Source organism: Neofamilia massiliensis, assembly GCF_001299475.1.
Classification (GTDB): Bacteria; Bacillota; Clostridia; order Tissierellales; family Peptoniphilaceae; genus Neofamilia; species Neofamilia massiliensis.
In genome coordinates this window covers 749,509-864,851 of the sequence record NZ_CYUJ01000003.1, presented here as the reverse complement: position 1 = coordinate 864,851, position 115,343 = coordinate 749,509, and the positions used below count along the sequence as shown (strand labels likewise).

At 35.8% G+C, this 115,343-nt stretch carries 112 protein-coding genes, 1 tRNA gene, 3 pseudogenes and 1 CRISPR repeat array (1 of these 117 running past the window's edge); of the genes and pseudogenes, 86 read left to right on the top strand and 30 right to left on the bottom strand.

What is annotated here, in order from left to right; all coding sequences use genetic code 11:
- The first annotated feature begins 78 nt into the window (after window positions 1-78).
- Genes rpmH through jag form a run of 5 tightly spaced genes read left to right on the top strand, consistent with a single transcriptional unit; the run spans window position 79 to window position 2,477 of the window.
- Entirely contained in the window at window positions 79-216 is a 138-nt protein-coding gene (gene rpmH, locus BN2667_RS08520) for a 50S ribosomal protein L34 (protein ID WP_054252897.1), read from the top strand.
- A gap of 1 nt (window position 217) precedes the next feature.
- Window positions 218-547 (top strand): ribonuclease P protein component, encoded by a 330-nt coding sequence (gene rnpA / locus BN2667_RS09485; protein WP_054252896.1) that lies wholly within the window; start codon window positions 218-220, stop codon window positions 545-547.
- Window positions 548-763, top strand: a complete 216-nt coding sequence (yidD, locus tag BN2667_RS09480; RefSeq protein WP_054252895.1) for a membrane protein insertion efficiency factor YidD — start codon at window positions 548-550, stop codon at window positions 761-763. It abuts the gene before it with no gap.
- An 8-nt stretch (window positions 764-771) separates the two neighbouring features.
- Window positions 772-1,509, top strand: a complete 738-nt coding sequence (locus BN2667_RS08505; protein ID WP_054252894.1) for a YidC/Oxa1 family membrane protein insertase — start codon at window positions 772-774, stop codon at window positions 1,507-1,509.
- Window positions 1,506-2,477 (top strand): RNA-binding cell elongation regulator Jag/EloR, encoded by a 972-nt coding sequence (jag, locus tag BN2667_RS08500; RefSeq protein ID WP_054252893.1) that lies wholly within the window; start codon window positions 1,506-1,508, stop codon window positions 2,475-2,477. The genes BN2667_RS08505 and jag overlap by 4 nt, the downstream gene beginning before the upstream one ends.
- 51 nt (window positions 2,478-2,528) lie before the next feature.
- On the opposite strand, the gene BN2667_RS08495 is transcribed toward jag, so the two are convergent.
- The gene (locus BN2667_RS08495) at window positions 2,529-2,816 is read right to left on the bottom strand and encodes a hypothetical protein (RefSeq protein WP_054252892.1); all 288 of its coding nucleotides are present in this window, start codon (window positions 2,814-2,816) and stop codon (window positions 2,529-2,531) included.
- Between the two features lie 205 nt (window positions 2,817-3,021).
- Here BN2667_RS08495 and BN2667_RS08490 point away from each other — a divergent pair, with 205 nt between their 5' ends.
- Both BN2667_RS08490 and BN2667_RS08485 read left to right on the top strand, forming a co-directional pair.
- The gene (locus tag BN2667_RS08490; protein ID WP_082380238.1) at window positions 3,022-4,401 is read left to right on the top strand and encodes an MATE family efflux transporter; all 1,380 of its coding nucleotides are present in this window, start codon (window positions 3,022-3,024) and stop codon (window positions 4,399-4,401) included.
- Between the two features lie 90 nt (window positions 4,402-4,491).
- Window positions 4,492-5,796 carry an aldehyde dehydrogenase family protein gene (locus BN2667_RS08485; RefSeq protein ID WP_054252891.1) on the top strand — a complete coding sequence of 435 codons (1,305 nt, stop codon included), beginning with the start codon at window positions 4,492-4,494 and terminating at the stop codon, window positions 5,794-5,796.
- Between the two features lie 62 nt (window positions 5,797-5,858).
- Here the strand turns inward: BN2667_RS08485 and BN2667_RS08480 are convergent, their stop codons facing one another.
- On the bottom strand, window positions 5,859-6,296 hold the full coding sequence (locus tag BN2667_RS08480; RefSeq protein WP_054252890.1) for a GNAT family N-acetyltransferase: 438 nt from the start codon (window positions 6,294-6,296) through the stop codon (window positions 5,859-5,861).
- Between the two features lie 146 nt (window positions 6,297-6,442).
- Between BN2667_RS08480 and mnmE the strand changes: the two genes are divergently transcribed.
- The 10 genes from mnmE to BN2667_RS08430 all read left to right on the top strand — a co-directional run bounded on the left by mnmE (window position 6,443) and on the right by BN2667_RS08430 (window position 16,060).
- Entirely contained in the window at window positions 6,443-7,789 is a 1,347-nt protein-coding gene (mnmE, locus tag BN2667_RS08475) for a tRNA uridine-5-carboxymethylaminomethyl(34) synthesis GTPase MnmE (RefSeq protein WP_054252889.1), read from the top strand.
- A gap of 10 nt (window positions 7,790-7,799) precedes the next feature.
- On the top strand, window positions 7,800-9,692 hold the full coding sequence (gene mnmG / locus BN2667_RS08470) for a tRNA uridine-5-carboxymethylaminomethyl(34) synthesis enzyme MnmG (protein WP_054252888.1): 1,893 nt from the start codon (window positions 7,800-7,802) through the stop codon (window positions 9,690-9,692).
- Window positions 9,685-10,395 (top strand): 16S rRNA (guanine(527)-N(7))-methyltransferase RsmG, encoded by a 711-nt coding sequence (gene rsmG / locus BN2667_RS08465; protein ID WP_075967915.1) that lies wholly within the window; start codon window positions 9,685-9,687, stop codon window positions 10,393-10,395. The genes mnmG and rsmG overlap by 8 nt, the downstream gene beginning before the upstream one ends.
- Before the next feature lie 32 nt (window positions 10,396-10,427).
- Entirely contained in the window at window positions 10,428-10,970 is a 543-nt protein-coding gene (locus tag BN2667_RS08460) for a hypothetical protein (RefSeq protein WP_054252887.1), read from the top strand.
- 144 nt (window positions 10,971-11,114) lie between these two features.
- The gene (locus tag BN2667_RS08455) at window positions 11,115-11,891 is read left to right on the top strand and encodes a ParA family protein (RefSeq protein WP_054252886.1); all 777 of its coding nucleotides are present in this window, start codon (window positions 11,115-11,117) and stop codon (window positions 11,889-11,891) included.
- Entirely contained in the window at window positions 11,881-12,723 is an 843-nt protein-coding gene (locus BN2667_RS08450) for a ParB/RepB/Spo0J family partition protein (RefSeq protein WP_054252885.1), read from the top strand. Before BN2667_RS08455 ends, BN2667_RS08450 begins: the two co-directional genes overlap by 11 nt.
- The gene (locus BN2667_RS08445; protein ID WP_082380237.1) at window positions 12,720-13,544 is read left to right on the top strand and encodes a PhzF family phenazine biosynthesis protein; all 825 of its coding nucleotides are present in this window, start codon (window positions 12,720-12,722) and stop codon (window positions 13,542-13,544) included. Before BN2667_RS08450 ends, BN2667_RS08445 begins: the two co-directional genes overlap by 4 nt.
- A 9-nt stretch (window positions 13,545-13,553) precedes the next feature.
- On the top strand, window positions 13,554-14,189 hold the full coding sequence (locus BN2667_RS08440) for a cyclodeaminase/cyclohydrolase family protein (RefSeq protein ID WP_054252883.1): 636 nt from the start codon (window positions 13,554-13,556) through the stop codon (window positions 14,187-14,189).
- Window positions 14,190-14,399: 210 nt separating this feature from the next.
- A complete protein-coding gene (locus BN2667_RS08435) occupies window positions 14,400-15,332 on the top strand; it encodes a DUF4268 domain-containing protein (RefSeq protein WP_054252882.1) in 933 nt (310 codons plus the stop codon).
- Window positions 15,333-15,358: 26 nt separating this feature from the next.
- Window positions 15,359-16,060 (top strand): HAD family hydrolase, encoded by a 702-nt coding sequence (locus BN2667_RS08430; protein ID WP_054252881.1) that lies wholly within the window; start codon window positions 15,359-15,361, stop codon window positions 16,058-16,060.
- Window positions 16,061-16,126: 66 nt separating this feature from the next.
- Here BN2667_RS08430 and BN2667_RS08425 read toward each other — a convergent pair whose 3' ends face one another.
- From BN2667_RS08425 to BN2667_RS08415, 3 genes are all read right to left on the bottom strand, one after another.
- Window positions 16,127-17,398 carry an amidohydrolase gene (locus BN2667_RS08425; protein ID WP_054252880.1) on the bottom strand — a complete coding sequence of 424 codons (1,272 nt, stop codon included), beginning with the start codon at window positions 17,396-17,398 and terminating at the stop codon, window positions 16,127-16,129.
- Window positions 17,399-17,464: 66 nt separating this feature from the next.
- Window positions 17,465-18,316, bottom strand: coding sequence for a pirin family protein (locus BN2667_RS08420; RefSeq protein ID WP_054253023.1), 852 nt, complete (start codon window positions 18,314-18,316; stop codon window positions 17,465-17,467).
- Window positions 18,317-18,386: 70 nt separating this feature from the next.
- Window positions 18,387-19,280: an RluA family pseudouridine synthase gene (locus BN2667_RS08415; RefSeq protein ID WP_054252879.1), complete on the bottom strand. Its 894-nt coding sequence runs from the start codon at window positions 19,278-19,280 to the stop codon at window positions 18,387-18,389.
- Window positions 19,281-19,388: 108 nt separating this feature from the next.
- On the opposite strand from BN2667_RS08415, the gene BN2667_RS08410 reads away from it, so the two are divergent.
- The 17 genes from BN2667_RS08410 (at window position 19,389) to BN2667_RS08330 (ending at window position 33,861) form a co-directional block, all read left to right on the top strand.
- On the top strand, window positions 19,389-20,219 hold the full coding sequence (locus BN2667_RS08410; protein ID WP_054252878.1) for an exodeoxyribonuclease III: 831 nt from the start codon (window positions 19,389-19,391) through the stop codon (window positions 20,217-20,219).
- 161 nt (window positions 20,220-20,380) lie between these two features.
- Window positions 20,381-20,974 carry a rubrerythrin gene (rbr, locus tag BN2667_RS08405; protein WP_054252877.1) on the top strand — a complete coding sequence of 198 codons (594 nt, stop codon included), beginning with the start codon at window positions 20,381-20,383 and terminating at the stop codon, window positions 20,972-20,974.
- Between the two features lie 121 nt (window positions 20,975-21,095).
- On the top strand, window positions 21,096-21,833 hold the full coding sequence (locus BN2667_RS08400) for a YfjL-like protein (RefSeq protein WP_054252876.1): 738 nt from the start codon (window positions 21,096-21,098) through the stop codon (window positions 21,831-21,833).
- A gap of 160 nt (window positions 21,834-21,993) precedes the next feature.
- Window positions 21,994-22,587: a hypothetical protein gene (locus BN2667_RS08395; protein ID WP_054252875.1), complete on the top strand. Its 594-nt coding sequence runs from the start codon at window positions 21,994-21,996 to the stop codon at window positions 22,585-22,587.
- 129 nt (window positions 22,588-22,716) lie between these two features.
- Window positions 22,717-23,400 carry an ABC transporter ATP-binding protein gene (locus BN2667_RS08390; RefSeq protein WP_054252874.1) on the top strand — a complete coding sequence of 228 codons (684 nt, stop codon included), beginning with the start codon at window positions 22,717-22,719 and terminating at the stop codon, window positions 23,398-23,400.
- Window positions 23,393-24,160, top strand: coding sequence for a hypothetical protein (locus BN2667_RS08385; RefSeq protein WP_054252873.1), 768 nt, complete (start codon window positions 23,393-23,395; stop codon window positions 24,158-24,160). The genes BN2667_RS08390 and BN2667_RS08385 overlap by 8 nt, the downstream gene beginning before the upstream one ends.
- Entirely contained in the window at window positions 24,150-25,025 is an 876-nt protein-coding gene (locus BN2667_RS08380; RefSeq protein WP_054252872.1) for a hypothetical protein, read from the top strand. Before BN2667_RS08385 ends, BN2667_RS08380 begins: the two co-directional genes overlap by 11 nt.
- Before the next feature lie 4 nt (window positions 25,026-25,029).
- Window positions 25,030-25,713, top strand: a complete 684-nt coding sequence (locus tag BN2667_RS08375; RefSeq protein ID WP_054252871.1) for a response regulator transcription factor — start codon at window positions 25,030-25,032, stop codon at window positions 25,711-25,713.
- Between the two features lie 3 nt (window positions 25,714-25,716).
- Window positions 25,717-26,910: a sensor histidine kinase gene (locus BN2667_RS08370; protein WP_054252870.1), complete on the top strand. Its 1,194-nt coding sequence runs from the start codon at window positions 25,717-25,719 to the stop codon at window positions 26,908-26,910.
- 103 nt (window positions 26,911-27,013) lie between these two features.
- On the top strand, window positions 27,014-27,769 hold the full coding sequence (locus tag BN2667_RS08365; RefSeq protein WP_054252869.1) for a gamma-glutamyl-gamma-aminobutyrate hydrolase family protein: 756 nt from the start codon (window positions 27,014-27,016) through the stop codon (window positions 27,767-27,769).
- A 133-nt stretch (window positions 27,770-27,902) separates the two neighbouring features.
- A complete protein-coding gene (locus BN2667_RS08360; protein ID WP_054252868.1) occupies window positions 27,903-28,577 on the top strand; it encodes a 5'-methylthioadenosine/adenosylhomocysteine nucleosidase in 675 nt (224 codons plus the stop codon).
- Between the two features lie 9 nt (window positions 28,578-28,586).
- On the top strand, window positions 28,587-29,234 hold the full coding sequence (locus BN2667_RS08355; RefSeq protein ID WP_054252867.1) for a DUF1847 domain-containing protein: 648 nt from the start codon (window positions 28,587-28,589) through the stop codon (window positions 29,232-29,234).
- 462 nt (window positions 29,235-29,696) lie between these two features.
- Entirely contained in the window at window positions 29,697-29,951 is a 255-nt protein-coding gene (locus BN2667_RS08350; RefSeq protein ID WP_054252866.1) for a hypothetical protein, read from the top strand.
- 9 nt (window positions 29,952-29,960) lie between these two features.
- Entirely contained in the window at window positions 29,961-30,824 is an 864-nt protein-coding gene (locus tag BN2667_RS08345) for a YitT family protein (RefSeq protein WP_054252865.1), read from the top strand.
- The gene (locus BN2667_RS08340; RefSeq protein WP_202903570.1) at window positions 30,824-31,693 is read left to right on the top strand and encodes an undecaprenyl-diphosphate phosphatase; all 870 of its coding nucleotides are present in this window, start codon (window positions 30,824-30,826) and stop codon (window positions 31,691-31,693) included. The genes BN2667_RS08345 and BN2667_RS08340 overlap by 1 nt, the downstream gene beginning before the upstream one ends.
- Before the next feature lie 55 nt (window positions 31,694-31,748).
- On the top strand, window positions 31,749-32,435 hold the full coding sequence (locus tag BN2667_RS08335; RefSeq protein WP_054252863.1) for a response regulator transcription factor: 687 nt from the start codon (window positions 31,749-31,751) through the stop codon (window positions 32,433-32,435).
- A gap of 133 nt (window positions 32,436-32,568) precedes the next feature.
- Entirely contained in the window at window positions 32,569-33,861 is a 1,293-nt protein-coding gene (locus tag BN2667_RS08330) for a sensor histidine kinase (RefSeq protein WP_162200282.1), read from the top strand.
- Between the two features lie 84 nt (window positions 33,862-33,945).
- On the opposite strand, the gene BN2667_RS09475 is transcribed toward BN2667_RS08330, so the two are convergent.
- From BN2667_RS09475 to BN2667_RS08310, 4 genes are all read right to left on the bottom strand, one after another.
- Window positions 33,946-36,099 (bottom strand): S-layer homology domain-containing protein, encoded by a 2,154-nt coding sequence (locus tag BN2667_RS09475; protein ID WP_075967913.1) that lies wholly within the window; start codon window positions 36,097-36,099, stop codon window positions 33,946-33,948.
- Window positions 36,100-36,116: 17 nt separating this feature from the next.
- Complete coding sequence (locus BN2667_RS08320) at window positions 36,117-40,652, bottom strand: S-layer homology domain-containing protein (protein WP_054252861.1); 4,536 nt, start codon at window positions 40,650-40,652, stop codon at window positions 36,117-36,119.
- A gap of 188 nt (window positions 40,653-40,840) precedes the next feature.
- Complete coding sequence (locus BN2667_RS08315) at window positions 40,841-41,758, bottom strand: YihY/virulence factor BrkB family protein (RefSeq protein ID WP_054252860.1); 918 nt, start codon at window positions 41,756-41,758, stop codon at window positions 40,841-40,843.
- A gap of 128 nt (window positions 41,759-41,886) precedes the next feature.
- Entirely contained in the window at window positions 41,887-42,390 is a 504-nt protein-coding gene (locus tag BN2667_RS08310; protein ID WP_054252859.1) for a ferritin, read from the bottom strand.
- 226 nt (window positions 42,391-42,616) lie between these two features.
- On the opposite strand from BN2667_RS08310, the gene BN2667_RS08305 reads away from it, so the two are divergent.
- From BN2667_RS08305 to rpsD, 9 genes are all read left to right on the top strand, one after another.
- Window positions 42,617-43,555, top strand: coding sequence for a DUF2232 domain-containing protein (locus tag BN2667_RS08305; protein WP_054252858.1), 939 nt, complete (start codon window positions 42,617-42,619; stop codon window positions 43,553-43,555).
- Between the two features lies 1 nt (window position 43,556).
- Window positions 43,557-45,569, top strand: coding sequence for a DHH family phosphoesterase (locus BN2667_RS08300; RefSeq protein ID WP_054252857.1), 2,013 nt, complete (start codon window positions 43,557-43,559; stop codon window positions 45,567-45,569).
- Window positions 45,541-45,987, top strand: a complete 447-nt coding sequence (gene rplI, locus BN2667_RS08295; protein WP_054252856.1) for a 50S ribosomal protein L9 — start codon at window positions 45,541-45,543, stop codon at window positions 45,985-45,987. Before BN2667_RS08300 ends, rplI begins: the two co-directional genes overlap by 29 nt.
- Window positions 45,988-46,068: 81 nt before the next feature.
- Window positions 46,069-47,409 (top strand): replicative DNA helicase, encoded by a 1,341-nt coding sequence (dnaB, locus tag BN2667_RS08290; RefSeq protein ID WP_054252855.1) that lies wholly within the window; start codon window positions 46,069-46,071, stop codon window positions 47,407-47,409.
- Window positions 47,406-47,996 (top strand): GNAT family N-acetyltransferase, encoded by a 591-nt coding sequence (locus BN2667_RS08285; RefSeq protein WP_054252854.1) that lies wholly within the window; start codon window positions 47,406-47,408, stop codon window positions 47,994-47,996. Before dnaB ends, BN2667_RS08285 begins: the two co-directional genes overlap by 4 nt.
- The gene (locus tag BN2667_RS08280; RefSeq protein ID WP_054252853.1) at window positions 47,980-48,990 is read left to right on the top strand and encodes a DnaD domain protein; all 1,011 of its coding nucleotides are present in this window, start codon (window positions 47,980-47,982) and stop codon (window positions 48,988-48,990) included. The genes BN2667_RS08285 and BN2667_RS08280 overlap by 17 nt, the downstream gene beginning before the upstream one ends.
- Before the next feature lie 2 nt (window positions 48,991-48,992).
- A complete protein-coding gene (locus BN2667_RS08275; protein ID WP_054252852.1) occupies window positions 48,993-49,964 on the top strand; it encodes an ATP-binding protein in 972 nt (323 codons plus the stop codon).
- Between the two features lie 16 nt (window positions 49,965-49,980).
- Entirely contained in the window at window positions 49,981-50,373 is a 393-nt protein-coding gene (locus BN2667_RS08270; RefSeq protein ID WP_054252851.1) for a RidA family protein, read from the top strand.
- 166 nt (window positions 50,374-50,539) lie between these two features.
- Window positions 50,540-51,136, top strand: coding sequence for a 30S ribosomal protein S4 (gene rpsD / locus BN2667_RS08265; RefSeq protein ID WP_054252850.1), 597 nt, complete (start codon window positions 50,540-50,542; stop codon window positions 51,134-51,136).
- Window positions 51,137-51,354: 218 nt separating this feature from the next.
- Here the strand turns inward: rpsD and BN2667_RS08260 are convergent.
- The 3 genes and pseudogenes from BN2667_RS08260 to BN2667_RS08250 all read right to left on the bottom strand — a co-directional run.
- Window positions 51,355-52,239: pseudogene (locus BN2667_RS08260) on the bottom strand (IS3 family transposase); the annotation flags it as partial.
- Window positions 52,240-52,275: 36 nt separating this feature from the next.
- The gene (locus tag BN2667_RS08255; protein WP_054252848.1) at window positions 52,276-52,572 is read right to left on the bottom strand and encodes a helix-turn-helix domain-containing protein; all 297 of its coding nucleotides are present in this window, start codon (window positions 52,570-52,572) and stop codon (window positions 52,276-52,278) included.
- Between the two features lie 110 nt (window positions 52,573-52,682).
- A complete protein-coding gene (locus tag BN2667_RS08250) occupies window positions 52,683-52,925 on the bottom strand; it encodes a helix-turn-helix domain-containing protein (protein ID WP_054252847.1) in 243 nt (80 codons plus the stop codon).
- Window positions 52,926-53,197: 272 nt separating this feature from the next.
- On the opposite strand from BN2667_RS08250, the gene BN2667_RS08245 reads away from it, so the two are divergent.
- The 9 genes from BN2667_RS08245 to tnpA (BN2667_RS08205) all read left to right on the top strand — a co-directional run bounded on the left by BN2667_RS08245 (window position 53,198) and on the right by tnpA (BN2667_RS08205) (window position 63,224).
- Window positions 53,198-54,289: an NADH-quinone oxidoreductase subunit I gene (locus tag BN2667_RS08245; protein ID WP_054252846.1), complete on the top strand. Its 1,092-nt coding sequence runs from the start codon at window positions 53,198-53,200 to the stop codon at window positions 54,287-54,289.
- The gene (locus tag BN2667_RS08240; protein ID WP_054252845.1) at window positions 54,289-54,864 is read left to right on the top strand and encodes a 4Fe-4S dicluster domain-containing protein; all 576 of its coding nucleotides are present in this window, start codon (window positions 54,289-54,291) and stop codon (window positions 54,862-54,864) included. Before BN2667_RS08245 ends, BN2667_RS08240 begins: the two co-directional genes overlap by 1 nt.
- Window positions 54,857-57,238 carry a molybdopterin-containing oxidoreductase family protein gene (locus BN2667_RS08235; protein ID WP_054252844.1) on the top strand — a complete coding sequence of 794 codons (2,382 nt, stop codon included), beginning with the start codon at window positions 54,857-54,859 and terminating at the stop codon, window positions 57,236-57,238. Before BN2667_RS08240 ends, BN2667_RS08235 begins: the two co-directional genes overlap by 8 nt.
- The gene (locus BN2667_RS08230) at window positions 57,238-57,807 is read left to right on the top strand and encodes a TorD/DmsD family molecular chaperone (protein ID WP_054252843.1); all 570 of its coding nucleotides are present in this window, start codon (window positions 57,238-57,240) and stop codon (window positions 57,805-57,807) included. Before BN2667_RS08235 ends, BN2667_RS08230 begins: the two co-directional genes overlap by 1 nt.
- Window positions 57,808-58,389, top strand: a complete 582-nt coding sequence (mobA, locus tag BN2667_RS08225) for a molybdenum cofactor guanylyltransferase (protein WP_054252842.1) — start codon at window positions 57,808-57,810, stop codon at window positions 58,387-58,389.
- Between the two features lie 820 nt (window positions 58,390-59,209).
- Window positions 59,210-60,814, top strand: coding sequence for a CTP synthase (locus tag BN2667_RS08220; RefSeq protein WP_054252841.1), 1,605 nt, complete (start codon window positions 59,210-59,212; stop codon window positions 60,812-60,814).
- A gap of 83 nt (window positions 60,815-60,897) precedes the next feature.
- Entirely contained in the window at window positions 60,898-61,578 is a 681-nt protein-coding gene (locus BN2667_RS08215) for a response regulator transcription factor (protein ID WP_054252840.1), read from the top strand.
- 107 nt (window positions 61,579-61,685) lie between these two features.
- A complete protein-coding gene (locus BN2667_RS08210) occupies window positions 61,686-62,606 on the top strand; it encodes an LCP family protein (protein ID WP_054252839.1) in 921 nt (306 codons plus the stop codon).
- 168 nt (window positions 62,607-62,774) lie between these two features.
- Window positions 62,775-63,224: an IS200/IS605 family transposase gene (gene tnpA, locus BN2667_RS08205; protein ID WP_154865151.1), complete on the top strand. Its 450-nt coding sequence runs from the start codon at window positions 62,775-62,777 to the stop codon at window positions 63,222-63,224.
- 450 nt (window positions 63,225-63,674) lie between these two features.
- On the opposite strand, the gene rodA is transcribed toward tnpA (BN2667_RS08205), so the two are convergent.
- Window positions 63,675-64,784: a rod shape-determining protein RodA gene (gene rodA / locus BN2667_RS08200; RefSeq protein WP_054252838.1), complete on the bottom strand. Its 1,110-nt coding sequence runs from the start codon at window positions 64,782-64,784 to the stop codon at window positions 63,675-63,677.
- A gap of 89 nt (window positions 64,785-64,873) precedes the next feature.
- Here rodA and BN2667_RS08195 point away from each other — a divergent pair, with 89 nt between their 5' ends.
- From BN2667_RS08195 to BN2667_RS08155, 9 genes are all read left to right on the top strand, one after another.
- Entirely contained in the window at window positions 64,874-65,932 is a 1,059-nt protein-coding gene (locus tag BN2667_RS08195) for a hypothetical protein (RefSeq protein ID WP_054252837.1), read from the top strand.
- A complete protein-coding gene (locus tag BN2667_RS08190) occupies window positions 65,929-66,747 on the top strand; it encodes a mechanosensitive ion channel family protein (RefSeq protein WP_054252836.1) in 819 nt (272 codons plus the stop codon). Before BN2667_RS08195 ends, BN2667_RS08190 begins: the two co-directional genes overlap by 4 nt.
- A gap of 1 nt (window position 66,748) precedes the next feature.
- Entirely contained in the window at window positions 66,749-66,973 is a 225-nt protein-coding gene (locus tag BN2667_RS08185; protein ID WP_054252835.1) for a DUF951 domain-containing protein, read from the top strand.
- A 126-nt stretch (window positions 66,974-67,099) separates the two neighbouring features.
- On the top strand, window positions 67,100-67,855 hold the full coding sequence (locus tag BN2667_RS08180; RefSeq protein ID WP_054252834.1) for a hypothetical protein: 756 nt from the start codon (window positions 67,100-67,102) through the stop codon (window positions 67,853-67,855).
- Between the two features lie 11 nt (window positions 67,856-67,866).
- On the top strand, window positions 67,867-68,769 hold the full coding sequence (locus tag BN2667_RS08175) for an ABC transporter ATP-binding protein (RefSeq protein WP_054252833.1): 903 nt from the start codon (window positions 67,867-67,869) through the stop codon (window positions 68,767-68,769).
- Entirely contained in the window at window positions 68,769-69,515 is a 747-nt protein-coding gene (locus BN2667_RS08170) for a hypothetical protein (RefSeq protein ID WP_054252832.1), read from the top strand. Before BN2667_RS08175 ends, BN2667_RS08170 begins: the two co-directional genes overlap by 1 nt.
- Window positions 69,515-70,393, top strand: coding sequence for a sensor histidine kinase (locus tag BN2667_RS08165; protein ID WP_054252831.1), 879 nt, complete (start codon window positions 69,515-69,517; stop codon window positions 70,391-70,393). Before BN2667_RS08170 ends, BN2667_RS08165 begins: the two co-directional genes overlap by 1 nt.
- A 161-nt stretch (window positions 70,394-70,554) precedes the next feature.
- Window positions 70,555-71,727 (top strand): NAD(P)-dependent malic enzyme, encoded by a 1,173-nt coding sequence (locus tag BN2667_RS08160; RefSeq protein ID WP_054252830.1) that lies wholly within the window; start codon window positions 70,555-70,557, stop codon window positions 71,725-71,727.
- A 483-nt stretch (window positions 71,728-72,210) separates the two neighbouring features.
- The gene (locus BN2667_RS08155) at window positions 72,211-73,518 is read left to right on the top strand and encodes an NCS2 family permease (RefSeq protein ID WP_054252829.1); all 1,308 of its coding nucleotides are present in this window, start codon (window positions 72,211-72,213) and stop codon (window positions 73,516-73,518) included.
- 92 nt (window positions 73,519-73,610) lie between these two features.
- Here the strand turns inward: BN2667_RS08155 and deoC are convergent, their stop codons facing one another.
- Together deoC and BN2667_RS09620 are read right to left on the bottom strand one after the other, a co-directional pair.
- Window positions 73,611-74,249: a deoxyribose-phosphate aldolase gene (gene deoC, locus BN2667_RS08150; RefSeq protein ID WP_054252828.1), complete on the bottom strand. Its 639-nt coding sequence runs from the start codon at window positions 74,247-74,249 to the stop codon at window positions 73,611-73,613.
- Between the two features lie 10 nt (window positions 74,250-74,259).
- Window positions 74,260-75,561 (bottom strand): annotated as a pseudogene (locus BN2667_RS09620) (thymidine phosphorylase).
- A 357-nt stretch (window positions 75,562-75,918) separates the two neighbouring features.
- Between BN2667_RS09620 and BN2667_RS08140 the strand changes: the two are divergent.
- Window positions 75,919-77,460, top strand: a complete 1,542-nt coding sequence (locus tag BN2667_RS08140; protein WP_054252827.1) for an AbgT family transporter — start codon at window positions 75,919-75,921, stop codon at window positions 77,458-77,460.
- A gap of 103 nt (window positions 77,461-77,563) precedes the next feature.
- The gene (locus tag BN2667_RS08135; RefSeq protein ID WP_054252826.1) at window positions 77,564-78,661 is read left to right on the top strand and encodes a M20/M25/M40 family metallo-hydrolase; all 1,098 of its coding nucleotides are present in this window, start codon (window positions 77,564-77,566) and stop codon (window positions 78,659-78,661) included.
- Window positions 78,662-78,988: 327 nt separating this feature from the next.
- Here BN2667_RS08135 and BN2667_RS08130 read toward each other — a convergent pair whose 3' ends face one another.
- Both BN2667_RS08130 and BN2667_RS08125 read right to left on the bottom strand, forming a co-directional pair.
- Window positions 78,989-79,426: a hypothetical protein gene (locus BN2667_RS08130; protein ID WP_054252825.1), complete on the bottom strand. Its 438-nt coding sequence runs from the start codon at window positions 79,424-79,426 to the stop codon at window positions 78,989-78,991.
- A gap of 17 nt (window positions 79,427-79,443) precedes the next feature.
- Window positions 79,444-79,872: a hypothetical protein gene (locus BN2667_RS08125; protein WP_054252824.1), complete on the bottom strand. Its 429-nt coding sequence runs from the start codon at window positions 79,870-79,872 to the stop codon at window positions 79,444-79,446.
- A gap of 205 nt (window positions 79,873-80,077) precedes the next feature.
- Here BN2667_RS08125 and BN2667_RS08120 point away from each other — a divergent pair, with 205 nt between their 5' ends.
- From BN2667_RS08120 to tnpA (BN2667_RS08045), 16 genes and pseudogenes are all read left to right on the top strand, one after another.
- Entirely contained in the window at window positions 80,078-80,806 is a 729-nt protein-coding gene (locus BN2667_RS08120; RefSeq protein ID WP_054252823.1) for a helix-turn-helix domain-containing protein, read from the top strand.
- 66 nt (window positions 80,807-80,872) lie between these two features.
- Entirely contained in the window at window positions 80,873-81,484 is a 612-nt protein-coding gene (locus BN2667_RS08115; RefSeq protein WP_054252822.1) for a DNA-3-methyladenine glycosylase, read from the top strand.
- 79 nt (window positions 81,485-81,563) lie between these two features.
- Window positions 81,564-84,350 (top strand): CRISPR-associated helicase/endonuclease Cas3, encoded by a 2,787-nt coding sequence (locus tag BN2667_RS08110; protein WP_054252821.1) that lies wholly within the window; start codon window positions 81,564-81,566, stop codon window positions 84,348-84,350.
- A gap of 4 nt (window positions 84,351-84,354) precedes the next feature.
- Complete coding sequence (locus BN2667_RS08105) at window positions 84,355-86,037, top strand: type I-E CRISPR-associated protein Cse1/CasA (protein ID WP_054252820.1); 1,683 nt, start codon at window positions 84,355-84,357, stop codon at window positions 86,035-86,037.
- Between the two features lie 8 nt (window positions 86,038-86,045).
- Window positions 86,046-86,636: a type I-E CRISPR-associated protein Cse2/CasB gene (gene casB / locus BN2667_RS08100; protein ID WP_054252819.1), complete on the top strand. Its 591-nt coding sequence runs from the start codon at window positions 86,046-86,048 to the stop codon at window positions 86,634-86,636.
- Window positions 86,626-87,615: a type I-E CRISPR-associated protein Cas7/Cse4/CasC gene (cas7e, locus tag BN2667_RS08095; RefSeq protein ID WP_154865166.1), complete on the top strand. Its 990-nt coding sequence runs from the start codon at window positions 86,626-86,628 to the stop codon at window positions 87,613-87,615. The genes casB and cas7e overlap by 11 nt, the downstream gene beginning before the upstream one ends.
- Window positions 87,616-87,711: 96 nt before the next feature.
- Entirely contained in the window at window positions 87,712-88,470 is a 759-nt protein-coding gene (gene cas5e / locus BN2667_RS08090; RefSeq protein WP_054252818.1) for a type I-E CRISPR-associated protein Cas5/CasD, read from the top strand.
- Window positions 88,457-89,092 carry a type I-E CRISPR-associated protein Cas6/Cse3/CasE gene (gene cas6e / locus BN2667_RS08085; protein ID WP_054252817.1) on the top strand — a complete coding sequence of 212 codons (636 nt, stop codon included), beginning with the start codon at window positions 88,457-88,459 and terminating at the stop codon, window positions 89,090-89,092. Before cas5e ends, cas6e begins: the two co-directional genes overlap by 14 nt.
- A gap of 1 nt (window position 89,093) precedes the next feature.
- Complete coding sequence (cas1e, locus tag BN2667_RS08080) at window positions 89,094-90,026, top strand: type I-E CRISPR-associated endonuclease Cas1e (RefSeq protein ID WP_054252816.1); 933 nt, start codon at window positions 89,094-89,096, stop codon at window positions 90,024-90,026.
- A 2-nt stretch (window positions 90,027-90,028) separates the two neighbouring features.
- Window positions 90,029-90,922, top strand: a complete 894-nt coding sequence (gene cas2e / locus BN2667_RS08075; protein WP_054252815.1) for a type I-E CRISPR-associated endoribonuclease Cas2e — start codon at window positions 90,029-90,031, stop codon at window positions 90,920-90,922.
- Window positions 90,923-90,951: 29 nt separating this feature from the next.
- Window positions 90,952-92,506: direct repeats of the CRISPR family, unit length 29 nt; unit sequence GTAGTTCCCGCACACGCGGGGGTGATCCT.
- Window positions 92,507-92,656: 150 nt separating this feature from the next.
- Entirely contained in the window at window positions 92,657-93,298 is a 642-nt protein-coding gene (locus tag BN2667_RS08070; protein ID WP_054252814.1) for a stage II sporulation protein M, read from the top strand.
- A gap of 118 nt (window positions 93,299-93,416) precedes the next feature.
- Window positions 93,417-93,899, top strand: a complete 483-nt coding sequence (gene rlmH / locus BN2667_RS08065) for a 23S rRNA (pseudouridine(1915)-N(3))-methyltransferase RlmH (protein ID WP_054252813.1) — start codon at window positions 93,417-93,419, stop codon at window positions 93,897-93,899.
- Window positions 93,900-93,916: 17 nt separating this feature from the next.
- On the top strand, window positions 93,917-95,083 hold the full coding sequence (locus tag BN2667_RS08060) for an Mbeg1-like protein (RefSeq protein WP_054252812.1): 1,167 nt from the start codon (window positions 93,917-93,919) through the stop codon (window positions 95,081-95,083).
- 98 nt (window positions 95,084-95,181) lie between these two features.
- Entirely contained in the window at window positions 95,182-95,550 is a 369-nt protein-coding gene (locus BN2667_RS08055) for a helix-turn-helix domain-containing protein (protein ID WP_054252811.1), read from the top strand.
- A 95-nt stretch (window positions 95,551-95,645) separates the two neighbouring features.
- Window positions 95,646-96,407 (top strand): ZIP family metal transporter, encoded by a 762-nt coding sequence (locus BN2667_RS08050; protein ID WP_054252810.1) that lies wholly within the window; start codon window positions 95,646-95,648, stop codon window positions 96,405-96,407.
- 155 nt (window positions 96,408-96,562) lie between these two features.
- Window positions 96,563-97,045, top strand: a pseudogene (gene tnpA / locus BN2667_RS08045) (IS200/IS605 family transposase).
- Window positions 97,046-97,251: 206 nt separating this feature from the next.
- Here tnpA (BN2667_RS08045) and BN2667_RS08040 read toward each other — a convergent pair.
- The 3 genes from BN2667_RS08040 to BN2667_RS08030 all read right to left on the bottom strand — a co-directional run bounded on the left by BN2667_RS08040 (window position 97,252) and on the right by BN2667_RS08030 (window position 98,880).
- A tRNA-Lys gene (locus tag BN2667_RS08040) sits at window positions 97,252-97,327 on the bottom strand.
- Between the two features lie 127 nt (window positions 97,328-97,454).
- On the bottom strand, window positions 97,455-98,264 hold the full coding sequence (locus BN2667_RS08035; protein WP_054252809.1) for a nitroreductase family protein: 810 nt from the start codon (window positions 98,262-98,264) through the stop codon (window positions 97,455-97,457).
- Window positions 98,265-98,322: 58 nt separating this feature from the next.
- A complete protein-coding gene (locus BN2667_RS08030; RefSeq protein WP_054252808.1) occupies window positions 98,323-98,880 on the bottom strand; it encodes a phosphatase PAP2 family protein in 558 nt (185 codons plus the stop codon).
- A gap of 110 nt (window positions 98,881-98,990) precedes the next feature.
- On the opposite strand from BN2667_RS08030, the gene BN2667_RS08025 reads away from it, so the two are divergent.
- Entirely contained in the window at window positions 98,991-100,829 is a 1,839-nt protein-coding gene (locus BN2667_RS08025; protein ID WP_054252807.1) for an ATP-dependent helicase, read from the top strand.
- Between the two features lie 55 nt (window positions 100,830-100,884).
- Here BN2667_RS08025 and BN2667_RS08020 read toward each other — a convergent pair whose 3' ends face one another.
- From BN2667_RS08020 to BN2667_RS08005, 4 genes are read right to left on the bottom strand one after another with little or no spacing between them, the layout of a single operon-like run.
- On the bottom strand, window positions 100,885-101,298 hold the full coding sequence (locus tag BN2667_RS08020) for a DUF3887 domain-containing protein (protein WP_054252806.1): 414 nt from the start codon (window positions 101,296-101,298) through the stop codon (window positions 100,885-100,887).
- A 1-nt stretch (window position 101,299) separates the two neighbouring features.
- Complete coding sequence (locus BN2667_RS08015; protein ID WP_054252805.1) at window positions 101,300-101,920, bottom strand: YhfC family glutamic-type intramembrane protease; 621 nt, start codon at window positions 101,918-101,920, stop codon at window positions 101,300-101,302.
- The gene (locus BN2667_RS08010; protein ID WP_054252804.1) at window positions 101,910-102,560 is read right to left on the bottom strand and encodes an SdpI family protein; all 651 of its coding nucleotides are present in this window, start codon (window positions 102,558-102,560) and stop codon (window positions 101,910-101,912) included. The genes BN2667_RS08015 and BN2667_RS08010 overlap by 11 nt, the downstream gene beginning before the upstream one ends.
- Window positions 102,547-102,828, bottom strand: a complete 282-nt coding sequence (locus tag BN2667_RS08005; RefSeq protein ID WP_054252803.1) for an autorepressor SdpR family transcription factor — start codon at window positions 102,826-102,828, stop codon at window positions 102,547-102,549. The genes BN2667_RS08010 and BN2667_RS08005 overlap by 14 nt, the downstream gene beginning before the upstream one ends.
- A gap of 205 nt (window positions 102,829-103,033) precedes the next feature.
- On the opposite strand from BN2667_RS08005, the gene BN2667_RS08000 reads away from it, so the two are divergent.
- Both BN2667_RS08000 and BN2667_RS07995 read left to right on the top strand, forming a co-directional pair.
- Window positions 103,034-104,566 carry an oligosaccharide repeat unit polymerase gene (locus tag BN2667_RS08000; protein WP_054252802.1) on the top strand — a complete coding sequence of 511 codons (1,533 nt, stop codon included), beginning with the start codon at window positions 103,034-103,036 and terminating at the stop codon, window positions 104,564-104,566.
- Between the two features lie 29 nt (window positions 104,567-104,595).
- Window positions 104,596-107,481, top strand: a complete 2,886-nt coding sequence (locus BN2667_RS07995) for an insulinase family protein (protein WP_054252801.1) — start codon at window positions 104,596-104,598, stop codon at window positions 107,479-107,481.
- Between the two features lie 67 nt (window positions 107,482-107,548).
- Here the strand turns inward: BN2667_RS07995 and BN2667_RS07990 are convergent, their stop codons facing one another.
- From BN2667_RS07990 to BN2667_RS07965, 6 genes are all read right to left on the bottom strand, one after another.
- Complete coding sequence (locus BN2667_RS07990; protein ID WP_054252800.1) at window positions 107,549-107,914, bottom strand: hypothetical protein; 366 nt, start codon at window positions 107,912-107,914, stop codon at window positions 107,549-107,551.
- A 17-nt stretch (window positions 107,915-107,931) separates the two neighbouring features.
- Window positions 107,932-108,513 carry a hypothetical protein gene (locus BN2667_RS07985; RefSeq protein WP_054252799.1) on the bottom strand — a complete coding sequence of 194 codons (582 nt, stop codon included), beginning with the start codon at window positions 108,511-108,513 and terminating at the stop codon, window positions 107,932-107,934.
- Window positions 108,514-108,559: 46 nt separating this feature from the next.
- On the bottom strand, window positions 108,560-109,450 hold the full coding sequence (locus BN2667_RS07980; protein ID WP_054252798.1) for a hypothetical protein: 891 nt from the start codon (window positions 109,448-109,450) through the stop codon (window positions 108,560-108,562).
- A gap of 25 nt (window positions 109,451-109,475) precedes the next feature.
- Entirely contained in the window at window positions 109,476-109,883 is a 408-nt protein-coding gene (locus BN2667_RS07975; RefSeq protein ID WP_054252797.1) for a hypothetical protein, read from the bottom strand.
- Window positions 109,884-109,945: 62 nt separating this feature from the next.
- Window positions 109,946-110,917 carry a DUF4367 domain-containing protein gene (locus BN2667_RS07970; RefSeq protein WP_054252796.1) on the bottom strand — a complete coding sequence of 324 codons (972 nt, stop codon included), beginning with the start codon at window positions 110,915-110,917 and terminating at the stop codon, window positions 109,946-109,948.
- Entirely contained in the window at window positions 110,910-111,455 is a 546-nt protein-coding gene (locus tag BN2667_RS07965; RefSeq protein WP_054252795.1) for an RNA polymerase sigma factor, read from the bottom strand. The genes BN2667_RS07970 and BN2667_RS07965 overlap by 8 nt, the downstream gene beginning before the upstream one ends.
- Window positions 111,456-111,612: 157 nt before the next feature.
- On the opposite strand from BN2667_RS07965, the gene BN2667_RS07960 reads away from it, so the two are divergent.
- The 4 genes from BN2667_RS07960 to BN2667_RS07945 form a co-directional block, all read left to right on the top strand.
- Window positions 111,613-113,307, top strand: coding sequence for a M3 family oligoendopeptidase (locus BN2667_RS07960; protein WP_054252794.1), 1,695 nt, complete (start codon window positions 111,613-111,615; stop codon window positions 113,305-113,307).
- Window positions 113,308-113,394: 87 nt separating this feature from the next.
- Window positions 113,395-113,727, top strand: coding sequence for a hypothetical protein (locus tag BN2667_RS07955; RefSeq protein WP_054252793.1), 333 nt, complete (start codon window positions 113,395-113,397; stop codon window positions 113,725-113,727).
- A 291-nt stretch (window positions 113,728-114,018) separates the two neighbouring features.
- Window positions 114,019-114,870: a ribosome biogenesis GTPase YlqF gene (gene ylqF, locus BN2667_RS07950; RefSeq protein WP_054252792.1), complete on the top strand. Its 852-nt coding sequence runs from the start codon at window positions 114,019-114,021 to the stop codon at window positions 114,868-114,870.
- Window positions 114,863-115,343: the 5' portion of a ribonuclease HII gene (locus BN2667_RS07945; RefSeq protein ID WP_054252791.1), read on the top strand. Its footprint extends 515 nt past the window's final position; 481 of the gene's 996 nt are visible here — the first part of the coding sequence; its start codon is at window positions 114,863-114,865; its stop codon lies beyond the right edge, outside the window. Before ylqF ends, BN2667_RS07945 begins: the two co-directional genes overlap by 8 nt.

The following is a 115,343-nucleotide window of genomic DNA, read 5'->3' as shown; positions in this document are numbered from 1 at the left end:
TTTATTGACAAAGATTGGGAATATTTATATACTATAAGATGTGATTAAATAGAGTAAATATGAGGAGGTGCATAGTTTATGAAAAGAACTTACCAACCAAAGAAAAAAAGAAGAGCAAGAGTACATGGATTTAGAAAAAGAATGTTAACTAAATCTGGCCGTAATGTAATTGCATCTCGTAGAAAAAAAGGGAGAAAAAGACTAACAGTCAAATAATATGATCACTGTTAAAAGTTACTTTGATTTTAAAAAAGCTTATACGACAGGAAAGTCATATGGTAATAGAAACCTAGTTTTGTATGTCAGAAAAAATAATTTAGGCTATACAAGGGTAGGTTTTACTGTGTCTAAAAAAATTGGGACAGCAGTTGTTAGAAATAAAATTAAGAGAAGACTAAGAGAGATATTTCGAACATACGAAGACTCTATTAAAGAAGGCTATGACCTTATTTTTATAGTTAAAAAAAATGTTCCAGATATCTCTTTTAAAGACCTAAAATCTGCCTTTTACCATATATTAAAAATTTCAAAAGTGGTGAAAAGATAAATGAAATACCTAATGATTTACCTTATAAGATTTTATCAAAGATTTATCTCAAAATATTTATTGCCAGGAGCCCATTGTAGGTTTACACCAACCTGCTCCCAATATGCCCTAGAGGCCTATAAAAAATATGGATTTTTTAAGGGAAGCTTCCTAGCAGTAAAGAGAATACTAAAGTGCCATCCCTATCACAAGGGCGGCTATGATCCACTAAAATAGGAGGACAAATGAGATATATTTACCAATTTGTAGGCTGGATACTTAGACTCTCCTACGAGTTTATAAGTAGTATAAACCCAGCAGACACAGGGCCAGTATCAAATTATGCCTTTGCTATAATTTTAATGTCAGTGATAATAAAATTAATCACCCTGCCACTAACTTTAAAGCAACAAGAATCAATGGCAAAGACTAGAGCCCTACAAAGCCAGGTACAAGAACTTCAAAAAAAATACGGAAATGATATGCAAACCATAGCAAGAAAGCAACAAGAGCTTTATAAAGAAGCAGGAGTAAGCCCTCTAGGAGGCTGTCTTCCACTTCTAATTCAAATGCCTATACTATTTGCTATGTTTGCTGTAGTAAGACAGCCAGATGTATATGTTTTTGCAGAAGCAGGTTATTATGAATCTATAAACAAGGCATTTTTCTGGATGACAAATATTGCCGACAAGGACAAAACCATGATAATTCCTATATTATCAGGTGTAGTGTCTTTTATTAGCCAAAAAATCATCATGGCCAGCCAACCTAGACCATCAACTGGTGATAGGGAAAAAGACCAGGCTATGAAACAGTCTAATGAAATGATGACTATAATGATGCCACTAATGTTTGTATTTATTTACAGAAACCTTCCTGCAGTAATACCCCTATATATGATAATCAACCAAGGCTTACAAACTATCCAGCAGCTTATCATAAATAAAATTTTCTTAAATAAAGTAGAAGGTGAAAGAGATTGAGTTTTATAATAAAGACAGCTAAGACAGTAGATGAAGCCATAGAAAAGGGTCTAATAGAATTAGGCCTAACTAGAAGTGAAGTTGAAATCGAAGTTTTAGAAGAAGCAAAATCAGGTTTTCTAGGCCTAGGCCAAAAAGATGCTATGGTTAAAATAAAAGAAAAAGAAGACATATCATCTTTTGTAAGAGATATTCTCTATGATGGCCAAAAAGAAGAGAAAAAAGAAGAAGTTCTAGAAGAAAAAGAAGAAATAAAAGTTCAGCCAAAGGAAGAAGTGATAGTTGAAACTACTGGCAAGGCTGACCTTGAAGACGAAGTAGTAGAAGAAGAGCCAGTAGAAAACGAGGAAGTCGAAATAATCGAGACTTTACAAGAAGAAGAGCCTACAGAAAATACTTTTGTAGAAGAAGAGGAAGAGGACTTTGAAGAAGACGATGAAGATAATGACTCTGAAGACAGGCCTTATCCTTATAAGAAAAACATTGACGATATATGGACAGATATAGAAGTAAAAAATAAGTCTGAAGAATTTTTACAAACAATAATTGACGAGTTTAATATTTCTTATGACTTGGACTTAGACTTTGATGGAGACAATTTAAATGTAGAAATAAAAAGCCCTAACCCATCATCTTTAGGCATAGTAATTGGAAAACACGGTTCAACCCTTGATTCCCTTCAATACCTACTAAGCCAAGTTATAAATAAACACAAAGAAAACTTTATTAGGGTAAAAGTAGATGCAAATGGCTATAGGGACAAGAGAAATAAAAATCTTGAAAAAATAGCCAAAAGGGGTTTAGATAGGGTAATTAGATACGGCCGACCAGTAAAATTAGAACCTATGAACCCAGCAGACAGAAGAATAGTTCATATGGTCCTTCAAAACTATGAAGGAATTACAACCCACTCAGAAGGTAGAGATCCTTATAGAAGAGTGGTAATTTCAAAAAAAGCAAGCATTTAATCACGAAAAAAACACCAGGGAGAAAATTCCCTGGTTTTTTTGAAAATAATTTTATGAAAAGTCAGCAAAATAGTTTTCTGTCATCCCCACTCTCTTAAAGTGGATGAAAATATTTTCTGGATTTTCAGCTTCTATATTTTTATCTAGGTATATATTTATCCCGTCTGTTTCAAAAAGAGAATAATTTTCACGTTTTTCCTCTTTAGGACTTCCATTTCTAACTAGGGGATTAAATTCAAAGCCCTTGCAAGAAGGGTTTCCCTTTAAAGTAATAGTAATATTATTTTCACTTCTCTCCTTTAAAAGCTCAAGAAGTTTGTCATCAATTTTTATTTGCATAAATAACCATCCTTATAAAAGTATTTATTTATTAATACCCTAAATTAAATATTTAAGCCATAGGCATTTTAAAATAATTAAGAAAAAATCATATAATTATACCAAAGAAAAATCCCTGTGAAAAACAAATATTTACTGTTGACAAGTATTTTAAAGGGTTCTAAAATAAATATATTATAAAAAATATAAAAAGGTTGCAGATATATTGACGAAAAATTCTTCTATAAATTTAAAAAGAAAAGAAATAATAGAAAAAACAAAAAAACAATTTAAAAAGTTTGTCTTTCCATCTATAGGGGCCATGTGGTTTTTCTCCCTATATACTATGGTTGATGGAGCCTTTGTAGGTAGAGGACTTGGGCCTAAGGCCTTGGCTGGTGTAAATATTTCTATGCCTTATATTAGCCTTTTGTTTGCCTTGGCGATTTTAATTTCAGTTGGCTCTTCTAATATTATTGCTTACTACAGAGGCAGAAATGAAGAAAAAGTTGCAAATGGCTACTTTACCCTGTCTCTTGTTCTAATAACTTTACTTGGTCTAGGTTTGGGAGCCCTGGCTTTTTTTAATCTAGATTTTTTACTTAGATTTTTAAAGGCCCAAGGAGAAGTTTATACTTTTGCCTATGATTATTTAAGGGTTATTGTTCCCTTTTCTGTGTTTTTTATGTTGGCCTATAATTTAGAAATCCTAGTAAAGGCAGATGGAAACCCAAAACTATCAGTAAAGGTTGGTATAATAGCCTCTTTGACTAATATAGTTTTAGACTATCTTTTTGTCTTTGTCTTTGACTATGGTATAAAAGGCGCAGCTTTTGCTACAGGAATTTCCCAAGTTTTAGGAACTTGTATTTACCTAGGCCACTTTTTATTTGCCAATGCAAATTTAAAATTTAGAAAGATAAATGCAAGTTTTGTCCACATTTTTAAGATTATAAAAACTGGCATACCTGAGGCCTTGACAGAGCTTTCTATTGGATTTACTACATTTTCTTACAACTACAGCATTATAAAGTACTTAGGCTTAGATTATATTACCACTTATTCTATAATAATGTATGTAAACAACCTAGTAATCAATACTATGATTGCAATTAACCAAGGATCTCAGCCACTTGTAAGCTATCACAAGGGTCAGGAAAATACTAGCAGCCTAAGAGAATTATTTTACTTAATGGTTAGGACTTCCTTGATTTTTGGTGGACTTTTCTTTGTTCTTTGCCTAGTTTTTTCAAAGACTATTGTTGGAATTTTTATTGACCAAGAAAATTTAGAACTTTTTTCTTACTCAGTTGCAAAGCTTAGAATCTTCTCTTTAGGTTTTATAATTACTGGTCTTTCTATTGTAGCTTCTGGTTATTTAACTGCCAGCAAGCACCCAAGAGAGGGGCTTATAGTTTCTATTTTAAGAGGCTATATAAATATTTCCCTGGCCTTATTTATTCTGCCTAAAATATTTGGCCCTGAGTATATATGGCTGGCAACAATTGTATCAGAGCTAGTAACCCTTCTTATGGTTACTTTTATCTTTGTAAGGACCCTGGATATTTCTCTAAAGAAAGACCTAAGAGCCCTTAATCGCGCCTAAAATTTTAAGCTAAGAACAAATCTTCTTAGCTTTTTTAATTTCAATTTTTGTTATAATTAAAGAAAGAAAAACACAAGAGAGGATATTAAGGTGGACTTAAAAGAAAGATTATACAAACTAGAAAATTTAAATTTTACAATAAAGAAATATCGAGAAGAAATTTTAGAGGCTCTTGAAACTGACCTGGGAAAATCTATGGAAGAGGCCTATCTTTCTGAATATTTAATGGTTGTAGAAGAGCTTTCTTATGCCATAAAAAATTTGCCTAAGTGGGCGAAAAAAGAAAGAAAGATCCTTCCCTTCTACCAACAAGTTGGCAAGGGAGAAATCCACTACCTGCCCTATGGCAGAGTTGGTATTGCATCTCCATGGAACTACCCCTTCCTCCTAGCTATGGCGCCAGCTATTGGAGCCTTGGCCGCAGGAAATACTGTAGTTTTAAAGACTTCAAAAAAAGCTCCAGCTACTTCTAAAATAATTAAGGAAATCTTTGCGGAAGTTTATGCTGAAGAAGAAGTCTTAGTTTATGGTCTTGAAGAAGGGTCTAGACAAAGGTTTATGGATGAAGATATAGACTTTTTGTTTTTTACTGGGTCTACAAAAGTTGGCAGACAAATGGCCAAACTTGCTGGAGAAAAAATGATTCCCCTAGTCTTAGAACTAGGAGGCAAAAGTCCTATTATAGTTTCTGAGGCTGAAAATTTAAAAACTGTAGCCAGAAGAATTATTTGGGGCAAGACTTTAAACGCTGGCCAAACTTGTGTGGCTCCTGACTATCTCTTAGTTAGAAAGGACCTAGAAGAGCCATTAAAAGCTGAAATGAACAAGGCCATAGGTGAATTTTTTGGACCAAATCCCCTAGATAGTCCCCATCTTTCTTCTATTATAGACCTAGACCACTTTAATCGCCTAGCAAGTCTGTTAAAGGACCAAGGCCTTTACGAAGATTCCCTAGTTGACTATGAAAAATTAAAATTTGTGCCAAGGGTCTTTTCTACTGACATGACTAGTCCCTTTATGGAAGAAGAAATTTTTGGTCCATTTTTACCTGTCCTTGCCTTTGAGAAACTAGAAGATTGCGCTGAAATAATTAAGGCCCACAAGAATCCTCTAGCCCTTTATTTATTTACAGAAGACAAGAAGGAAATTTCCTATGTCCTAGAAAATATTTCCTTTGGTGGCGGAGCCATTAACGACACCCTAGTTCACCTGTCTATTCCAAGTCTGCCCTTTGGTGGAGTTGGAGCCTCTGGCCAAGGGTCCTATCACGGAAAATATTCCTTTGAAACTTTTTCTAGAAAAGTAAGCATCTTAAAAAAGTCAGCTAAAATCGACCTACCCTTTAGGTATCCACCTTACAAGGGTTTTGATCCAAAGAAGTTTTTTAAAAAATAAAAAGATCTTTCGCCTAAAAAATAATTTATCCCCTAAAAATTACAGACTTTTAGGGGATGTTTTTATTCTAGGTCCTTGCCCATAAGAACTAAGTTGTCAGCCTTGTAGTAGCCTAGAGACCTGTAAAATTCTAGGTGGGCCTGGTCATTTACAGATATTAGTTCAACCATAGAGGCTCCTTCTTTTTTGGCAAGCTCTTGGACATAGGTCATAAAGGCCTTGCCGTAGCCCTTCCTCTGCTGGTCTTTAAAGATTAAAATTTCTTCTATAAAAAGTCCAACTAAGTCGTCATAGGTCATATAATAGGCCATTAAAAAACCAACAGGCCTGTCCTCATCATATTGGACCAGGCAAAGTGAGTCTTCCATAGTCATAATTTGAGAAATTCTCTTATAGGAAAGATCGTAGGTCCAAATTCCATCTTCTAGATCATTGTAATAGTCTATGTATTCTTTTATTACTAGGTCCAGCAAATTTTTAGTCAATTTTTTGTAGTTCATTTTTCATCCTTTATATTTTTATTCTCGGTCTAAGTGGTGTATAATTTATAGCTACTATATTATATACGAAATTCTAGCCTTTATGTTTATAAGTTTTTATTTTATAATAGTAGAAATAGATAGAATTTTTATGAAAGAGGAAAATTATGACAAATACTATCTGTGCCATTTCTACCATGGTTGGTAGGGCTGGCCTTGGAATCGTCAGAATGACTGGTGACGATTCACTAAATATTTTACAAAAAGTCTTTTCCAACAAAAAAGACCTTAAAAATAGACAAATGACCTATGGTCATATTATAGATGGAGACAAAACTGTAGACGAAGTTCTAGCAGTATATATGGAAGGACCAAGGACCTACACCTGTGAAGATGTAGTAGAAATTTACTGCCATGGGGGCATCGTTGCAGTTAGAGAGGTACTAAATACTCTTTTAAAAAATGGCGCCTCCCTAGCAGAGCCTGGAGAATTTACTAAGAGGGCCTTTTTAAACGGTAGACTGGACCTAACTCAGGCGGAGGCAGTCTTAGACCTAATTGATTCAAATACAAAAATGGCCTATGACAACTCTTTAAAACAACTTGAAGGCTCCCTTTCATCAAAGGTTGGAAAAATCCACCATGACCTAATAACAGTTTTAGCCTCAACTATTACAGAAATAGACTTTCCTGAGGATGAAAATGACACTTTAACCAATGAAGAAAAAGTTTCCTTGTTAAGAGAAATTTTAGATGAGATCGGCTCTTTAATTAAGTCAGGTCAAAGAGGCAAGGTCCTTAGAGAAGGAATTAAAACTCTAATTATTGGCAGACCAAATGTAGGCAAATCTTCTCTTTTAAATGCCCTCTTAAAAGAAAATAGGGCCATAGTAACAGACATACCTGGAACAACTAGGGACACCATTGAAGAAACCCTAGACCTTGACGGCCTTGCCCTGTCACTAATAGACACAGCAGGCATTAGAGACACAGAAGACCAAGTTGAGCAAATTGGAGTAACTAAGGCCAGAGAAGAAATTTCTCAAGCTGACCTAGTTTTAATTCTCTTAGATGGATCAACTGGCTTAAATGACGAAGACTTAGACATTATAAAGGCAGCTGCTGACAAGGAAAAAATCTTAATTATAAACAAGGTAGACCTAGGCCAAAAAATTGATAAAGATGCCCTAAAGGACTACAGGGTCTTAGAAACATCTATTAAGGAAAATAAGGGCCTAGAAGATTTACAGGACCTAATTAAAGACTTGTTTTTTGATGAAAAAATTTATTCTTCATCTGAGTCTTATGTGTCTAATATTAGGCAGCTAGACCACTTAAACAAGGCCTATGACTATTTAAATTCAGCTATTTCAGACCTTGAACAAAATGTCTTCTTAGACCTAGTTGAGGTTGATCTTAATCTCTGTATAGAAGAATTAGGAAAAATTACTGGCCAAAGTATTGGCGAAGATATATTAGATAGAATATTTTCAGAATTTTGTATTGGAAAATAGGTGACGAAATATGAAAAAAATTAAAGATTATATATATGGGGACTATGACCTAGTAGTTGTAGGTGCAGGCCATGCTGGAGTTGAAGCTGGCCTAGCAGGAGCAAGACTTGGTAAAAAAACTGCCCTTTTAACTATAAACCTAGATGGCATTGCCCTACTTGCTTGTAATCCAAATATTGGAGGAACTGGCAAGGGACACTTGGTCCGTGAAATTGACGCTCTAGGTGGAGAAATGGGCATAAACACAGACAAGACCTTTATCCAATCAAAAATGCTTAACAGCTCAAAGGGACCAGCAGTCCACTCTCTCAGGGCCCAAGCTGACAAAAGGGCCTACCATGAAGAAATAAAAAAAGTTTTAGAAAACACAGAAAACCTAGAACTAAAGGCAGCAGAAGTTGTTGACCTGCTTATAGAAGATGGCAAAGTCACTGGCGTAAGAACCTTAAACGGTGGAATTTACAGGGCCAAGGCTGTAATTGTAGCAACAGGTACCTACCTTGGAGGCAGGGTCTTTATAGGAGAACTAAACTACGAATCTGGTCCAGACGGCTTAAAGGGAGCATCTGACCTATCAAAGTCAATGGGCAAACAATTTAAGCTTAGGAGAATGAAGACAGGAACTCCAGCCAGGGTCCACAGAGACTCAATAGACTTTTCAAAAATGGAAATCCAAAACGGCGACGAAGAAATAGTTCCATTTTCCTTTATGAACTTTGACAAAAAATTTGATATGGACCAAGAGCCTTGTTATTTAACCTATACAACTGAAAAGTGCCATCAGATAATTAGTGAAAATATTAACAGAGCTGCCATGTATATTGGAGATATTGAAGGAGTTGGGCCTAGGTACTGCCCTTCCCTAGAAGACAAGATTACCCGTTTTCCTGACAGAAACAAGCACCAGGTCTTTATTGAACCAGAAGGCTTAAATACCAAGGAAATGTATATCCAAGGAGCCTCCTCTTCCCTAGCTGAAGAAGTTCAAAATATGTTCTATAAGGAAATTATTGGCCTAGAAAACTGTAAAATTATGCGCAGTGCCTATGCCATTGAATATGATGCCATAGATGCTAGAAATTTAAAGCTAAGTCTTGAAGATAAGGACATTGAAGGCCTTTACTTTGCTGGCCAAATTAATGGATCATCTGGCTATGAAGAAGCAGCAGCCCAAGGACTTATGGCAGGAATAAATGCAGTTTTAAAATTAGATGGCAAGGACCCACTGATTTTAGACAGGTCCCAGGCCTATATAGGAGTTCTAATTGATGACCTAGTAACTAAGGGAACTGATGAGCCTTATAGGATGATGACATCACGAGCTGAATATAGGCTAACCCTGCGCCAAGACAATGCCGACATGAGACTAACTCAAATTGGCAGAGACATTGGCCTAGTAACTGATGAGAGATACGAAAAATATTTAAAGAAGAAAGAACTTTTAGAGACAGAAATGGCTAGACTTGAGTCTATTAAAATTACACCAAGAGAAGATATTCAAAAGTTTTTAGCCTCACAAAACTCAGCAGACTTAAAAACAGCTCTTTCCCTGGCAGAACTAATTCGTAGACCTGAACTGACCTACGACTCAACTGCCCCAATAGATCCAGAAAGACCAGTTTTACCAAAGTCTATTACTAGAGAAATTGAAACAGAAATAAAATACGAAGGTTATATTAAAAAACAAAGTATACAAATTGGCCAATTTAAAAAACTAGAAAATAAAAAAATTGACCATGTAGACTTTGATGATGTAAAAGGCCTATCAAACGAATCTAGACAAAAACTAAAAGACTTTAGACCAGAATCAATAGGCCAAGCGTCAAGGATAACAGGAATATCCCCAGCAGATATAAATGTTTTATTGATATATTTAGAACAACAAAGGAGAAAAAATGCCTAAAGAAATTTTAGAAAAAGGCTTAAAAGACCAAGCTATTGATCTTAATATAAATTATCAGGACTTTGACAAGTTTTACCAACTACTAAAAGTTGGAAATGAAAAAACAGATCTTACTAATATAATAGAAGAAGATGAAGTCTACTTAAAACACTTTCTAGACTCCCTATGTCTTTTTAAGATAAAAGAATTTTATGGAGCTAAAAAGCTTGTGGACCTAGGAACAGGAGCTGGTTTTCCAGGAATACCCTTAAAACTTGCTAACCCTGATTTGGACATTACCCTTCTAGATTCACTAAATAAAAGACTAATATTTTTAGACTCTGTAATAGAACAAATGGACCTAAAGGATATTCACACCCTTCATATGAGAGGCGAAGAAGCTGGTAAAGATTCAAGACTAAGAGAGACTTATGATTTAGGTACTTCAAGGGCTGTTTCTAGACTTAATATGCTAGTAGAACTTGCCCTACCCCTTATTAAAGTTGGCGGATACTTTGTAGCTATGAAGGGAAAAAACGTTGACGAAGAAGTTGCTGAAGCCACAAAGGCTATAGAAACTCTAGGAGGTCAAATAAAAGATCTTATAAAATTTGACCTTTCTCAAGATGACAACCAAAGGTCATTAGTAGTTATAAAAAAAGTAAAACCATGTCCAAAGAAGTATCCTAGAAACTTTGGACAAATAAAAAAGAAACCACTATAAATGTTTCACGTGGAACAAAGTAGGAAGATAAAATGATTATTAGAACAATAATATACCTAGCAATATTACTTTTCTTCATCTGGGATATAAAAAAAGATCCAAAAGCTTTTAAAAAATATATATTCCCTATAATAGGAATAACATATTTTGCTGGGACTCCATATTTTTTAAATATTGACGACAGAGTCCAGTTGACTATAAAGGTTATAACAACACTAACCCTTATGTTTTACCTTTGGTCTTATTACAAGGACTTTAAAGTAGAAAGATTTAGAGAAAAGAAAAGACAAAGAGAAATTAGAGATAAGCTCAGAGAAGAAGAAAATCAACTTATACTTGAAGACCTTTTTCAAGCGAAAAACGAAGCTCTTAAAAGCAAGTCATCATCATATGAAATTACTCTAGACATGCCAAAGACAATAAGGCAAATAAAAGGACAAGTATCTTTATTTAAAAATTCTACGGAAGAATTCATCGACGATGACTATCAAGAAGATTACAAAGAAATAAATAAACCTAAACAAGAAGTTTTAGACAACCAATTAGACATATTTAATTTAAGTAAAGAAGACTAATGTTTCACGTGGAACATTAGTCTTCTTTTTAAAAACAAAACAAAATGTTTCACGTGGAACATTAGACGGTAAAATCTATTAAATATAAATTTTTACTGTTAACTTAAAGAGTCTTCTATGATAAAATAAGATGTGAGGTGAAAAATGGGAAAAGTTATAGGAATTTTTAATCAAAAGGGTGGAGTTGGTAAGACAACTACATCTATTAACTTAAGTGCAGCCCTAGGTAGAAAAAAACAAAAAGTCTTATTAATAGACATGGACCCTCAAGGGAACGCAACATCAGGTTTTGGTATTAATAAGAACCAACTAGATTTAAATGTCTATGACCTTATCCAAACTAGAGCTACAGCTGAGGATATGACAGTAACAACTTCAGCGAAGAATGTAAATTTAATAGCTGGGGGTATTGATTTAGCAGGATTAGAAATTGAATTAGCAGAAAAAGATGATTGGCCTTTTAGGCTTAGAGACGCTATAGAAGCGATAAAGGATACCTATGACTTTATAATTATAGACTGTCCTCCTTCTTTAGGTATTTTGTCTTTAATGGCACTAGTTGCTTGTAATTATGTAATTATTCCAGTTCAATCAGAATTTTATGCCTTGGAAGGAACCAGTCAGCTTCTAGAAACAATTCACATGGTACAAAACAATTATAATCAAGACCTAGAGATTTTAGGAGTTTTAGTTGTTATGCACGATGCTAGAACTAGATTGGCCACAGACGTATTTGATGAAATAAAGAGAGTATTTTCTGACAAGGTCTTTAAAACAATTATATCGAGAAATGTAAGACTAGCAGAAGCTCCATCTTATGGCCAGGCAATTTTTGACTATGATTCACTATCAAAGGGGGCTTGGAACTACAAGGCTTTGGGAAAGGAAGTATTAAATAGGGTGAACGGCGATGACAAATAAAAAAGGCGGCTTAAAAAGAGGGTTAGACGTTTTTATAAAAGACAAAGACAACTTAGAAGACCTTATTAAGCCACAAAAAAAAGATCAAGTAATAGACCTTGATATAAAAGATATTACTGCAAATGAAGACCAGGCTAGAAAGAGCTTTGATCCAGATAGGCTTAAAGACCTGGCTAAATCTATTGAAAGCTATGGAGTTATCCAACCTATAATTGTTAGAAAACTAGATGATAAATATGAGATTATAGCAGGAGAAAGGCGATATAGGGCCTCAAAGCTTGCTGGAAAGAATACAATACCAGCAATAATTAAAGACTTAGATGACTTTCAAAGAGAAAAGATTTCTCTAATTGAAAATGTTCAAAGAGAAGACCTTAACCCGTACGAAGAGGCCTTGGCCTATAAGTCAATTATTGAAAAATATGAACTCACTCAAGAAGACTTAGCTAAGGGCTTGGGAAAGTCAAGACCATATATATCTAACACAATTAGACTTTTAAGGCTAGATGACAGGGTTTTAGAACTTTTAAAAGATGGAAAAATCTCATATTCTATAGCAAGGGAGCTATTATCTATCCAGGACAAGGATGCCCAATATGAAAAGGCTTTGGAAATAGTTAAAAACAGTCTGACAGTTAAAGATTTGACCCAAAAGAAAAAGAAAAAAACCAAAGTAAAAAAGACCAATATCTTTTTAGAAGAAATAGAAGAGAGATTTATAAATTCTCTAGGGACAAAGGTAAAAATAGACGATGACAGGAAGGTTATTTCAATAAATTACTATGACAATGAAGACCTTCAAAGACTTATAGAAATAATAGTAGGTGAATGATGCAATACAATTTTTTTAATATAGAAATCCTCGGAGAGGAAAAGCTTAAAGGAGTGGGTATACCTGTTATAATTGACAGTGGAAGTAGCCTAACCGACGAGCAAATGCAAAATACAGCAAAACTATTTAATGCGTATAGGACAGTATTTATAAGGTCTTCAGTATCTGACGACTTGGACATGAGAGTTTTTTCAGCTAAAAAGGAAATGTTCGACTGCTTTTACGCAGAAGTTGCTGCAGTTTATAGCCTGATAAAATCTTCCTTTATTAGAGAAATTGAAAAAGGGAAGAAGGAAATAAAAATAAGTGACCCAGAAAACACATCTAAGGTATCAATCTCCTACAAGGACATGAAAACTGTAGGAGTAAGTCACCAAATAGACCTGCCTCAAGTAAATATAGAAGAAAAAGATAATTTAAGTACCAAAGAAGTATTTATAGAAACTACAGACAAAAAATTTGCAAGCAAGGTAATTTTTACTGAAGACCCACTAGAATTTTCTAAACTTAGAAAAGAACTTAGCGGTCCATCTGCTTTAAAAGAAGATAAATTATTAGTCCACTACGACAAAGAATTTAAAAATGTATTCTTTTATGTAAGCAGGTCTATAAACTCTAAAGACCTAGTAGACTCAAGACACCAACTAGGTTTTATAGTGAAATACCTTTTAGAAAGAGGTATAGAAAGAGAGGACATAAAGAACATTTGTCATCTACTAAATTCAGGCCAATACTCAATTATGGAAACAACAATTGACAAAGAAGAGTTTCATGTAAAAATGAATGCAAGAATCTTTGCAGAAGGAATTTTAAATATATAGGAGGATTAAATGTTAAAGGAACTTAAAGTAGAAGAATTTGTTAATCTTACAGCTTCAGGCGAACCAACACCAGGTGGTGGCTCAGTTTCAGCCCTAGCAGGATCAATAGGATCAGCCTTAAACTCAATGGTTTATAACCTTACAAATGGCAAAAAAGTCTACAGAGAACTAGATGAAGAAGCTAGGCTAGAACTTGATAACACAGCTGAAAAAGTTGTAGACCTTACAGAAAAACTTATAGTAGCCATGGAAGACGACACTAAGGCCTTTGATGGAGTAATGGAAGCCTTTAAAATGCCAAAAGAAACAGACGAAGAAAAAAAGGCCAGGTCAGCAGCAATTCAAGAAGGCTACAAAAAAGCCATGGAAGTACCACTACACACTGCTAAACTTTGCCTAGACTCATTAAAACTAATGAAGACCATGGCAGTCCACGGCTCAATTAATGCCATCTCAGACGTTGGAGTAGGCTGTCTATTAGTATACGCAGGCCTTGAAGGCTCATTATTAAACGTAAGAATTAACCTAAACAGTATAAAAGACGAAGCTTATAAAGAAGCTGCCTACAAAGAAATGGCAGAACTAATGAACACAGCCAAAGACCTAAGAACAGAAGTAATGGAAATAGTTTACGACAGAATGTAAAAATTGAAGTAAACATAGAAAAGAAAAGCCCTAAGCTAGAAGATCATCAGCCTAGGGTTTTTTGATAAAGAAAAAAATTATAATCCAGAGTTTACATAATAAAAGATTAATTGGATTTATATTTATTAAACTATATTAGTTGAAACAACAAACAAATTTATATTATACTAAAGAAAAGTATGGAGCTAAAATATAAATGGAGTTGATAAAATGACTGAGAATTTAGTCCTTGGAAGGTTGAGAGAAGTAGATATTAGATCTCTTTGGGCCCATGAGCAATATGATTTTTCAAATTGGTTGTCTAAAAAAGAAAATATAGAACTTTTAAATGAGACAGTAGGTTTAACTCTTACAGAGATAGATAAGGAAGTTTATGTCGGCTCATATAGATGTGATCTGCTGGCAATAGATGAGACTACTGGCATCAAAATCATAATTGAAAACCAATTAGATTCAACAAATCATGACCACTTAGGGAAAATAATAACTTATGCATCAGGTTTAGATGCAAATGTTATTATTTGGATAGTTAGAGAAGCTAGAGAAGAGCATAAGAGTGCTATTGAATGGCTAAATAATAATATGGTTAAAGATATTTCTTTTTTTCTATTGGAAATAAAAGCCTATACTATTGGAGATTCACTTCCAGCACCTATGTTTAAAGTAATTGAAAAACCAAATGATTTTATAAAATATAGCAAGACAATAAAAGACGGAGAGCTATCAAAAGCAGAGGCTGAAAGACTTAATTTTTGGACAGAGTTTAACCAATATTTAGTAAACAATGGCAAGCCTTTTAATATTAGAAAGGCTACAACTGACCATTGGTACAATATAGCTGTAGGAACAAGTGAAGCTCACATAAGCATTACATTAGTCAATAAAAATAGAAGTATAGGAGTTAAATTATATATTAATGATAATAAAGATTTATTCGATGAACTGTACGCCGATAAGGATGAAATAGAAGCAAAAATTGGCCTTACTTTGGAATGGCAAAAATTAGATGACAAAAAAGCTTCTAGAATTATTTCTTATATCAAAGGGTTGAATTTTAATAAAAAAGATAATTATCCACAATTAATGGGTGAAACTGTAAATAGAGCTTTAAAATTTAGAAATGTATTTTCAAAATACTTATAGGAAGAACTACCTAACAAGGAGACTTTATGATTAAATATATACTTTGGGACATTGATGGGACCCTACTTGACTTTTCTCTGGCTGAGGAAAAGGCCTTAAGGGCTAGCTTTAAAGAGTTTGACTTGCCTTGGCCAGGGCAAAAATTTTTAGAAGATTATAGGAAAATCAACAAGGAATTTTGGGAGAAATTAGAAAGGAAAGAGCTTGAAAAAATTCAAGTTTTAGAGGGAAGATTTTATAAGGCCTTTGATCTTTATAAGCTAGACACCTCCAGTATTCCAGCCTTTAATAAAAGCTATCAAAAGCACCTTGGCTCAGTGGCTGCCTTTAGTCCCTATGGCTTAGAAGTGGTCTTGGACTTAAAGAAAACTTATAAGCAATTTGCTGCCACCAATGGGACTATTACCGCCCAAAAGGGTAAGTTAAAAAAATCTGGCCTAGACCAAATCCTAGATGGTATTTTTATTTCTGATCAAATAGGCTATGAAAAACCGGATCCAAGATTTTTTCAAAGTGTCCTAGACCATGTAGGAGACTCGATCCCTGAAGAATATATAATTATAGGCGACTCTCTAACATCAGATATGAAGCTGGGAAAAAACTGTGGCATAAAAACCATATTCTACAATCCAAAAAACCTAAAGATAGACAAGGATCTTGTAGACTTTGAAATTAGTGATCTTAGACAAGTTAAAAGTCTAATAGAAAAAATTAATAAAAATAATTAAAGACAAAAGCAAAAAGGCCCTCTAAGTTTTCTTAGAAGGCTTTTTATATATTAAAATTTAGTTAAGCTAGATAGTTTCAAGTCTAAAATTTAGGCTGTTTAATTTTTCAATCATTGCCACATATACGTCTACAGCCATAGACAGAGTGCCTTCATCAAAGTCAAAGGACTCCTTATGGTGGCCAGCTTTTAAGTCTGAGCCAAAAATAAAGTGGATGGCCCTGCCTCCATTTTCTTCAACCTTATTTAAAAATATACTTACGTCTTCGCTGGCATTAAATTCTGGCCTTAAAAGGACCTTAAAACCTCGAGCCTTTAAATAGGTCCCACATTGGTCTACAAAATCTGGATACTTAGTAGAAAAACTTTGAGAGTAGCCTACTGGTCTTAGGTCATAAGTTAATTCATAGGCCTTTGCTGTTCCGTCAACCATAGCCTTTAACCTTTTGGCCAGGTCTTCTATGTCGTCATTGTTGTCTGCTCGAATTTCTACCTTCATTGAGGCCCTAGGAGCAACAACATTTCTCCCAGTCCCTCCACTAAGGACTCCAACATTAACCCTAGAAGCATTCTTGTACTGGCAAAGACTGTGAAGACCTAGAGTCAAGGCAGCTGCTCCTAAAATTGCAGACCTACCTTCTTCTGGCGCCATTCCAGCATGGGCTGCCCTACCAAAAAGGTCAATGTCATAACTTTGAGAGGCTAAGATTTTTTCTGTTCCTACCCCTAAAACACCAGATTTTAAACCCATACCTAAATGGCCTGCAAGGATATAGTCAAGGTTATTTAAAAGATCTAAGTCTTTCATTGAAAGGCCGCCTCTAACCCCTTCTTCTGCAGGCTGAAAAATCACAACAAATTTTCCACAAAGAAGGTCCTTGGTTTCTACAATTTTTTGGCAGGTATTTAAGGCTATGGCTATATGGCCGTCATGACCACATGCGTGAACGGCAAATGAATTTTGGCTTCTAAAGTCTTCCTTGTTAGGCCTGTGGTTTTTGTCTTTACTTTCTTCAAAATTTAGGGCGTCTATATCTGCCCTTAGGCCTGTAACTGGACCTGGTCTACCAGTATCAAAAATCCCAACACAACCAGTATAGCCTTGAAGAATTTCTGATATATCAAAATCTATGTCCCCTAAATCTAAAGATTTGACATAAGCATCTAGCAGACTTTTATCTCCTAGGCCTAGTCTTTGACCGTGGATTTTTTTGCCATAAAGTAGGTCAAAACCTAGGTCTTTTAAGTATTTAATAATTTTTATTGTAGTTTGGACCTCCATCCAGCCAGGTTCGGCAATTTTATGAAAGTCCCTTCTTAGGACTTTAATATCTTCCATTTGAGTCTCCTTATTTTAATAAGTATTATGTAAAAGATTAGGCCAGCTTACCAGCCTAGATCCTATTTATTCTTTATCCATAGTAATTTTTTCTTTTAAGAAAGTTCCTTCTCTAAGATCCCTATGGGCCTGGTCAATTTCCTCTTGGGTGTTCATAACAATTGGTCCAGGAGGCCAGGCTACAGGCTCTTCTACTCTCTTTGAAGAGAAAAAGAGTATAGCCACTTCTTCTTCCGATTTATTTTCAATCACTAACTTATTGCCTTCATCTCCAAGCAGGCCTGCAGCAAAGCTTGGAATTTCTTCTCCTTCAACATAGGCTCCTCCAATTAAGGCAAAAAGAGTAACTGAGTCGTCCCCTTCAAGGTCAATTTCAAAGCTGGCGCCAGGATTAATGTGAACATCTAAATAAGTTACAGGCTTGTAGTCAGACTGAAAACCTTGAAAATTCTTGTAAGTTCCTGCTAAGAGTCTTACATATCCACCATCAAAGGGGATTTCTTCAATGTCAGAAATATTGTGGTAGGCAGGGTGGACCATTTTGTCCTTGGCCTTTAAATTTAGCCAAAGTTGGACTCCTAGTAAATAGAGTCTTTCAGGAATCATCTCTTCGTGTAAAATTCCAGACCCTGCAGTCATCCACTGGACACCGCCATCATTAACGGCATCTTCATTGCCTAAAGAGTCTTTGTGGACCATAGTGCCCTTGTAGACATAGGAAATTGTCTCTATACCCCTGTGAGGGTGCATAGGAAAGCCTGCAGTATAGTCGTCAGGATTGTCTGATCTAAAGGCATCTAAAAGCAAAAGTGGGTCAGCATCCTTTAAAGTTCTTCTTGAAAGAACATGAACAAGAGATACTCCAGCCCCGTCAACTCCTGGTCTACCTATAACAACTTCTTTTAATTTTCTATTCATAAAAACCTCTTTAGTTCTAGTGCTATAAATATTATTTGCCCTTAAAAAATCTAAATAAACAAGGCTAACTTTAGACCAAGATGTCAATTAAAGTCTGCATATCAGCTGGTAGAGAAGCCTTAAAAGACATAGGCTTTTTTGTAAAAGGATCTAAAAACTCAAGCCCTTCAGCATGTAGGGCAGACCTTCCTATCAAGTCTCTAGATCCACCATAAAGACTGTCCCCTAAAATCGGATGGCCAAGGTAGGCTAGGTGGACTCGAATTTGGTGAGTTCTGCCAGTTTCAGGAAAAGCCTTAATTAGAGAATAGGCCTTAGAAGAAAAAACAGGGACCAATTTCGTCCTAGCACTTTTTCCCCTAGGATCGACAGTCCTTCTCATTTTTAAATCTTTTCCATCTAAAATATTTTTATCTACAAAAATTTCTCTTTCAAAAGCTCCTTCAACCAAGGCAAAATATTCTTTTTTGACCTTGCATTCTATAAAGGACTTAGCCAGCTGTTGTTGAAAAAGTGGATTTTTCCCAACAAGAATAAGACCTGAAGTTTCTATATCCAGGCGGTTGACTAGGTGGATGGATCTGGAAATATTATTTTTCTTATAATAGCCAGTGAGTTTTCCATAGAGGGTTTGGTCTTGGCGGGAAAAAGTTGGGTGGACAGCAAGGCCAGCAGGCTTGTTTACTAGAAGGAAATTTTCATTTTCAAATACAATATCTAAGTCAGCTGAATCTTCAACATAAGGGTCTGGATTTTCGTCCTCATAGTAGATTTTAACCAGGTCATTTCTCTTTAAGGATCCAAAATGAGGAGGGTCCATTTCATTAACCCTTATTAAATTTTTTCTATAAGCATTCTTAACAAACCTATCAGACAAACCTTGGTCCTTTAAAAAAGAAAAAAGACTACAAGGTTTTTCAGTTTTAAAGGCTATATAATCATAGGAAAAATCATAAACATTCATAAACTACTCCTTGTATAAAAACATTTTATCACAAAGCCTGGAGAAATATTTTATAAAAACATTTATATTTGCTATACTATAATAAGAAGAAAAATTTTAGGAGGAAGAATGAAAAAATTTATTTCATGGAATATAGATTCGTTAAATGCAGCCCTTACTAGTGACTCAAATAGGGCTATAATGTCAAGAGAAGTACTAAATACAATAAAATCCTATGACCCAGACCTTATTGCCATCCAAGAGACCAAACTTCCAGCCAAGGGACCTACAAAAAAGCACCTAGAAATCCTAGAAGAACTTTTTCCAGCCTATGACCACGTCTGGACATCATCTAGAGAAGGAGCTAGAAAGTCCTATGCAGGCACAATGATTTTGTACAAAAAATCCTTCCAACCAATAATTACAGTTCCTCATATTTGTGCCCCAGACCCAATGGACCTAGAAGGAAGAATGTTAACTTTAGAATTTGAAGACTATTACTTTACAACAGTTTATACTCCAAATGCTGGAGATGGCCTAAAGAGACTAGCAGAAAGACAAGAATGGGACAAGTGCTATGCCAACTACCTAGCAGACTTAGACAAAAAAAAGCCAGTAATAGCAACAGGAGACTTTAACGTCGCCCACAAAGAAATTGACCTGAAAAACCCAGAAACCAACAGAATGTCTCCAGGCTTTACAGACGAAGAGAGAGAAGGCTTTACTAACCTTTTAAACAAAGGATTTACAGACACCTTTAGACAAATCCACGGAGACGTAGAAGGAGCCTACACTTGGTGGGCCCAAAGAGTTAAAACATCTAAAATCAACAACTCAGGCTGGAGGATAGACTACTTTTTAGTAAGTGACAGGATTAAAGACCAAGTAGTAGAATCAAAAATGGTAAACTCTGGAGACAGGCAAGACCACACTCCTATCCTATTGGAAATAGAAATCTAAAAAATCAAAAAGCAAAAAGAGATAAGTAAATTTCTACCTATCTCTTATTTAATAGCAAGACAAATGATAACAACTATCAACAAAGCCAGTGTTTAAGCCACTTGTAAAGGGTTATAAATGTTATATAATAGTAGTATAATAAAAAGAAAGAGGTAAGTATAATGAAAAAACTAAAAGGAACAAAAACAGCTAGTAATTTAATAACAGCCTTCGCAGGAGAATCTCAAGCAGCACAAAGATACACACTATCTCAACATATTGCTGACAAAGAAGGTTACAAACACATAGCAAAAGTTTTTGAAGAAACAGCTGACAACGAAAGAATTCACGCCAACACACTTTACAAGTACTTAAAAGAAGAATTTGAAAACGAAGCAATAGAACTAAACCCTGACTATACAGCTTTTCCAGTAGTTTTTAAGGACACAAAACTTGCCCTTAAAGGCGCTATTGATGGCGAAAATGAAGAAGCTGAATCTATGTATCCAGAATTTGCAAAAATCGCAAAAGAAGAAGGCTTTGACGACGTAGCAAAGACTTTTACAGAAATAGGAGAAGTAGAAGAACACCACAGAGACAGATATAAAACTCTTCTAGATACTCTAGAAGCAGGAGAAATGTTTAAAAAAGACGAAGAAACAATTTGGAAATGCCTAAACTGTGGCTACATCCACGAAGGCAAAGAAGCTCCACAAGTATGCCCTGCATGTAAACACCCACAAGGATACTTTATGGCAATAGGCCTAGTAAAATAAAATATTAGAAAATAAGACATTAAATCCAAGAAACCTGACCTAGCATATAGGCCAGGTTTTTTTACTAAAATTTAACCTTAAAAATATTTAACTATGTTATACTAAAAAAATGGAGGTTAAAATGAAAAAGACTTTAAAAATACTTACAGCTATAGCTTTAGTCATTGTCCTAGTATATATATTTGCATTTTTTGGCAATCCTCTTTCTAGGCTCCTTGCTGAAAAATCTGCTGATAAATATATAGAAGAGACTTATCCGTCTTATGATTTTGAAAGACAAAGGGCCTTTTATAATTTCAAAGATGGTTATTATAAAGTTAAACTTCAAGACAAGGCTAGCGAGGATACAGCCTTTAGCCTGTCTTTTGACTCTTTTGGTAGACTTCAAAATGATAGCTATGACTCAATACTATTTAACACCTATACTAGATTTTTTATGGCTCTTTATTCTTATGGAGACGACCTAAAAGAAAAAAATAATAAGCCTTATGATATAAGCTTAGACATAGCTGAAGGTGAGGACTATGAAAATACTTTAAGTCTAGACCAAGAAGTAGATCTTGAAAATTTCCCCTTTAAAATAATTGCTACAGCTAGGGCCTACTCCAAAGAACCTAGCCTAGACCAGTGTATGAAAATTCTTCAAGACCTTGACAGCCTTTTAATGACAACTAACTTTGAGCCAGCAGATTATTCTGTAATCTTAGTTCCAGAGGCAAATAAAACTGCAGATAGTGACGCAGAGTCTTGGGCTAATTCTGTTTCAGTTTTTAATGTGCCAGTAGATCTAGTTAGGGCAGGAGATTTGGAGGCCTTAGAAGATCTTAATAACCTTCAACAAGGGCCAAAAGAAGACTAAAAACCCCAGATAAATTTTAATATTTTGAAATAAATTTTACTAGCGCTGTAAAATAGACAATTTTTTGACAAGTATAGGGTCCCTTGTTATAATGGTAGTCGGCGCCAAAAAATAAAGGAGAAATTGGCCCAAATTATTAAATAAATCTGGGAGGATATTAATGAAAAAACTATTTTTAACCCTAGCTCTTATGCTAGTATTAACATCTTGTAACCAAGAAGCAGCAAAAGAAGAAAAACCTGCAGAAGAAAATGCAGTGGTAGCTGAAAACCAAGAAAACAAAGAAGTAGAAGTAGCAGAAGAAGGAACAGAATCAGAATTCATCGCAGGACTTGACAAGTCACTAATCAGTGAAGGCGAATTAGAAGTAGCTAAAGAAATTGATAGCGAATTTACTGGAAACTTTGTTATTTTCTTTAACGCAGAAACTTGTGAATTTACTTTAAAACAAAGAAACGACACAGACTACAATCTTGTAGCTGATGAAGTTAAGGCCCACACTTATGGCGAAGACGCTGATAAAACTGACTGGAATGCCTTTGTAGAATCGCTAGTAGCAGCTTCAAAGACCTATGAAGGCAAGGAAGACACTAGACAACCAATTATTAAAGTTCTAAACCCATTTTATGCAAAGAACGTTCTTGTAGTAGTTAAAGACGGAGAAGTTCTTTACGACTTTGCAACAGAAGAAGCAAAAGGAGATGCTGGTAGAGAAGGAATGGCTCTAGAAGATAGCTTAGACCTTGTAAAATAAATAAAAATTTTTAGCGGTAGACCTAGTCTGCCGTTTTTTTTGTGGTAAAAAATCATATTTAAGGTTAATTTAAGCCTTAGCTAAGGGGCTAGTAAGCTTGATCTCCTATAATGTCCTTGAGGTGATCAAATGGAAGTTAAAAATTTAAATAAATCTTTTGGATCCAAGATTCTCTATGAGGACTTATCTTTTAAAGTAGACCCTGGGAAGATTTTTGCCCTAATTGGACCTAATGGAGTTGGAAAAACAACTTTAATGAAATTAATTCTAGGCTGGGACAAAGACTATTCAGGTCAAATTCTAATTCCTAATGGACTTAGCCTGGCTTATTCTCCTGAAAGTCCTGAATTTCCAGAATTTTTAAGGGGAGATGAACTTTTAGACTTTTTTATTGGCCTTAGAAAATCTAAAGAAAACTCCAAAGACCTTATGGACCTTCTTGGCCTAGACCCTAAGTCTAAGACCCAGATAAAAAATTATTCCAAGGGAATGAAACAAAGGCTAGGAGTGGCCCAGGCCCTAGTAGGCGACCCAGACATCTTGCTTTTAGACGAACCAACAGCTGGCCTTGACTACTTTGGCCAAAGGCTAATGGCAGACCTTTTTAAAAGGCTTAAGTCACAAGGAAAGACCCTTATCCTCAACTCCCACCTACTTTTAGATGTAGAGCAAGTGTGCGACCAGGGCTTAATTATTATGGGGCCAGGACTTTATCAGACTTTTGACCAAGTAGATTTTAAAGAAAAATCTCTAGGACAAATGTTTATGGACCTAGCAGTAGAAAAAAATAGAAAGGACCAAGACCATGAATAATTTTCTAAGACTTAAATTGAGAGAAGGCAGACAAAAGTCTAATTTCCTAGTATTTGGAATTTTAGGCTTTCTTGTGACGATTATTGTTTCCTTTATGACCTTTTCCACCAACCAAAACTTTGATATAAGCTCTGACTATGCCCAGTACGGCTTTCAATGGAAGGTCCTTAGCACCCTAGCAGCTATAGGAACTGTTAGCCTTTGTGCCCCAAGTGTAAAAAATCACAAGGCTGGATATTTTTCAAACCTTCTAAGCCTCCATGGCCTAAAGAAAAAGGACCAATACCTGGGATTAAGCCTAGCTAATATACTGACTTCCTTTCAAATGGCAGGGGTTTTAATTTTGGCATTGGCTCTTTCTCTATTTATAAAAAAACCTCAAACTAGTCTAATAAACTTTATTCTCGCCATAGGAGTTTATCTTTTGGCTGTAGGGTCTGTAGCCATCTTCACTACAATTCTAAGCTTTTTTATAAGTCCCTTGGCCTTAAATCTTCTTGGAGTCCTTTTAGTTTTTCTAGGGGCTCTTCAAGGAGTCTTAAACATAGTTTTAGGCAACTTAGGAGGAATTTTTCCTAATACTCTAAGAACTTTGCTCAAGGCCCTGCCACCGATTTCAACCTTTGGGACCCTAGCTAGAGACTTGTTTTTCGGAGAATTTTCCTCTTGGAACTTACTTTTTTCTTCTGTCTTTTATATTTGGACTCTTGTAGGTATCCTTGGGTTAATAATTTATGGGGTGACAAAAAATGAAGACTAAAATTATCTATATTCTAGCGGGGATTTTGCTTATTAGTGGACTTTATATGACTAGGCCTAAGACCATAGACCCTGAGAACCTGGCAGCAATTGAAAAGGTCAGATCCTTAGATGGGGATAGCCTTTATGTGGGTTTTGAGCCTGCCAGCTACCCAGTTGACGTCAACTATGGAAGTGTTGAATATAGCTTTAATAAAGGAGAAATCACTAGCCAAGATCCCCTTTATCCCTTGGCACTTTCAGCTATAAATACAGACGATGGGCCTCATATAAAAGTTTTGCCAATAAAGGACTTTAGAAATCTTCTAGGCCTGGAAAGCAAGTCCAAAGAGTCCTTGGAAAACTCCTATATAGCCATGCTGGCCCACGAGGCCTTTCACTGCTATCAAATGGACCATGGTCTAGAAGACGACGATTTTCAAGAAGGTCAAGAAGAAAAGAACCAGGCAGAATTTATGGAAATCTTAAATAGATTAGACGATGACCAGGCCTACCAAGACTTTTACCTAAATTACCTAGAAGGCCTAGTAAAATATAGAGACAGAGGAAACAAAGACCTTTACCTGTCAGCAAAAAAAGACCTAGATGCCTATGTAAAATCTATCTTAGACCAGGATAAATATACTATCTACAGGAAAAACTCTGCTATAATGGAAGTAGTTGAAGGCTCTGCCAGATTTGTAGAAAATAAGGTCCTAGACCTTAAGGAAGAAAAGAGAAATGGTGAATTTTCTAGAATTTTTCCCAAGAACACAAGCAAGTTCTATATGGCAGGTGCCTTAAAAGTAGAAATTTTAGAAAACCAAGGCAGGCTAAAAGACCTGACCTTTGACCTAAGCAAAAGCTTAGATGATTTTATGGAGTAGACTTATGGAGAAAAAAATTTTACTAGTTGACGATCAAGCAGACATTAGGGACATAATGAAACTTTACTTAAATAATTCAGGCTTTGAAGTTCTAGAGGCTGCAGATGGCCAAGAGGCCTTAGACATTTTAGACCAGGAGCAAATTTCACTTATGGTCCTAGACATTATGATGCCTAGGGTTGACGGCTTCCAGCTTATTAGAAAGTTAGGGAAAGATAGGTCCTTTCCTATAATCTTTCTATCAGCTAGAACAAAGGTAGAAGATAAAATCCTAGGCCTAAATCTTGGCGGAGATGACTATATGGAAAAGCCCTTTGATCCAAGTGAGCTAGTTGCTAGAGTTATGGCCGTTCTTAGACGCTGGCCTCAAGGTCAAACTGAAAACTGCCAAATTAAAAATGGCAATTTAACCTTAGACAGGGAAAATAGGTATATCTACAAGGACGGGGAGAGACTAGACTTGACAGTTAAGGAGTACCTGCTTTTAAAGAAATTTATAGAAAAACCAGGCAAGGTCTTTACCAAGCAGGAAATCTATGAAGATATTTGGGAAGAGCCTTATATTTACGCCGACAACACAATTATGGTCCACATATCCAAGCTTAGGGAAAAAATTGAAGTAGACCCTAAAAACCCAAAAATAATAAAGACCATAAGAGGCATTGGCTATACTATGGAAAGGTACTAGACTATGACAAATTCCAAGACCTTTAAAAAGACCCTGAGTTTTATACTAGTTTATATGATTTTTTCTCTGACCATCTTTATTGGATTTTTTGCCCTAAATTTTTATCTAGGCAAGGGGACAAAAATTGCAGAGACTCTTCCAAAATCCAAAAACCTAGACTACCAAGAAATAGACTGGGAAGGCTTAAATAAAATACAGGGCTACGGACTATTAGTTGACTCGGATGGCAATATTTTAAAGTCCTTTAACAAGGATCTTAGTGGAAGAATAGACCTTTTTCAAATCCTCGGCTACAGTAATTACGAAAACACTGACACAAGCCTATTTTCCTACGATACAAGTACAGGGAACAAGCTTCTATTATTTTTTCCTAAGACCAATGTATCCTTAAATCCAACAATAAATATAAATTCCGTCATTCCAGGTGGCAACCTAACTGTAGCTTTGTTAGCCCTAACTTTTTTAGGAATTTATATTTTAGGAACCTACCTATTAATAAAAAAACTAGGCAGGTTTTTTCAAGCAGAACAAAAAAGAGCCTATATGGAAGAGCTAGAAGAAAAAGACAGGCTTTTTAGGGGCCTGGCCCACGATATGAAGACTCCACTAACTGCAATTATTGGCTACAACCAAGCCCTAGAAGATGGCCTTATTCCAAAGGACCAAGAACGAGCCTATTATGAAAAAATTCAAAAGTCGGCCTATACATTAAAATCGAGACTAGACGGGCTTATGAACTTTGCCTCCCTAGGAAGTAAAAAATCTTATGAGTTAAGAAGGGGAGACATCCTCGAGACCATAAGAAGGTATATAGGAGATACCTATGCCTACTTTTCAGATGCAGGAGTTTTGATAAATATAGACTTTGACGACCAAGAAAGTTTTTACCAGGACTTTGATCCAGACCTAGTAGACAGACTTTTGCAAAATATTCTCCAAAACACCATAGACCACCAAGAAAAACCAGTACAAATAAACATATCCTTTAAGGACAAGACCCTATTTATTAAAGACACAGGCAAGGAAATTCCCAAAGACATGTGGGAGACCATCTTTGAACCTATGGTAACAGGAGAAGACTCTAGGACAGGAGAAACAAACAGAGGCCTAGGCTTAGCCAACGTAAAGAGAATTTGCCAAATCCACAACTGGCAAGTCTCCTACAATGAAAATGGCTTTCAAATAAAATTTTCTTAAAGATAAAAATACAAATTTTAGAAGCTGGGAACTAACATGGCTTTTTTCTTGTTTTTTAAGAAAGATTACTTTAAAATTAATTTAGAAACTTTAAGGAGGGCTTATGAAAAAACCACTAATAGGACTAACAGGAAACTTTTTAAAAGACGATAAATTTTTCTCTGACCAAGGAGTTGGAGCTAGGGGCCAGGCTTGGACAGCTGTAGCCAATGACTTTGCCCAAGTAATTATTAAGGCAGGCGGCATCCCACTAATTATTCCAATAAATGCAGACAAAGAATATTTAAAAGATGTAGCTGATTTAATTGACGGCCTTGTTCTAACAGGAGGAGCAGACTTAGACCCACTTTTAGCAGGCCAAAGACCAATAAAAAACCTTGGAAAGATTTCTCCAGAAAGAGACCAGTATGAAATGGACCTTTTAGATTATTTCTACAAGGAGACTAATAAGCCAATATTTGGAATATGTAGGGGCATGCAACTTTTAACAGTTTACTTTGCTGGGAAATTAATTTTAGATATTCCATCAGCAGGTGAAGGCTATGATGACCACAGTTTAAATAGCAATTACAGCTGGGCCTATAGCCATGAAGTTAGCCTAAAAGAAGATTCAATTTTTTATGAAATCTTAGGAAAAAAGAGAATTTTTGTAAACTCCTTCCACCACCAAGCAGCAGCTGATCTTCCTTCAGGCTTTATCCTAAGTGGCCAGGCAGATGATGGCATAATCGAAGCTATGGAATACGAAGACTTAAACGAAAGATTTATTATAGCAACTCAGTGGCATCCAGAAATGCTGGGAATAAAAGATGAGGACCAAGAAAAACTTTTTTCTTATTTTATAAATAAGTGCAAGTAAAAACTAAGAAAGCAGGAAAGATTAAATTTCTTGCTTTTTTCTTTTTTAAGCCAGTTATTTTATTGATAAGTGGCCATCTTTGATATAAGATATTGTTAAAGATATATTTTAAAAATTAGACGAGGAGATTAAGATGAAATATGGAATTTTAGGGGCCATGGAATCAGAAGTAAAGATGATTTTAGCCCATATGGAAAATGTAAAAGAAGAAAAAATTTCAGGTTTTACTTATTATCAAGGGACCTATAAAAATAAAAACCTAGTTGTAACAGAATGTTCAATAGGCAAGGTGAACTCAGCCCTATCAAGTCAAATTATGATAGACAACTTTAAGCCTGACTTTATTATAAATACAGGAATAGCAGGTGGTCTAGACAGTCGTTTACAAGTTTTATCTCTAGTAATAGGAGACAAACTTACCTTCCACGACTTTGACCACAATATATTAAAAAACTATTTTCCCTACCAAGAATACTTTTATGCAGACGAGAGAGCAGTAAAAATTGCTGAAGAAATTGCCAGAGATGAAAACATCCACCAAATAACAGGGACAATAGTAACAGGAGACCTTTTTGTCGAAGACTCAAAGAAAAAAGACCAACTTCTCAACGACTACTCAGCCCTTTGTGTAGAAATGGAAGGAGCAGCAATAGCAAATACTGCCTTTATTAATGACCTGCCATTTATTGTAGTTAGGACAATTTCAGACCTAGCAGATGACGGTGGCTCAATGACCTACGACGAATTTAAAGTAGCAGCCTCAGACCACTCAGCAAAAATAGTTTTAAACCTAGTAGAAAGACTTTAGGAGGGAAAAATGTACTACTGTGCCCAATGTAAAAAAACTACATGTAGAACAGACGGAGAAGACTACCCAAAGACTTGCCCAACCCTAGAAGGAGAAAAGCTCGAAGAAATAAAGAAAATGTACAAGGATCCTCTTGATGGAAAAGTCGCCTACCATGCAGCAAAGACAGAAAAAGAAGGCTACGGCAGGCTAACTAGAGTAGAAGAAACAATTATGTTTTTTAAAAAAATGGAAGTTAAAAAAGTTGGCCTGGCCTTTTGTGGCGGCCTAATGGAAGAGGGAAAAATCCTTGCAGACATTTTAACAAAAAACGGCTTTACAGTAAGTTCAGTAATGTGTAAAAACGGCTCAATAGAAAAATCTTTTATGGGCCTAGAAAAATCTGACTACCTAAAGCCAGACACTAGAGAAGTAATGTGTAACCCAATTGGTCAGGCAGAATTTTTAAATTCCCAAGAAACAGACTACAACTTACTTTTAGGCCTTTGTGTTGGCCACGACTCTCTATTTTTAAAACACTCAAAAGCCCTAGTAACAGTAATAGGAGTCAAAGACAGAGTCCTTTGTCACAATCCAGTAGCAGCCCTTTACCAAGCAGACAAATACTATAAGGACAAACTTTATCCTCCAACAGATAAAAAAGAAGAAGACAGCTAAAAATTTTATGAAAGAAAAGCCTAAGACTTTTCAACAGTATTATTTGCTAAAACTGTGTAAAATTAGGGACAAAAACACTTATCCCCAAAAGCTCTGACTTATCCACAGGCTTCTTACTTTATCCCCAAAACCTTGAAAGACCAAGCCTTAAAGAAATTCTTAAAAAAATGGAAAATTTTAAATTATGAAAAGTTCTTTGCAAAAAAGCGTGTAAGCGAGAATATTACTAGTTTTAAGCTCAAAGAACTTCTAAGAATAAATAAATTTATTCAAGAAAAAGAAAAGTAAAAAAGAAAGATATAAAAAGCTTAAAAATTTGGAGCCTGAAAATCTGGGGAAAACTGTTGATAACTGTGGATAATTGTTAAAAAAGCTAATAAATAAAATTTTCGTAAAAAAAGTCCAATACAAGTTATTTATTATTTGTTTTATGTTAGAATAAAGGAGCTTAAAGATCAAATATTGGAAAACTCTATTTTAATTTTCAAAGACTTAAGTAAAAGAAAAACAAATGAAAGACTAGTTTTTTCTAAAGACCAGAGAGAAAAACTACTAGCAAATCTTTCAAAAGAATCAAAGCTTTACCACAAAAAATTTGGTCATGGCAAAATGATAAAAATTGAAAATGACCTTATCTATATAGACTTTAATGGAGAGGAAAAACTTTTTTCATATCCCCAAGTCTTTGTTGAGGGCTTTATTAGTATTTTAGATTAGGAGTGGAAAATGAAAAGCAGTGAACTATTTAAAAGTGAAGATGTGAAAAATCTTATTCTTCCAGTTACAATTGGCTCAGCCCTACTGGCCTTAGGCCAAAACTTTTTCTCGATGCCTTCAGGCCTAATATCTGGAGGGGTTAGTGGCCTTGCCTTAATGGCAGAATATTCGCTAGGCATAAAATCAGGGATAGCATATTTTATAATGAACATACCAATGGTACTTCTAGCCTTAAAGAAATTTAATTTAAGATTTACCCTGTATTCATTTTTATCAGTAATAGTATTTACAATTGTTCAAACCCTAACAGCTCCCTATATTCACATTCTTCAAATTAACGATTTAATGTTAAATTCAATATTTTCAGGAGTTGTTCGTGGTATAGGAGCAGGTATGGTCTATAGGGTAGGATCATCAACTCTTGGCTTTGACGTTATTGGCGCTATAACTAGAAAGGCCTTTAACATTTCAGTTACTAGCCTAAATAAATTAATAGATGGAGTTATATTAATTTCATCTGCCTTTATTTATGGAGTAGAAATTTCCCTTTACACAATAGTTTCCCAATACATTTTATTTACAATAGCAGATAAAATAATGCTAGGAATTGGCGAAAGAAAAAATGTAATGATAGTAACAAGAAAGCATGCAGAAATAACAGAGGCCATTTATCAAAGACTAAACAGGGGCGTAACCCTTATTCATGCAGAAGGAGCCTTTTCTAAAGAACCAATAAAAATGGTCTTTACAGTAGTTTCTTCTAGACAAATAGCAAGAATTAGAGAGATAATGGCAGAAATAGATGAAGAAGCCTTCCTAACAATAACTGATTCAAGTGAAGTTAAAGGAAACGGCTTTAGGGATTTAGGATAATGAGCGAAATAATAAAAGTAATAATATTGTCCTTTGTAGAAGGGATAACTGAATTTTTACCAGTATCCTCAACAGGACACTTAATTTTAGTAAATGAATTTGTAAAATTAGAACCAGAGGCCTTTTCCAACGCCTTTAATGTAATAATCCAACTAGGGGCAATTTGTGCAGTAATCCGCCAATATTTTTACAAACTAAACCCTTGGGACCTTGGAAAAATTTCTTTTAATACAGATATGAAAGATTATGAACACCTAACATTTTCCAACAAGGCAAAATTTAGATTTAAAAACTACCACAAACCAACAATGAGACTTTGGATCAAGGTAGTCCTAGGATTTTTGCCAGCCATGGTTTTAGGTTTACTTTTTGACGATATTATAGATAAGTATCTATTTAGCCCAAAAGTTGTAGCAACTGCCCTAATCTTTTGGGGGATAGTAATAATTTTAATTGAAAAGAGAAAAGACAAAAATATTACTGCAGAAAAACTAGGAGACTTGACTCCAGCCCAGGCAATAAAAATTGGATTTTTCCAATGTCTGGCTATGATTCCAGGAACATCTCGTTCAGCAGCGACAATAATTGGAGGTTTAATGACAGGAGCCTCAAGGACAGTTGCAGCAGAATTCTCTTTCTTCCTAGCCATTCCTACTATGCTAGGAGCAACAGTTTTAAAAATATTTAAGCTTGGGACTTCTTTTACTAATAGTCAGTGGCTATTAATTCTTCTAGGATCAATTTTATCCTATTTAGTAGCAGAATTTGTTATAAAAACCTTTATGAACTTTATTAAGTCCCATGACTTTGTAGCCTTTGGAATATACAGGATTATAGTAGGTATTTTGGTCTTTATATTTATTCATTGATTAAACATTTGAATTTCACAAAAGAATAATAGAATCAAAATAAGAGGTGAAAAAAATGAGTAAAATTTTAGTAGTAGACGACGAAGAGAGAATAAGAGACGTCATAAAAACATATGCAAAATACGAAGGCTATGAAGTTGATACAGCAGAAGACGGCCTAAAAGCAATAGAACTAGCAAAAGAAAACGACTATGACTGTATAATCATGGACATAATGATGCCTAACTTAGACGGATACTCAGCTCACCAAGAAATAGCTAAAATAAAAGACATACCAGTAATAATGCTATCTTCTAGAGGAGAAGAATACGACAAGTTATTTGGTTTTGAAATTGGCATAGACGACTATGTAGTAAAGCCATTTTCTCCAAAAGAACTAATGGCCAGAGTAAAAGTAGCCATAAAGAGAAACTCAAACGAAAGAAAACCAAACAAGAGCTGGAAAAAAGAAGGCCTAGAAATAGACCTAGAAGGCCATGTAATCTACGTAGATGGCAAACAAGTTTCAGCAACACCAAAAGAATTTGAGCTTCTAACCTACTTTATCCAAAACGAAGGCAAGGCCCTATCAAGAGACCAGCTTCTAAGCTCAGTTTGGGGCTACGACTTTTTCGGCGACGACAGAACAGTAGACACCCACATAAAAATGCTGAGAAACACAATTGGCCAATATAGAAAATTTATAATCACAGTAAGAGGAGTTGGCTATAAATTTGATTCCGAAAATCCAGAAGAAAGATAAAAAAATTAAATCAGAAATGGTAAAGGGAAGTATTCTAAATCGTATTTGGAAATACTTCGCCTTTTATATTGTCATCATATTACTTATAATCTGGCTTTTTCAAAACGTATTTCTAACAGCCTTTTACAAAAATATGAAAATCGCCGACCTAGAAGAAAAAGGCAGGCAGATAACCAACGACTATATAGAAGGAAAATCCATAGAAGAATCCCTTAGAAAACTATCAAGCGACTCCACAAACAGGATCCAAATAGTAGACGGCAAAGGCAACGTAATTTTTCCAAACGCCTGGATGGGAATATTTTATTCAACCTCCTACAACAAGGAGTTAATAAGTGCAATCCTTGCAGAAGTTCCAAAAATCGAAGGATCCCACAAACTATTCCCCCTAAAAATCCTAGACGAAAGATACCAAACCTTTATCTACGCATCTTATTTAGGCACAGAAAGTGGAGGCACAGACCTTTATCTAATGATAGTTTCATTAGTAGAGCCAATAGACTCTACAGTCCAAATAATGAGAAGGCAGTTTCCATATATAATAGGAATAGTCCTACTAATAGGTATGATAGTGTCATACTTTATATCAAAAAAACTGTCGGCCCCAGTCCTTGCCCTAAACAAGACAGCCAAAGAACTGGCCCTAGGCAAATACGACATAGACTTTAAAAAATCAGGAGTATTTGAAACAGACCAGCTGGCAGATACATTAAACTTCGTAACAGAAGAACTATCGAAAATGGAAGAAATGAGAGTATCAATAGTAGCCAACGTCTCCCACGACCTAAAAACTCCCCTAACAGTAATAAAATCCTACTCAGAAATGATCAAGGACATAACAGGAGAGGACGAAGAACTTAGAAACCAAAACCTAGACACAATAATCTCAGAAACAGACAGGCTAACAGAAATGGTAAACTCAATCCTAAACGTCTCAAAACTAGAAATGCAAATGGACGAACTAAACCTAGAAGAAGTTTCCCTAAAAGAAATGACAGAAGACATAATCTCAAGACTAGACGTCCTAAGCCAAAAACAAGCCTACGAATTTATAATAGACGGAAACTCAGAAGGCTGGATAGAAGCAGACAGACAAATGATCTACCAAGTCCTCTACAACTTTGCCTCAAACGCAGTAAGCTTTGTAGGCCCAGATAAGAAGATCATCTTTAAAATCGAAGAAGACGAAGAAAAAATCACCTACTCAGTCATAGACCACGGTAGAGGAATATCAAAAAAAGACCAAGAAAAAATCTGGGAAAGATACTACACCGACCACCACAACCACATAAGAAACGTAGTGGGAACAGGCCTAGGCCTTCACATAGTAAGAGTAATCCTAAAAAAACACGGCTTCGAATACGGAGTAGAATCAGAAGAAGGCAAAGGCTCAAGATTTTATTTCATAGCCCCAAAAATATCTTAAAATAAAAATATGTAGAAAAAAACTAGCTATCAAATTTCAATAGCTAGTTTTCTTTTTTTAAAATATTTCACTAAAGACTAAAAGCTAAAAGTTTAAAAGCTTAGTCCAGTTTTCATAAACTCTGTCGTACTTGTCAGTCTTGTTTCTTCTAATAAATTCATGAGAATTAGAAGCTTCGACAATTTCATAGTAGAACCAGTCAGACTGGCTTAGGTCCTTAAAGTCGATAATAGAATACCTAAAGTTTTCAATAGAAATTTCATCAGCAAGTCTATTGAAAATTCTATTTAAGAAAGTAGCAGCTTCAGCCCTAGTTAAAAAGTCATCCGGTCTAAAAGTACCATCTTCAAAACCTTGAATTCTCTTGTTGCCATCGATCTTGTTAATTTCTCTTTCGTACTTGTGGCCCTTAATGTCAGGGAAGTTAGAAACATGGTCGTTGTCCTTATCAATAGCAGCAATCATCTTAGCAAACTCAGCCCTAGTAATCTTTTCGTTAGGTCTTAGGTAGCCGTCAATATCATCAATCATGCCAGCCTTTAAAGCAGCATTAATATTTCCTAAATACCAGGCATTTTCTTCTAGGTCCTTGTAAGCTGGCATAGTCTTGTTAGACACATCTAACTTAGCCAGTCTAGTAACCATAGCAGCAGCCTCAGCACGAGTAAGGTTGCTTTCTGCTCTAACAGTTTGGTCCTCATAGCCATAAATGTAGGCAATGTGATCTTCAGTCTTAGGCTCTTCATTATTTCCAAAAATTAGAAAATATGGAACATAGTTTTCTTTTGCTTCTTCTGGTTGTGGTTTTGGATCTGGTTTTGGATCTGGTTTTTTGTGAACGTAGGATAGTTTAAGCACTTTTTCAGCTTCACTTTCTTTAATTGCTAAATCACTACTTAATGGAACTGATAATTTTCCCCAATTTACTGTTCCAGCTGATGCAAATACATGTCCTTGTATAGAGCCTTTTATTTCTATACTTTCTTTAGCGTCTCCGTCTGCAAGTGCTTTAGCTTTTGCATCTGTTATTCTTACAATATTTTTATTTTCAATACCATCAGCAGAACCTAAAACTCTTAAAGTCATATTTGATAAAATTTCACTTGCTACAGTTCCTTCAGGTCCCTTTGGAATAGAAAATTCTGGAATTCTTTCTCCTGTAAAACCACGATTTGTATCCTTATCATTTGGATTCCATTGTCTTAATACAACTCTAACAGTAATCTTTCTATAATTTTTATCTTCACCATCTGCAGATTTATACTTAGTATTAACACTGAATTTCGTTATAGGATCACTGTTACTTACTAAAGTTTTATAATCGTCTAGATTATTTAAAACATCTTTTGAGCCATCATCTTTGATACCAAAGGCATAAAGTGGTCTCCATGAGTAGCTCTTGAACTCTAAAAATAATTGATCAGGAACTACAAGCCCTTCATCTTCTCCAAAGTCCATGTTTAAGTCAACATAAGTGTATTCAGCATCTTTTCCTTCGTCAGTTGGAAAGTTATTTTGCTCATATCTTTCTTGATAATCATAACTTAAAATTGGTCTAATTGCATTGCTTCCAGCTATATTTCTATAAGCAAGCATTGCAACAACCCAGTCCATTTCAAATTCAGATGATAAAACAACTTCATTTATAGTTTTGTCATCATCAGTTTTTTTGTAATCATCAATAATTTTTAATTCATCTTTAGCGTCATCTACCTTATTATTTTTAGTATCTTTTAAGATGTTTTCAGGTTTTACACTATTGTTAATCAGAACTGTATTACTATTAATTCTTTCTTTTAAATTTTCTAAAATTGCACCTAAAGCTAGTTGTGAAAGTGGATCTTGTGGAAAAGGATCACCATAAGGCTTATTTATTTCATAATAAACTGCATAAATTTTAGCATATTTTGGTATAGAGCTTCCAAAAACATCTGCAATTGTATCTTCTGGTGAAAATAATTTTGCACCTTCTGCTAAAACTCCATTGGCAACAAGTGCCTTATCTGACCAGCCCAAAAATTGTTTTGCTAATCCTCTTAACAAACCGCTGTTATACAAAGGATATCCTATCTTATCTGTAAGTTCATAGTGTTTTGGGGTATCTTCTTTTTTTGAAGAATCATTTATCCACTGACCAACAAGGGTAACATTTGGTTCTGGTTCTTGTGCAAATACATTTACTGGCATGACTCCTAAGAGCATAATTACTGCCAGTAAGAGACATATTTTTCTCTTCATGATTTTCTCCTTAAATATTATCTATCTTCATAACTTAACTCTGGGAATATAAAAGCTTCGCCGTTTAGTCTGTGCCATAACTCGTCTATCTTGTTAGATTTTCTTGTATAGTCGTGGCCGTGGGTTGCTTCCATAATATTGAAATAAGCCCAGTGACTTTGGTCTAAGTCTTTAAAATCTATTAGCTCATACTTATGAGTTATAACAAAGTCTTCATCAGCATATCTGTTTAGCATCTTGTTAGTGACAGTAACAACTTCAGCCCTAGTAATATTTCTATCAGGTCTAAAGCTGCCGTCTTCATAGCCCTTAACCCATCCTCTTGCATAGGCTGAATTAATATAGACTAAGGCCCAGTGATCTAAAGGAACGTCATCGAAACTTCTGTCTTCAATGCCAACTAGTTCTTCAAACTTAGAAGCAATAGTAGCAAACTCTGCCCTTGTTATAGGAGAGTTTGGCCTAAATGTTCCATCTTCGTAGCCTTTGATTATGCCGTTTTCTGTCATAAAACCAACAGCAGGATAGTACCAGTCACTTTCAAAAACATCTCCATAAGGTAGATTGTACTTACGATCTGTAGAAGGGTAGTTCTTTAAAAGTCTAGCAAACATTGTAGTAACCTCAGCCCTAGTCATATTATTATTAGGACGGAAAGTCCAATCAGGATAACCAAACATATAAGCCTTGTGATCGTCCTTGTTTAAAATTATCTTTTCGCTAGGAGTATAAGAATCTCCAGAACCAAAGATAAATGGAAGTAGAGGACTGTAGTCAGGATATTCTGGAGTAATAGGAGGCTGTGGTTCAGGTTGAGATTCTCTTAGCTTACTAGTTGCCTTTGCACTTACTTCTTTATTATTAACTACGTCCTTTACTGTAGCAACATTTAAAATTGATTTTGCTTTAATATCATTTTCAGTAACAGTGTACTTATAGTTAAAAGTTTTTTTTGCATTTACATCTAAATCAAAAGCATCTTCAGTTAATGTTACTAAATTGTCTGTAATTTTTAATCCAGTTAACTTCTTTTCGCCAGTATTTTTTACTGTAACAGTGTAAGTTAATTCTTCGCCAGATTTTTCGTAAGTTGCTTTGTCAACAGTTTTTGTAACAGTAAAGTCAGAATTCTTTTCAATTAGAGTGCTAGTTGTTGAAGCTTCTTTAGGCTCTCCATCTTCTTCAAGTTTAACACTTGCTGTGTTTGTAACTTTCTTTGCTTTAACATCAGCTTCAGTAACAGTGTACTTGTAGGTGAAAGTTTTTGTTTTTTCTTTTAAAGTTAAATTAAAAGTAGGATTTTCAAATGTAGTTTTATCATCTGAAATAATTAATCCTGTTAAATCTTTTTCTCCAGTATTCTTAACAGTAACTGTATAAGTTAAAACTTCGCCAGCTTTTTCATAAGTTGTTTTGTCAACAGTTTTTGTAATTGTGAAGTCTGATTTCTTTTCTTTAAAAGTCCAAGTACCAACAAATTTTACATCGGCACCATTTATTATTTGTTCTGTTGGTTCCCAACCATTAAATTTCCATGTGCCATCTTCTGTTGTAACATCTGCAAATGAGCTTGTAGATGGTGTTACTTTTGTGCCATTTTTCTTATCTTTTTCTTCAGCTGGAACTAAATTTGTTACTTCTTTCGGTAAAGTTTTATCTTCTGTTCCGCTTACAAACTCATAAGTTACTTTATACTTATCTGTATAAGTGTTTTTAAAGTCATATTCGCCTTTACCCTTAGCTGAAGTGTAATTTTCTACTGGATTTTCTTTTAAGGTGTAATTTACTTCTTGTTTATTTTTATATTTTGGAAGTTTTTCAAATTTCCATGAAGCGCCTGTTTGAGATTTACCAGTAGCATTTCCATTTTCATATAAATTTACTGTTACTTCAGTAGGTATTGTTCCACTATTTCCTGTGTGGTCCCAAGTTTTGCTTCCTTCTATATCAATAAACTCAGTTTTATTTGTAATTTTAAATCCATCTTTATAATTCCCACTTACAACTCCCTCTTCATAGCCAGGTGATTTTTTTGGATTTTCTTTTACTGTATATTCAAACTTCGATGGCCTAATATTTTTAAATTCGCCCTTCCAGTCATTTTCAGCAGTGAGTTCTATTGGGTCTGCTACAGATCTACCTCTTGAAAGTAGCTCAACTTTAACACTTTCTGGACGGTTGCCATACTTATTGTATTCATCATCCCAAACTTTTTCAACCAAAATAACTTTTTCCCAGCCAGCATAAAGTTTATATTCAGGCGGATTAATTATTGTAGTGATGTCAGTTTCATTAGTTTCTTCAAAATTAGAGTTAGAACGGAAGGATAATGTACTCATTGTAGGGAATCCCTTTACCAAGTCAAGCTCTTCAACAAGTGTTTTACCATCTTTACCTTTATCAGGTGCGTTATCACTTACACTCGATTCTTTATACCAACCTGTAAAAGCATAACCTTTTCTAACTGGTATTGGATCCAAGATAGCTAATTTTGGTCCTGGTTCATAGATGTCATAAATATCTTCTTTTATATCAGTAGATGGTAACTTAGTTAATATACCATTCACATCATCTCGGTCTGGACTAACATTTTTAAATTCAGCAGGAGTATTAGACGCTCCATTTGCATCTAAGGTTAGCTTTACCCTTTGACCAAGAACAACTTGTTTAGTCTTTGGATTTAATACAAAGTCCCATTCACCAATTCCATCGTGCTTATCCGCTGCTGCTATTGCTTGACTAGTATCGTTAGAGTCGTAATGAAGTTTTTGTGCGTCTAAATATGTCGGAGTATATCCATCTGTGCCATTTGCAACTACATATCCAACTTTTCTATGTTGATCTTCTTCAAAAACTTTAATATTTGCATTTGTTGAATCTGTTGTCTTTTTTTCTTCACTTATTGAAACATTTATCTTATTTGTTAAAGCCCCTGTCAATAATATGCTTGATTGTCTATCAAAAACTCTGACATCATTATCATCAAATGTAGCTCTTGGAGTTATGATAACGTCTTTATCAGCATATATATTGATACCACTTTTTTCTTTGCCTTCTATATAGTGATTGTGTCCAGTAGAATTATCACCTTTTTGATTGCCAGAAATTGTGGCTTCATCAATTTTTAATCTACTTCCACCGTGATAAATACCACCAACCATTTGGTAGGCAGTGTTGCCAGTTATTTGAGCTCCGCCTGTAATTTCTAGGTCGCCCATATTGTAAATACCAGCTGCAACGTTTGAAGTAGTTTGACCAGAAATTTTGCCTCCTTCAATTTTAACGGTGTTACCTTCTCCTATATACATACAGCCGCCATAAGAATTGCCTTGCCAAGTATATGCAGCTGCGTTTTCAATAGTTGTATTTTTTAAAGTTAGATTTACGCTTGATGAATGGCCATTGCCTTTTGATAAAGCAATACCTGCTCCAGTACCATCGGCCATAACGTTTTTAATAGTTGTACCTGTGATATTTGCTGTCATTTCGCAATCATCATAAAAAGATATAGCTCCACCTGTATTTGCAGTATATTTGCCAGCGTTCCAAGAAGCACCAGCTCCTTCAAGAGTAGAATCTATTAGATTAAAACTTCCTGTTTCTACGACTTGGATAAGTCCACCAGCTTCCTGAACACGAGTACCTTTTCCTGCGAAAAATTTTGAATCATTAATTGTTAGATTTGATCCTTCAGATGTGATTGCACCACCTGCAACACCAAATTCACCTTTACCATCTGCAATTGTAAATGTTGAACCTGTAACTCTTGCTTCGCCGCAATCTTCGAATTTAATTGCACCGCCTGTATTAAAGGGGCCAACTATATTAAAGGTCGCATTGTTAATGGTAGCTTTTGTATTTGTGGCTTCGATAGATCCACCTTGACGACCGCCTCTTGTTTCCTTTCCATCTAGGTGATTGTCTTTAAAAGTTGTGCCATCAATAATTAATTCAGAGTCCTCTATTTTAATAGCTCCACCTTCAGCTGATCGGTCGGTGGCTAAATTATCTGTTGGTGATCCAGTGTTGTTATTTTCAAAGCTTCCGTCTTTTATGTTCAGGACAGCTCCATTAATAGCACGAATTGCCCCACCTGAATAGTTTTGATCGCTTCCTGCAGTTTGAGCAAAACTATGGGTTGAACCATTTTTTGCAGTAACATTTGTCATCTTAACAGTTGCCTTATCTGCAAAAATAATTCTAGCCTTATTAGCTCCATCAAGAGTAATATTTTCTAAAGTTAATGTTTTTTCACCAAAAACATAAAACATATTCGATTCTATTGCAGAATCCATTTTTAAATCTCCAGCAGATAATGTTCCACCAGAAATTTTAATATCTCTTGATATTTGTAAAGTTTTGTCTATAGTGATATCACCACCAACAATAATCTCTGTTACACTTGGATCTGCTATTGCTTCTTTTAGCTCAGCAAATGTATTAACAGTTGTTGGTGCAGCAAAAGCATTTTTACCATTAGTAAATACTAAAAGCATTAAAATTAGTAAAAATACTAGGCCTTTTGTCTGCTTTGTCAATTTTTTTCTAACCACGATATTTAACCTCTTTTCTCTAAAATTTATTACTTGTTTATTTTCAAAGAAAACTAAACTTATAACTTGACTATATTATATCAAAAAAGTTAATAATAATGTTACTATTTTGATACAAAATAAGATTTTTTGCGTCTTTTAGACAATATTTTTTAAAATAAAAAACTAGCTATCAAAAAAATGAATAGCTAGTTTTCTTTTTTTATGAATTTCTTTTCGATTTCTGGTTTGCCGCTGTGTTTTTTCTCTTCTGTGTAGGCTACTATTAGGGCTGCACCTAAAAGGAGCATAAAGATTAGGAAATAAAACCAAAGCATTATTACCATTATTGAACCTAGGGCGCCGTAGACTGCGTTTGATGATGAGAAGTTGTTTATATAAAAGCTAAAGGCAATTGATCCTAGGATCCATCCTAGAGATACAAAACCTGCTCCTAATAGGGCTTCGAAGAAGTTTATCTTTTTACTTTCGTCATCTTTGTTGCCAATTTCTGACAAGGCCTTAAAGATTGCAGTTACAAATACTACTAAAAATATTATTGGGAAGAAGTTTTTCATAAATCTCCACAAAAATAATCTATTTAGGTCGTAAGATAAAAAGTAATAGACAATATTTGCTATTGGGTCACCTGAGACGAAAAATACAAAAAAGGTAATTAAAGCCAGGGCCAAGGCTAGGGTAAATAAAATTGCATAGCCGTAGGATGAAACAATTCTCTTTATGCCAGTGGTTTTCTTAATTGAAAATATATCTTCTAAGGCTCTAATTGTGTGTTTGGCTGCCTTTGATGATGAAAAAAGTGCAGCAAAAACACCAATAACTGTAAAAAGTGTAGACCTTGAGTCTGATAGATAGGCAAGAATTGGGTCGATTATTAGGTCAGCTCCTTCATAAAAGTTGTTTGCAAAATCTATTATCACATCTACATTATCTGCTAGTAGATAGGTAAAAAGTGAGAACAAAAGCATTATAAAGGGACCTAGGGATAGTAAGATATAATAGGTTACAATTGCTGCTCGGTCCATTATCCTAAGGTCGTTAACCTTATTTCCCAGTCTTAAAAATGTATTTATAAAAAAAGAATGCTCATAGGCTTTTTCTTCCATAGTCAGCTCCTAAAAATTTTTTTACTTATATAAGAATATAGAAAGGATGGAAAACTTGCAAGTCTAATTTTAAAATCCTTCTAACAATTAAAAAAGGACGCCTAAGTAGACGCCCTTAAATTTATAAATTAGTGGTCTCTTTTACCTAGAATAGAATCTACCTTAAATAAAGCAGCTTCGTTGTCTCCAGCCATTTTAACAAGGTCAACATATCCTCTAAAGTGGTCTTCTTCTTCGATTTGTTCGTCAACATAGTGTCTTAAGAAGTTTTCAGCTGCATAATTTTTTTCTTCAATTGCTAGATCTAAAATACTTAGAATTGAAGCTGAAATTTCTTTTTCGTGGGCAAGACCCTTTTCAAATACGTCTAAGATGCTGTCGTATTTTGTAGTTACTTTTTTTAGATCTCCAAGTTCTACATCGCCGTCCATATCTAAAATAAAGTCTATAAAGTCTTCAGCATGGTGTTCTTCTTCTCTTGTTTGGAAAGTCATCCAGTTAGTTGCTCCTGGCATTCCTAGAGATTTAAAATATAGTCTCATACCGTTATAGATATAAGCAGATTGTAATTCTAGGGTAATTTGTTCATTAAGTGCTTTTTCTAATTTTTTGCTAAGTTTTAATTCTTTCATTATATATATACCTCCAAAATAATAATTACTGATTTTGCTCGCATCTTAATATTACCCTAAAGCCTTAAAGCTAAACAAGTTAGTTAATAAATTTTGATAAGTTTAGTCTACGCTATTTGCTTTTAAAAAATTTTATAAGCCTCTACTAAAGTTCATTTTTATATTTATATAAGTGATGAATATAAAATAGTTTTATGGTAAGATATAATATCATGGAGGAAATATTTTGGAAATAAAAAACAAAGAAAAAGTAAATGAACTTTTAAAATTACTTTTCCTAAGCTTATTAATTGGATTTTTAGGTTTTACCATTAGTCCAGTGCTTATAATGTTTATTTATCCAGGAATTTTTATGGAAAGCTCTATTAGATTAGGCATTAGAGAATCTCTACTAGTAATGTTTGTGACAAGTTTAGTTTTATCCTTGTTTTCATCACTAATGTCTGGCCTGGCTTTATTTTTCATTTTTGCACCAATGGTTTTGACCTTCCACTATGGAATTACAAACAGAAAATCCTATGTTTTTATATATCTTTCAGTTTTAATAGTTTTGGCTCTTTCAATGACAGCCTTTCAGCTAGGGCTTTTAAGGGCTAATCCAATAGACATTACAGCTGCTATTGACAGCCTAATGAAGGCCCAGCTTGACATGATGAAAGAGGGGCTAACTGCCTTAGAATTTTCACAACTAGAAAAAAATGTAAAAGAAGCTTACAACATTATGCTTATGGTTATGCCTAGTTTATATTTAGTAATCTTAGCAGTTATAGTCTATATAAATTATAATTCAGTAGGAAGAAAGCTACTTTTAAAGGGAATTTTAATTCCTCAACCACCATACTTTGGCTATTTACAAATGCCTAGGGCCTTAATTGTCGCCTTTGGAGTGGGAATTTTTATTCCGCTAATGATGAAGAACCTTGGTTCAGACCTTTATAGGCCAATTTATTTTAATGTCCTAGTGGTCTTTGGATTTTTGTTTTTTGTAGACGGTCTAGCCCTACTTACTAGCCTGCTTATAAAAACTAAAATGCCTAGGTTTTTTAGAATTTTAATTACAGTTTTGGTAATTTTTGTTGCGCCTCTTTCTATTGTAGTAGCCTTAGTTGGAATTATTGACACCCTGGTACAATTTAGAAGAATAAAAATAGTAGGAGGGAAGTAACTTGGACAGATTAAAACACTTAAGCAAATACAAGTTAACTATTTTATTCTTAGTTCTAATGGTAATAGTCTTATTTGTCTTAAACGACGTTATGGGAATTTTAGGCCTGGTTTTAGCAGTCCTAATAGTTTTTGAAATAGTCTACCGCTATGAAGAACTAGAATCAAAAGAAAACGAAAGTATAATGAAGCTTTGCGAAAATTTAGACTCAGCAGCCCAAGACTCAATTTTTAATATGCCCTTTCCCCTGGTTTTAACAAAGGAAAATGGAAACATTGACTGGTACAATCCTAGCCTTTTAAAACTAATAGGTGAACAACAGGTTGTAGGTATGGAAATTGACCAGGCTCTTGAAGGATTTTCTTTCAAAGATGTTTTGGAAGACAAGCAAAGTGAAATAAAATTAGAAGAAAAAAACTATGTCATCTACAAAAACAAGGTAAAAAAATCAGATGGAACCATCCTCTACGTATTTTACTTTGTAGACAACACAGAATTTGACAGTCTTAGAACAAAATACAAGGACAGCAGGGTGGGCTTTGCCCATGTTTATATTGACAACTACGACGAAATTGGCCTTGGGAAAAAAGGCTATATAAAGTCAGTAATTGCAGCAGACATAGAAAAAATAATTATGGCCTACTTTACAGGAAACGGCGGTATTGTTAGAAAATACGATGATGACAAGTACCTGGTAGCCTTTAACAACGTATCCTTAGACAAAATGGTCAGGGACAAGTTTTCGATTTTAGACCAGGTTAGAGAAATTGGCATCCAAAACGAGTCGACAATTACCCTGTCAATTGGAATTTCCAAGGCCCTAGAGTCTATTCCAGAATCCTACGAAGAATCAAGGGTTGCAGTAGACCTAGCCCTAGGCCGTGGCGGAGACCAAGTTGTTTTAATAACTAAGGATGGCCACGAGTTCTTTGGTGGAAAAACCCAGGCCAAGGAAAAGAGAAACAGAGTTAGGGCCAGAGTTATTGGAAACTCACTAAAGAACCTAATTGAAGAAGCAAATGACGTCTACATTATGGGCCACAAAAACGCCGACATGGACGCTATTGGCTCAGCTATTGGAATGCTAGGATCAGTTACTAGACTAGGAAAACCTGGCTATATCGTCTTAAACGAAGTAAATCCATCTATAAAAATAATTATGGACCAGCTAGAAAAACAAAGTCCAGAGCTTTTTGAAAAAGTTATAAAGTCAGAAGAAGCCCTAGAAAATGCCAATAAAACAACTTCTCTACTAATATGTTTAGACAACCACAAACATTTACTCACAGAAGAACCAAGATTATTTGATATAATAGACAAGGTGGTAATAATAGACCACCATAGAAAGGGTAACGACGCCATAGAAAACTACGTCTTATCCTATATTGAACCCTATGCCTCATCAACTGCAGAGCTAGTTACAGAAACTCTAGAATATATGGAAAAGAATTTAGAAATCGGCCAGTTTGAAGCAGAGGCGATGATGGCAGGTATAGTAGTTGATACTAAAAACTTTACCTTCCAAACAGGAGTTAGGACCTTTGAGGCAGCATCAGTACTTCGCCGCCATGGAGCAGATCCAACAAGGGTAAACAAACTCTTTAACGAAGATATGGATACAGTAAGGCTAAGGGCCAGAGTTATCCACGACGCAGATATAATTAGGGAAGAAATTGCCATAGCTACCCTAGACGAAGATGTTGACTCAAACATTTTAATAGCAGCCAAGGCAGCAGATTCCCTACTTAATATAGTAGGCATTAGCGCATCTTTTGTTCTAACACTAAAAGATGACATGGTCCACATTTCTGGTAGGTCATCAGGTGACATATCAGTCCAACTAATTTTAGAAAAATTAGGCGGAGGCGGCCATTTAACATCGGCGGCAACTCAGCTAAAGAACACAAGTTTAGAAAAAGCCTACGACATGCTTGTAAAAGCAATAGATGAATATTATGAAGATTTAAAAGGAGAGGAAAAAGAAGATGAAAATAATATTACTGAAGGACTATAAAAACCTAGGAAAAGCAGGAGAAATGGTAGACGCCAAAGACGGCTACGCAAGAAACTACCTTCTACCAAGAAATATAGCAATTGAAGCTACTCCAGAAAATGTAGAAAACTGGAAGGAAGAACAGAAAAAACTTGAAGAAGAAGAAAGAATAGCCTTTGAAGGCGCCCAAGAACTAAAAGAAAAACTAGAATCCATCACTTTAAATTTAAGTGCAAAGGGTGGAGAAACTGGAAAACTTTTCGGTTCAATAACAAATGCAGAAATTTCTAAGGAACTTTTAAAAGAAGAAAAACTTTCAATTGATAGAAAGAAAATCGAACTAAAAGAACCTATAAAAACAGCTGGCCTACACGAAGTTCCAGTAAGAGTTTATCCAGAAGTTCTAGCAACATTAAAGGTCAATATAGAAACAAAGTAAAATCGAAAAAGAGGAAAATTAGCATAGAGAATAGGCAGGTACTATTCTCTATGTCTATCTATAGAAAGTAAAGGTAAAAAAATGGCTGAAAAAACAACCCTAGGCAGAATTCCCCCATATTCAAATGAAGCAGAACAAAATGTTCTTGGTATTTTACTTAGAGCAGGAGACCAAATAGACACAGCCTTAGAACTAATTAGGGCAGAAGACTTTTATAATCCAATCCACGGAGAAATTTTTAGGGCCATGGTCAGCCTGTCTACAAAATCAGCGCCAATAGATCTCCTTACAACCATGGAAGAGCTAAGAAAAATGGGAAAACTTGAAGAAATTGGCGGAGTAGCCTACCTAGGAGACCTATCAAACCAAGTAGTAACAACCCTAAACATTGAATACTACCTACAAATAATAAAAGACAAGTCCATCCTTAGACAGCTAATAGAAGCAAGTGCAAGGACCTTAGACTATGCCTACGAAGACTCTGAAGAAGTAGGCACTGTTTTAGAGTTTGCAGAAAAAGGAATTTTTGACATCAGCCAGGACCTTCACTCCAAGGGCCTAAACCCATTAAAAGAAGTATTAATAGACACCTTTGATATTTTAGAAAAGAGAATGGACTCTGATGATAGCCTAACAGGAGTAACCTCAGGATTTATAGACCTAGACAATAAACTATCAGGTTTTCAAAAGTCAGACTTAGTTTTACTTGCAGCTAGGCCATCAATGGGAAAGACAGCCTTAATGGTAAACTTTGCCCTAAATGCAGCAGCAGCAGGAAAAAAGGTTGCAGTATTTTCTCTAGAAATGAGCCAAAACCAACTGGCCCAAAGAATGATGTCGGCAATGTCTCACGTTGATTTGCAAAAAATAATCTCGGGAAAACTAGAATCAGAAGAAATGCCGAGACTTTTAGAAGGAATTTCAGCCCTTAGACAATTTAACATATCTATAGACGATACAGCGGGAATTACTCCCCTAGAACTAAAGGCCAAGGCTAGAAAACTAAAAGCCAAAGAAGGTCTAGACCTAATAGTAATTGACTACCTCCAACTAATGGAAATGGGAGGCAGAAACGAAAACAGGACCCAAGAAATTTCAGCCATATCTAGAAACCTAAAGGCCATAGCCAAAGAACTAGATATTCCAGTAATAGCCCTATCCCAACTATCAAGGGCCACAGAAGTTAGACAAGACAAAAGACCTATCCTTTCAGACCTTCGTGAATCTGGAGCCATTGAACAAGACGCAGACGTAGTATTATTCTTATACAGAGACGAATACTACAATCCAGAAACCGAAAAGAGAAACATAGGAGAAGTAATAATAGCAAAGCACAGAAACGGCCCAACAGGAGTAGTAGAACTAACCTTCCTAGGCCAATACACAAAATTTGTCAATATGGCTAGAGGAACTGACCAGTGATAAGGGAAGAATATATATACTTTGAACCCCTAAAACTAAACCACGTCCTAAAAATGAGGTCTTGGGGCAGGCACAAGTCTCCCCTTTTTCAAGACTACAACTTTAACTTTAGAACAGAAGAAGATTGCAAGGACTTTTTAATGGCAAAGACCCTGTCACCATTTAACTCCTACTATGCAATAATCTATGCAGAAGAAGTAATAGGATTTTTAGGCAACAAAAACATAAACTTTCTAACTAGGTCCTCAACCCTAGGCCTAGTCCTAAACCCAAGTCTAGTAGGCATGGGCTTTGGTACAAAAGTTTTAAAAAAATTTTTAGACTACTACTTCAATGACAAGGGCATGAGAAAGATGAAACTCCTAGTAGCAGCCTACAACGACAGGGCCCTAAAAGTATACGAAAAAATAGGCTTTAAAAAAGTATCAGAACACATTGAACCTTATCCAAACTTTAGTATAGACAAATCATCCAAAGACTACCTAGACCACAAGGCCGCCTTTGTAGAAAAGGGAAAGATCCTATACAACTACGTCTACAAAATGGAACTGAGAAAAGAGGATTTTAACTTTGAAATTCACAACTGAAAAAACAGAAATAGACCTAGGAACAACAAAAATAGAAAACATCTTTATAGAGGACTTTATGCCAGTAGCAGACGGAGACTTTGTAAAGGTTTATTTGTATGCCTTTAAACACAAGGACTCTCAAAGCGACTTTGAACTAACAAACGAAATCCTAGCCACAAACCTTGGCCTCCACCTAGCAGACGTAGAAGCAGCTTGGACCTACTGGGAAGCAGAAGGCCTAATAAAAAAATACATAAAAGTAGACGGGACCTATGACATAGAATTCCTATCAATGAGAAACTACTATATAGAAAATATGGGCCCTCAAGCAAGAATTCCAGACCCAAGCCCAACAGACAACCTAGTGGCCCAAATGGAATCAGACCAAATAAGATCTATGTTTAACGAAGTTGACTACCATATGAGAAGGACTACAACACCAACAGAAAAAATGGAGATCCTATCTTGGATCACTAACTACAATATGGGACCAGACATGATAAGCCTGGCCTTTGAATACTGCACAGAAAAAAAGAAAAAAATTTCAGTAAACTACGTAAGAGCAGTAGTAGTATCTTGGTACGACAAGGGACTTTCAACCATAGAAGAAATAGAAGAAGAAATAAAAAAATCAGACGAAAAATACGTCCGCAAAAACCAGGTCCTAAGAAAACTTGGCCTCCAATACAGGGCAGTATCAGAACCAGAAATAGAACTTATAAACTCCTGGTACGACCAGTTTAATTACGAAGAAGACCTAATAGACCAGGCTATAAAAAGAACAGCAAACATTCAAAAACCATCAATAAACTACGTAAACTCAATACTAACAAAGTGGAGAAAGATGGGTATAAAAACAAGTGCAGACATAGAAGAAAAAGACGTGAAGCCAAAGGCAACCTACAAGCCAGGTGCATCCAATAACTTTAACAACTTCCAAGGCCAATCCAAGGACTACACAGAAGATGAACTAAACGAACTGGCAAAAACCATAAGAAAAAGGCGTAGATAACAATGACCCAAGTAAACATTTACGAAAAAATCCTAAATGAATACAGAGACAAACAAGACAGGCTAAATAGAATAAAAAGAGACAAAGAAGAAAGACTCTATAAAGAAATTCCACTTCTAAAAAGAGTAGCCAAGGACGAAAAGGCCTTTATGCTAAAAGTCGCCAAAGACCTAGCCTTAGGAAAGACTTGCGACTTTCACGACCAGCTAGAAGACTACAGGCTTTCAAAAATAAAACTCTTAATATCAAACGGCTATCCAGAAGACTATTTAGACCCAGTTTATGAATGTGAAAAATGCAAGGACACAGGTTTTATAGGCTCAGAGCCCTGCACCTGCTTTAGCCAAAGACTAGTAAAAGAAACTTATAAAATGTCAAACCTAGACAAGATTTTAGAAAAAGAAAACTTTCAAAACTTTGACCTAGACGTATTTTCAGATGAAATCCCAGAAGGCGAAGACCTAAGCCCGAGAGAAAACATAAAAGAAGTAGTAAAAGGAGCCCAAAAATTTATCAGAAACTTTGACGACCCAGAAGAATACAATCTGCTCTTCTATGGAACAACAGGCCTAGGAAAAACCTATATGACCAACTGTATAGCAAAAGAAATTTTAGACCTAGGCTACACAGTAATTTATCAAACAGCCCACAGGCTTATGGATTTAATAAGCGACTACAAATTTTCAAAGGCAGAAAATATGGACCAGGCCAAGAAAAACTACGATTATCTCCTAGAAGCAGACTTACTAATCATAGACGACCTAGGAACAGAAGTGCCAAACGCCTTCTCAACAGCAGAAATCTTTAACCTAATAAACACCAGAAACCTAGGTCAGAAAAAGATGATAATCTCCACAAACCTAAGCCCAGGAGACATATCAAAAATCTACACAGACAGAGTCTACTCAAGGATCTTAGATCGCTTTGACATATACGAATTTATAGGCACAGACCTAAGGTGGAAAGGATACTAAAAAACAGGAGGAAAAAATGAAACTAGTACAAATAAAAGACACCCAGAACCCAGCAGGCCACTTCACCCCAGCAGTAGTATCAGAAGCAGGCATAGTCTACATCTCAGGCCAAGTCCCAGTAGACTACAAAAGCGGAAAAATAATAACAGGAGACCTAGAAACACAATTTAGACAAGTACTGAAAAACCTAAAAGCAGCCCTAGAATCAACAGGAGCAGACATAGACGACATCCTAAAAGTAACAATCCTAGTAGCAGACGGCAACGACTGGTACCAAATAAACCAAATCTACAAAAACTTTATGGGCAAACACAAACCAGCCAGAACCATAATCCCAGTATTGCCCCTACACAACGGCTACAAAGTAGAAATCGAAGCCATAGCAGAACTAAAAAAAGACAAAAAATAAAAACCAGAAAAACTAGAGCCACAAAATCAGGCTCTTTTTAAATAAAAAGAAGAAAAATTTAAAATAATCACAAAGAACCCTTTACAAAACTTATAAACTATTATATTATAAGCATTGGAAATAAATTATCGCGGCAAATAATTTATGAAAAGGATGTTTAAACAAAATGGCAAGAATGAGATCACCAAGATGCAAACAAGTTAGACGTCTTGGACTAAACGTTTATGGCCTAGCAAAAGCCAACAAGAGAATGGGCAAGGGCCAAGGAAGAAACGACAAAAAGCAAACCGAATACGGAATGCAACTATTAGAAAAACAAAGACTTAGAGAATACTACAACGTAATGGAAAAACAATTTAGATCCTACGTAGAAAAAGCTCTAAACTCAACAGACCCAACAGGTGATGCCCTAGTAAGACAACTAGAATCAAGACTAGACAACCTAGTATACAGACTAGGCTTTGCATCATCAATTAGACAAGCCAGACAAATGGTTAACCACGGTCTAATCAGAGTAGATGGAAAGAAAGTAGACATTCCATCCTACCAAGTAGAACCAGGATCAAAGATTTCGCTAAAAGAAAAAGCTAGAAAAAATGAACTATTCAAAGAAAACTACCAAGCAGCTTTCTTAAACAACCTTCCATACCTTACTAAGGAAGAAAACTTCCAAGGAGTGTATGTAAGATACCCAGAAAGAAGCGAAGTACCAATTGAAATCCAAGATAACCTAGTAGTAGAATTCTACTCAAGACTTATCTAATCACACAGACAAAACACCGATTATTGTGGTCGGTGTTTTTTTGTGCATTTTACTTTGTCGTGAGGAGTGTTAGGGGACAGTCCTTCAGGTCTGTCCCCATTTGCTTTGTTTTGTGGGATAAGGGGATGCGTTAGGGGACAGTCGAAGTCCAGCGATAAGGGGACATTCCTTTGAACTGATGTTTATAAAGTAGACACATAATTAAATTAATTTTATCTTTAGGATGCTTGATTTCTATATTCTAGTGGACTCATGCATCCTAAGCCTTTTTGTAGTCTCACTTCGTTATAAAATTTAATGTATTGTTCTATCTTTTCCTTCAATTCTTCTAAACTTTCGAATTTCTTGTCATGAAACATTTCTGATTTTAATGTTCCGAAGAAGCTTTCCATTGGTCCATTGTCTATACATTTGCCTACTCTTGACATGCTTTGTGTCATTCCTGCTTCTTCTAGTTTTCTTTTAAATGTTTTGTTTGTGTATTGAAATCCTCTGTCACTGTGGAATAGTGGTTTTGCGTCTGGGTTACTCTCAATTGCTCTGTCAAACATTTTAAATACTAATTTATTGTTGTTTCTATATGATATCTCGTATTCTACTATGCTGTTGTCATATAGATCTTTTATCGCACTTAGATATAGCTTTCTGTTTTCTCCTGGAATCTTAAATTCTGTTACGTCTGTTAGCCACTTTTCGTTTGGCCTTGTTGCTGTAAAGTTTCTTGCTAGTATGTTTTCTCCGGTGTATTCTGGCATTATGGTTTTTCTGTTTACTTTTTTTCTTTTGACTCTTGATGATACGCCTAATACTTTCATTAGTCTATAAATGTAGCTTTCTGAAAAGTTTGTGCTGTTAAATTTATTTATATACATGGCCATATTTCTATAGCCTAGTATTCCATCAAATGTCAAATGATATTCTGATATTAACATACATAGCAACAGGTCCTGGTTTTCTTTTTCTGGTGTTATTCTTTTTTTGTTTTTGTAGTAGCTACTTCTTGATATGTTTAGTACTTCGCATATTAATTTTACTGGATATCCTTTTTCTCTATAGTAGTCTACTGTTTGATATTCTGCTAGCTGTCTTAATTTTCTACTGGATTTTCTTTTAAGGTGTAATTTACTTCTTGTTTATTTTTATATTTCTATTTCTAATTCTCGTCTTTTTCTTAGGGCTCTTTCTTCGTCTAGTTCTAACTTTAGTCTTTCTGTTTCTGTTAGATTTTGTTTTTTTATCTTAGTCTTAGTTTTTCTTCCACGTTTCTTGTATTTTAGAGCTTCTTTACCATTTTCTAGATAGTTTTTTGTCCATTTATATATGTTTGCATATGGAATTTCATATTTTCCTGAAGCTTTTTTGTAGTTCATATTATTTTTTATTGTCCACTCTACAATTTCTATTCTTTCTTCATATGTGGTCTTTCTAGTTTTCATGGTAATGGTAGCTCCTTTGGTATAGTCTTTTAATTCTATTCCATTATACCATTTGTTTACCCATCTAACTATGGTGCTGTGGTTTAGTTGTTATTTTGCAGTTAAGCCTCCTATGGAGATTCTTCACTTACATATTCTTCTACTACTTTGTGTTTGAATTCTTTTGTGTAGACCTGTTTATGATCTGGCTTTTTAAAGGCTTCTTCCCCATGCTCTTTGTATCTAAAGCACCATCTTCTAATTGTTGATTTTGCTGCAGATAATTTTCTTGCTAAGCTATCATATGACTCTCTGCCTTCTTCATAATCTTTACAAGCTTTAATTTTTGTTTCTAAATCATATTGTTTGTTCATCGATATACCTCCAAAGTATCTAGCGTATTTTTAATTAATTACGCTGTCTACTTTGGACATATCGGTTCAAAGGAATGTCCCCAAATATTCTTCAAACAGAGGAAAGAAAAAATACTCTTCTTTCACCGGGGACAGGCCACAAGGGACAGTCCCCTTACTCTTCTTGGCTAGGGATTTAAATGTTCCCTTACTCTTCCAACTCCTTTTCTCGCAAAAAGATTTGTAATATGCTATAATCATTATGTATTTTTATATACTTAGAAAGTGATGCTATGTTAGAGAAATTGTTAGTCCAAGGGCTTTTGGACCAGACTTTTAAGAAGAAAATTGAAAATAATTCTGGGGCTTGTCTTAGGTCTAGGCACGACAAGGACAAGTGTCAAAGGTGTTTTGAGCTTTGTCCTGCTAAGGCTATTAGTCTTAAGGAGACCCAAGTTTATGTGGACCCTCTCGAGTGTACTGGCTGTAATATCTGTGTCAGCTCTTGTTATTCAAGGGCCTTGCACTCAGCTGACCGTCCCTATCTGGCCTTTATTAACAAGGCCTTAGATGAAAAGGTCCAAGAGTTTTCTTGTGGCTGTATAAAAAGCCAAGGGAAAGCTGATGTGAATTTTGGCTGTCTGCGAACTATTGATCCTAGATTTTTAGGGGCGATTTTTGCAGGAGACTTAAGAGCTCAGGTGAAAATGGATTTTTCTTCTTGCGAAAACTGTGCCTACAAGGACTTAGGTTTAGACACTAAGTCTTTGATTGAAGATTTCAAAGACAAGGCTGGAAATGAGGCTTTAAAAATTTCTTTTGGGACCTTGGAGACTCAAGAAGAGACTGACCTTTCTAGGCGAGACCTTTTTAAAAACATCTTTAAGACTACTGAAGATTTGGCCAAGTCTTCTGTGAGACAGACGTCAAAGGACTTTGGCCTAGACCTAGAAACAGAAGAGAACGTAGACACTTTAATAAAAATTCTTCTTAAAAAGGCTTTAAAGGACGGGGTGGACTTAAGTATTTTTATGCCACACATCTACAGCTTAGAAGGCAGTTCTGCTTGCATTTTTTGTAGGCGGTGTGAAAATCTTTGTCCTACTGGAGCTATAAAAGTTGAGACTTATAAGGACAGGGACCAACTTGTTCTTGATCAGAGTCTTTGTAACTTTTGTGGCAGGTGTTTAGAAAAATGCCCAAGCTCGGCTTTAAGAAAATCAAGCTTAAAAGATTTTGAAGAGAAGATTCTCTATAAAAAGGAAAAAAGTCTTTGCAAGTCTTGTAATGTTGCAACTAGCGACTTAGATGATGAAGGACTTTGTCCAACTTGTGCCCTAAGAAGAAAAAATAGACGACGCAAAATTAATAGGAGGAAAAATTAATGTCCAGATATGCAATGATATTTGATAAGAAAAACTGTATAGGCTGCAATGCCTGTGTTGTTTCCTGCCAGCAAAATTATTCTATGCCAGCAGAAAACAAATTAAACTGGGTCACTGTTGAAGAATCAGGTGAATTTCCAGATTTAAAACTAGACTTTACTCCTCATCTTTGTGCCCACTGTGGCAACCCAAAGTGTGTGGATGTTTGTCCAGTTGAAGATGCAACCTTTAGAACTCCTGAAGGCTATGTACTTATTAATCCAGAAAACTGTGTAGGCTGCTCTCTTTGTGTAAAGGCTTGTCCTTATGGGGCTAGGTCTATGGATACAGAGGCCAGAGTTGCTGTAAAGTGCTCTTTCTGTGCCAACTTAGTTGAAAATGGCGGAAGCCCTATTTGTGTTTCTACTTGCCCAACTAAGTGTAGGATTTTCGGCGACTTAGATGATCCAAATTCTGAAGTTTCAAAACTTGTCGCTGAAGGAAAGGTCGTTAGACTTGACGAATACTTAGACAATGGAACTGAAGATTTTGAACCTTATGTTTATTATATTTTAGAGGAGGAAAAAGATGCTTAAGGATTGGAACAAGGAAATATCAAGGAGAAAGTTTCTAAAAGCATCTGGCCTTGCTGTAGCTTCTGCCACAGTTTTAAGCGGATGTTCAAAAGAATATTTTACAGAGCCAAAGGAGCTTACTAATACTCCAAAAAAATCTACTGACCACAGAAATTATCCTTACACTTATCCAGCTGAAAAGGTTACAAAAATTCCTACAGCCTGCTATATGTGTGCTATTAACTGTGCTGCAGTTGGAGTTGTTGACGAAGACGGCATAGTAAAGAGAATGGAAGCAAATCCAAACTGTCCAGTTTCTAACGGCTCTCTTTGTGCCAAAGGAAATGCCGGTATTGCCCAACTTTATGACGAAGACAGGCTAAAGACTCCTATGAGAAAAACAGGGCCAGATACTTGGGAAGAAATTTCTTGGGAAGAAGCCTTTGATGATATTTACGAAAACTTAAGTAGAATAGCAAATGACTATGGACCTGAAACAGTTTTAGGCCTAAATAGAAGAGGCTATTATACTTCATATTTAAAGGCATTTTTAAAGGCCTATGGATCTCCAAATGGCGTCCTTGGTCAAAACTCAATTTGTGACTCAGGCAAGAGAGTAGCCCAACAACTTGTTGCAGGTGCTGCAGGTCTTTATTGCGACTTTAAAAACTCTGATTATATAATGCTCTTTGGAGCCAACCAAATGGAAGCTCCTAGGTATAGACTGGGAATGCCAGGGGATATTTTAACAGCCAAAGAAAATGGGGCCAAACTTATTGTAGTTGACCCAAGATTTAACTACGCAGCTGCCAAGGCTGACGAGTATCTGCCTATTAAGGCTGGAACTGACGGCCTAATGCTAATGGCCATGAACCATGTAATTATTTCTGAAGACCTTTATGACAAGGATTTTGTAAATAATCTTGGTTACGGCTTTGAAGAATACAAGGCAGAAATTTTAAAAGACGAATACAGTCCAGAAGCTGTTGCTGATATTTGTGGCATTGATGCTGAAACTATTAGGAGAATTGCTAGAGAATTTGCTGCTGCCGACAGGGCTGTTGCAGATACTTCATCTGGAATAATTATGCACCAAAACGGAACCCAAGCTGACTGGCACCTCCTTAACCTAGTTGCTTTAACTGGCAATATGCTAGGCGAAGGTGGAATCACTAAAAGGGCCAAAGCAAAATTATCTTCAGACAAGTTTGAAGAAGACAACTCCAAGGGCAAGGAAAAATTCTGGGAGGCCTTAGGCTATGTTTCTTATTCAGGTAACCCAGAAGGTGGAAATAGAAATATTCTTCCTGAATGTATCTTGACTCCTGATGCAGTTCCAGCAGGTCCACTTGCAGAAGAAGAAAGTCTGCCACTTTATAATGGAAATGGACTTAAGGCCCTAATTGTCTACCAAACAGACCCAATTGGTTCTCAATCAAATACAGAAAAAATGATCCAGGCCTTTAACGCTTTGGACTTTGGTGTAGTTATAGATATTTATCTAAACCAAACTTGTGAGGCCCTACCTGTTGGAGGAATCGCTCTACCTGAAGCAACTTATCTGGAAAGATACGCAGCTAGACAAATAAATGCCTATACCCAAGCCCTAGCTATTTCTCAACCTCTTGTTGACCCAATGTGGGAATCAAAGTCAGCCTACTGGATCTTTATAAAGCTAGGCCAAAAATTTGGTTTTAAAGAATTTTTAGCCCTAGACCCAGAAGGAGAAGAAAAGGCTATGGAAGATTCAGTTCTTAAGGCAGATCAAGGTGACGGCCTAATAGCTGACCTTGACCAGCTTAAGACTGAGGGAGTTTGGATGAAGAAGGACGCTGACGCAAGGACTTACGAAAACTACGACAAGGTCTTTAACAATGGCAAGTACTACTTCTCATTTGTAGGCGACGACCTTACAGACGACCAAAAGGTCTACGTTTCAGCAGGATCTGGAGTTCCAGGTTATATTGAACCAGCTGACACAACAGATGAATATCCACTAAGATTTATGGCTGGAGGAAAAGTCTGCTGGCACACTCAAACTTCAACTAGAAACAACAAGTATCTAATGCAAATTTTTGATGACGAAGTTATTGTAAAAGATAAAAACTATATTGTAATGTCTGTAGAAGATGCAGAAGAAAGAGGACTTCAAACTGGCGATATGGCAAGGGCCTACAGCCCAACTGGCGAAGTCCAAGCAGAAGTTTTAGCAACTAAGAGATGTCCAAAGGGGTATGTTCACATGACCCACGGCTTTGGTCACCATGCACCAACAATGACCCTAGCTGACGGCGTTGGAGCAAATCCATCTGTTTTAGTTGACAACTTGAGAGTGGACCCATACTCAAACTGCTTTACAGTCAAAGCAGAAGTTTGTAACGTTCAAGCAATCTAATGAAGCTTAAAGAAAAATTAGACATCTTAAGCCTTTTATATTCAAGGCCAGATGATTTTATAAAAGAAAAAATATTAGATGGATCTTTAGGGGAGATGCTAGAGACGGCATTTCCTCTAACTTCCTTTGAAGAATTTAAAGATGAATCTTATAGAAAATCTTTAGAAGAAAAAATTTCCAAGGACTATCTCTATCTCTTTGTTGGAGTTTCCAGTCCCTTGGCCTCTCCTTACGAGTCATCTTATTATAGAAAAGACTCTCACTTAATGGAAAAGCCAGCTAGGGATATGATTAAGATAATGAAAAAGTGGGGCCTGGACTTTGAAGAGGACTACAAGGACCTGCCAGACCATATTAGGGCAAAACTTGCAGTAATTTCTCTGCTTCTTGATCATAAAGACCAGGTCCAAGAAGATGTTTTAAAGGTAGAAATTGACAAGGATATAAAGATGCTTACAAAAAATATGGCTTGGTTAGAAGCCTTTAAAGAAAAAATCTCAGCAGGAGAAGAAATAAGTTTTTATTCAAAAATCGCCCAGGCTACAATAGATACTCTCAAGGAGCTATAAGTGAAAGTAGACACAGGAATAATCCTAGCAGGAGGCAGGTCAAGGCGGATGGGCTTTGACAAGCAAGAAATAAAAATTGACGGGAAATTAATTGTCGACTACCAGGCAGAAATTCTGCAAAGGCACTTTTCTCAAATTATTGTAGTGACAAGGACTCCAGACATTTATAGGGATAGGGGCTACACTCTTTGCCAGGACTACTATAAGGGCCTAGGGCCCTTGGCAGGCATCCACGCAGGATTAGAGCATGCTGGGTCGCAAGGCTCCTTTGTTATTGCTTGTGATATGCCTAATATTAATGACGGCTATATTTCTTATATAGTTCAAATCTTTGAAAAGTCTAACGCCCTTGGGCTTGTAACGGCCCACGATGGTTTTATTGAACCGATGGCTGGCCTTTATTCTAAGGATTTAATTCCTATTCTCGAAGAGAAATTAGAGAATAGAGATTTGAAGATCCAAAGTCTAATTGAGGAAAATGACTTTATAAAAATTTCTAAAGATCAGGTTCAGAAATTTGATCCAGCCTTAAAGATTTTTCAAAATTTAAATTATCAAGAAGATTTAAAAAATTTAAAATAGAATTTCAATTTTTTGGAATTCAACAGTTCGGGGACGTTCATTTATGTGCGTCCCCATTTTTTATAATGGAGATAGATTTTTACAACTGATCAGCTTACTGATAATTCAGCTTCGCCATTTGCAAAAATTATATTGCTCATTAATCTTTCTGTTTCATTAACAATCTGTGGTGGCTGTCGCCGTTAGATAACTTTATTGTTGCTTAATTACTTTTTCTTTCTTTTCTCTGACTTCCAGCTCTTGGGGAAGGGAACGAAGGGAAGCTCAAACTCCCTCATGGTCGCTTCCAACCAAACCCCAACCCTTCTTACACCCTGTAGAGCTCTTGCAGAGGGCTGGACTTCGTGTTAACAAAAACAATTTCAACTCAATGCTTAATACCATTTTTAAAAGTTATTGGAGCTATCGCTTTTTAAAAACTAAAACTCATATTATTATAAAAGATGAGGTTTGTAAAAAGTAACAACAATTAGCAGGTTATAAAAAAGAATTATTTTCCGAAAAAGACTTTGCCAACGGCGAAGCAGCTTTCCGCAGGAACAGTTTAGGGTGAAAGGGGAGGAGGGTCTCGGGAGGAGGCGATGAGGGAGAATCTGACTCCCTTAGCCTCCTCCTGAGGTTGTTGATTAGTTAGTTAAAGAGAAAGACTTTGCGTAGAAGTCCATTTTGCAAACGGCGAAGCTTTTAAACCAAGGTCAGTTCCCTTACTCTTTTAAAAACTTTTTTTACTTTTAGCTAGAAAAATTTTTACCCAGACTCCAAGCTGTGTTATAATAAAGATTATTAGTGTTAAAGAAAAGTAAGTTGATAAGGAGGAAAAATGTCAAAGTATATATTTGTCACTGGTGGAGTAGTTAGTGGCATAGGCAAGGGAATTTCAGCAGCGAGTATTGGTAGATTATTAAAAGATAGGGGCTATTCTGTTTTTATGCAAAAATTCGATCCCTACTTAAATGTTGACCCTGGACTTTTAAGCCCTTACCAACACGGAGAGGTTTTCGTAACCAAGGACGGAGCAAAGACAGACCTAGACCTAGGCCACTATGAAAGATTTATAGACGTAGAACTTACTCAAAAATCTTCAGTGACTACAGGTAGGATCTACGACAGCGTCCTAAAAAAAGAAAAAAGAGGAGACTATAACGGCGCCACTGTCCAAGTTATTCCTCACATTACTGACGAAATAAAAAACGCAGTTTATTCTGCCCAAAAACAATCTGGAGCAGATATTATAATTACAGAAATTGGTGGAACAGTTGGGGATATAGAATCTCTACCATTTTTAGAAGCTATTAGACAAATCCACGCTGAAAACAAGAGAGATGACGTCTTATTTATTCACACAACTTTAGTTCCAGCAGTTCCTGGAACAACTGAATTAAAGACTAAACCTACCCAACACTCTTATAAGGAATTAATGAGTCTGGGAATAAAAACTGACGTAATTATTGCCAGGTCAGACGGCTTACTTACAGATGACCTAAAGGAAAAAATTTCCCTTTTCTGTGACGTGCCAGCTGAGGCCATTGTTCAGTCAAAAAACGTAGACCTAATTTATGAAGTTCCACTTAGTCTTGAAGAACAGGGCTTAGCAGAATATATAATGAAAAAACTTCACCTAGAAGAAAAAGGCGACAAGTGCACAGAGTGGGACGAAATGGTAACTAAGTTTAAAAACGCCAACCTTCCACTTACTATTGGCCTAGTAGGCAAGTACACAGAACTACCAGATGCCTACCTATCTGTAATGAACTCACTAAAGGATGCAGGCTATGATTCTGGCTATAGGGTAGACATAGAATTAATAAAATCAGAAGAAGTTAACGAAGACAACTATGTGGAAAAATTTGCTGGCCTTGACGGCCTAGTTGTGCCAAATGGTTCAGGTAAAAGAGGCAATGAAGGCCTACTTTTAGCTGCTAAATATGCCAGAGAAGAAAATCTTCCATACTTTGGCATCGGCCTTGGCTTTAATATTTCTCTAATTGAAATTGCTAGAAATGTTTTAGGCTTTGAAGGGGCAGACTCAACTCAAATGGACAATAACACTAAGTATCCAGTTTTAGATGTAGTATCTCCAGAAGGCTCTCTAGATCCTCAAGGCAGAGAAAGACTAGGCAACTACACTTGTAATTTAGTCGAAGGAACTATGGTCCAAAAACTTTATAACCTAGACCAAGTTGAAGAACGTCACTATCACAGGTTAGAGCTTAATAGGACTTACGAAAAAGACTTTGAAGGAGCTGGACTTGTAATGGCTGGAGTAAATGAAGACCTAGGTCTTGTTGAAATAATTGAACACAAGGACTTGGACTTTTATTTAGCTTGTTCCTTCTTCCCAGAATATAGAAATAGGCCGACAAATATCCATCCACTTTTTAAAGGCTTCGTTAAGGCAGCAGCCTTACACAGGGCCAACAATTAGATTTTACAACCACTGGCAGATGCTGGTGGTTTTTTCTTTTATGGACTTATAGTATAATAAAGACATTATGACGAGGAGGCCCTATGGACAAGTACAAAATTTTAATAGTCGAAGATGACGAAGCTATAAACAATTTAATAAAGTCTTACTTAGAGGAAGAAGGCTACATAGTTTTTCAAGCCTTTTCAGGAACTGAGGCCAAGTTTTATTTAAAGGAAGAGATCGACCTTTTTATTTTAGACCTAATGCTACCAGGCTTAAGTGGAGAGGAAATAATTGAAGAAATTAGAAAGATTAGCCAAGGACCGATTTTAGTTGTATCAGGAAAAGCAGAATTAGACGACAAGGTAAACGCCCTAGACTTAGGTGCAGATGACTATATGACAAAACCCTTTGAAAAGAGGGAGCTTCTAGCTAGGATCAAGGTTTTACTTAGAAGACTTGCCCTAGAAAAGAAGCCAGCAGAAGACCAGCTGACCTATAAGTCTATAAGTTTGAAGCCAAAATCCATGGAAGTTTTTGTAGACGACAAGAATTTAAGCCTAACTCAAACAGAGTTTTTAATTCTCTATGAGTTTTTAAAGGATCCAGACTCAGTTTTTTCTAGAGACAGACTTTATGACTCTATTTGGGGCTACGACTACCAAGAAGGCGACAATGCCATAACTGTTCACATCTCCCACCTTCGCCAAAAACTAAGGCAGGCCACAGGAGAGGACATAATTGTTACAGTTTGGGGAGTTGGCTATAAGCTTTCTAAATAATTGTAAGAATTTTTTAAAGAAATACACTAAAAATTCATTTGCATTTGTTTAATAAATACACTATTATAAAGGCTGGAAAATTTTTAGAAAAGAGAAGTTGAAATACTATGAAGAAATTTTTTAAGACTTTTTTTATCAGTCTTTTAATAATATGTCTTTTAGGAGGAGGCCTAGTTTTCGGACTTGAAAGTGGAAAACTTAGCCTGGACCAAATTCCAGACCTGCCATTTTTAAAGGCCAAGGGAGACGGTGGAGACCTAGATGGCGACAGCCTAACCTTTGTCCTCTTAGGCGTAGACACCTTGGACATTGAATCCTACAAGGGAATAAGAACAGATACAATAATGGTAGCCAAGGCAGACTTTGCAGATGGCAACCTTAAAATTTTGTCAATACCAAGAGACACTAGGACCTATGTAAACGGCAAGAAAGATAAAATCAACCACGCCCATTCCTATGGCGGAGTTGATATGACTTTAGAATCGATAAACGCCTTACTTGATACAGATATTAAATACTACTGCCTAGTTGACTACAGGGCAGTTGAAGAAATGGTAGACGCCATTGGCGGAGTTGACATCTATGTACCAAGGCGAATGGAATACTCTGACCCATCAGTTGACTTTACTGTAGACCTTTACGAAGGCCAACAAGTTTTAGATGGGAAAAAGGCCATGGAGTTTCTAAGGTGGAGAAAAAATAACGACTACACAGAACAATACGAAAAGGGAGACGTTGGCAGAATCGAAACCCAACAGTATTTTATAAAAGAATTTGCCAAACAAGTCCTTCAAGGAAAAAATATTTTAAAACTACCTAAGCTAATAAATATTTACTTGGACAGAGTTCAAACCAACATTCCAGTAGGCGACATGGTAAGCGGTCTAAGTCTTGCGAAAAAAATCGACAAGGACAAGGTTACAACTTACACCCTACCAGGCTCAGGCCAGTATATAGAAAAGACTTCCTACTTTATCTACGACGAAACAGGTCTAGCCAACACCTTAATAGAAATGGGATTAAAATAGAAGATTTAGTTCTTCTATTTTTTTGTAAGAAGAAAACCCCCAGTTAGACTGGGGGTTCAGTATAGCTTTAGCGATGAAAAACCAACAAAAAACCTCCAATGATATATAATTAAATTGTAGTTCGCCAACTGCAATAAAAAATATCAAGGAGGTAAGAAAATGTCATCAATAAATGACAAACATAGTTTATCACATACAAAATGGAACTGTAAATACCATATAGTATTTGCACCAAAATATAGGAGAAAAGAATTTTACGGAAGCAAAAGATTAGAAATAGGACAAATACTTCGAGAATTATGTAGCTGGAAAGAAGTAAACATAATAGAAGCGGAAGTATGCCCAGATCATATTCATATGTTAGTAGAAATACCACCAAAACTATCAGTATCAAGTTTTATGGGATTTTTAAAAGGAAAGAGTAGCATAATGATATATGAAAGATGGGGAAATTTAAAATATAAATACAGAGGAAGACAGTTTTGGTGTAGAGGATATTATGTAGACACAGCAGGTAAAAATGCAAAAGCAATCCAAGAATATATCCAAAACCAATTAAAACAAGATCAGTTAAGCGAACAACTAACATTTGATGTAGTTGACCCTTTTAAAGGGTAGCAAGTAGAAGTTGCAAGTGGCGGACTAACCAACGCCATTGAGGCGTGGCTGGTAATACAGGCCCTTTGGGCCGCATGAGAAAAACCCCCGGCTACGCCGGGGGATGATTATTGTAAATTTTCCCTTGAATTTATAAGCTAAGGGCAAGATTTTCGAACTATAATATTCTCATTTCTAATCTAATAAGAGTCCAAAAAACACTATAAGAAACCATACTATATATGAAATTAGCGAGATCTTTCTTCTAAGTTTTTCCGATTTAATAAGTGAGGTATAATTTGATACTAGATATATAAGGCAAATTATTAGAAAGATAATTAGCGATAATATTTTTCTTGTTTCCATATTTTATTGACCTCCATTATTACTTTTATATGAATATTTTTTAATGCTTTAACTTATAAGCTAAGTGGAAAAAAACCAAGCCTTGAACTTGGACTTGGTCTTAGTTTAAAAGTATTTTATATTTTTGTGGCCTGAAACTGAAAGGACTAGGCCGATCATTATCATATTTGTCAGTTGAAAGGTTCCGCCTGCTGATACAAAGGGAAGGGGGATACCTGTTATTGGCACAACTCCTAGGGTCATGCCTATGTTTTCGAAAATGTGGAAGAGAAACATGGCAGCAATGCCTATGACCATAAAGGACCCGTAGTAGTCTATGGACTCTTTGGAAATTCTATACATCCTAAAGAGGATAAAGAGATAGAGGAGAATCAGTGCTATTCCTCCAACAAAGCCTAACTCTTCAGCAACTACTGGGAAGATAAAGTCGTTTTGTCTTTCTGGTATAAAGCCGTACTGGGTTTGGCTTCCCTTGTAAAGGCCTTTTCCTAAAAACTGGCCAGAGCCAATGGCAACTCGGCCTTGAATGTACTGCCAGGCAGTTCCAGTTGCTGAGGCTTCTGGGTTTAAAAAGTCATAGAACCTGTCCTTTTGATAATTTTCTAAGGAAAACCAAATTATTGGAGCAGCAATAACTGCAAGGATTGCAGCTAGGGCAATATACTTCCAGTGGATGCCAGCTAAAAACAGCATGACTATTGTTATAAACATATAAACCATGGCAGTTCCTGCGTCAGGTTGTCTTAAAATTAAAAATATTGGGAAAAAGGCAAAGGCCAAGACCTTAATTAAAACTAGGGGTTTGTTTAAGTCTTCGTGAACTTCTTCTAAGTAAGAGGCCAGACAAATTATAAAGGCGATCTTTACAAACTCAGAAGGTTGGAAGACAACTGGGCCAATTTTTAGCCAAGACTTTATATCTGATCCTGCCTGAGGGCCTATACCAAAAATTACTGTAGCTAGAAGCAGGGTACAAGATCCTATATAAATTATCTTGTAAAGGTACTTCCAATTTCTATAGTCAATAGCTGCTAAGACAACTAGGGCAAAGGCGCCAATGAGACTGGCGATTTTTTGGCTACGCATAATTCTTGGTCCAGTATCTAAGGCCTTAGTAGCTGAGGACAAGACTAAAAAGCCATAAAAAATTAGGGCCAGGATTCCAAGTATTAATTTGTAGTCTACATCTTTAAAAAAATTTCCTCTTTTGTTCATGCCTATATTGTATAAAATATCTCCTTTATTGTAAAGATGGGGACTTGTTAAATCTACTGTATATAATATAATTAATAGTGAGGTGGCAGATGAAAAAACCTAAGATAATCAAGTATTTACTCCTAGGCCTAGGACTAATATTTTTAATTGTAGTTATAAATAAATTAATAGAAGATAGAATTCAAAGACCAATAAAAATGGTTGAAGAAAAATCGATTTGGACAGACGTTGAAATTCAAAAGTCTAAACTTACTGACTCGTCTATTGTAACTTGGGACAACTCGTCAATAAAGATTTACAACCTTCAAGGTGATCTAGTAGAAGAAATTTTAGGAAACGGCTATTATACCAATGTTTATTTTTTCGATGACCAAATTGGAGTTTTAGACAAGCAGCTAAACGTCTTTTATCTTTATTCTTCATTAGGCGACTTAAAGGAAAAAATTGAGCTGTCAGGATCTGTTTATTCTATGATAGAAAAAAATGGAGACTTTTATGTCCACAGAAAGGACCAAATGCAAGATGGCAGGCTAGAAAGTCTAGCCAAGTTAGAGGGCAGAGGCAAGGAATCTCCAGTATATGAAACAGAAAGATTTATTATAAACTTTGATCCAGAAAAATCAAAATTATACATTAGCGAAATTACAACAGAAAACTATTCTTATAAGTCGGTTTTAACAATTTTAGATGGCAAGGAAACAAGAGTCTTTGACTTTGGCAACGAAACAGTTTTAGAAACAAAAGTCTATGGGAAAAAACTCCTGGCCATTACTAACAAAAACCTCTATAAGATAGTAGGCAATGAAAAAGAAAAAGTTGAGCTGAAAAATTTTAAGGACTACCGCTTTGAAGATAAAAAAATTGTAGTCCTCTATGACAACAAACTTGTGGTCTTTAATCCAGACCTAGGTATAGAAAAGTCAGATGACATTGGAATTTCTAACTCAGGTCTTCTAGTCCACTACGGGTCCTACTTTGTTTGGGGACCTACTGACCTAGTTGCCTTTGTAGGCGAACAAAGGTCCTTTACTAAGTCCTTTGAGTCTATAGTCTACGGTGTAGATTCTAATGACAAGGGTCTTTTAATTAGCCACAAGTACAACACAGAACTTTATTTATTTGAACCAATAGAAGAGGAGAAAAATTGAGCGACGTAATAAACGAAAAATTATTAGGCGGCTATATTGAAAGCAAGCTTATTCTAGGGATAATAGATGTGCTAATAACCTTACTTGTCTTATATATAGTTGCAAAGATTATTAAGTACATTTTAGAAAAACTCTTATCTGCCACAAAGATCAACGAAAAAGTCTTAGTCACAGCAGTGAACCTGATGAAAAATATAATAAATATACTTTTTATAATTATGGCCTTGGTGACAATTTTAGACTTCTTTGGCATTAACACCTCATCTCTAATTGCCACAGCAGGAATTGGAGGGGTTGCCCTAGCCTTTGGAGCCCAATCTCTAGTCAAGGACATTATTTCTGGTCTCTTTATTTTAATTGAAGGCCAGTACTATATAGGTGACGAAGTTGTCATCGAGGGAATTTCAGGAAATGTTGTAGACTTTACCCTTAGGACGACCAAGGTCCAAGACTTTTCAACAGGGGCCATCCACTTTATTCCCAATGGCAATATAACAAATGTGGAAAACAGGTCTAAGGCCAACCAAATTGTAAATATTTCTATAGACGTGCCTAACGACTATGACGCAGAATTTATTTTACAAGTTCTAAAAGACAAGCTAGAGGCTTTCGAAGATCCAAATATTATTGCAGGGCCAAGTGTCAAGGGAATTTCTGGCTTTAAAGACAGGTACTACAGTATTTTAATTTTAACAACAGTAAAAAACGGGATGATTTACGAATACCAAAGAAAAATAAGGGCCATGATTGCAGAGGCCTTAAAGGAAAACAATATAAACCTTTACCATCCTATAATTAAAATAGAAGGAGAATAAAATGCTTAACTACCAAGTTGGAGACATTGTTACCATGAAAAAAGGCCACCCATGTGGGGAAAATAAATGGGAAGTCCAAAGAACTGGCGTCGACATAAAACTAAAGTGCCTAGGCTGTGACAGACAAGTTTGGATGCCTAGAAGGGACTTTGAAAAAAGGGTTAGAAAAATTCTCGTCGACGGCAAATTTATTGCCCTAGTAAATTATAAAAAAGAAGAAGAGTAAAAGGCAGGGGTCTAAAATTTCTAGGCCCTTGCCTTTATACTTTCTTTATAAATCCTTTAGTCTTTCTACAAGCTCTTAAGAAAGATAAGTCCTATAATAGACTTAACAAATTGAGGAGGAAGAAAAATGATCAAGTATATTAAAGCAGAATTTTATAGGACCTTCCACAGTCCCCTTTACAAAAAGTTTTTAGCCTTTTGCGTAGGGGTTATGTTAGTAATCCTTGGAGTTTGGAAGCCATTAAAATTTTCTGACAGTGGAGACTTTATGGTGGGCATGTGCGCTCTAGCCTTAGTTGCCATAATTTTAGTAATTTCTATAGCAATGACTATAGCCTACAAGACCAAGGACACAAAAGTCCAAATTTTATCCTACGGAATGACCAGGGGACAAATGTATTTTTATGACCTAATAACTATGCAGGCCATATCCCTAGTAACTACAATAATCTTAGGTTTAATTGCTTTAGCCACAGGCTTTGTTGCCAATCTTTTAGGCCTAGCAAGTGTGACTCATGAAGCCTACATTGGCTTTATAGCCTTTGTATTAAGACTAATCCTATATAGCATAAATTTAAATAATGCAATTTTTGGTCTAGGCTATTTATTAAATTCAGTTCCCTTAGGTCTTATCGGCCACATTGTTATCCTGCCAGCTCTTTTACAAATAGCTACAGCTTTTACTATAGACAAGGACTTTGGACCATATATAATGAAGTTTTTAAAAATCCAACCCTATATAATTCTCCAAGACTTTGCATCAGACGGAATCAAAGCTATGGGAGCTGACGCCTATAAAATTATTGGAGCAGGAGTGATCTATGTTATTGTCTGCTTCCTAATACCAGGCTACCTGGCCTTTAAAAACAGGGAAATTTATTAAGGAGGACTACAATGAACCTAGTAATTGAAACAAATAATCTGACAAAAAAATACAAGGACCAATACGCCCTTAAAGACTGTTCAATAAAAGTTGAAAAGGGAGACATCTACGGCATAGTTGGAAAAAATGGTGCAGGCAAGTCCACCCTTTTAAAACTAATTTCTGGCATAACCATGCCAACATCAGGAGACATAAAAATCTTTGAGAAAAGTAATTTAGAGACCCAAAGAAAGAAAATGGCAGCCATAGTTGAAAACCCAAGTCTCTTTGGTGATTTATCTGCCAGAGAAAACCTAGAATACTTTAGAATCCAAAGGGGCATTCCCGACCAGAAAAAAATTGATCAGGTTTTAAACTTAGTTGACCTAGGAGATGTTGGGAAAAAACAAGTAAAGAAATTTTCTGTAGGCATGAAACAAAGATTGGCCCTAGCCCTTGCCCTAATGTCAAATCCAGAAATTTTAATTTTAGACGAGCCAACATCTGGCATTGACCCAGCAGGCATAGTCCAAATTAGAAAGCTTTTACAAAAACTTGCAAAAGAAGAGGGAGTGACAATTTTAATTTCATCTCACATCCTAGCAGAACTTGCAAACTTGGCCACAAAAGTTGTAATTATTGACAAAGGAGAAATTAAAGAAGAACTTAGCCTAGAAGACTTGTACGAAAAATCTTCAGCCTATTTAGAGCTAAAAACTTCTGATCCAGCAAGGACTGTTGCAATTTTAGAAAAAGACTTTAAGATAAAGAATTACGAAGTTCTTCCAGAAGGGCAAATAAAAGTTCTTGAAGGCCTAGACCAAGTTGAAGAAATTGTAAAGAAACTTGTAGGAGAAAACATAGGCGTCTCTAAGGTCTTAAAAGAACACAAGAGCCTAGAAGACTACTACATTAACCTAACAGGAGAGAATTAATGTTAAACTTTTTAAGGGCAGAATTTTTTCGAGCCAAAAAATCTATCTTAATAAAGGTCTTAATTTTAGCGGGGATTATCATCCCTGCTATTTTGGCGCTTTTTGTCAATGATTTTTTCCAAACTGAGTCTGTAGAAGGCCAGGCCTATTTATTTTTGTCATCCTTACTTCCCTTCCTAGTTTTTGGATCCAATATTTATGCTCTGGTGATAATTTATGTAAAAAAACCTAACGACTACTACAGGCTTTTACTAAGCCAAGGCCTGTCAAAATTTTCTATCTTGGCCTATGACTTTGTCTTTTATCAACTTTTAGTCCTAGTCCTTGGACTGATTTCAGCTCTAATTTGCATTGTCTCCAGTGGTCTTATAAATTACAGCCAGGGACTGGAGATTTTTGCAGGGACAAAGATGTTTATGGAGACATTTTTTCGCGTCTTCCAAATGCAAGTTGGTGTAAATTCTCTTATTTATATTCTTACCTACTTAATGGACTCAGGAGTTTTAGCATATATTTGTAACTATATAATCCACTTGGGGATAGTTGGTTTTTGGGATACTTTAAAAAATAAGCTTCCAGGTTTTTTCATTAAGGGACTTAGTTTATTTTTCCCTTTAAGTAAATTTGTTGACTACTTAAACTTGGGCCAAGGTTTTGGAATTTTTAGGACGGTCTTTTGGCTGGTCCTTTATCCTCTACTTGCAATTTTTATTTCCTACAAAATCTTTTCAAGGAGGGAATTATAGTGATTGGAATACTACTTGGACTTTTAGCAGCAGCTCTGCTTGTCATTTTGCTTTTAAGTCTAGAATTAAAATCCCTAAGAGACCAAATGGCCTATATAAATAGAGAAGACAAGACCAACAAGAGACTAAATTTAGGCTTTCATGGCTTTTTCTTAGACTCTCTAGTTATGGAAATCAACAAATATATAGACCAGGGAAAAATTAAAGAAGAAGAGCTATCTTATGAAAAAGAAAAAATAAAAAACCAAATAACTTCAATTTCCCACGACCTAAGAACTCCTCTAACTTCAATAGTCGGCTATTTAGATCTTTTAGAAAAAACTAAAGACCCTGAAGAATATCAGGCCTATATGGAAACCTTGAAGAAAAAAACTAAGAGTCTGCAAAAGTTAGTTGTAGATTTTTATGACATTTCACTTTTAGAGGACAAAAATTATCAAATCGACCTAGAAGACCTGGCTCCGTCAATGGTCCTTGAAGATAAAATTATGGAATACTACAAGGACATTGAAGACAGGGGGATAAAGTTAGCAATTGATATTGAAAATTCTGACCTTATTTCATCTAACAGCCAGGGCCTAAGTAGGGTCTACAGCAATTTACTTTCCAATATAAAAAACCATGGATGCCAGACTGCAAAAATTGTCCACAAAAGACAGGGAGACCAAGTTTTAACAACTTTTTCCAACAAAATTTCTCCAGCGGAGGACTTGGACGTAGACAAAATCTTTGAAAAATTTTATACTGGCCAAAAATCTAGAAACAAGGGTTCATCAGGAATTGGAATGTACGCTTCAAAAGTTATTTTAGAAAAAATGGGCCATGATATTTCAGCTGACCTTGAAGGTGACCTATTAACAATTACAATAAAATATTAAAAAAAGAGGACTTAAATTTATTGAAATAATTTCAGTCTAGCCTCAATAAAAAGCTAAAATTACGGCCTTGACAGATTTTTTTATAAATACACAAAAGGACATGAAAACTTTGTCAAGGTGTGTTATAATATAAACAAGTTATAAATTATGAGGAGGAAATTATGTCATTAAGAGAAGATGCTTTAAAATTACACAAGGATAACCATGGGAAAATCTCTGTTGAATCAAAGGTAGAGGTAAAAGATGCAGCGGCCCTTTCACTTGCCTATTCACCAGGAGTAGCAGAACCTTGTAAGGAAATTGCCAAAGACAAGGACCTAGCCTTTGAATATACCAACAAGGGCAATATGGTAGCAGTTGTAACAGACGGCTCAGCAGTTTTAGGTCTTGGAAACATTGGTGGTATAGCAGGACTTCCAGTTATGGAAGGAAAGGCTGTTCTATTTAAAGAATTTGCTGGCGTAGACGCCTTCCCAATTTGCTTAGACACCCAAGACACAGAAGAAATTATTCAAACTGTTAAGCACATTGCACCAACTTTCGGTGGCATTAACCTAGAAGATATTAATGCACCAAAGTGCTTTGAAATAGAAGCAAGACTAAAGAAAGAATTAGACATTCCAGTTTTCCACGACGACCAACACGGTACAGCAATAGTAACCCTAGCAGGAATTATTAACGCCCTTAAAGTTGTTGACAAGAAAATCGAAGACTGTACAGCAGCAATTTCTGGAGCAGGAGCTGCGGGAATTGCCATAGCAAAACTTTTAGTTTCAGCTGGTATTAAAGACGTAATCGTTTGTAACTCAAGGGGAATCCTAGAACCAAATGACGAAAAACTTGACCCAATTAGAAAAGAAGTAGCTGAGACTACAAACAAGACTAAGAAGACAGGAACTCTAGCAGACGCTATGAAGGAAGCAGACATCTTTATTGGAGTATCAGTTTCAGATGTAGTTTCTAAGGAAATGGTTGAATCAATGAACGACAACGCTATAGCCTTTGCAATGGCCAATCCAGTTCCAGAAGTAACTCCAGAAATAGCCAAGGCTGGTGGCATTAGAATTATGGGAACAGGAAGATCAGACTTCCCTAACCAAATTAACAACGTCTTAGCCTTCCCTGGAATCTTCAAGGGAGCTCTAGAAGTTCGTGCCAAAGAAATTAACGAAGAAATGAAAATTGCAGCGGCTCATGCAATTGCAAACTTAATTGATGAAAAAGACTTAAACGAAGACTATGTAATTCCATCACCATTTGATGAGAGAGTTGCAGATGCAGTAGCAAATGCTGTAAAAGAAACAGCCATTAAAACTGGCGTAAACAAACTATAAGATAAAATTAATTTGGGGACATTCATTTATGTGTGTCCCCATTTTTTGTGGAGAGTTGGGAAAGAGGGGAGTAAAGGGGACATTCATTTATGTGTGTCCCCGTTATCAAGAAACTTTTCTCCCTTCACCGGGGACAGGCCACAAGGGACAGTCCCCCTTTAATCCGTCCCCCTTGCCCTGTGTGTCCTTGTCATTTGCAAAACTTTTTCTCCCTTCATTAGGGACAGACCTAAATTGGCAGTCAGATTCGACCAATCAGCCTTCCCTTTGGTCGGCTTCTTGGGAATCTTTTGCATGAGACCTGCTACAAAATCAAAGATTTTGGCTAGGGTTTCAACTGTCACCTTGACTATTACTTGCAAAAAAATATTTTAAAAATATGCTACTAAATTCATTTTATACTGTATAATAATATTGTTTGGACTTATTCAAACATCCCTAGCCAAGGGAGAATTTATTTTAAAAATTTTATAGGAGGAAGACATGGCAGAAAAATCATTTTTAGAAAGACGCTTTAAACTTTCTGAACATAAGACAACAGTGAAAACTGAAGTTATGGCAGGGATTACTACTTTTATGACAATGTCATATATTTTAGCAGTAAACCCAGGTATGTTAAGTGAAGCTGGCATGGACCAAGGGGCAGTTTTTACTGCAACAATTTTGGCTTCAGCATTAGGAACAATTCTAATGGCCTTGCTTGCAAATTATCCCTTTGCCCTTTCAGCTGGTATGGGACTAAATGCTTATTTTACCTACACAGTTGTTTTAAATATGGGCCACGACTGGACCTATGCCTTGACAGCAGTATTTATTGAAGGAATTATCTTTATTTTAATGTCAATATTTAATATTAGAGAGGCAATTTTCAAGGCAATTCCAACAACCTTAAAGAAGGGAGTTTCTGTAGGTATTGGACTTTTCATTACTTTAATTGGTCTAGTTAATGCAGGTATAATTATAGATAATCCTGCAACTTTAATTTCAATTGGAGATCTTACAGCTCCACCAGCTCTTGTAGCGATTTTTGGGCTTTTAGTAATTGGAGTATTATTAAAGAAAAATGTTAGAGGTAGTCTACTTATAGGAATTTTAGCTTCAACTATTTTAGCTATTATCCTAGGAGTTACTAACCTTCCAACTAAGGTGTTTTCTCTACCACCTTCTCTTGCACCAATAGCCTTTAAACTACAATGGTCTGATATCTTCACTAAAGAGATGTTTGCAGTTGTATTTGCTTTTCTTTTTGTAGATATTTTTGACACAATTGGAACCTTAATTGGCGTTGCAACTAAGGCAGACATGTTAGATGAAAATGACGATCTTCCAAATCTTGGACCAGCCTTACTTTCTGATGCTATAGCTACAACAGCTGGAGCCCTTTTAGGAACTTCTACTGTTACAACCTTTGTTGAATCAGCTTCAGGTGTTGCAGACGGAGGCAGAACTGGCCTAACATCATTAACTACAGCTGGCTTATTCTTACTAAGTTTATTCTTATTCCCAATTTTTGCAATAATTCCTGCATCAGCTACAGCTCCTGCCCTAATTATTGTTGGCCTATTTATGATGAGCCCAGTTAAGGACATAAATTTTGACGACTATACAGAATCAATTCCAGCCTTCTTAACAATTGCTATGATGCCATTTGCTTATTCAGTTGCTGAAGGTATTGTATGGGGAATTACTTCTTTTGTAATTTTAAACCTATTAACTGGCAAGAAAGAAAAAGTTTCAATCTTAATGATTCTTTTAGCAATTTTATTTATGGTTTACAAAATATTTGGCTAATATTTAAAAGCATATTTGCAAAAGAAAAAAAGAGCTTCTAGATTATTTTCTAGTAGCTCTTATTTTTATCTTCGTCTTATTCTAATAAAATCTTAGCCTAACAAGGTTGCACCAGCTGAGGCGCCAATTCTATCTGCGCCAGCTTCAATCATCTTCATCATATCTTCGTGACTTCTAATGCCACCTGATGCCTTGATTTTTGCCTTGTCGCCGACGACTTCTTTGATAATTTTTACATCTTCAACAGAGGCTCCACGAGTTGAAAAACCTGTAGAAGTTTTTACAAAGTCTGCACCAGCGTCTACAACAGCTTGGGCAGCCAGGCGAATTTCTTCTTCATCTAAAAGGGAAGTTTCAATTATAACCTTGAGGACCCTGTCTTGGCAGGCGTTTTTTACTGCCTTTATTTCTTTAGTTACATAATCTAAGTCTCTGTCTTTTAGTCTGCCAACATTTATAACCATGTCAATTTCGTCAGCTCCTTTAGAAATTGCATCAGAAGTTTCAAAGATCTTTGACTCAGTTGTCATTGCTCCTAGTGGAAAGCCTATTACTGTACAAACTAAGACGTCAGAGTCTTTTAGTTTTTCGCTAACATATTCGACCCAAGATGGGTTTATGCACAGACTTTTAAAGTCGTATTTTATTCCTTCTTCAATTAACTTGTCAATATCTTTCTGTCTGCCATTTGCCTTTAAAAAAGTGTGGTCAATATATTTATTTAAATTCATTTTTTCCTCCTTAAAAAATATGGTCATAAATTAGGGTTCTTTCAGCTGGCTTTTCGTCTCCAAATTTATAGGCTGATATTAGGTCGCTAACAAAGCCTGGTCTTAGGTCTTTAGAGTGGTAAATTAAAATAAGTGGATAGTTTTTCTTTACATAGTCGCCAGGTTTTTTTATTAATAAAAATCCAGTGCCGTGGTCAATAGCCTGGCCCACTTCCTTTCTTCCTGCTCCTAGGTCAGCTGACAAAAGTCCAAGTTTTAAAGGATCGATTTCTTCAACATAGCCATCAACTGGACTTAAGACTTCAGTTAGGCCAGCAGCTAGGGGAAGATTTGCAATGTCATAAGTAACTTCAGGGTCTCCACCTTGGCCTATAATTAATTTATTTAAGGCTTCAAGGGCTGATCCATCTGCAAGTTTTTCTTTTAATAACTTTCTCGCTTTTACTTTATCTTTTTCAAGGTTAGCTTGGTCAAGGATAATTTCACCACAGGATAAGACTAAGTCTTCAAAATCCTTAGGGCCGTGACCCTTTAGGGTGTCAATGGCCTCCATTAGCTCTAAAGAATTTCAAATTGTACGGCCTAAAGGCTGGTTCATATCAGAAATTATAGCCTGGGTATTTTTTCCTTGGGATTTTCCAATATAGACCATAGTACGAGCTAGCTCTCGTGCAGAATCTAGGTCTTTCATAAAGGCCCCCTTGCCAACTTTTACATCTAAAAATATTGTATCTGCTCCTGCAGCAAGTTTTTTAGACATAATAGAAGATGCAATTAGGGGAATTGAATCCACAGTTCCACAAACATCTCTAAGGGCGTAGAGAATTTTATCGGCAGGAACTAAATTGTCTGTTTGAGAAATTATTGCAGCCCCAAAAGATTTAACTGTTTCAATAAATTCATCTTGACTAAGTTCAATATTAAAGCCTGGAATAGATTCTAACTTGTCTAGAGTTCCACCAGTATGGCCCAGGCCCTTGCCAGACATTTTTGCAAACTTAAGGCCACAAGAGGCAAGTAAGGGAACCAATGCTAGAGACACCTTGTCTCCAACTCCACCTGTTGAGTGCTTGTCTACTTTTATGCCAGGAATTTCACTTAGGTCAACTGTATCGCCTGAGTCTACCATGGCCTTAGTTAAAAGACTAGTCTCTTCAAGGGTCATGCCGTTTAAGAGGATTGCCATAAGAAGGGAGCTGGCTTGATAGTCCTTTATAGATCCTTGGGCTAGGCCGCTAATAAAAAAGTTTATCTCCTCTTCATTTAAGGCCTCCTTGTATTTTTTCTTATTTATAATATCAACTACATTCATTTTATCACCTAAGTTAATTATAGCCTAAAAGAGAAAAAATTTAAGAAAAATTTTCTTTAAATATTTTTCTAATAGAGAATTTATCAAAGCGAAATAAAACATTATTAAAAATATTTTAACCATATAGAAAAATTAATAAAAAATTCAGACTAAGAAAGTGAAGTGTTTGTTAAAAAACAATGAAAATTCCACTAGAAGTTAAATTGCACGAATAGCGTGTATTATAGTAAATAACTAGTTGACAGCTATATAAGAAATGTGATATTATAGAAAAAAGTATAAAATTTTTGTACTTTTAGATATGCAAACTTTTTACAAAAATTTGTAAGGAGAATTTAATTACAGGAGGATAAACGCATGGCTAAAAAACAAAAAAGAGATGCAAATGATGTTGGCGGGTTTTTGAAAGGCGTAGAACGTGTAGGTAACGCTCTTCCACACCCAGCAATGATTTTTGTTATTTTATCAGTTATCTTAATCATCATTGCAGAATTTGTAGCAAGAAGTGGAGCTACTTGGACTTATTTCGATGCTAAGGCAGGAGAAGAAGTACAAATCGGCGCCCTTTCTCTACTAAATAAAGAAGGTCTAGCCTATATCTTTAACAATGCTACTAAAAACTTTACAGGCTTTGCTCCACTAGGAACAGTTCTAGTTGCAATGCTTGGTGTAGGTGTAGCAGAACACTCAGGCTTATTTGACGCTTCTTTAAAGAAGATGTTATCAGGAGTAAACCCAAGAGTTTTAACAGTAGTAGTTATTCTAGCAGGGGTTATGTCTAACATAGCATCTGATGCAGGTTATCTAATAGTAGTTCCTCTAGGAGCAATGATGTTTGCAGCATCAGACAGACATCCTATTGCAGGTTTGGCAGCAGCCTTTGCTGGTGTATCAGGAGGATTCTCAGCCAACCTTTTAATTGGTACAACTGACCCACTACTAACAGGTATTACTAACGAAGCTTTACTAAAAGCTGGTATGGATATGGAACTTGCACCAACATGTAACTGGTACTTCCTATTTGTTTCTACTTTTATCGTAACAATAATTGGTACTGTAGTAACTGAAAAAATAGTAGAAAAGAACCTAGGCGAATACACAGGATCTTATGTACACGAAGATATTCCACTAACAGACCTTGAACTTAAAGGCTTAAAAAGAGCAGGAATTGCTGCTTTAATTTTCATAATTATTATGGCCTTCTTAATGTTCCCACAAAATGCAGTATTTAGAGAAGAAGGCAAGCCAGGAATCGAAGGTCTAAAGACTTTCTTAAACAACGGTTTAATGCTTGGAATCTTACTTCTATTTATGATCCCAGGTATTGTATTTGGTAAGACTGTAGGAAAACTTAAAGACTCAAACGACCTAGTAAAGATGATGTCAAAATCAATGGCAGGCATGGGCTCATACCTAGTACTAGCCTTCTTTGCATCACAATTCGTAAACTACTTTGGTCACACTAACATTGGAAAGATTGTTTCAATTTCAGGAGCAACTTTCTTAGAAAGTGCAGGAATTACAGGTATTCCACTAATGGTAATTTTTGTACTACTATCAGCCTTCCTAAACCTATTTATGGGATCAGCTTCAGCAAAATGGGCAATTATGGCACCTATCTTTGTACCAATGATGGCCCAAGCAGGAATTCATCCAGCCCTTACTCAAGTAGCATACAGAATTGGGGACTCATCAACTAACATCATTACCCCACTTATGTCTTACTTTGCAGTAATTGTTGCCTTTATGCAAAAATACGACGAAGACAGCGGTCTTGGAACATTGACATCAACAATGCTACCATACTCAATGTCTTTCCTAGTATTCTGGTTAATATTCTTAGTTATTTGGATGCTAATTGGAATTCCAGTAGGACCAGGCGCACCACTTTATCTATAAGAAAAATCAATCACCGAGAGACAATCTTTCGGTGATTTTTTTAAGAAGAAAATTAAAAGGGTATAAGAAAAATAACTTAATAAAGAAAGGTGAGATAAATTAAATGGAAAGAGTAATAGAAAGATTTATTGAATACGCAAAAATCGACAGCGAAACACTAAACGAATATGACTTTAAAGAAAGACTAAAAAAAGACCTAGAAGACCTAGGCCTTGAAGTTTACGAAGATAATGCAGGAGAAAAAGTAGGATCAAACTCAGGTAACCTTATAGCAAAACTAAAGGGAACAGGAGATAAGACTATCTTATTTTCATCTCACATGGATACAGTATCACCAGGCAAGGGCATTGAACCATATATAGACGAAGACAATGTCCTAAGGTCCAAAGGCGATACAATCCTAGCATCAGATGACAAGGCTGGAGTTTCAGCAATAATGGAAATGCTAACAGTGTTAAAAGAAGAAAATATTCCTCACCACAATATAGAAGTTGCCTTTACAATTTCAGAAGAAGGCGGCCTAAAGGGATCTAAAAACCTAGACTACTCAAAAGTCAATGCAGACTTTGGTATAGTAGTAGACTCAGGTGGAGAACCAGGACACACAATAGTTCAAGGACCAGCCCAAACAAAACTGAATGTAAAATTCAAGGGAAAATCTGCCCACGCAGGAGTTGCTCCAGAAGACGGAGTATCAGCTATAGTAATTGCAGCAGAAGCAATTGCCAATATGAAACTTCTAAGAATTGACGAAGAAACAACAGCAAACATTGGTTCAATAAACGGTGGTGGACCAACAAATATTGTAACAGACACAGTAGAAATCCACGCAGAAGCAAGGTCTCTAGATGACAAAAAACTAAAGGCCCAAGTTGACCACATGGTTAAATGTGTAAAAGATGCCCAAGCAAAATACGGTATCGAAGCAGAAATTGAAGTTCTAGAAGCCTACAAGCCATTTAAAGTAGAACTAGATTCACTTCCAGCCCAAACAGTAAAGGCAGCCTGTGAAAAACTAGGCTACAAATTTGCACCAGCAAAATCAGGCGGCGGATCAGACACAAACAACTACAACCTAAACAACATTCCAGCAGTAAACCTAGGAGTAGGTATGACCAAGGCCCATTCAGTTGACGAATTCTGTAAGGTTGACACAATAATAGATGTTTCAAAACTTCTAGTAGAAATAGCTAGGGCATAAACTCAATATCAAATACTAAAGGAGAAGGCAGAGACCTTCTTCTTTTTTATTTAGCAAGTTCGGGTACATCCGAAGCCCTAGTCCAAATCTTTGATTTGGTTACAGGTCTCGTGCAAAAAATTCCCAAGAGACCGACCAAAGGGAAGGACGATTGGCTAGAATTTGACTGCCGAAGCCCTAGTACAAAAGTTAGGGGACTGTCCCTTGTGGCCTGTCCCCGATGAAACAAAGAAAGATTTAGGGGGACATTGCTTTAGCTGTGTCCCCATTATCAAAACTTGCAATAAAAAAGTGCTGATAGCATCTACCAGCACAAAATTTTAAAAATTAACGACTATATTCCCTAGCTAAAAGATCTTCCAGCTTAACTTTAATATCAAAAAGCTGTCTTCTAGCATCGTCAATGTTTTTCTTGGCCTTTCCAAGTTTTCCTAGGACAATCCAATCTGCAAAGGCTCCGCCAAAGAAATAATCAAAAAATCCAAGCAAGGCGCCAATATTAAAATCAATATCCACATACTCATTTAAGTCAGCCAGTTCCTTGTTGAGATTTTTTATTTCCTTTTTTGCCTTAGCAATTTCATTTTCAGCCTTGGAAATTTGTCTTCTCTTTAAGAAAGTCATAAACTTCTTTCCACCAAGAAGGTCTAAAACTCCTAGGCCTTGGGCAGAGTTAATGGACTTTTTTGCCCTATCTAGCCTTGACAAAACTACATCTACAGCGACAATAGCTTCTCTAAGTTCCTTAACATAAATATCATTCATCTAATAAAGCTCCTTTACTAAAACTTTCTATAATTATAACTAGCAAAGGCCAGTCTAATAGCTTCAATTTCGCTAATGGCCCTTCTTATTGTGATCTCACTTTGGACTAGGTCAGAGACGTGCGAAAAGTTTGGGACAAAGCCATCAAAAAACTCACCAGCAAAGGCTAAAAATTCAGAAACATTAATTAGTTCAAAGTCCTTATCAAGGTCAACTAGTAGGCCTTTTAAAACTTCAAACTCTCTTTTGGCCCTAAGAAGTTCGTCAGAAACATCATCTATAAAATCATTTTTTGAAAAACTTTCTAAAAGTCCCTTGGTCAATGTATTAAAGGCTCCCCAATTTCCAGCAGAATCAATTTCCTTTAAAGCAGAATTTAAATGAATTAAAGTCCTGTCAGAAAAAAGTAAAAGCTCTTGAATTTTTTTATTTCTATCGTCATTCATCTCAATCACCTAGTTCGTTCTTTCTATACTTATACCCAGAGATTGAAATATTATCTTTTTCTAAGACAAAAAGTCATACAATAGTTGAAAAAACCAGACTCAACTAGGAGTTTATTTACAAAAAACGTCAAGTATCTTAACTTAGAAATATAAACAAGGCAAGATTTAAAAATTTATAGTAAAATAAAAAAAGAAGGAGTATCTTATGAATACAATTGACAGAGAAAAATTTGGAGACTTTATTGCAAGAAAGAGAAAAGAAAAAAATCTTACCCAAAAAGACCTAGCAGACAAGTTATTTATTTCCCCTCAGGCAGTTAGCAAGTGGGAAAGAGGCCAGTCTTATCCAGACATCACCCTACTAATTCCCCTAAGCGATATTTTAGAAGTCAAACTCAAGGACCTTTTGCAGGGAGAAGAAAATTCAGATTCACAAGTTGAAGATCTAATAAGAAAAGTTGTAGATATGTCCGCCACAAATCCAGAAGAGGAAAGGAGAAAAAAGAAGAGAAATATAAAAATATTTTCACTAGCTATGTTTATCGCCTGTATAGAATATTTTATTCTCTATAAATATGCGAACTTAGACCTAAGCAGGATTTTAACACCAATAATTTTAGGGGTAATATTTGCCAGCCAGACTTGGCTTTTTGTAAGTGACAAACTTCCAACTTATTACGATGAAAATAAAATCTCCTTTGTGTCCAATGGATTTTTTAGAATAAATCTAGCTGGCCTTAGCTTTAACAACTCAAATTGGAAGCCAGTTTTAACTTATCTTAGAATTTGGACCTTAGGTCTAATATTTATAAGTCCCCTTATTGAGCTGGCTCTTAGAAATGTTGAGAGTCAGACAATTAAAACCCTTGGCATGCTGGTCCCGTTATTAATTTTATTTGTGCCAGTCTATATAATCGGGAAAAAATACGAATAGAAATATAAGAAAAGTCAGTCTCTAACAGATTGACTTTTTTTAAAGGCCCTATGCTATAATTAAATTATGAAAATACAAAGAGAATTTTTTAAAAGAGATGCCCTAGAAGTTGCTAAAGACTTACTGGGAAAAAATTTAATAGTTGAAACAGATGAGGGGGCGATGAAAGTTCGATTAGTTGAAGTTGAAGCCTACACAGGAGAAGAAGACAAGGCCTGTCACACTTATGGCGGCAGAAGGACTGCAAGAACAGAAGTTATGTATAAAGAAGGAGGCCATCTTTACGTCTATTTAATCTATGGCATGTATAATATGCTAAACATAGTAACAGGAAGACAAGACGATGGTCAAGCAGTTTTAATTCGAGCAGGAGAACCCCTAGAAGGCCTAGACCTTATGGCTAAAAATCGCTTTGACAAAACTTACAAGGACCTAAGTTCCTATCAAAAGAAAAATCTAACAAACGGCCCAGGAAAACTCGCCCAAGCCTTGGGTCTAGATAGATCACATAACGGCATAGACATCCTCGGCGAAAAAATCTACCTAGAAGACGACGACTATTCAGATTTTGAAATCGAAAAATCCAAACGAATCGGCATCGACTACGCAGAAGAAGCCAGGGATTATTTGTATAGATTTTATATAAAGGGAAGTAAGTTTTTATCGGTGAAAATTTAAAGCGTTTTCCTATTGACAAGAGATGAAAATTTATATAAACTTATATTAACCGAACAAACATTCTGCATGGAGGTAGGATATGGAAATAAATAAGGCTCTTTGGGCAAAGAAAAAGCAAGGCCAAGTGACAGGGTCTTGGTTGCCACTTTACCAGCATTTGGAAGATACAAAAAACATAGCAGGCCTTTTGTGGGACCATTGGCTTAGCCAAGGGCAGAGAGATTTAATTGATCAGGCGACTAAATTTAGAGGCAGAGACCTTGCCTTATTTTTAGCTGCCATTCACGACCTAGGCAAGGCAACTCCAGTTTTTCAATGCTCAAAAAGTTTTTTCTACCAAGGAGGAGACCTTGATGAATTTTTAATTTCTAGATTAGAAAGTTCAGGCTTTGAAAACCTATCTTTATTTACAGCTGATGGCAAGAGAACCAAACACGCCTTGGCTGGTCAGTACATATTATTCAAGTCTGGGTTTCCAGACCAAATTTCCACAATAGTTGGTAGCCACCACGGCCTACCAGTAGACGACATAAAAGAAGTAAAAAATCAAAAATCCTATAAGAAAAACTACTACCAATCTGACCTTCCTAAGGATACAGACCTTTGTAAAAAATGGGCAGACCAGCAGGAGCAAATATTAGCTTGGGCTTTGGCTCAGGGGAATTTTTCAGGTCCTGAAGACTTTGAAAATATTTCTCAGCCAGCCCAGGTTATTTTAGCTGGCCTAATTATTATGGCAGACTGGATAGCATCTAATGAAAATTATTTTCCTCTAATTGACCTTGAAGAATTTGCTGTAGAGAATTCAGACCTTCGTTATCAAAGGGCCTTTGAAAAATGGAAAAAAACTGCCAGATGGGAAGCTGAAGACTTGAGCCAAGCTGAGCTCGCCTATAAATCCAGATTTGGCTTTGCAAGTCCTAATAATTTCCAAAAAGGATTTTTTGATCTAATTGAAAGCAAGGACGATTCTCAAATTTTTATTGTAGAAGCAGCTATGGGCAAGGGCAAAACTGAAGCGGCCTTAATTGGGGCAGAGCAGTTGGCATATAAGCTTGGAGCATCTGGTCTTTATTTTGGTCTGCCAACCCAGGCTACATCAAATGGAATTTTCCCTAGAATAAATGACTGGCTAAGCAATATGCTAGAATTTTATAGGGAAGAATGGGGCTACTATGATGACGAAGACAAGTTTGGCATCAGGCTTAACCATGGCAAGGCAGCTTTAAACGAAGTTTTCTCTAGTCTAGCAAACCATATAAACCAAGACGATAAGGATACCAAGGACAACGTTATCGTAAATGAATGGTTTGCAGGTAAAAAGACTTCTGCCTTAGATGACTTTGTAGTTGGAACTGTAGACCAAATACTTATGATGGCCCTAAAACAAAAACACCTGGCCCTAAGACACCTAGGATTTAGCAAGAAAGTTGTAGTCATAGACGAAGTCCATGCCTATGATGCCTACATGAGCCAGTACCTAGACGAGGCCCTAGTTTGGTTGGGAGCCTTAAAGGTTCCTGTAATTATTTTATCTGCAACCCTTCCGCCTAAAAGAAGACTTGAATTAATAAAGGCCTATTTAAAGGGTAAAGGAGTTATTTTAAATAAGGACCAAAGGATGGAAGCAGCAAAAGAATTATCGACTACATCCTATCCACTAATTAGCTACAATGACGGTGGTCAGATAAAAACTTTTGCTGATTTTGAAGAAGAAGAGAGTAAAGAAGTAGCTTTAATAAAATACCAGGGGCAAATTGAAAACCTAATAGACGACCTTTACAAAGAAGATGGCAATATTGGAATTATAGTAAACACAGTGAAAAAAGCCCAAAACCTGGCCATGGACTTTAAAGAAAAGTATGGAGAAGACCAAGTGTTTTTACTACACTCAAACTTTATTGCCACAGATAGGGCAGAAAAGGAGAAAGATCTTTTAGACTTAGTTGGCAAAAAGGCTGACAGGCCAAGGAAGAAAATAATTATTGGGACCCAAGTTATAGAACAGTCACTGGACATTGATTTTGATGTAATGGTTAGCCAGCTGGCTCCTATGGACTTACTTATCCAAAGAATGGGTAGGCTTCACAGGCACCAAATAAATAGACCAGAGTTTTTTAAAAAGCCAAAGTTTTATGTGGTTGACACAAGTGAGGACTTTGACTTTGAAGCAGGTTCAGCAGCTGTTTATGGGTCATATCTCCTAGCCAGGACTCAATATTATTTAGAAGAAAAAATTCAGCTACCAAGAGAAATTCCGATTTTAGTTGGAAGAGTTTATAACTTTGACGAAAATGGAAGTTTGGATGCAGATATAGATTTAAGAGCAGACCTAGTTGAGACCTATTTGGATTTTAAAAAATCTCATATTAGTGAGAAAAAGAAAAAAGAGACCAAGGCAAAAGCTTTTAAAATTTCCGATCCAGTTTTAAAAAAGACAACAAGTAAAAAAGATAACCTAATAGGCTGGTTGGCCAAGGCTCCTTTAGATACAGGAGAAGAAGCAGGCCTAGCAAGGGTTAGGGATATAAAAGATACAGTTGAAGTAATAGCCCTTAAAAAAATCGGATCAGGCTACGGGACCTTTAAAGACCAAGTTGATATTTCTAAGGAAATTTTTAAGACAGAAATAGCCAAGGACCTGGCAAAAAACACCCTAAGACTGCCATCTATCTTTACTTATGTAAGCATAGACAAGTTGATAAGGGAGTTAGAAGAAAATAATATTAGAGACCTAAGTGACTGGCAGGAATCATCTTGGCTAAAGGGATCTTTGGGCTTAATCTTTGATGAAAATAACGAATGTAGCCTTCAAGGGATAAAGTTAGAGTATAGCAGAGAATTTGGAGTGAGAAGAAAGGAGTGATACTTTGAGCAGATTTAATTTGTTAGACGAGCCTTGGATAGGGGTGATTGTTGATGACAAGGGAAGGACTGAAGAGGTTGGCTTAAAAGAATTATTTGAAAAAGCCCATCTCTACAAGGACCTAGCAGGAGATACTAAGACCCAAGACTTTGTAATTTTAAGACTATTGCTAGCAGTAGTCCACACAGTTTTTTCAAGATTTGACTCTGAAGGCCAAGTCTATGAGGGAATTTATTTAGACGAAAACTTTAGACAGCTGGAAAAAGTTGACGAAAGTGATGCAGACACCTATGAAGATGCCCTAGTTGATACTTGGGCAGACCTTTGGGAAAGGGGGAGCTTCCCAGAAATTGTTGGAAAGTACTTAGAAAAGTGGAGGGACAGGTTTTATCTCTATGATGAAAACTATCCGTTTTTCCAAGTCAGAAAGGAGGATATTGAAAAAGTTATTGACCTAAAAACAATAAAAGGCACAATATGGGGCAAGAATATTGATAGAAAATTATCCGAAAGTGCCAACAAGGAAGTTTTATTTTCCTATAAAAATAGTTCCAACAATAACAAGGAAATCCTATCAGACCAAGAAATAGCCAGATGGTTATTAAGCTACCAGGCCTATAGTGGTACTGGAGAAAAAGTTAAATTCCTTAAAGGAAGTAAGAACGATTCTAAGGGGTGGGTCTATGATTTAGGAGGTCTTTACTTAGGTGGAGATAATCTCTTTGAAACTTTAATGCTAAACTACTGTCTAATTTATGAGGGCAGTGAATTATTAAATATCCAAAAACCATGTTGGGAACAAAGTTCAAGAGAAATTATAGAAAACAATTTGAGTGGAAATTTGCAAGATAATATAGCAGGACTGTATACTGTCTGGTCAAGAGGTATATATATAGATTCAAACCATGTAGACACAGATGCCTTCTCTCTTAGGTCAGGGAAGCTGGTAGAAGTTAATCATAAAAATAATTTTTTGGAACCAATGACCTTGTGGATTTATAAGGAAGAAAGAAAGGGCCAAGGAGATTATTTTCCTCGTAAACACCAGGCAGGTAAGTCCTTGTGGAGGTCCTTTGGTCTAATGACCTTAAACTTTGAAAGTGAAGATGAGAAAAAAATTAAACCAGGCTTTATTGATTGGTATAATTTTTTAGAGGATAATATGGACTTTCCAGAACATAAACTTTCTATAAATGCGGTAAGCATGAAAGATGATGGTACTGCTGCTTCTTGGGTTCCTACAGATGAAATTTTAGATAAGTTAGTTATTTCCAATTATGTTTTAACTGACCTAGCAGAAGAAGGTTGGATAGCAAGAATTAACGAAGCTGTTGACCTAACAAGTGAAGTAGTAGAGTCCACCTATAGAAGATATGTAAACACAATTAGAAAAATAAGAAATATTCAAGGGACAGACTTTGTAAACTCAAGTGTTGAAGACTTGTACTTTAAAATAGACCAGCCTTTTAGAAACTGGCTGGCAAGTATAAGGGCAAGTGACAGCCAAAGTGAAAAATTTAAAGAGTGGAAGGATACGCTAAAAGACCTTGTAATAGAAGAAGGCAAAAGTCATATGCGTGGAGCTACTGGCAGAGACTACACAGGTATTACAGAAGGAGATAAGGTTGTAAACATTGCCACAGTTTATAACAGCTTTAGCTATTTTATCAAAAGACAATTAGGATAGGAGGAAAAATGGGAAAAGATATTTATGGAGTAACTAGTAAAATTTTGTACAGAGGAATTGCTCTTTTAGGAAATCCCCAAGGAAGGGCAGACTTGGCCAACCTTAGAAATTCTATGGGAAAAAACCTAAGCCAGTGTCCTGAAATTTGGCCAATAATTTTTGAAAGTTTACCAGAAGACTTTCTTTCAAAAAAGAGGGATCTAAGTGATGAAGAAAGAGCGATAATTACCGCCTTGCAGCTTTTTGCCCTCCACCAACAAGGCCAAGAGAAGTCAGTAAACATAGGAAAAGAAGAAGGTTTTTCTAATATGGGAACTTCTTTAAGGGACCTTAGACAAGGAGACGGCAGTTTAGGAGCAGATAGGAGATTTAATGCCATGCTAACTGCCAGCACCTATGAAGAATTTATTGGCCACCTGAGACATTTAGTAAAAATCTTAAAGGCCAAGTCCCCACAAAGCAAGGTAAACTACGGAAATTTAGCCAAGGACCTTTATTGGATTTTAAGAGGAAAAAAAGATGATGTAATTATATCATGGGCCAGAGAATATTATAGAGAAAATAGAAAAGACAAAGGAGAAGAAGACAATGACAAATAAGAGACTATACCTAGACATTCACGCCATCCAAAACCTGCCACCATCAAACATCAATAGAGATGACACAGGCTCACCAAAAACTGCCCAATACGGAGGAGTTACAAGAACTAGAGTTTCATCTCAATCTTGGAAAAGGGCAATTAGAGAATATTTTAATAGCAATAGCCAAGCAGCCAATGTTGGTGTTAGAACTTTAGACATTGTAAAATATCTAGCAGAAAAAATTTTAGAAAAAGATCCAAGTCTTAACATGGACCAGGCAATGGACCTAGCAGATGAAATAATAAACTTAGCTGGAATAAAAACAAAGGACAAGAGAGCCAAGGCTCTTTTCTTCCTAGGTAATGACCAAGCAGAAGATTTAGCAAAAGCTGCCCTTGAAGGAGTCAAAGATCCAAAAGCTTTAAAGGAAATATTAAGAGATAATCCAGCTGTAGATATTGCTTTATTTGGACGAATGGTAGCTGATGATCCATCTTTAAACGAAGATGCTTCTTGCCAAGTTGCCCACGCTATTTCAACCCATGCCATTGAAAATGAATTTGACTTTTTCACAGCAGTAGATGACCTTGCACCAGAAGACAACGCAGGAGCAGGTATGCTTGGGACAGTTGAATTTAATTCATCAACAATTTACAGGTATGCAAATATTGCCCTTCATGAACTAGTTCACCAACTTGCTGACAAGGAAAGCACCCTAGCAGCCAGTAAATTATTTATAGAAGCCTTTGCCAAGTCTCTGCCAACAGGAAAGATAAACACTTTCGCCAACCAAACCCTACCACAGTTTTTAGCAGTGACCCTAAGGACAGACAGGCCAGTAAATTTAGTTTCTGCCTTTGAAGAGCCTATAAAATCAAATACTGGTTATGGCAAAGAATCAATAAAGAAACTAGCAGAAGAATATAAAAAAGCAGAAAAATTTGCAGACCCAGAAATTTTTACCATGTACATTTCTGTAGAAGACATTGACGCCTAGACCAAATTGGCGACGAAAAAATATCCCTTTATAACTTATTAGATGACTTTGAGGTAGAGTTGGCAGCAAGCCTAGATAAGATTTTAGGTGAGTAAAATGAAAACTATTGTATTAAAACTCTCTGGACCCTTGCAGGCCTGGGGAACAAAATCTCACTTTGAATATAGGAGAACTGATTATTATCCATCAAAAAGTGGGATAATAGGCCTTTTAGCAGCCTGTCTTGGTTACAGAAGAGACGAAGACGAAAAAATAAAAAAACTTAATGACCTAGACTTTGCTGTGCGAATTGACCAAAGGGGAGAGCTTTTAAGAGACTACCACATAGCTAGAAAATTTAAAGACAATGGAGAAGTAAACAGGACCTATGTAACTAACCGTTATTATTTAGAAGATGGGGTCTTCCTAGTAGGCCTAGGCCATAAGGACCCTGACTTTATTGATAGCCTAGTTAAAGCCATAAAGTCACCTTACTTTCAACCCTACTTTGGCAGAAGGTCTCTGCCAGTAAATTACGATTTTTTATTAGCAATAAGTGATAAAGATCCAGTAGAAGCTTTAAAAAATATAAATTGGCAGGCAGCTGGTTGGTACAAAAAGAAAAACTCAGACGAAAAGACTAGGTTAGAAATTTATGGAGATAGTAACTTAGTTCAAAATAACTATAAAGAACTTAGAAAAGATAGGGTCATATCTTTTTCTCAAAAAGAAAGAAAATTTGCCTACAGATACGAGGGGAAAATTACTATAGACCTAGTAGGCCTAGGTCTTGAAGAAGATGAAAAGACAAAAGAAAATAGGACCACAGACCACGATGCCTTTGGAGCCATAGGAGGGGAAGATGTATTTATCTAGAGTCGAAATTGATATAGAAAACAGAAGAAAAATTAAAGATCTAACCCACATAGGCGCCTACCACAACTGGGTAGAGCAGGCCTTTCCTCAGGAAATAAGAGACAAGGAAAGAAGCAGAAAACTTTGGCGCATAGACAAACTCCAAGGAAAATCCTATTTACTAATCCAAAGCCCAACAAAACCTGACTTAGAAAAATTAGAAAGATATGGAGTAGCAGCTAGTGGTGAGGTAAAAGCTTATGACAAATTTTTAGACAACTTAGAAGAAGGAAGGACCTACAACTTTAGAGTTGTACTAAACCCAGTAGTATCTCTAACTAATCCAGAAGGGAAAAGAGGCAGGGTAGTTCCATATTTGAAAGTCGAAGACCAAATGAAATTTTTCTTGGACAGGACAGAAAAAAACGGATTTTCAGTAGATCCAGACCAAGTTATGATAGTAGAAAGGGCCTATGTAAACCTTAAGAAACAAAACAAAAGGCCAGTTAGACTTGTAAAAGTAGCCTATGAAGGTCTACTAACAATAGAAGATTTAGATAAATTTAGAGCCCTTCTCCTAAATGGCTTTGGCAAGAAAAAAGCCTACGGCTTTGGTCTAATGACTCTAATACCGGTAAAATAAAATGAAGGAAAAATTCGGAGCCAAGAAGACAGAATTAAAAGAACTGCCAATGATAAAAGACCGGGTAAGCTTTATCTATGTTGAACATGCAAAGATAAATAGAGCTGATAGCGCAATAACAGTAACAGATATAAGGGGTGTGGTGAGAATACCTGCAGCCATGGTAGGAGTTCTCATTTTAGGGCCAGGAACAGACATTAGCCACAGGGCAGTAGAACTAATAGGAGACACAGGGACCTCAATCCTTTGGGTAGGAGAAGCAGGAGTTAGACACTACGCCCATGGCAGGGCCCTAGGACACTCGACAAAGCTATTAGAAAAACAAGCTAGACTAGTGACTAACAGAAATAGCCGCCTAGAAGTAGCAAGAAAAATGTACCAAATGCGCTTTGAAAACGAAGACGTATCTAGGCTAACCATGCAACAACTTAGGGGCAGAGAAGGGACCAGAATTAGAAATATATATAGAAAATATGCTAGAGAATTTAATGTTGACTGGAAGGGCAGGTCCTATGATGTAGAAAATTACGAAGGCGGCAGTCCAGTAAACCAAGCCCTATCAGCAGGTAACGTCTGTCTATACGGCCTGGTTTATAGCGTCCTTGTGGCCCTGGGACTTTCTCCAGGACTTGGCTTTATCCATACAGGCAACGACCTGTCCTTAGTCTACGACCTAGCAGACCTATACAAGGCAGAAATTACCATACCTCTAGCCTTTGAAATAGCCAGCCAGGCAGAAGAAGGAGCAGACATAGGGAGAATAACCAGACATGCAGTTAGAGATAAATTCGTAGAAAAAAAGCTAATGGAAAAAGTTGTAACTGACATTAAATACCTACTAGACGAAGAAGATGATATAGAAGCGGACTTAATAAGTCTTTGGGATGACAAAGAAGACCTAGTAAAATATGGAATAAACTACTCAGAGGTTTAGAAATGCCACTTACAGTAATAACAATAAAAAAAGTGCCCAAGTCCCTAAGAGGAGACTTGACTAAGTGGATGCAAGAAATAGCAACAGGAGTTTATGTAGGAAACTTTAACAGTAAAGTCAGAGAAGAACTATGGAAACGAGTCCAAGAAAATCTAGAAGAAGGAGAGGCAACCCTTAGCTACCACTATAGAAATGAAATAGGCTATAAATTCCAAACAATAAACTGCCAAAGAGAGCCAATATACTTTGATGGCATTCCCTTAGTCCTTATAAAAGCAGAAGAGATAGAAAAAGAAAAGGGACCAGACCTAAAGTTTGGCTTTAGTAAGGCAGCAAAATACAGAAAGGCAGAAAAATTCTCATCAGCAAAAACAAGCCCAAAGAAAAACTACGTAGTAATCGACATAGAAACTGACGGCCTAGACGAAAATCAAAACTCAATAATAGAAATTGGAGCCATAAAAGAGGAAAACTCTAAAATATATGAATTTTCCTCTTTAATAAAAATAGGAAAAAAGTTGCCTAAGACCATTACAGACCTTACAGGTATAAGAGATGCCGACCTTGAAAAAAATGGCCAGCCTTTAAAAAACGTCTTAGAAGAATTTAAAAACTTTATTAAAGACTTGCCACTAGTAGGCTATAATATTAACTTTGATATAAGATTTATAAACAAGGCCTTAGAAAGCTTGGAAATGGATAGGATAAGTAACAAAAGCTATGACCTACTCAGATATGTAAAAAAGGAAAAAAAGTATCTAGCAGATTATAGCTTAGAAACAGTAATAAAAGAATATGGGATCAATAAAAAAGTGCCACATAGAGCCCTAGAAGATAGCAGGCTAACCTATCAGCTATCAAAGCAAGTGAATAAATTTCAAGAAAATCTAAAATAGAAAGCTGTAAAAATAAAGGATCTTTAAGTGTAGTTCCCGCACACGCGGGGGTGATCCTGTTAAAGGCATCAACTGCCTTAGCACCAGTAAGTAGTTCCCGCACACGCGGGGGTGATCCTGATAAGGCCGACCTACTAATGTGGTCTTTTGCGTAGTTCCCGCACACGCGGGGGTGATCCTGCACTTTTAGAAATATATCCACCTTGATTTTCGTAGTTCCCGCACACGCGGGGGTGATCCTTGTTCTGCAAGCTTAATTCTTTCGTTGTATTCGTAGTTCCCGCACACGCGGGGGTGATCCCAATTCAAAAGTTAGCTGGTCATGAAAAGATAGGTAGTTCCCGCACACGCGGGGGTGATCCCTTTGTGCTAGCTTCAGTTTATCAGCTAAATACGTAGTTCCCGCACACGCGGGGGTGATCCTACAAAGGAGGCTTAAATTTTTATGGCAACAACGTAGTTCCCGCACACGCGGGGGTGATCCTTAGCAGAATTAGTTGGAGTTTCAGAATCTACAGTAGTTCCCGCACACGCGGGGGTGATCCTTGGAGAAACAAAAGCCAATGAAAAGACAATGAGTAGTTCCCGCACACGCGGGGGTGATCCTCACTGGATCCAGACACAGTCTTTTCAACAAGGGTAGTTCCCGCACACGCGGGGGTGATCCTTGAAGCTTGGGGAAGAAAGTATGATATTAAAAGTAGTTCCCGCACACGCGGGGGTGATCCCGTTACGAGGAAGGACTTGACCTTAACACGATTAGTAGTTCCCGCACACGCGGGGGTGATCCTTAACAGGCAAAAAAAGTATTCCAGTTTGGCACGTAGTTCCCGCACACGCGGGGGTGATCCTCAAAAATTAGGCACGTTAATTAATTAGGTATGGTAGTTCCCGCACACGCGGGGGTGATCCTTGCTCATGTTATAACTTTTTGGAACGTCTAACGTAGTTCCCGCACACGCGGGGGTGATCCTAGAAAAAGAAGTCCTAGACTGCTTTAATGACGGTAGTTCCCGCACACGCGGGGGTGATCCTGTTTCTCTTCTAGCCAGGCCTCTAGCCATTCTGTAGTTCCCGCACACGCGGGGGTGATCCTAGGCGAGATATCCACAGTTTAACAGCTAATTTGTAGTTCCCACACACGCGGGGGTGATCCTATATTTTCTAAAAACGAACTAACGTAAGAAGCGTAGTTCCCGCACACGCGGGGGTGATCCTTACTTAAGTCTAGCAAAGGGGTGTATGTTTCAGTAGTTCCCGCACACGCGGGGGTGATCCCTATGCTGATGCAGTATCAGAAATGATAAAGAGGTAGTTCCCGCACACGCGGGGGTGATCCGCAAATGTATAGGCATACAAGTTATAGACCACGGTAGTTCCCGCACACGCGGGGGTGATCCCCTATCAGAAAATGTAGCTAAATATGATCCAGAGTAGTTCCCGCACACGCGGGGGTGATCCTCTTCTTTTCTCCTGAAAAATAAAATTGTCCCAGTAGTTCCCGCACACGCGGGGGTGATCCTAATATGAACACAAAAATGTCCTTACTAGACCAGTAGTTCCCGCACACGCGGGGGTGATCCTTGGATCTTACAAGATAAGTTAATCGATGTTTATTTCTTATATTTATGCAACTGGAGGCATTATAAAAGAAAAAAGTCCTAAACTCATTCCTTTTATTTTAGAGATTTTATCAAAGATTTTTATGGGTAAATATTAATTAGGGAGGAAATTATGGAAGATAGAAATATTTATAAGAGAGAAAATTTGACTTTTCAGGAATATTTTTCCTACATTAGGTCTTATTCTTTTAAAATCACTTTGGCTTTTATTATTATCATGGCCTTGGTTGCTGTGGTTTTAGTTTTTGATCTAGGTGGTTTGTCTACTCTTGTCAAAAATTATACGGGAAAGCTTATGGAAAGTCTTGAAGGCCTTGTTAATGATGATGGTAGCATTGATACCCTGGGGCTTATTTTAAATAATATTAGGGTGACTTTTTTAGCATTTTTTATTGGAATCGTGCCCTTTATTTATTTGCCAGCCTTTGTACTAGCTATTAATGCAGGAATTGTCGGCGGGCTTTTAGGGGTTATTGGATCTGAATCAATTATTGGCACTTTGTCAATTTTTGTTTTTGGAATTTTGCCTCATGGGATTTTAGAACTGCCTGCAATTTTCTTTGCAGTTGCAGCAGGACTGATTTTATGTTCAGCTGTAAGTAAAAAGATTAGAAAAAAACCAGCTGACCTGTCTGTTAAAGAGGCGTTTTTAAATGGCTTAAAGACAATAATTTTTGTCTGCATTCCACTTATGATTGTGGCTGGCCTTATTGAAACTAAACTTACACCACTTTTATTAAATTTAGCTATGTAAGTTTATCTCAAGTAGAAATAAATTCTGGCGGAAATTTTCGCCAGTTTTTTATTTTCTAAGTAATTAAATTTTTCTATTAAATGTTATAATAGATTTAGAAAAGGTGGTTTATGTTTTTATGAATATAGAAGTTATTGCAGTTGGAAAAATTAAGGAAAAATACTTGCGTGATGCCTTAGCCGAGTATGAAAAGAGACTAAGGCCCTATACAAAATTAAAGATTATAGAACTTGCTGACGAAAGGGCGCCTGAAAACTTGTCTGAAAAAGATTTAGACCTTGTCAAGGAAAAGGAAGGCCAAAGGATTTTAGAAAAAATTAAAGACGACGCCTTTGTTGTCACCTTAGAAATCCTTGGCAGGCAAATGTCTAGCGAAAAGTTTGCTGAGTTTTTTCAAAAAGAGATGTTAGAAGGTTTTGGAAGAGATTTAGTCTTTGTTATTGGAGGATCTAATGGACTTTCTAAGTATGTTATGTTTAGATCTGACTTGGCCCTAAGTTTTTCTGAAATGACTTTTCCCCACCAGCTAATGAGGGTAATTTTATTAGAACAAATTTATAGGGCCATGAAAATTCTTTCAAACGAACCCTATCACAAGTAAGTTTTTTGAGGTGATTTATGGCAAATATAATTGATTATCTAAAGTGGAGAGGGGACCTTAGTTTTAAAAATGATCCCTTTAATGAAGTAGACAATTTAATTCTCTGTCAGCTAACTTATACTGATTTTTCTTGTGTTCCTGGAATTGATAAGGGCTTTGTCTCTATTAAGGATGCCCATAAGAAGTATTTTGAAGTTTATCCTGAAGAAGAGGTAAGGTCTAGGTCTACTTTTCTTGGCAGGTCTGTCCTTATTTTAGATGACCTTGTTCAGACTAAAAGATATGAAAATATGAAAATTGGCTACTACAGAAATATTATTTCTAAGGACCAAGTTGGCCAATTTGTTGCAGTTACTTATATGATAGACGACTTAGTTTATGTTGTCTTTGGTGGAACTGACCATTCTCTTGTAGGTTGGAAGGAAGATTTTTATTTTTCTTATAGTAGTGGAACTATGTCCCAGCTTATGGCTGTAGATTATTTAAAGGAAATATCTGCCTTGGTTGAAGGTGACTTTTTCTTAGGTGGCCATTCAAAGGGAGGCAATCTTGCAATTTATGCCCTACTCTTTTCTGATGAGGCTATTAGGTCTAGGATAAAAAAAGTTTATGCCAATGACAGCCCAGGCTTTACTAATGACCTGGCTATTAAAGAAGATTTTGAAAAAATCAAAGGTAAGATTTCCTTACTTATACCTCAGTCTTCTGTTGTTGGCCTTTTAATGGAACATACTGTCAAGGCTGAAATTGTCAGGGCAGATGCAAAATTAATTTACCAACACGATCCTCTAAGCTGGCAGCTAATAGGAAATGCCTTTATAAGGGAAGAAAAGCTTTCAGATGATGCAATTTTTGTTAACAAGGCTCTAAGCCAGTGGATAGAAGATGTTCCCTTTGACAAGAGAAAGGAAGCTGTAGATGGAGTCTTTTATTGTCTAGAAGCAGCTAAGGCCGCAACTTTTATTGAGCTTCATGAAGGAGGTCTAAACTCTGTAAAAGAAGTTTTGCAAGCTTCTAAGACCCTACCTAAAAGCCAATACGACCTTATAGTTTCTTTAATTGGGAAATTTATTAATCAGTCTAAGGATCTTTTTATTGAAAATATTTTAGATTCAGTTGCTCAAAAGAAATCTAGTATCCAAGAAAGATTTGGAGACTCTCTACCACAAAAAAATAAAATCTAGGGCAAATTTTTATAAAGTGACAAATGTTAAGATTCATTGCTTGCAAAAATAGAGAGAAATATTTAGACTTGAAGCAAATAAATTAAGAAGGTGAGCTTATGCTTGGAGAAAATATTAAAGCTTTAAGAATAAAAAATGGTCTGTCCCAAGAAGACCTGGCGAAAAAATTAAATGTCGTCAGGCAGACAGTTTCTAAGTGGGAAAAGGGCCAGTCAATGCCAGATGCTGACAGCTTAAAAATTTTGGCAGAAATTTTCGACACTGACCTTTCTAGTCTCTTAGATATAGAAAATAAGGACGATGAAGCTAATCTTAAGGAGATTTTAGAAAAGATTAACCATGAACTTCATATAAAAAACCAAAGAAGGGAAAGACTTTGGAAGATCTTAGGTAGAATTTTTTTTGCCATTGTCATTATCTATTTTCTTTTAATTATTTTAAATATTGCAACTTTTGAAAGCATATAAGGAGGCCAGCTAGGTCTCTTTTTTCTTGTCCTATCTTGTATTTTAATTTTATTTCCTATAAAATATATAAAGAGTTTTTTAACAGGAGAAAATTTATGGATACAAAATTTATTATACTTGGATGTATTCTTCCAGGAGTTATGACAGGGGTAGGTGCCATCCCTATATTTTTCACAAGAAATGTTGGCCAAAAACTTTTAGACGTTTTACTTTCTGCAGCAGCAGGAGTAATGCTTGCAGCGACTTGTTTTTCTTTAATTATACCAAGTTTAGAAGCAGGCGATGGAAGTTTTAAGGGAGTTTTTATAACTAGCTTGGGTATATTTTTAGGAGCTGTAATGCTAGATTTAATTGACAAGTATGCCCCTCACGAACATTTAATTGACAAGAGAATGGAAGGTGGAGCAGAGCACAGGGAGCTTTCAAAACTTTGGCTTTTTGTAATTGCAATTACTATTCACAACTTTCCAGAAGGACTGGCAACTGGTGTCGGCTTTGGTGGAGAGGATATAAAAAACGGCCTTTCAATTGCCATTGGCATCAGTTTACAAAATATGCCTGAGGGAATGGCTGTGGCCTTGGCCTTGGTAAAGGAAGGTTATAGTCAGAATAAAGCTTTTTTAATTGCTACTTTAACAGGGCTTTTAGAACCTGTTGGCGCCTTTTTAGGTTTGCTTTTAGTTTCTACTTTTGAACCAATTTTGCCTTTTATTTTGGCACTGGCAGCAGGAGCTATGCTCTTTGTAATTTCTGATGAAATTATTCCTGAGACCCACAGAAATGGCTACGAACGAGAGGCCACCTATGGAGTAATTTTAGGTTTTATCTTGATGATGGCCTTGGATACTTTGTTTTAAAAAAAGACCTTCTAATCCGACTTGGACTAGAAGGTTTTTTATTGTGGGTTTACCACAATAAATACCCCCAGCTATGCTGGGGGAATAATTAGCTTTAGCTTCAAGGAAAAAAACTCCAATCATGTTAAAATAGATTTGTCTATCAATCTAATTAAATGAAAGGAGTTACCCACGTGGATAATAATAGTTTATCACATACAAAATGGAATTGTAAATATCATATAGTATTTGCACCAAAATACAGAAGACAAATAATTTATGGAAGAATAAAAACAGATATAGGAAAAATTTTAAGAGATTTGCTGACTAGAAAAGGAATAAAAATAATAGAAGCAGAGTTATGCCTAGACCACGTTCATAAGTTACTAGAGATACCACCAAAATATAGCGTGTACGAAATAATGGGATACTGAATACAAAACAGTAGCTTAATGATATTTGACCGCCATGCCCATTTAAAATATAAGTATGGAAATAGAAACTTTTGGTGTAGAGGTTATTATGTAGATACAGCAGGAAAGAACATGAAGAAAATTCAAGAATATATCCAAAATCAGTTAAAAGAAGATTTTACAAAAGACCAAATAAGTATAAAGGAATATATGGATCCATTTACTGGAGAAAAAACAAAAATGTAAAAAATGGAATGAGGCGCTTTAGCGCTAGTTGAGAAAGTAGTGCGATTGATAGACATTCAGTGTGCACAAGGTGCACAGCAGGTAAAAGCCCCTTATAGGGGCAGAGCAAACCACCGGCTACGCCGGTGGTTATGATTGGAAATTTTTATTTTAAATTGGCATAAAAAAAGAAAAGCTGGCAATCACACAACTGTCAGCTTTTCTAATGGTACACCTTGGGGGACTCGAACCCCCGACCCACTGATTAAGAGTCAGTTGCTCTACCAACTGAGCCAAAGGTGCATTACTTAACTAGTATAGACCTTTTTATTTCTTTTGTAAAGGCTTTTAAAGAAATATTTTATTTTTTTCAAAAATTTATTAAGGGCAAATAAAAAAGGAGCTATTTTTAAGCTCCTTAAATTTATTTTTAGATCTTGTATCTGCCTAGTTTAATATAATCGCCTTCTGGATTTACTTTTTCTACAATTTCCCAGTTGTTGTCTATACCCATAGTCCTTGCCATTTCTTGGAAATAGTACATGGCAAAACCTACGTCGGCAACTGAGTGAACTAGGTCTGTTGAATTTTTTACAAAGGCATAAACAAAGCCATCTTCAAGGACAAATCTCCATGGTTGGAGGTTCTTATATGATGGGGCAGATTTTAATTCAGAGAACAAGTCTAGCATGTTCATTTGTCTAAGTTTTTCTGTTGCAGGTTTTTCAAAGTTTTCGTCTAAGAAGACAATATCTTCAACCTTTAATCTAGATGAAGTTGGCTCTGGAGTAAAGGCCTTCTTTTCTTCTGGATAGCCTAGGGCAATTACATATTTTGCGCATGCTCCCTTAGGCCCAAATAGACTTTCTTTTTCTGATTTTATGTCATCGTTTAAAGTTATTATACAAGAACCAAGGTTTAGTTCTAGTAGTTTTGTTATAAGGTCGCCCATATAAAAGGCTGCTTTTATGTGGTTGATCATTTGATCGTCAGAATAAATTACTGGAATGTATGCGCCAGATTTTATAAAGACTCCTGCATAGCCAGCTTTTCCTTCTAAGGCCTTATAAACTTTTTCGCCATCTTCAACTAGGTCAAGGTCAACTTCGTCCCAACCTAATTTTTCTTTAACTTCTTTAATGGCGTTTCTTACATTTGATGCATCATCTGTGTTTAGCCTTCTGTCTTGAAAGTCTCTAACAGATTTTCTCTCCTTTAAATATGTTTTTATTGATTTCATAAGCTCCTCCTGTATATCTTATGTCTTTCATACCCTAAATTTAGAAAAATATTTATTTTTAGTAAAGAATTAGGCCTACTAACCATGGGCCAAAGCTAGCAAGAGAAATTAGTGTCATAAGAGTCCCAACAAGGGCGCCAACTAAAATGTCTGTTGGAAAGTGAACTGCCAAATACAGCCTAGAAATTCCAATTAATCCTGCGTAAATATAAAAGCCAATAGTAAAGGCTGGGAAAAATCTAGCCCCAACTAAGGCTATGGAAAAAGCTGAGGCAGTGTGGCCTGATGGAAAGGAATAGTCTCTCATTATAATATCAAAGGTGTTTAGCCATTCTAAAACTTCATAGGGCCTAAGTCTTTTTACTAAAAACTTTATTGTGTGGGCTGCAGCCTGGGTGAGCATTTGGCTAGCTAGCATGTGGATGGCAAAGGTCTTTGAAAATTCACTAGTTGAGAAAAAATAGCAGGCAAAAATAAAGACTGTTATTGAAAGTCCGCCAGCTAAATTTGTAAACCTAGTAAAAAACTGATCAAAAAACCTGTTGTTCATATTTTTGTTTACTAGTTTTAAAATGAAATTGTCAAATCTTATAAAAATATTTTCTCTCTTTTTCATAGGTCCATCCTTATAAAATTATTATACCCTTAAATTTTTTCTTACTCTTAGCTAAATCTTTTAATCTTATTCTTTTTAAAATTCTATGATAAAATAGCCTTGGTGATTTAATGATTTTATCAGAAGAACAAAGAAGGGCTTCCCAGTCTTTAAAAAACTCCAGCCTGGTTATAGGAACACCTGGAGCTGGAAAGACTACCATGCTTTTAGCTAGAATTGACAACTTAATAAAGGCAGGAGTTGATCCTGAAAAAATTTTGACTATAAGTTTTTCTAGGGCAGCAGCAAGCGAGTTAGAGGAGAGATTTAAAAAGCAAAACCCAGACCAAAAAACCCTTCCTCACTTTCACACCATCCACGCCTTTTCTTATATAGTCCTAAGAGACTACGGCAGAAGAAGGGGCATAGACTATAAACTTTTAGAAGGGGATAAAAGTATAAACAAGTACAAGCTTTTATCAAAATTTTATTACCAGGTCCACAAGACCTATATTTCTGACGAAAAACTAGACAATCTCATTAACAAAATTGGCTATGTAAAAAATATGATGCTAGACCCAAAGGTCGTCAACACAGAAATCGACAGCTTTGATGAAATCTTTTATCTCTACGAAGACTTTAAGAAAAAGTACAAGTATATAGACTTTGACGATATGCTAGAAGAAGGCCTTAGGATTTTAAAAGACAATTATTCAATTCGAAAAAAATATATAGACAAGTACGACTATGTCCAAGTTGACGAAGGCCAAGATACGTCAAAACTTCAAATGGAAATAGTAAAGATTCTTACAAAGAAGAAAAACAATTTATTTATTGTTGCAGACGACGACCAGTCAATTTATTCCTTTAGGGGAGCTGACCCCAGGGGGATATTCGCCCTTGAAGACGACTATAAGGACCTAAAAATTTATTATATGGAAACCAACTTTAGGTCTTCAAAAAATATTGTCCTAGCGGCTAGGTCCTTTATTGAACAAAACCAAGTTCGTTATAAAAAAGACCTAAGGTCATCAAAGGACTTTGACAGGCCAGTTGAAGTTGTAAGACTTGCAGACACCCTTTCCCAGTATGAATATATTTTAGAAAATATCGAAGAAGAGTCTTACGACCAAGTTGGGATTCTTTATAGAAATAATATTTCAGCCATGGGCCTAATTGAATTTTTAGAGAGAAAAAACATAGACTTTAAGCTGACAGACAGGTCGAAAATAAGATTTTACTCTCACAGGATCACAAGAGACATTTTAAATATAATAAATTTCTCAGAAGATCCTAGCCGCATAGACCTTTTAGAAGAAATATTTTATAAGGTCAAGGGCTATATTTCTAGACTTATGGTAGACCAAGTAAAGGCCCTAGGAGGAAGAGGCGACGCCTTAGACAAAGTCGCCAGCCTGCCTAGTCTTAGGTCTTATTCACTTAGGGCCATAGAAGACCTACAAAAATCTTTAAAGATCTTAAAGAAACTTCCAATGAAGGACAAGCTAGATTTTATTTATAGTGACTTAGACTACAAGGCCTATATAAATTTCTTTTCCAAAAAAGAAGGCTTTGGCCTCCAAAGTGAAATTTTAGTTTTTGAAAATCTAAATAGGATTTCAAAAGAAGCATCAGAGCTTAATGAATTTATTGGTAGATTAAAATACTTAGACCAAGTTGTCTATAAGTCGGCCTTCAATGATAAAGGTTTAACTCTTTCTACAATCCATTCAGCCAAGGGCAAGGAATACGACCAGGTATTTTTAATTGACGTCTACAAAAATATGTTTCCATCTAGGTCTTTAGACTCTTCTTTAAAAACTGAGTGGGAAGAAGAAAGGCGACTTTTCTACGTTGGCATGACCAGGGCCAGGGACAAACTTTCAATTCTATATCCAAAAAAAGTTTGGGACCAAGAAACTGAAATATCTGATTTTTTAATTGAATTAGAAGAAGCTTGCAAAAATTAAAAACCTCCAAGACTTTAGTTATAAAAACTTAAGCTGGAGGTTTTTCTTTTATATTTTACTTCATAAAGAGACCAATTATATTGTCATCTAAGTCGTAGGAAATTGTAAAAACTAGGCTTCCGTCTTCATAAAGGGTTTCAACCTGGCTGATAATATACTTATTAGAAGTTTTTTCGTCAGTATAATAAAGGGCAGCAGTTTGGCCAAAGTCCTTAAAGGCTCCCTTGGCGGCTAAAACTTCCTCTGATTTTTCTAAAGCATCAGCTGTCATCGCCTTTTTCATATCTTCAGAATACTTGTCCTCTAAGGCGGCAAAGCCTTCTTCGTTAAGGGTTGTAATGGCGTCCTTGGACATTTGGATGTACTTTTCTTGGTCTTCAGCTGGCATTTCTTCTGTAGGGGTCTTTTTCCCACAAGCTGTTAAGACTAGGCACAAAACTAAAAGACTAACTAAAAAATATTTTTTCATTTTAAATCTCCTTTTTCTCATAAGAATTTTTCTTCACTAGAAATATATAAACAAAATCAAAAAGGGCAAAAAGCCCATAAAGACCTAAGATTCCAACTTGGTCCCTTAAATAAATTAAGCTGTTAAACAAAGTGTGGAAAAGTATAGCAAGACCTAAGTATAAATACTTTTTTCCCACTTTAAAGCCTTTAAAAATTAAAATCGTCTGGCATATGTGAAAGACCACAGCTAAAAATCTTTCTAAGATAATATAAAAATAATTTTCAAAACTTAAGCCTAAGTCTGCTAGGCTAAAAACATAGGCCACTTCACAAAGTCCATGACCTAGCCCGAAAATTATTGGCCTAGATAAACTGTCCTTAAATTCAAATAAGCCTTTTTCATTTTGCCCCTCTGATCTTAATAAAAATTTCCTAAACAAAAACCTAAAGCCCTCTTCAAAAAGGCCAGCAGAAACTAAAACTCCTAGGCTAACTAGGACAGGATGCCTTAGTGAAAAAATTGAAAAGGAAAAGTGCCTACTTAAGTAATTTAAAAGTGGAATCCTAAGAACAATTTGACTAATAAAAAAGCAAAGGACTCCTAGAACAAATAAAACAACCTGGTCTTTTTTAATTTTCATCTTCTCCATCCTTTGACAAGTCACTATAAATTTTATAAGAATAAATCATTGGAATAAAAGTCATTAGGACAAAGACTCCTATAAAGAAATAAAAATTGTTAAAGAGGATTGAGCTGATTAAGATTAAAAATCCTCCTAGCATGTAGACCTTGCCAGCTAGGACATGGGTCTTTTCCCAGACATAGTCGCTATTCATTGTCCACGGTAGCTTAATGCCAATGGTGTAATTTCTCTTGACCTTAGGTAGGTAGTTGCCAATAAAAATCATAAGTATGGCAACTAGAGAAGTTGTTATAGTTGAAATATCAATTTTCTTTCCTAGGCCAAAGGCAATGGTCGCTGCAGAAATTACTATATTAATTAAAGGCAGGGCGATTAAAACTATATTTAAGGCCTTGTCACCTTGGTTGGATTTTTTTGGATCGGCATTTGTAAAAAAGTAAGCTGACAGATAGACCAAAAACATTATAGCAGGCAGGCCAAAGAGGGCAAAGTTCTTAGATGAATAAGCATCTGGATTGTTATTAATATCAAAATGAGTTGCAATTTGATCTGGCAAGCTCTTATAAAAAATTCCTCCTAGGATAAAGGGAATTATTGAAACAATTAAGCCGATTTTAAAAGTTTTAGATCTCTTCATTTTTGTCTCCTTTAGTAAAATTCATAAAATATGTCATTAGCTCTTCAAAAACTGACAGGTTTAGAGAATAAATCCTGTAGTTTTTTTCTTTTCTCAAAAAAATCAATTCAGCCTCTAGAAGGAGCGAAAGATGATAAGAAACTGTAGCAGGACTCATGTCAAAGGCTTGGCCAATTTGGCCTGCAGTCATTGGTCCTTTTTTTAGCATTTTTAAAATTTCTCTTCTTGTTGGATCTCCCAGGGCCTTTAAAGTTAAATCAAGTCCCATACAATCACCTATTTCAATTATTATCTAATTAGATTATAGGGCCAGAAAAATATTTTTGCAAGAGTTATTTCGAAAAAATTCAAAATTATAAAAGGAAAAATAAAAATTAAGCCAGACCAAGGCCTCTAACTTAGAAAAACTGATTTATTAAAGGCAATTTAGGGTATGATTTTAAATACAAATACAGGCTAAGGAGGACCTATTTATGAATCGAGAAATTGTAGATGGATACTTGTACGAAGTTACAAAATCCCTTTCACGAAAAGATAAAAAAGAAGTTTATGAAAAATTAGAAAAAGAAATTTATGAAAAGATAGATCAAAGGAAAAAAGGACCAGTAGAAACCAAGGAAGAAATTCTTGAGGTTTTAAAAGACTATGGCGACCCTGCAGATGTGGCCCAAAAATATACAGAAAAAGGAAACAGGGCCCTAGTCCCTCAACCACATTACAGCCACTATGCAACTGACAAGTACTTGGGACTTGCTACAGCTATTATTTTTTATGGTCTCATAGCCTTTTTGTCTTTTGGCCTATTTAAAACAGCAGTTTTCGATTTTGAAAATGCCTTGCTTTTAGGCGTGGACCTAGTTTCTATCATTTTAGTAATTTATATTTGCTACACCCTAAGTTTTTCTTGGGTGTCTGGAGGCAGGTTAAAATCTTGGGACAAGTTTTCTAAGACTTTAACAGCAGAGCCATCAAAGAGCTCAAGAGTTTCTGCCTTTGAAATGAAGTTTCAAGTTATTTTTTCAGCCATACTTTTAGTTGTCTTTGCCTTTGCTAAAGAACTTTTGGGCATGACCTACGAAGGCATCGACCTAGGTAACGGCTATATGTTAATTTTTGCTCCAGTAATAATTTTAGCCTACTTTCTAAGCACCTTAAATATTGCCTACAAGGAAGTTGATAGAAAATTTACTGGCGGAGTTTTGTTTTCAACAATTATTTCAAAACTTGCTATAATTGGCCTAAGCTTTTTACTTTTTGTAAGAGAAGACGCCCTAAGTTCAAGTTTTAAATCTTGGCTTTCAGGAGTCCTTCCTAATAACGACCTAATGGCAGGCCTTGTTAACAATCTTGGCCTAGTTGTATTTTTCATAGTTGTGCTTATTTGCTCAATTGATATTATAGCAACAGCCCTTGGCTTCCACTCTAACAAGAAAGACTCAGTTGAAGGAATTTACCAAGACGACTTTGGCAAAGTTGATACAGACCTTAAGGACCTAGAAGACCTACCAGAAGAAGTCGAACCTGTAGTCTTTGAATCTGACAAACAAACTACAGTAATTGAAGATAAAATTGACCCACTAAAATCAGCTGATCCAGTATTAATGCCAGAAACATCTGACAGCGAGGCTCCAGAAGAAGAACCACTTAAGGTGCACGAATTTGATCCAGAGCCAGACAATAAAATTGATCCATTAAAATCAGTTGATCCAGTATTAATGCCAGAGACAATTGAAAAAACACCAGAGGACAAGAGAGAAATAAATCCTGATAACTTAGTTAAAAATAATAATAAAAAAATCGATCCGCTAAAAGAAGTGGACACAGAGTTTGATCCCCTTGGAGAATTAGATCCAAATAAGGAAAATTCAATTTTCCATGAAGATTACAAAGACTCAGACTTTGAAAACTCTCACACCCAAGTTATAAAAAGAGATAACATAAAAAAAGCTACAGATGAGTCTAAGGCACCAACTATTGCTGACTTTATGAAGAAAAACAATAAATAAGATTAGAAAGATAAGGAAATAAGTAATTAATGAATTTGAAAAATTATACCCTTAAACAAAAAGAATATATTGAAGAGCTAGACTCAACTGGCTATTACTTTGTTCACAATAAAACCAAGGCCAAGGTCTTTTATTTAGAAAACAAAGACGAGATAAAGACCTTTTCCATTGGTTTTAGGACTCCACCAAAGGATTCAACGGGAGTTGCCCACATTGTTGAACATACAGTATTGTCAGGATCTAGGAAGTATAGGACCAAGGAACCTTTTATGGACTTGGTCAATTCTTCTTTGCAGACCTTTTTAAATGCAATGACCTTTCCAGACAAGACAATTTATCCAATAGCAACTAGGAATACCAAAGACTTTTACAATCTAATGGACGTCTATTTAGATGCAGTTTTCTATCCGAGAATTTACGAAGAAGAAAAGATCTTTTACCAAGAAGGCTGGCACTATGAAATGGAAGACCTAGACTCTCCAATAAAATACAACGGAGTTGTCTACAATGAAATGCGTGGAGCCTATTCAGACCCAGACGACCAAGTTTCAGAAATTATTTCTGAGGCTCTACACCCTGGCTCAACTTATTCCCATGACTCAGGAGGAAATCCCCACCACATTCCAGACCTGACCTACGAGGACTTTTTAAACTTCCACAAAAAATACTACCATCCATCTAACTCCTATATATTTTTAAATGGAGCCATGGATATAGAAGAAGTTTTAAAATATATAGACCAAGAATATTTAGGAAATTTTGACTATCTTGAAGTCAATTCTAAGATTAACGAGGGCCAAAGTGAAAACAAGATAGAAGTTCTTGATAAGACCTACTCAATAGGCGCAGGAGAAAAGAAAGAAAATAAGGCCTACTATGTTTATGGCCTGACCATTGGCCCATCAACTTCGCCAATGGATAGGTTTATGAGATCCATCTTACAAGACATTATAATTGAATCAGACTCTTCGATTTTAAAAGACAAGTTTTTAGAATCAGGCCTATGCGAAGACTACTTCTCCCAAGTTTCAACTTCAATAAGCCAAGACTTTTTTATAGTTGGAAAAAACGGAGACGGCAAGAGTCTAGACAAGTTTGTAAAAATAATTGAAGACGGCCTAAGACAAGCAGTAGAAGAAAAAATTGACCAGGACCTAGTGGCAGCAACTTTAAATTCCTTTGAATTTTCAACCAAGGACCTAGGCATCCACAAGGGAGTCCTTTTAAATATTTCCTGCCTAAGATCTTGGCTCTATGACGCCAGCCCTATTGAAGCCTTAAAATACAAGGACACTTTAGCCTATATAAAAGACAACCTAGACAAGGGCATAGTGGAAGAATATATAAAAGAAAAAATTCTAAATAACCCTAGAAAAATTCAACTGACTGTAAGACCAAATCCAGGAGAATTTTTAGAAAAAGATAAAATCCAAGAAGAAAAACTTAGGGCTTACAAGGAATCCCTATCCCAAGAAGAAAAAGAAAATTTAGTAAAAAAGACCCAAGACTTATTTGAATACCAAACAAAACTAGACTCAAAAGAAGACAAGGCTACAATTCCAAAACTTGATTTAAAGGACATCTCAAAAGGTGTCAGCCACTTAGACACAGAAGTAATAAAAGATGGAGACAGAGACCTAGTCTTTACCCGTGCCTTTACAAATGGAATTTATAATATGACCATGTCCTTTGACCTAAAAAACATAAAGGCAGAAGAACTCTTTTATGTATCAGTGGTCTTTGACCTACTTGGATCCTTAGACACAGAAAATTATTCCTACAAGGACCTTAACAACCAAGTTGACATCCACACTGGTGGCATAAGCTTTAGCCCAGCTATTTATCAAAATCCAAAAACTTTAGCCTACAAGGTTCAAGGCAACCTAAGAGGCAGGGCCATGGAAGATAAAATCGACAAGTATTTAGACTTAGTAGAAGAAATAATCTTTAGGACAAAATTTGAAAAGCCAAAGAGAATAAAAGATTTACTGCTAGCAGAAAAAGCTGACATAGAAGCATCAATTGAACAAGGAGGCCACACACTTATTGCATCAGAAGTTGCATCAATGTTAGATGACAGTGCAGATGTAACTAATATGCTGGGAGGCAGAAAATATTTATTTGATCTAAAGAAAGTTTTAAAAGACTTGGACCAAGATCCAAAGGCTCTTTTAGAAAAATTAGATCAGACTTATAAGAAGATCTTTAACCAAAATCTGACACTTTCCCTAGCAGGTAAGGATGAGTATTTAGAAAAAACCAAAACTTGGCTAGAAAAAATTGAAAATAAACTTAGTCCCTTTGACCAAGTATTTGCTTACGAAAGAGGAGACCTTAAGTCTATAGCCTTAAAGTCATCATCAAATGTTTGCTATGTATCAGACGGCTTTAAGCTCCAAGACTTTGGCATAGATGCAAGTGGAGTTCAAAGAGTTGTGGCAAAAATAATTTCTGGCGACTACCTTCACACCCAAATTAGGGCCAAGGGAGGAGCCTATGGGGCAGGAATATCTATAAACCCAAATGGAAATGTAACAACATATTCCTACAGGGATCCAAACCTAGACAAGACCTTTGAGACCTATGACAAAATTGGAGACTATTTAGGAGACCTTGACTTGGACCAAAGAGACCTAGCTGACTTTATAATAGCAACTATGAACCAATTTGATCCACCAACAACTCCAAGCCAGTACCCAACCATAGCCTTGGCCAGATACTTTACAGAATTTGGCGAAGACGATCTCGCAAAGATGAAAGATCAAGCCTTGACTACAACATTATCTGACATCAAGGCCTACAAGGAAGTCTTTGACCAGGCTAAAGATAAAAAAGTCTACGGAGTACTAGGATCTAAAGAGCTAATAGAAAAATCAAAAAGAGATTTTGATCAAATAAAAACAATGAACGATTAAAAAACAGGCTGGAAATTTCTCCAGCCTTTTTTATGTTCATTTATAAAATTTTATCTGCTTATAAATCTTAGGCAGACTTTTTGCTCCTAGAAAATATTAAAGTCAAAGTTATTAGGGCCAGGGTCATTAGTAAATATTGGTAGGTCTTTAGACCAACAATAGCCCAGCCTGCTAAGACATTTTCATTTTTCGCTAAAAGCTCTGCAGAAACATTTCTCAGCTCTATAAGTAGGGGCTTGTAGTAGGAAATATTTACAGAAGAACCAAGCTTAGAAAGATCCATTGCCGTCCTAAAGGCCAAATAAATAGCACCAAGGCCTAGGATTATTAAAAAGGACTTAATATAAATACTGCCTTCATCCTTAAACTTGTCCCTTAGCTTAAACTTTTTAAATTGGATAAGTATTAAAATTAATAGTATTAAGGCTTCCATGCTTGCTCCTTTCGTTTTTACTCATCTCTTAAACTCTCATCTTCAATAGCAAAGTCACTTGTAATATTTTTATTAGTCTCTTGAACTTTTTCTAAGAGCCCCTTATAGTTTTCAAAATCACTTGCACCAGGAAGTCCACTTTCACTTGTCTTATAAAAATTATAAAGGTCTTTGTTGGCCTCGATAAAGTTTTCAATTTTATTCTTGATTTCTCCATCGTCAACTTGAGGAAAGTAGACAAAAGTCACTTCAAAATTTAATTTTGCAAGTTTTACTAAGGCAGACTCAAGGTCCTTATACTTATTAGACTTACTATAGGCAGATATTTTTATAAAGCTTCCCATATCAGAGCTCATTTTGTTTAGGCCAAGTAGGAGTTCTTCATCATCAGGGTTTTCTAAATATGCAGACGCCTTAGCAGAAAAAACTTGGAGGGATTCCATATAACGACTTGTACTATAGACCATTCTCTCTTTGTCAACTTGTCTAAAATTATATAGATGGGACAAGAGACTGACAATAATTACCAGACTAATAATAAATAAAGTCTTATAAAACTTGCCATCATTTTTAGAAATAAAGTCTTTAATTTTTCCCATTTTTCACCTTTTTTATTCTAACAAAGCTAATGTTTTTTGATAGAAACTAGACATATAATTCAATATTAGTTTGAAAACGATAGTTGATTACTGGTATATTGAAATGATCAAAAATCAAATTAAAAACATTGATAAACCAATGCTCATCAGATGAAGGACCGCCAGGTGCAATATAATCTAACCAACATTTTATATCTATACCACTATTACCACTTATCCTTGCTATTACATTACCATAGCTTTGATAATCGCTATTATGTTTCCACAAAACACCGTGTGTATCATAGTTATTTCGTATATTATTATTTATTATTCTAGAAAGTGAGATAGATTTTCCGTCGTAGTATCTATTTCCAAACGCTGTTGATGATAATAAGTGGGTATCAGCACTCCAACCGAGTCCTATCCTATCATATCTTGACACTAACATAGTAGTTTTCCAATCCCAATATCCTTGTAACTCAAGTTCAAATTTATTTTGTGGTGAACTTAATTTAATAACGTTAAGACCTGTTATAATATAACTATGGTCATCTCTCTTAAGAGGAGTAATTGAAATTTTTTCAAAAGTACTAAAATCATCTTTTTCTAAAAAGTCTAAATCATTTTTTAATAGTTCAATTTCCTCTTTATCACTTAGGTCATATTTCTTACTTGCTACAATAACTTGATTATCTTTATCTTTGGTTGAAACGATATGAATTGTAACAACTGATGCTACTAGTTTATCGCTGTTATCAAGCATATATTTTCTAGCATCCTCAGGAAGTAAGTTAATAACATCTTCTGAAAGACTTCCTAATTCTATTGTATTAGATAAATCTAAAGCATTATCCTTAAAAATATACAAATTATCAAATTGCTTTGCCAATGCGTTGGTTACTCCACCTGATATAATAAAAAACACGGACAGTATAATCGCTAATATTTTTTTCATAACAAACTCCTTTTTGTAAATAATATTATAATTTAATAATATTAGTAATTTTAGAAAATTCTTCTTCTTCAATGAATCCAGATGTTCGAGCTCTATAAGCAGAATCAACATTAGTTTTATAACTTTTAACAAATGATATTGAATTAACATCATTAAAATTCCAAGATTTGACAACTACCCATTTACCATGATGATACTTTTCTAAAAATACAGTTCCAAATATTGAAGAATTCGGATACTTAGCTTTAATGAAACAATTAATTTCCAAAATATTATTATTATGCGAGTAGATTTCAAGAGTTATTAAGCTACTACTATTAAACATAGGAACAGTTGGAATGAGTTCACTGTTAGCTAAGACTTCTTTACTGCTTATTAATACAACTAAAAACAATATCAATATTGAAACACTAAGAATTGTCGTTTTTTTCAATCTTTCTCACCTCCTATATTAATAACGTTTTAAGAAGATAAAAAAGGACAGAAAATTGAAAATTATTTTGAAATATTTTCAGCGATTTTGATAATTTCTTCTCTAGAAATGCTTCCATCTATAAAACATTCTATATTATTTTGCTGCCAAAGGACCATGTTTGTGCCGTGGGTCCAATAATAGCCCTTGTTGCCATTAATAAAAATTTCTTCTAAAACAGCATCTTCAGTATCATACATAGAGATCGAATTTTCACTTACTAACTTATGGAAGGTTATTGAAAAGAATAGGTCTTCATTTTCAGAATTTATATACCAAAAATTTTTTGTAAGTCTACTTGATTTTTCATCTATAAGTTCAAAACCATCAGGGATATAATTAATTTTAAGGTCTTTTAATTTTGCGGCATTAGGAGAATCAGGATCTATGATCTCTGGAGTAAAGGTACTGTATAGGCCAAAGTCTTTAATTATCCAGTCAAAAAACTTTTCTCTTGCTGCAACATTAAAGCTCAAAAATACAAGAATGCTAGACAAGACTATTAAAATAAAGGAAGCGACTCTTTTTAATATCTTTTCATAAGGCCTTCTAGGGTCGAGGCCAGCTTTTTTCAAAGTCTTTTTAAAATTTTTTGTAGGTTTAAAGGCTAGGTCATTATTAGTCAAGTTATTGGCATCTATAAGGTCGCTCTTTTCAACTAAGATGCAAGCAGCTTCAAGAGACTTTTCACTTATAACTTGGTCTTGGAGGCCTAGCTTTTTAGATAAAATGTCTACCACAAAAATTATCAGAGATCTTGGATCTTCTATGGCAAAAACTTTTTCAACCTCACTAGGAGTCATCTTATAAATAAACTTGGCCTTTAAAAGCCCTTGGTAAGAAAAAGGCAGGTCGTTAATAACTAAAGCAAGAGACTTTATTTGATTGTCATTTAAGTCTTTTTCAAAAAATTTTTTATTTTTAAGCCCTTGAACTTTTTCTCTATACAAAAAGTCGGCAATTTTTTTCAATTCTAAATTTTGATTTTTAATCATTGTCCTTGCCTCCTTTTTGGGTCTTTCGAATTTTTTCTAAAATTCTTTGGTTTCTTTTTGTTGCAGTGGCTTCTGATATGCCCATTAACTTTCCAATTTCCTTATAAGTCAAGTCGTGTTTGTAGCGGAAAATAATAAAATCTCTTTCCTCATCTGTCAAGACTTGGTTTTTATAAAGGAGACTTTCAACTTGGTCTTTTATTATAAGGTCTTTTTCAATTTGGTTTTCCAAATTTTCTATAAGGAGTTTTTCAGCCTGGTCGGTATAGACAAGCCTTTTTTCTCTTCTGAGAATATTTATAGCCTCATTTTTTAAAATAGTAAGACAGTAGGGCCTTAAGGCTGACTCTGGCAGACTTAAAACCCTATCAATATCATCCATAATTTTAATAAAACAGGCAGACAAAGCGTCTTCAGCTAGGTCTTTATTATTTAAAATTCCAAAGGCTAGCCTATATAAGAAGACTTTTTCTCTTCTATACAGGTCCTCTATAAAGTTTTTTTCTTCATAGCTTAAGTTTTCTAGAAAAATTATCATTCTAACTCCTAAAATTTTTGTTAAAATAATCTTAAAAAAATTATAACACAAAAGTTTCTCTAAAAGGAAAAGTGAATTTCTTTCCTATTTCCTATTTAAGGAAAAGGATTTCTGTACTATAATAAGAATGAGAAAATAAAAAACACTAGGAGGATTTATGAAAAAGTTTCAAGACATAGAATACAAGAGACCAGATGTTGATGGCTTTATTGATCTACTAAAAGAAGCCGCAGAAGAGTTTCCTAAAAAAGACTTACAAGGCCAAGTAGACCTAATAAAGAAAGTTGACAAGGCCTCTGAAAAAATTAACACAGCAGGAACTATTGCAAGTATTAGGTATTCAATAGACACCAGAGATGAATTTTATAAGGGCGAGTCTGAATACTTTGACGAAATTGGGCCAAGGGTCCAAGACGTTGCCAACAATTTTAATAAGGCAGTTTTATATTCAGACCACAGGGCTGGCTTAGAAGAAGTTTTTGGCAAGCAAGTTTTTAACCTTTATGAAATGAACGAAAAGTCCTTTAGTCCAGAAATTATTGAAGACCTAGTTGAAGAAGCAAAAATTTCCAACGAATACCAAGATCTAATTGGCTCAGCAGAAATTGACTTAGATGGAAAAAAATATACCCTTTCTCGCCTAAGGCCACTAATCGAATCAAAGGACAGGGAAACTAGAATTAAGGCCAACGAAGCCTACTTTGGTTTCTTTGAGAAAAATATGGAAAAGTTTGACGATATTTACGACCGCCTAGTTCACGTTAGAGACAGGATGGCAAAAAAACTTGGCTTTGAAAACTTTGTTGAACTTGGATATTTAAGAATGTCTAGGTCAGACTACGGTCCAAAAGAAGTTGCAAAGTACAGAGAGCAAATTGTAAAACACGTTGTGCCTTTTGCTACAGAATTGAGAAAGAGACAAGAAAAGAGACTAGGCCTTGACCACCTTTACTACTATGACGAAGCCCTAAACTTTAATTCAGGTAACGCCAACCCTAAAGGCGACCCAGAGTGGATTATAGAAAAGGGCAAGGAAATGTACAAGGGTCTTGGACCAGTAACTGATGAATTTTTTACAATTATGACCAAGTATAATCTATTTGATTTACTAAGCCACGACGGAAAAATGTCTGGAGGTTATTGTACTAGCCTAGAAGAATACAAGGTGCCATTTATCTTCGCCAACCTAAATGGAACAGCTGGGGACGTAGAAGTTCTAACCCACGAAGCAGGCCACGCCCTACAAATGTATCTATCTAGGAACCAAATTCTATCAGCTTACGGTTTTCCAACTTATGAAGCTTGTGAAATCCACTCAATGTCTATGGAATTTTTAACCTACCCATACATGGATCTTTTCTTTGAAGAAAATACAGAAAAATTTAAGTTTGCTCACATGGCTGGAACAATGGAATTCCTACCTTATGGGGCCTTAGTTGACCACTTCCAACACTACGTTTACGAAAATGTAGACGCCAGTCCAGAAGAGAGAAGAAATAAATTTAGAGAGTTAGAAAAAATGTATTTACCTCATAGGGACTACAAGGACAATGACTTTTTAAACTCAGGTGGATTTTTCTTTAAACAAGCCCACATTTTCCAAAGTCCATTTTATTATATAGACTACACTTTGGCCCAAGTTTGTGCCATTGGCTTCTTTAGAATGAGCCTAGAAGACCACGACAAGGCTATGGAAACTTATTTAGACCTATGCAAGCTAGGTGGATCAAAGTCCTTCCTAGACCTAGTTGCATCAACTGGCCTAAAGAGTCCATTTGCAGATGGAACAATGGAAGCAGCAGTTGAGACAATAAAGTCACAACTAGACAAAATAGACGATAGCAAATTTTAAAAACAACCCTTAAGCTGTTAGATTTTCTAGCAGCTTTTTTCTATGTAAAGAGGATGCTTGTATAGTATAATTAAGATAGGTGATAAAATGATAATTGAAATTAACTTATTTACAGGTGCAATATTATTTCTACCATTTTTAATCTATTTGATATTAAAGAGAAATAAAATGACGACAAGAGAAAGAATAATCAAAACAATATTTTTTGCATACATTTTATTGCTACTAAAGTATGCAATATTTCCAATTTATTTAAAGACAGATATTGCAGACACAATGAGAAGCGAATTAACTTTAAAAGAAATAATTAGCACAAATGTAAATTTGCTTCCGTTTTTCTCTGGATTTAACCTTAGAGATTTTGTTTTAAATATTATTATGACCCTACCCTTTGGATTTCTAATGGGAGTTTTAAAGTAAGATTTAGACATTAAGAAGATTTTAAAAATTGCCATAGCCTTAGGCTTAGGTTTAGAATTGTGCCAATTTATATTAATATTCATCCAAGGTTTTACTTTTAGAAACATAAATATTAATGACTCAATAGCAAACTGTATTGGAGTGCTTATAGGCTTTGGAATTTATAAAAGTATAATCGAAAAATTGTTTTTGAAAAATAAATAGAATTGACCCTTAAGCTGTTAGATTTTCTAGCAGCTTTTTTCTATGTAAAGAGGATGCTTCTATAGTATAATTAAAACAGGTGATAAAATGAATTTAAATATAAACTGGTATCCAGGTCACATGAAAAAGACTTCGGATTCTATTAGAGAAAATTTAAAAAAAGTAGACCTGGCCTTTGAACTAGTTGATGCAAGGGCACCAAGGGCAACAGAAAATCCCCTGCTTAAAGAACTTTTAGGAGACAAAAAGAGGATTTTAATTTTTAATAAGGCAGACCTAGCTGACCCTGAAACCAACAAAAAATGGCTGGCCTACTATAAAGAAAATAACATCCCAGCAGTTGAACTAAATTCAAATACTGGCAAGGGCATTCCTGAGCTAATGAAAGAAGTCCACAAGACCATGGAAGAAAAAAGAGCCAGAGATGTAGATCGAGGAATTATTTCTAAACAAGTTAGGGCCATGATAATTGGTGTTCCTAACGTTGGTAAGTCAACTTTAATAAACTCACTAGCCAAGAAAAAATCTACAAAGACAGGCAATACTCCAGGAGTAACTAGGACCAACCAGTGGATCAAAGTTGGCGAAGACCTTTTACTTTTAGACACGCCAGGAGTTTTGTGGCCGAAATTTGAATCAGAAGAGCTGGCCCTTCACTTGGCCTATATTGGATCAATAAAAGATGAAGTCCTTCCTAAGGAAGATGTGGCTCTAAAGTTAGTTGAGCATTTATCAGACCACTATCCAGACCTTCTTGAAAAGAGATTTAAGATAAAGATTCAAGGAAGACCCCTAGAGACCATGGAAGAAATCGCCAGGAAGAGAGGGGCCATTATGCGTAGAAGTGAAATTGAATACACTAGGGTTACAGATATAATCTTAGACGAATTTAGAAAGGCGACCATTGGCAGAATTTCTTTGGAGGAGCCTAATGTTTGATATAGAAAGATCCTACCATGCACAAGGCAAGAGATATATTATTGGCATAGACGAAGTTGGCAGAGGACCTCTTGCAGGTGATGTTGTTGCAGCAGCAGTTTGCGTTGACTTTGACAAGATCAACGAAGAAGCCCATGACCTAGGCCTAATTGAAGGGATAAAGGATTCAAAAAAACTTTCAGCAAAAAAGAGACAGGTCCTGGCAGGAAAAATCAAAGAAGCAGCAGTAGACTTTTCAATAGCAGGCGCCTCAGCCCAAACCATAGACAAGATAAATATCCTTCAAGCAACAATTCTGTCAATGGAAAAGGCCTTAGTGGACCTGGAAGAAAAATTAAAAAAGAAAAACATTGTTGCCGACTTAGTCTTAGTTGACTCAGTAAAAATAAAATCTCATATAGAAACTGTTTCTTTGGACAAGGGAGATGATAAGTGCTATTCAATAGCCTGCGCTTCAATTTTAGCCAAGGTCT

Bases quoted from the DNA above. Each gene is read 5' to 3' on its own strand.
- rpmH (WP_054252897.1), top strand. From the start codon at position 79: ATGAAAAGAACTTACCAACCAAAGAAAAAAAGAAGAGCAAGAGTACAT.
- rnpA (WP_054252896.1), top strand. From the start codon at position 218: ATGATCACTGTTAAAAGTTACTTTGATTTTAAAAAAGCTTATACGACA.
- yidD (WP_054252895.1), top strand. From the start codon at position 548: ATGAAATACCTAATGATTTACCTTATAAGATTTTATCAAAGATTTATC.
- BN2667_RS08505 (WP_054252894.1), top strand. From the start codon at position 772: ATGAGATATATTTACCAATTTGTAGGCTGGATACTTAGACTCTCCTAC.
- BN2667_RS08495 (WP_054252892.1), bottom strand. From the start codon at position 2,816: ATGCAAATAAAAATTGATGACAAACTTCTTGAGCTTTTAAAGGAGAGA.
- BN2667_RS08480 (WP_054252890.1), bottom strand. From the start codon at position 6,296: ATGAACTACAAAAAATTGACTAAAAATTTGCTGGACCTAGTAATAAAA.
- mnmE (WP_054252889.1), top strand. From the start codon at position 6,443: ATGACAAATACTATCTGTGCCATTTCTACCATGGTTGGTAGGGCTGGC.
- mnmG (WP_054252888.1), top strand. From the start codon at position 7,800: ATGAAAAAAATTAAAGATTATATATATGGGGACTATGACCTAGTAGTT.
- rsmG (WP_075967915.1), top strand. From the start codon at position 9,685: ATGCCTAAAGAAATTTTAGAAAAAGGCTTAAAAGACCAAGCTATTGAT.
- BN2667_RS08460 (WP_054252887.1), top strand. From the start codon at position 10,428: ATGATTATTAGAACAATAATATACCTAGCAATATTACTTTTCTTCATC.
- BN2667_RS08455 (WP_054252886.1), top strand. From the start codon at position 11,115: ATGGGAAAAGTTATAGGAATTTTTAATCAAAAGGGTGGAGTTGGTAAG.
- BN2667_RS08450 (WP_054252885.1), top strand. From the start codon at position 11,881: ATGACAAATAAAAAAGGCGGCTTAAAAAGAGGGTTAGACGTTTTTATA.
- BN2667_RS08445 (WP_082380237.1), top strand. From the start codon at position 12,720: ATGATGCAATACAATTTTTTTAATATAGAAATCCTCGGAGAGGAAAAG.
- BN2667_RS08440 (WP_054252883.1), top strand. From the start codon at position 13,554: ATGTTAAAGGAACTTAAAGTAGAAGAATTTGTTAATCTTACAGCTTCA.
- BN2667_RS08435 (WP_054252882.1), top strand. From the start codon at position 14,400: ATGACTGAGAATTTAGTCCTTGGAAGGTTGAGAGAAGTAGATATTAGA.
- BN2667_RS08430 (WP_054252881.1), top strand. From the start codon at position 15,359: ATGATTAAATATATACTTTGGGACATTGATGGGACCCTACTTGACTTT.
- BN2667_RS08425 (WP_054252880.1), bottom strand. From the start codon at position 17,398: ATGGAAGATATTAAAGTCCTAAGAAGGGACTTTCATAAAATTGCCGAA.
- BN2667_RS08420 (WP_054253023.1), bottom strand. From the start codon at position 18,316: ATGAATAGAAAATTAAAAGAAGTTGTTATAGGTAGACCAGGAGTTGAC.
- BN2667_RS08415 (WP_054252879.1), bottom strand. From the start codon at position 19,280: ATGAATGTTTATGATTTTTCCTATGATTATATAGCCTTTAAAACTGAA.
- BN2667_RS08410 (WP_054252878.1), top strand. From the start codon at position 19,389: ATGAAAAAATTTATTTCATGGAATATAGATTCGTTAAATGCAGCCCTT.
- rbr (WP_054252877.1), top strand. From the start codon at position 20,381: ATGAAAAAACTAAAAGGAACAAAAACAGCTAGTAATTTAATAACAGCC.
- BN2667_RS08400 (WP_054252876.1), top strand. From the start codon at position 21,096: ATGAAAAAGACTTTAAAAATACTTACAGCTATAGCTTTAGTCATTGTC.
- BN2667_RS08395 (WP_054252875.1), top strand. From the start codon at position 21,994: ATGAAAAAACTATTTTTAACCCTAGCTCTTATGCTAGTATTAACATCT.
- BN2667_RS08390 (WP_054252874.1), top strand. From the start codon at position 22,717: ATGGAAGTTAAAAATTTAAATAAATCTTTTGGATCCAAGATTCTCTAT.
- BN2667_RS08385 (WP_054252873.1), top strand. From the start codon at position 23,393: ATGAATAATTTTCTAAGACTTAAATTGAGAGAAGGCAGACAAAAGTCT.
- BN2667_RS08380 (WP_054252872.1), top strand. From the start codon at position 24,150: ATGAAGACTAAAATTATCTATATTCTAGCGGGGATTTTGCTTATTAGT.
- BN2667_RS08375 (WP_054252871.1), top strand. From the start codon at position 25,030: ATGGAGAAAAAAATTTTACTAGTTGACGATCAAGCAGACATTAGGGAC.
- BN2667_RS08370 (WP_054252870.1), top strand. From the start codon at position 25,717: ATGACAAATTCCAAGACCTTTAAAAAGACCCTGAGTTTTATACTAGTT.
- BN2667_RS08365 (WP_054252869.1), top strand. From the start codon at position 27,014: ATGAAAAAACCACTAATAGGACTAACAGGAAACTTTTTAAAAGACGAT.
- BN2667_RS08360 (WP_054252868.1), top strand. From the start codon at position 27,903: ATGAAATATGGAATTTTAGGGGCCATGGAATCAGAAGTAAAGATGATT.
- BN2667_RS08355 (WP_054252867.1), top strand. From the start codon at position 28,587: ATGTACTACTGTGCCCAATGTAAAAAAACTACATGTAGAACAGACGGA.
- BN2667_RS08345 (WP_054252865.1), top strand. From the start codon at position 29,961: ATGAAAAGCAGTGAACTATTTAAAAGTGAAGATGTGAAAAATCTTATT.
- BN2667_RS08340 (WP_202903570.1), top strand. From the start codon at position 30,824: ATGAGCGAAATAATAAAAGTAATAATATTGTCCTTTGTAGAAGGGATA.
- BN2667_RS08335 (WP_054252863.1), top strand. From the start codon at position 31,749: ATGAGTAAAATTTTAGTAGTAGACGACGAAGAGAGAATAAGAGACGTC.
- BN2667_RS08330 (WP_162200282.1), top strand. From the start codon at position 32,569: ATGAAAATCGCCGACCTAGAAGAAAAAGGCAGGCAGATAACCAACGAC.
- BN2667_RS09475 (WP_075967913.1), bottom strand. From the start codon at position 36,099: ATGAAGAGAAAAATATGTCTCTTACTGGCAGTAATTATGCTCTTAGGA.
- BN2667_RS08315 (WP_054252860.1), bottom strand. From the start codon at position 41,758: ATGGAAGAAAAAGCCTATGAGCATTCTTTTTTTATAAATACATTTTTA.
- BN2667_RS08310 (WP_054252859.1), bottom strand. From the start codon at position 42,390: ATGAAAGAATTAAAACTTAGCAAAAAATTAGAAAAAGCACTTAATGAA.
- rplI (WP_054252856.1), top strand. From the start codon at position 45,541: ATGAAAATAATATTACTGAAGGACTATAAAAACCTAGGAAAAGCAGGA.
- dnaB (WP_054252855.1), top strand. From the start codon at position 46,069: ATGGCTGAAAAAACAACCCTAGGCAGAATTCCCCCATATTCAAATGAA.
- BN2667_RS08275 (WP_054252852.1), top strand. From the start codon at position 48,993: ATGACCCAAGTAAACATTTACGAAAAAATCCTAAATGAATACAGAGAC.
- BN2667_RS08270 (WP_054252851.1), top strand. From the start codon at position 49,981: ATGAAACTAGTACAAATAAAAGACACCCAGAACCCAGCAGGCCACTTC.
- rpsD (WP_054252850.1), top strand. From the start codon at position 50,540: ATGGCAAGAATGAGATCACCAAGATGCAAACAAGTTAGACGTCTTGGA.
- BN2667_RS08255 (WP_054252848.1), bottom strand. From the start codon at position 52,572: ATGAAAACTAGAAAGACCACATATGAAGAAAGAATAGAAATTGTAGAG.
- BN2667_RS08250 (WP_054252847.1), bottom strand. From the start codon at position 52,925: ATGAACAAACAATATGATTTAGAAACAAAAATTAAAGCTTGTAAAGAT.
- BN2667_RS08245 (WP_054252846.1), top strand. From the start codon at position 53,198: ATGTTAGAGAAATTGTTAGTCCAAGGGCTTTTGGACCAGACTTTTAAG.
- BN2667_RS08240 (WP_054252845.1), top strand. From the start codon at position 54,289: ATGTCCAGATATGCAATGATATTTGATAAGAAAAACTGTATAGGCTGC.
- BN2667_RS08235 (WP_054252844.1), top strand. From the start codon at position 54,857: ATGCTTAAGGATTGGAACAAGGAAATATCAAGGAGAAAGTTTCTAAAA.
- BN2667_RS08230 (WP_054252843.1), top strand. From the start codon at position 57,238: ATGAAGCTTAAAGAAAAATTAGACATCTTAAGCCTTTTATATTCAAGG.
- BN2667_RS08220 (WP_054252841.1), top strand. From the start codon at position 59,210: ATGTCAAAGTATATATTTGTCACTGGTGGAGTAGTTAGTGGCATAGGC.
- BN2667_RS08215 (WP_054252840.1), top strand. From the start codon at position 60,898: ATGGACAAGTACAAAATTTTAATAGTCGAAGATGACGAAGCTATAAAC.
- BN2667_RS08210 (WP_054252839.1), top strand. From the start codon at position 61,686: ATGAAGAAATTTTTTAAGACTTTTTTTATCAGTCTTTTAATAATATGT.
- rodA (WP_054252838.1), bottom strand. From the start codon at position 64,784: ATGAACAAAAGAGGAAATTTTTTTAAAGATGTAGACTACAAATTAATA.
- BN2667_RS08195 (WP_054252837.1), top strand. From the start codon at position 64,874: ATGAAAAAACCTAAGATAATCAAGTATTTACTCCTAGGCCTAGGACTA.
- BN2667_RS08185 (WP_054252835.1), top strand. From the start codon at position 66,749: ATGCTTAACTACCAAGTTGGAGACATTGTTACCATGAAAAAAGGCCAC.
- BN2667_RS08180 (WP_054252834.1), top strand. From the start codon at position 67,100: ATGATCAAGTATATTAAAGCAGAATTTTATAGGACCTTCCACAGTCCC.
- BN2667_RS08175 (WP_054252833.1), top strand. From the start codon at position 67,867: ATGAACCTAGTAATTGAAACAAATAATCTGACAAAAAAATACAAGGAC.
- BN2667_RS08170 (WP_054252832.1), top strand. From the start codon at position 68,769: ATGTTAAACTTTTTAAGGGCAGAATTTTTTCGAGCCAAAAAATCTATC.
- BN2667_RS08160 (WP_054252830.1), top strand. From the start codon at position 70,555: ATGTCATTAAGAGAAGATGCTTTAAAATTACACAAGGATAACCATGGG.
- BN2667_RS08155 (WP_054252829.1), top strand. From the start codon at position 72,211: ATGGCAGAAAAATCATTTTTAGAAAGACGCTTTAAACTTTCTGAACAT.
- deoC (WP_054252828.1), bottom strand. From the start codon at position 74,249: ATGAATTTAAATAAATATATTGACCACACTTTTTTAAAGGCAAATGGC.
- BN2667_RS08140 (WP_054252827.1), top strand. From the start codon at position 75,919: ATGGCTAAAAAACAAAAAAGAGATGCAAATGATGTTGGCGGGTTTTTG.
- BN2667_RS08135 (WP_054252826.1), top strand. From the start codon at position 77,564: ATGGAAAGAGTAATAGAAAGATTTATTGAATACGCAAAAATCGACAGC.
- BN2667_RS08130 (WP_054252825.1), bottom strand. From the start codon at position 79,426: ATGAATGATATTTATGTTAAGGAACTTAGAGAAGCTATTGTCGCTGTA.
- BN2667_RS08125 (WP_054252824.1), bottom strand. From the start codon at position 79,872: ATGAATGACGATAGAAATAAAAAAATTCAAGAGCTTTTACTTTTTTCT.
- BN2667_RS08120 (WP_054252823.1), top strand. From the start codon at position 80,078: ATGAATACAATTGACAGAGAAAAATTTGGAGACTTTATTGCAAGAAAG.
- BN2667_RS08115 (WP_054252822.1), top strand. From the start codon at position 80,873: ATGAAAATACAAAGAGAATTTTTTAAAAGAGATGCCCTAGAAGTTGCT.
- BN2667_RS08110 (WP_054252821.1), top strand. From the start codon at position 81,564: ATGGAAATAAATAAGGCTCTTTGGGCAAAGAAAAAGCAAGGCCAAGTG.
- casB (WP_054252819.1), top strand. From the start codon at position 86,046: ATGGGAAAAGATATTTATGGAGTAACTAGTAAAATTTTGTACAGAGGA.
- cas7e (WP_154865166.1), top strand. From the start codon at position 86,626: ATGACAAATAAGAGACTATACCTAGACATTCACGCCATCCAAAACCTG.
- cas5e (WP_054252818.1), top strand. From the start codon at position 87,712: ATGAAAACTATTGTATTAAAACTCTCTGGACCCTTGCAGGCCTGGGGA.
- cas6e (WP_054252817.1), top strand. From the start codon at position 88,457: ATGTATTTATCTAGAGTCGAAATTGATATAGAAAACAGAAGAAAAATT.
- cas1e (WP_054252816.1), top strand. From the start codon at position 89,094: ATGAAGGAAAAATTCGGAGCCAAGAAGACAGAATTAAAAGAACTGCCA.
- cas2e (WP_054252815.1), top strand. From the start codon at position 90,029: ATGCCACTTACAGTAATAACAATAAAAAAAGTGCCCAAGTCCCTAAGA.
- BN2667_RS08070 (WP_054252814.1), top strand. From the start codon at position 92,657: ATGGAAGATAGAAATATTTATAAGAGAGAAAATTTGACTTTTCAGGAA.
- rlmH (WP_054252813.1), top strand. From the start codon at position 93,417: ATGAATATAGAAGTTATTGCAGTTGGAAAAATTAAGGAAAAATACTTG.
- BN2667_RS08060 (WP_054252812.1), top strand. From the start codon at position 93,917: ATGGCAAATATAATTGATTATCTAAAGTGGAGAGGGGACCTTAGTTTT.
- BN2667_RS08055 (WP_054252811.1), top strand. From the start codon at position 95,182: ATGCTTGGAGAAAATATTAAAGCTTTAAGAATAAAAAATGGTCTGTCC.
- BN2667_RS08050 (WP_054252810.1), top strand. From the start codon at position 95,646: ATGGATACAAAATTTATTATACTTGGATGTATTCTTCCAGGAGTTATG.
- BN2667_RS08035 (WP_054252809.1), bottom strand. From the start codon at position 98,264: ATGAAATCAATAAAAACATATTTAAAGGAGAGAAAATCTGTTAGAGAC.
- BN2667_RS08030 (WP_054252808.1), bottom strand. From the start codon at position 98,880: ATGAAAAAGAGAGAAAATATTTTTATAAGATTTGACAATTTCATTTTA.
- BN2667_RS08025 (WP_054252807.1), top strand. From the start codon at position 98,991: ATGATTTTATCAGAAGAACAAAGAAGGGCTTCCCAGTCTTTAAAAAAC.
- BN2667_RS08020 (WP_054252806.1), bottom strand. From the start codon at position 101,298: ATGAAAAAATATTTTTTAGTTAGTCTTTTAGTTTTGTGCCTAGTCTTA.
- BN2667_RS08015 (WP_054252805.1), bottom strand. From the start codon at position 101,920: ATGAAAATTAAAAAAGACCAGGTTGTTTTATTTGTTCTAGGAGTCCTT.
- BN2667_RS08010 (WP_054252804.1), bottom strand. From the start codon at position 102,560: ATGAAGAGATCTAAAACTTTTAAAATCGGCTTAATTGTTTCAATAATT.
- BN2667_RS08005 (WP_054252803.1), bottom strand. From the start codon at position 102,828: ATGGGACTTGATTTAACTTTAAAGGCCCTGGGAGATCCAACAAGAAGA.
- BN2667_RS08000 (WP_054252802.1), top strand. From the start codon at position 103,034: ATGAATCGAGAAATTGTAGATGGATACTTGTACGAAGTTACAAAATCC.
- BN2667_RS07995 (WP_054252801.1), top strand. From the start codon at position 104,596: ATGAATTTGAAAAATTATACCCTTAAACAAAAAGAATATATTGAAGAG.
- BN2667_RS07990 (WP_054252800.1), bottom strand. From the start codon at position 107,914: ATGGAAGCCTTAATACTATTAATTTTAATACTTATCCAATTTAAAAAG.
- BN2667_RS07985 (WP_054252799.1), bottom strand. From the start codon at position 108,513: ATGGGAAAAATTAAAGACTTTATTTCTAAAAATGATGGCAAGTTTTAT.
- BN2667_RS07980 (WP_054252798.1), bottom strand. From the start codon at position 109,450: ATGAAAAAAATATTAGCGATTATACTGTCCGTGTTTTTTATTATATCA.
- BN2667_RS07970 (WP_054252796.1), bottom strand. From the start codon at position 110,917: ATGATTAAAAATCAAAATTTAGAATTGAAAAAAATTGCCGACTTTTTG.
- BN2667_RS07965 (WP_054252795.1), bottom strand. From the start codon at position 111,455: ATGATAATTTTTCTAGAAAACTTAAGCTATGAAGAAAAAAACTTTATA.
- BN2667_RS07960 (WP_054252794.1), top strand. From the start codon at position 111,613: ATGAAAAAGTTTCAAGACATAGAATACAAGAGACCAGATGTTGATGGC.
- BN2667_RS07955 (WP_054252793.1), top strand. From the start codon at position 113,395: ATGATAATTGAAATTAACTTATTTACAGGTGCAATATTATTTCTACCA.
- ylqF (WP_054252792.1), top strand. From the start codon at position 114,019: ATGAATTTAAATATAAACTGGTATCCAGGTCACATGAAAAAGACTTCG.